81 protein-coding genes, 1 tRNA gene and 1 pseudogene are annotated in these 91,752 nt (G+C 63.8%); 56 read left to right on the top strand and 27 right to left on the bottom strand.

Annotated elements, in window-relative coordinates; genetic code table 11:
• Positions 1–277: 277 nt before the first annotated feature.
• Positions 278–1,474, bottom strand: a complete 1,197-nt coding sequence (locus BN2475_RS21860) for a M20 aminoacylase family protein (RefSeq protein WP_094781591.1) — start codon at positions 1,472–1,474, stop codon at positions 278–280.
• Between the two features lie 185 nt (positions 1,475–1,659).
• Here BN2475_RS21860 and BN2475_RS21855 point away from each other — a divergent pair, with 185 nt between their 5' ends.
• Positions 1,660–3,738 (top strand): molybdopterin-containing oxidoreductase family protein, encoded by a 2,079-nt coding sequence (locus BN2475_RS21855; protein ID WP_094781571.1) that lies wholly within the window; start codon positions 1,660–1,662, stop codon positions 3,736–3,738.
• A gap of 147 nt (positions 3,739–3,885) precedes the next feature.
• Complete coding sequence (locus tag BN2475_RS21850) at positions 3,886–5,559, top strand: long-chain fatty acid--CoA ligase (RefSeq protein WP_094781570.1); 1,674 nt, start codon at positions 3,886–3,888, stop codon at positions 5,557–5,559.
• Between the two features lie 235 nt (positions 5,560–5,794).
• Here the strand turns inward: BN2475_RS21850 and BN2475_RS21845 are convergent, their stop codons facing one another.
• A complete protein-coding gene (locus BN2475_RS21845) occupies positions 5,795–6,991 on the bottom strand; it encodes a porin (RefSeq protein WP_094781569.1) in 1,197 nt (398 codons plus the stop codon).
• A gap of 304 nt (positions 6,992–7,295) precedes the next feature.
• Between BN2475_RS21845 and coq7 the strand changes: the two genes are divergently transcribed.
• The 18 genes from coq7 (at position 7,296) to lpxC (ending at position 27,799) form a co-directional block, all read left to right on the top strand.
• The gene (gene coq7, locus BN2475_RS21840) at positions 7,296–7,934 is read left to right on the top strand and encodes a 2-polyprenyl-3-methyl-6-methoxy-1,4-benzoquinone monooxygenase (protein WP_094781568.1); all 639 of its coding nucleotides are present in this window, start codon (positions 7,296–7,298) and stop codon (positions 7,932–7,934) included.
• Between the two features lie 421 nt (positions 7,935–8,355).
• Positions 8,356–8,784: a division/cell wall cluster transcriptional repressor MraZ gene (gene mraZ, locus BN2475_RS21835; protein ID WP_094781567.1), complete on the top strand. Its 429-nt coding sequence runs from the start codon at positions 8,356–8,358 to the stop codon at positions 8,782–8,784.
• Positions 8,785–8,799: 15 nt separating this feature from the next.
• Positions 8,800–9,753, top strand: a complete 954-nt coding sequence (gene rsmH / locus BN2475_RS21830; protein ID WP_094781566.1) for a 16S rRNA (cytosine(1402)-N(4))-methyltransferase RsmH — start codon at positions 8,800–8,802, stop codon at positions 9,751–9,753.
• On the top strand, positions 9,750–10,100 hold the full coding sequence (gene ftsL / locus BN2475_RS21825) for a cell division protein FtsL (protein ID WP_094781565.1): 351 nt from the start codon (positions 9,750–9,752) through the stop codon (positions 10,098–10,100). The genes rsmH and ftsL overlap by 4 nt, the downstream gene beginning before the upstream one ends.
• Positions 10,097–11,962 carry a peptidoglycan D,D-transpeptidase FtsI family protein gene (locus BN2475_RS21820; RefSeq protein ID WP_094781564.1) on the top strand — a complete coding sequence of 622 codons (1,866 nt, stop codon included), beginning with the start codon at positions 10,097–10,099 and terminating at the stop codon, positions 11,960–11,962. The genes ftsL and BN2475_RS21820 overlap by 4 nt, the downstream gene beginning before the upstream one ends.
• Positions 11,959–13,518, top strand: a complete 1,560-nt coding sequence (locus tag BN2475_RS21815; RefSeq protein WP_094781563.1) for a UDP-N-acetylmuramoyl-L-alanyl-D-glutamate--2,6-diaminopimelate ligase — start codon at positions 11,959–11,961, stop codon at positions 13,516–13,518. The genes BN2475_RS21820 and BN2475_RS21815 overlap by 4 nt, the downstream gene beginning before the upstream one ends.
• Positions 13,515–14,927, top strand: a complete 1,413-nt coding sequence (locus BN2475_RS21810) for a UDP-N-acetylmuramoyl-tripeptide--D-alanyl-D-alanine ligase (RefSeq protein WP_094781562.1) — start codon at positions 13,515–13,517, stop codon at positions 14,925–14,927. Before BN2475_RS21815 ends, BN2475_RS21810 begins: the two co-directional genes overlap by 4 nt.
• A gap of 17 nt (positions 14,928–14,944) precedes the next feature.
• Complete coding sequence (mraY, locus tag BN2475_RS21805; RefSeq protein ID WP_094781561.1) at positions 14,945–16,114, top strand: phospho-N-acetylmuramoyl-pentapeptide-transferase; 1,170 nt, start codon at positions 14,945–14,947, stop codon at positions 16,112–16,114.
• Between the two features lie 30 nt (positions 16,115–16,144).
• Positions 16,145–17,698 (top strand): UDP-N-acetylmuramoyl-L-alanine--D-glutamate ligase, encoded by a 1,554-nt coding sequence (gene murD, locus BN2475_RS21800; protein ID WP_094781560.1) that lies wholly within the window; start codon positions 16,145–16,147, stop codon positions 17,696–17,698.
• The gene (ftsW, locus tag BN2475_RS21795; protein WP_094781559.1) at positions 17,695–18,951 is read left to right on the top strand and encodes a putative lipid II flippase FtsW; all 1,257 of its coding nucleotides are present in this window, start codon (positions 17,695–17,697) and stop codon (positions 18,949–18,951) included. Before murD ends, ftsW begins: the two co-directional genes overlap by 4 nt.
• On the top strand, positions 18,948–20,078 hold the full coding sequence (murG, locus tag BN2475_RS21790) for an undecaprenyldiphospho-muramoylpentapeptide beta-N-acetylglucosaminyltransferase (protein WP_094781558.1): 1,131 nt from the start codon (positions 18,948–18,950) through the stop codon (positions 20,076–20,078). Before ftsW ends, murG begins: the two co-directional genes overlap by 4 nt.
• Positions 20,075–21,478, top strand: coding sequence for a UDP-N-acetylmuramate--L-alanine ligase (gene murC / locus BN2475_RS21785; RefSeq protein WP_094781557.1), 1,404 nt, complete (start codon positions 20,075–20,077; stop codon positions 21,476–21,478). The genes murG and murC overlap by 4 nt, the downstream gene beginning before the upstream one ends.
• A gap of 1 nt (position 21,479) precedes the next feature.
• Complete coding sequence (locus BN2475_RS21780) at positions 21,480–22,433, top strand: D-alanine--D-alanine ligase (protein WP_094781556.1); 954 nt, start codon at positions 21,480–21,482, stop codon at positions 22,431–22,433.
• 24 nt (positions 22,434–22,457) lie between these two features.
• Positions 22,458–23,210 carry a cell division protein FtsQ/DivIB gene (locus BN2475_RS21775; RefSeq protein WP_094781555.1) on the top strand — a complete coding sequence of 251 codons (753 nt, stop codon included), beginning with the start codon at positions 22,458–22,460 and terminating at the stop codon, positions 23,208–23,210.
• A gap of 27 nt (positions 23,211–23,237) precedes the next feature.
• Positions 23,238–24,470, top strand: coding sequence for a cell division protein FtsA (gene ftsA / locus BN2475_RS21770; RefSeq protein WP_007180311.1), 1,233 nt, complete (start codon positions 23,238–23,240; stop codon positions 24,468–24,470).
• 144 nt (positions 24,471–24,614) lie between these two features.
• A complete protein-coding gene (ftsZ, locus tag BN2475_RS21765) occupies positions 24,615–25,817 on the top strand; it encodes a cell division protein FtsZ (protein WP_094781554.1) in 1,203 nt (400 codons plus the stop codon).
• A 250-nt stretch (positions 25,818–26,067) separates the two neighbouring features.
• The gene (locus BN2475_RS21760) at positions 26,068–26,571 is read left to right on the top strand and encodes a peroxiredoxin (protein ID WP_094781553.1); all 504 of its coding nucleotides are present in this window, start codon (positions 26,068–26,070) and stop codon (positions 26,569–26,571) included.
• Positions 26,572–26,881: 310 nt separating this feature from the next.
• Positions 26,882–27,799: a UDP-3-O-acyl-N-acetylglucosamine deacetylase gene (gene lpxC, locus BN2475_RS21755; RefSeq protein ID WP_094781552.1), complete on the top strand. Its 918-nt coding sequence runs from the start codon at positions 26,882–26,884 to the stop codon at positions 27,797–27,799.
• A 63-nt stretch (positions 27,800–27,862) separates the two neighbouring features.
• On the opposite strand, the gene BN2475_RS21750 is transcribed toward lpxC, so the two are convergent.
• A complete protein-coding gene (locus tag BN2475_RS21750) occupies positions 27,863–28,348 on the bottom strand; it encodes a DciA family protein (RefSeq protein ID WP_094781551.1) in 486 nt (161 codons plus the stop codon).
• 290 nt (positions 28,349–28,638) lie between these two features.
• Between BN2475_RS21750 and secA the strand changes: the two genes are divergently transcribed.
• The gene (gene secA, locus BN2475_RS21745; RefSeq protein ID WP_094781550.1) at positions 28,639–31,455 is read left to right on the top strand and encodes a preprotein translocase subunit SecA; all 2,817 of its coding nucleotides are present in this window, start codon (positions 28,639–28,641) and stop codon (positions 31,453–31,455) included.
• Here the strand turns inward: secA and BN2475_RS36565 are convergent.
• A pseudogene (locus tag BN2475_RS36565) lies at positions 31,430–31,549 on the bottom strand (hypothetical protein); the annotation flags it as partial. The gene secA and the pseudogene BN2475_RS36565 overlap by 26 nt on opposite strands.
• Positions 31,550–31,607: 58 nt before the next feature.
• On the opposite strand from BN2475_RS36565, the gene argJ reads away from it, so the two are divergent.
• The 3 genes from argJ to BN2475_RS21730 all read left to right on the top strand — a co-directional run bounded on the left by argJ (position 31,608) and on the right by BN2475_RS21730 (position 34,215).
• Positions 31,608–32,849, top strand: a complete 1,242-nt coding sequence (argJ, locus tag BN2475_RS21740) for a bifunctional glutamate N-acetyltransferase/amino-acid acetyltransferase ArgJ (RefSeq protein WP_094781549.1) — start codon at positions 31,608–31,610, stop codon at positions 32,847–32,849.
• A 77-nt stretch (positions 32,850–32,926) separates the two neighbouring features.
• Positions 32,927–33,796, top strand: a complete 870-nt coding sequence (locus BN2475_RS21735; RefSeq protein WP_094781548.1) for an ATP-binding protein — start codon at positions 32,927–32,929, stop codon at positions 33,794–33,796.
• Positions 33,793–34,215 (top strand): NUDIX domain-containing protein, encoded by a 423-nt coding sequence (locus tag BN2475_RS21730; protein ID WP_094781547.1) that lies wholly within the window; start codon positions 33,793–33,795, stop codon positions 34,213–34,215. The genes BN2475_RS21735 and BN2475_RS21730 overlap by 4 nt, the downstream gene beginning before the upstream one ends.
• An 83-nt stretch (positions 34,216–34,298) precedes the next feature.
• Here the strand turns inward: BN2475_RS21730 and yacG are convergent, their stop codons facing one another.
• The 9 genes from yacG to BN2475_RS21685 all read right to left on the bottom strand — a co-directional run bounded on the left by yacG (position 34,299) and on the right by BN2475_RS21685 (position 42,582).
• Complete coding sequence (yacG, locus tag BN2475_RS21725) at positions 34,299–34,496, bottom strand: DNA gyrase inhibitor YacG (protein WP_094781546.1); 198 nt, start codon at positions 34,494–34,496, stop codon at positions 34,299–34,301.
• Positions 34,497–34,611: 115 nt separating this feature from the next.
• The gene (zapD, locus tag BN2475_RS21720; RefSeq protein WP_008921182.1) at positions 34,612–35,367 is read right to left on the bottom strand and encodes a cell division protein ZapD; all 756 of its coding nucleotides are present in this window, start codon (positions 35,365–35,367) and stop codon (positions 34,612–34,614) included.
• 261 nt (positions 35,368–35,628) lie between these two features.
• Entirely contained in the window at positions 35,629–36,240 is a 612-nt protein-coding gene (gene coaE, locus BN2475_RS21715; protein WP_094781545.1) for a dephospho-CoA kinase, read from the bottom strand.
• A 3-nt stretch (positions 36,241–36,243) separates the two neighbouring features.
• Positions 36,244–37,185, bottom strand: a complete 942-nt coding sequence (locus BN2475_RS21710) for a prepilin peptidase (RefSeq protein ID WP_094781544.1) — start codon at positions 37,183–37,185, stop codon at positions 36,244–36,246.
• A 27-nt stretch (positions 37,186–37,212) separates the two neighbouring features.
• Entirely contained in the window at positions 37,213–38,442 is a 1,230-nt protein-coding gene (locus BN2475_RS21705) for a type II secretion system F family protein (RefSeq protein ID WP_094781543.1), read from the bottom strand.
• Positions 38,439–39,737 carry a GspE/PulE family protein gene (locus BN2475_RS21700; protein ID WP_094781542.1) on the bottom strand — a complete coding sequence of 433 codons (1,299 nt, stop codon included), beginning with the start codon at positions 39,735–39,737 and terminating at the stop codon, positions 38,439–38,441. Before BN2475_RS21700 ends, BN2475_RS21705 begins: the two co-directional genes overlap by 4 nt.
• Before the next feature lie 157 nt (positions 39,738–39,894).
• Positions 39,895–41,193: an HlyC/CorC family transporter gene (locus BN2475_RS21695; RefSeq protein WP_094781541.1), complete on the bottom strand. Its 1,299-nt coding sequence runs from the start codon at positions 41,191–41,193 to the stop codon at positions 39,895–39,897.
• A 271-nt stretch (positions 41,194–41,464) separates the two neighbouring features.
• Positions 41,465–41,541: transfer RNA gene (locus tag BN2475_RS21690), tRNA-Pro, on the bottom strand.
• A 48-nt stretch (positions 41,542–41,589) separates the two neighbouring features.
• Positions 41,590–42,582, bottom strand: coding sequence for a polyprenyl synthetase family protein (locus BN2475_RS21685; RefSeq protein ID WP_094781540.1), 993 nt, complete (start codon positions 42,580–42,582; stop codon positions 41,590–41,592).
• Positions 42,583–42,821: 239 nt separating this feature from the next.
• Here BN2475_RS21685 and rplU point away from each other — a divergent pair, with 239 nt between their 5' ends.
• From rplU to proB, 4 genes are all read left to right on the top strand, one after another.
• Positions 42,822–43,133, top strand: a complete 312-nt coding sequence (gene rplU / locus BN2475_RS21680; protein WP_007180329.1) for a 50S ribosomal protein L21 — start codon at positions 42,822–42,824, stop codon at positions 43,131–43,133.
• A gap of 25 nt (positions 43,134–43,158) precedes the next feature.
• Complete coding sequence (gene rpmA, locus BN2475_RS21675) at positions 43,159–43,422, top strand: 50S ribosomal protein L27 (RefSeq protein ID WP_094781539.1); 264 nt, start codon at positions 43,159–43,161, stop codon at positions 43,420–43,422.
• Positions 43,423–43,632: 210 nt separating this feature from the next.
• The gene (cgtA, locus tag BN2475_RS21670; protein WP_094781538.1) at positions 43,633–44,754 is read left to right on the top strand and encodes an Obg family GTPase CgtA; all 1,122 of its coding nucleotides are present in this window, start codon (positions 43,633–43,635) and stop codon (positions 44,752–44,754) included.
• A gap of 70 nt (positions 44,755–44,824) precedes the next feature.
• Positions 44,825–45,943, top strand: a complete 1,119-nt coding sequence (proB, locus tag BN2475_RS21665; protein ID WP_094781537.1) for a glutamate 5-kinase — start codon at positions 44,825–44,827, stop codon at positions 45,941–45,943.
• 116 nt (positions 45,944–46,059) lie between these two features.
• Here proB and BN2475_RS21660 read toward each other — a convergent pair whose 3' ends face one another.
• Together BN2475_RS21660 and BN2475_RS21655 are read right to left on the bottom strand one after the other, a co-directional pair.
• Positions 46,060–46,617, bottom strand: coding sequence for a CNP1-like family protein (locus BN2475_RS21660; protein ID WP_094781590.1), 558 nt, complete (start codon positions 46,615–46,617; stop codon positions 46,060–46,062).
• Between the two features lie 77 nt (positions 46,618–46,694).
• Positions 46,695–47,435: an RNA pyrophosphohydrolase gene (locus BN2475_RS21655; RefSeq protein WP_094781536.1), complete on the bottom strand. Its 741-nt coding sequence runs from the start codon at positions 47,433–47,435 to the stop codon at positions 46,695–46,697.
• 299 nt (positions 47,436–47,734) lie between these two features.
• On the opposite strand from BN2475_RS21655, the gene BN2475_RS21650 reads away from it, so the two are divergent.
• Together BN2475_RS21650 and BN2475_RS21645 are read left to right on the top strand one after the other, a co-directional pair.
• On the top strand, positions 47,735–49,471 hold the full coding sequence (locus tag BN2475_RS21650; protein WP_094781535.1) for a proline--tRNA ligase: 1,737 nt from the start codon (positions 47,735–47,737) through the stop codon (positions 49,469–49,471).
• Positions 49,472–49,483: 12 nt separating this feature from the next.
• Positions 49,484–50,083 carry a MarC family protein gene (locus tag BN2475_RS21645; RefSeq protein WP_094781534.1) on the top strand — a complete coding sequence of 200 codons (600 nt, stop codon included), beginning with the start codon at positions 49,484–49,486 and terminating at the stop codon, positions 50,081–50,083.
• Positions 50,084–50,280: 197 nt separating this feature from the next.
• On the opposite strand, the gene BN2475_RS21640 is transcribed toward BN2475_RS21645, so the two are convergent.
• Together BN2475_RS21640 and ffh are read right to left on the bottom strand one after the other, a co-directional pair.
• A complete protein-coding gene (locus tag BN2475_RS21640; RefSeq protein WP_094781533.1) occupies positions 50,281–50,832 on the bottom strand; it encodes a hypoxanthine-guanine phosphoribosyltransferase in 552 nt (183 codons plus the stop codon).
• Between the two features lie 164 nt (positions 50,833–50,996).
• Complete coding sequence (gene ffh / locus BN2475_RS21635) at positions 50,997–52,364, bottom strand: signal recognition particle protein (protein ID WP_094781532.1); 1,368 nt, start codon at positions 52,362–52,364, stop codon at positions 50,997–50,999.
• A gap of 80 nt (positions 52,365–52,444) precedes the next feature.
• On the opposite strand from ffh, the gene BN2475_RS21630 reads away from it, so the two are divergent.
• The 7 genes from BN2475_RS21630 to BN2475_RS21600 all read left to right on the top strand — a co-directional run bounded on the left by BN2475_RS21630 (position 52,445) and on the right by BN2475_RS21600 (position 60,772).
• Positions 52,445–53,371 carry a cytochrome C assembly family protein gene (locus BN2475_RS21630; protein ID WP_094781531.1) on the top strand — a complete coding sequence of 309 codons (927 nt, stop codon included), beginning with the start codon at positions 52,445–52,447 and terminating at the stop codon, positions 53,369–53,371.
• 10 nt (positions 53,372–53,381) lie between these two features.
• Positions 53,382–53,675: a PP0621 family protein gene (locus tag BN2475_RS21625; protein WP_094781530.1), complete on the top strand. Its 294-nt coding sequence runs from the start codon at positions 53,382–53,384 to the stop codon at positions 53,673–53,675.
• Complete coding sequence (ampD, locus tag BN2475_RS21620) at positions 53,672–54,268, top strand: 1,6-anhydro-N-acetylmuramyl-L-alanine amidase AmpD (RefSeq protein ID WP_094781529.1); 597 nt, start codon at positions 53,672–53,674, stop codon at positions 54,266–54,268. Before BN2475_RS21625 ends, ampD begins: the two co-directional genes overlap by 4 nt.
• Before the next feature lie 531 nt (positions 54,269–54,799).
• On the top strand, positions 54,800–57,796 hold the full coding sequence (locus BN2475_RS21615; protein WP_094781528.1) for a ribonucleoside-diphosphate reductase subunit alpha: 2,997 nt from the start codon (positions 54,800–54,802) through the stop codon (positions 57,794–57,796).
• A 669-nt stretch (positions 57,797–58,465) separates the two neighbouring features.
• A complete protein-coding gene (locus tag BN2475_RS21610; RefSeq protein ID WP_094781589.1) occupies positions 58,466–59,701 on the top strand; it encodes a ribonucleotide-diphosphate reductase subunit beta in 1,236 nt (411 codons plus the stop codon).
• An 86-nt stretch (positions 59,702–59,787) separates the two neighbouring features.
• Entirely contained in the window at positions 59,788–60,105 is a 318-nt protein-coding gene (locus BN2475_RS21605; protein ID WP_094781527.1) for a hypothetical protein, read from the top strand.
• A 31-nt stretch (positions 60,106–60,136) separates the two neighbouring features.
• The gene (locus tag BN2475_RS21600; protein WP_094781588.1) at positions 60,137–60,772 is read left to right on the top strand and encodes a histone H1-like repetitive region-containing protein; all 636 of its coding nucleotides are present in this window, start codon (positions 60,137–60,139) and stop codon (positions 60,770–60,772) included.
• Between the two features lie 268 nt (positions 60,773–61,040).
• On the opposite strand, the gene BN2475_RS21595 is transcribed toward BN2475_RS21600, so the two are convergent.
• From BN2475_RS21595 to BN2475_RS21550, 10 genes are all read right to left on the bottom strand, one after another.
• Positions 61,041–61,517 (bottom strand): outer membrane lipoprotein, encoded by a 477-nt coding sequence (locus BN2475_RS21595; RefSeq protein ID WP_094781526.1) that lies wholly within the window; start codon positions 61,515–61,517, stop codon positions 61,041–61,043.
• A 25-nt stretch (positions 61,518–61,542) separates the two neighbouring features.
• A complete protein-coding gene (locus tag BN2475_RS21590; protein WP_094781525.1) occupies positions 61,543–62,481 on the bottom strand; it encodes a carbohydrate kinase family protein in 939 nt (312 codons plus the stop codon).
• 96 nt (positions 62,482–62,577) lie between these two features.
• The gene (tpx, locus tag BN2475_RS21585; RefSeq protein ID WP_094781524.1) at positions 62,578–63,078 is read right to left on the bottom strand and encodes a thiol peroxidase; all 501 of its coding nucleotides are present in this window, start codon (positions 63,076–63,078) and stop codon (positions 62,578–62,580) included.
• A 76-nt stretch (positions 63,079–63,154) separates the two neighbouring features.
• Entirely contained in the window at positions 63,155–64,450 is a 1,296-nt protein-coding gene (locus BN2475_RS21580) for a zinc-ribbon and DUF3426 domain-containing protein (RefSeq protein WP_094781523.1), read from the bottom strand.
• 60 nt (positions 64,451–64,510) lie between these two features.
• Entirely contained in the window at positions 64,511–65,413 is a 903-nt protein-coding gene (gene prmA, locus BN2475_RS21575; protein WP_094781522.1) for a 50S ribosomal protein L11 methyltransferase, read from the bottom strand.
• A gap of 3 nt (positions 65,414–65,416) precedes the next feature.
• Positions 65,417–66,784 carry an acetyl-CoA carboxylase biotin carboxylase subunit gene (accC, locus tag BN2475_RS21570; RefSeq protein ID WP_094781521.1) on the bottom strand — a complete coding sequence of 456 codons (1,368 nt, stop codon included), beginning with the start codon at positions 66,782–66,784 and terminating at the stop codon, positions 65,417–65,419.
• 117 nt (positions 66,785–66,901) lie between these two features.
• Positions 66,902–67,366 (bottom strand): acetyl-CoA carboxylase biotin carboxyl carrier protein, encoded by a 465-nt coding sequence (gene accB / locus BN2475_RS21565; protein WP_094781520.1) that lies wholly within the window; start codon positions 67,364–67,366, stop codon positions 66,902–66,904.
• A 70-nt stretch (positions 67,367–67,436) separates the two neighbouring features.
• Positions 67,437–67,892, bottom strand: coding sequence for a type II 3-dehydroquinate dehydratase (aroQ, locus tag BN2475_RS21560; protein ID WP_094781519.1), 456 nt, complete (start codon positions 67,890–67,892; stop codon positions 67,437–67,439).
• A gap of 194 nt (positions 67,893–68,086) precedes the next feature.
• Positions 68,087–68,647 carry a TlpA family protein disulfide reductase gene (locus BN2475_RS21555; RefSeq protein ID WP_094781518.1) on the bottom strand — a complete coding sequence of 187 codons (561 nt, stop codon included), beginning with the start codon at positions 68,645–68,647 and terminating at the stop codon, positions 68,087–68,089.
• An 11-nt stretch (positions 68,648–68,658) separates the two neighbouring features.
• Positions 68,659–69,312: a UDP-N-acetylmuramate--alanine ligase gene (locus tag BN2475_RS21550; RefSeq protein WP_094781517.1), complete on the bottom strand. Its 654-nt coding sequence runs from the start codon at positions 69,310–69,312 to the stop codon at positions 68,659–68,661.
• Between the two features lie 270 nt (positions 69,313–69,582).
• Here BN2475_RS21550 and mpl point away from each other — a divergent pair, with 270 nt between their 5' ends.
• The 19 genes from mpl to BN2475_RS21455 all read left to right on the top strand — a co-directional run bounded on the left by mpl (position 69,583) and on the right by BN2475_RS21455 (position 91,597).
• On the top strand, positions 69,583–70,977 hold the full coding sequence (gene mpl / locus BN2475_RS21545) for a UDP-N-acetylmuramate:L-alanyl-gamma-D-glutamyl-meso-diaminopimelate ligase (protein ID WP_094781516.1): 1,395 nt from the start codon (positions 69,583–69,585) through the stop codon (positions 70,975–70,977).
• Complete coding sequence (locus BN2475_RS21540; protein WP_094781515.1) at positions 70,974–71,576, top strand: YqiA/YcfP family alpha/beta fold hydrolase; 603 nt, start codon at positions 70,974–70,976, stop codon at positions 71,574–71,576. The genes mpl and BN2475_RS21540 overlap by 4 nt, the downstream gene beginning before the upstream one ends.
• A gap of 178 nt (positions 71,577–71,754) precedes the next feature.
• Complete coding sequence (locus tag BN2475_RS21535; protein ID WP_094781514.1) at positions 71,755–73,875, top strand: ribonuclease catalytic domain-containing protein; 2,121 nt, start codon at positions 71,755–71,757, stop codon at positions 73,873–73,875.
• A complete protein-coding gene (gene aroE / locus BN2475_RS21530) occupies positions 73,872–74,759 on the top strand; it encodes a shikimate dehydrogenase (protein ID WP_094781513.1) in 888 nt (295 codons plus the stop codon). Before BN2475_RS21535 ends, aroE begins: the two co-directional genes overlap by 4 nt.
• A 49-nt stretch (positions 74,760–74,808) precedes the next feature.
• On the top strand, positions 74,809–75,531 hold the full coding sequence (gene mtgA / locus BN2475_RS21525) for a monofunctional biosynthetic peptidoglycan transglycosylase (RefSeq protein ID WP_094781512.1): 723 nt from the start codon (positions 74,809–74,811) through the stop codon (positions 75,529–75,531).
• A gap of 56 nt (positions 75,532–75,587) precedes the next feature.
• A complete protein-coding gene (locus BN2475_RS21520; protein WP_094781587.1) occupies positions 75,588–76,508 on the top strand; it encodes a LysR family transcriptional regulator in 921 nt (306 codons plus the stop codon).
• 105 nt (positions 76,509–76,613) lie between these two features.
• Complete coding sequence (gene tcuA, locus BN2475_RS21515) at positions 76,614–78,041, top strand: FAD-dependent tricarballylate dehydrogenase TcuA (protein ID WP_094781511.1); 1,428 nt, start codon at positions 76,614–76,616, stop codon at positions 78,039–78,041.
• Positions 78,028–79,251 carry a tricarballylate utilization 4Fe-4S protein TcuB gene (gene tcuB, locus BN2475_RS21510; RefSeq protein ID WP_094781510.1) on the top strand — a complete coding sequence of 408 codons (1,224 nt, stop codon included), beginning with the start codon at positions 78,028–78,030 and terminating at the stop codon, positions 79,249–79,251. The genes tcuA and tcuB overlap by 14 nt, the downstream gene beginning before the upstream one ends.
• Before the next feature lie 41 nt (positions 79,252–79,292).
• Positions 79,293–80,603: an MFS transporter gene (gene tcuC, locus BN2475_RS21505; protein WP_094781586.1), complete on the top strand. Its 1,311-nt coding sequence runs from the start codon at positions 79,293–79,295 to the stop codon at positions 80,601–80,603.
• A 433-nt stretch (positions 80,604–81,036) separates the two neighbouring features.
• A complete protein-coding gene (locus tag BN2475_RS21500) occupies positions 81,037–81,993 on the top strand; it encodes an IclR family transcriptional regulator (protein WP_094781509.1) in 957 nt (318 codons plus the stop codon).
• Positions 81,990–83,054 (top strand): 2-dehydro-3-deoxygalactonokinase, encoded by a 1,065-nt coding sequence (locus tag BN2475_RS21495; RefSeq protein WP_094781508.1) that lies wholly within the window; start codon positions 81,990–81,992, stop codon positions 83,052–83,054. Before BN2475_RS21500 ends, BN2475_RS21495 begins: the two co-directional genes overlap by 4 nt.
• Before the next feature lie 41 nt (positions 83,055–83,095).
• Positions 83,096–83,776: a 2-dehydro-3-deoxy-6-phosphogalactonate aldolase gene (locus BN2475_RS21490; protein ID WP_094781507.1), complete on the top strand. Its 681-nt coding sequence runs from the start codon at positions 83,096–83,098 to the stop codon at positions 83,774–83,776.
• Positions 83,773–84,549: an SDR family oxidoreductase gene (locus tag BN2475_RS21485; protein WP_094781506.1), complete on the top strand. Its 777-nt coding sequence runs from the start codon at positions 83,773–83,775 to the stop codon at positions 84,547–84,549. The genes BN2475_RS21490 and BN2475_RS21485 overlap by 4 nt, the downstream gene beginning before the upstream one ends.
• Before the next feature lie 133 nt (positions 84,550–84,682).
• Positions 84,683–85,681: an arabinose ABC transporter substrate-binding protein gene (locus tag BN2475_RS21480; protein ID WP_094781505.1), complete on the top strand. Its 999-nt coding sequence runs from the start codon at positions 84,683–84,685 to the stop codon at positions 85,679–85,681.
• A gap of 289 nt (positions 85,682–85,970) precedes the next feature.
• Positions 85,971–87,506: an L-arabinose ABC transporter ATP-binding protein AraG gene (araG, locus tag BN2475_RS21475; RefSeq protein ID WP_094781504.1), complete on the top strand. Its 1,536-nt coding sequence runs from the start codon at positions 85,971–85,973 to the stop codon at positions 87,504–87,506.
• A 54-nt stretch (positions 87,507–87,560) separates the two neighbouring features.
• Entirely contained in the window at positions 87,561–88,577 is a 1,017-nt protein-coding gene (araH, locus tag BN2475_RS21470; protein WP_094781503.1) for an L-arabinose ABC transporter permease AraH, read from the top strand.
• 63 nt (positions 88,578–88,640) lie between these two features.
• Positions 88,641–89,441 carry an SDR family NAD(P)-dependent oxidoreductase gene (locus tag BN2475_RS21465; protein WP_094781502.1) on the top strand — a complete coding sequence of 267 codons (801 nt, stop codon included), beginning with the start codon at positions 88,641–88,643 and terminating at the stop codon, positions 89,439–89,441.
• The gene (locus BN2475_RS21460) at positions 89,432–90,334 is read left to right on the top strand and encodes an SMP-30/gluconolactonase/LRE family protein (protein ID WP_094781585.1); all 903 of its coding nucleotides are present in this window, start codon (positions 89,432–89,434) and stop codon (positions 90,332–90,334) included. Before BN2475_RS21465 ends, BN2475_RS21460 begins: the two co-directional genes overlap by 10 nt.
• A gap of 204 nt (positions 90,335–90,538) precedes the next feature.
• Complete coding sequence (locus BN2475_RS21455) at positions 90,539–91,597, top strand: aldose 1-epimerase (RefSeq protein WP_094781584.1); 1,059 nt, start codon at positions 90,539–90,541, stop codon at positions 91,595–91,597.
• The last annotated feature ends 155 nt before the right edge of the window (positions 91,598–91,752 follow it).

Here is a 91,752-nt window from a genome sequence, read left to right as displayed (position 1 = left end):
CCCCACCGGACCGCCGGTGGGGTTTCTGCGTTTACGCGCGCCGGGCGCGCGGTGCGAAGCGGTACCGGCAGGACCCTGCAGCCGGCGCCTCACGGAACGACAGCGGGAAACGGAAACGCAGCCGGAAAAACACCGCGCACGCCGGCCACAATGCGCGAACCCTCACGAATCGCGCACCATCAGTCGGCTAACACAAAAGCATTGCCGCCCCACGACCAGCGCGTCGCAAACGACAACCTACCGCGCGCCGCCTCTTGTCCCAGCAACGAAACCACTCCTACTTCTCTTGTGCAAGAAAGCGTTGCGCAAGCCGGACCCAATACGTCGACCCGATAGGCAGCAATTCGTCGTTAAAGTCGTAGCTTGCGTTATGCAGCATACAAGGTCCCGCGCCGTGACCCGCGTCCCGATGGCCGCCATCGCCATTGCCCAAGAACGCATAACAACCCGGCTTCGCTAACAGCATGAAGGAGAAGTCCTCGGCGCCCATCGTCGGTTCGACTGCCTCGTTGACGTTTTCGGCTCCCACAATCTCCTTCATGACCGCCGCCGCAAATCGCGCCTCCTCGCCACTGTTGATCGTCGGGGGATAGTTGCGGTGGAATTGGATCGCGACGGAGCAGTCGTAGGCTTCGGCGGTACTTTCCGCGATTTTGCGCATCCGTGCTTCGATCAGATCGAGCGTTTCGTTGGTAAACGTTCGCACCGTCCCCGCAATCCACGCATCGTCCGGAACGACGTTGACCGCATCGCCCGCGTGAATCTGGGTGATCGACAAGACCGCGGTATCGAGCGGTTTCTTGTTTCGCGTGATGATGCTCTGCAGCCCGGTTGCAATCTGCACGGCCGTGAAGACCGGGTCGCGGCCGTTGTGAGGTAGTGCGGCGTGCGAGCCCACACCCTTGATTTCAATGCGAAATTCGTTGCTCGACGCCATGATCGGACCTTCGGTCACGCCGAAGTGGCCGGCCGGCATACCCGGCCAGTTATGGATGCCGAACACCGCATCTACCGGGAACTTGACGAACAGACCGTCGTCGATCATTGCCTGTGCACCGGCGCCGCCTTCCTCGGCCGGCTGAAAAATGAACACGACGGTGCCGTCGAATTGGCCGTGTTTGGCCAGGTGTCGCGCTGCGCCTAGCAGCATCGCCGTATGTCCGTCATGGCCGCACGCGTGCATTTTGCCGTCGTTCTTCGACCGATGCTCGAAGCTGTTCAGCTCCTGAATCGGCAGTGCGTCCATGTCGGCCCGCAGGCCAATTGCACGCGAACTGTTACCGCGCTTCAGTATGCCGACGACGCCTGTCTTGCCGAGTCCACGATGAGTTTCAATGCCCCAGGACTCGAGAGTCTTTGCCACGAGATCGGCGGTTATTGTTTCTTCATAACGCAACTCGGGGTGGGCGTGAATCGTTCGTCGAAGGGTCTGGATTTCGCCGTGAGCGGCCAGGATTTCGGGAATCAGTTTCATGATGTAGTGGTGAAGCTGTTGTGCTTTGACTTGCGTGGGATCGCTCAAGGCCAGTTCGGCCCGGGCACGGTGATAACTGATTCTACGCCGAAGGCATTATTGCCGGCACCACCCCGGCCAACCGTCGGTGGCCGTAATAAAATCTCGCATTGCCCTTGCTCACTGTTTCCCTGGACGGATTGCCGATGAATGCCCCGACCGAGTTCGTCCGCGCCGTGTGCCCACACGATTGCCCCGATACCTGCGCGATGCGCGTGACCATCGAGCATGGCCGCGCGATCAAGGTCGTCGGCGATCCCGACCATCCTCCGACACAGGGCGCGCTGTGTACCAAGGTCAGTCGCTATGCGGAGCGTGTGTACCATCCGCATCGCCTGACCACCCCGATGAAGCGCATCGGCCGCAAAGGCGAGGGCCGCTTCGAGCCGATCACCTGGGACGAAGCGCTCGAACTCGCGGCAACTCGTCTGTCGGAGATTGCCCGCCGCGCGCCGGAATCGATCCTGCCATACAGCTACGCGGGCACGATGGGTCTGGTCCAGGGCGACAGCATCGCACAAAGGTTCTTTCACAAGCTCGGCGCATCGCAGCTGGATCGCACGATCTGCGCGGCTGCCGGTGCGGCTGGCCTGAAGTACACGTACGGCGCGGGCATCGGCATGCATACCGAGTTTTTCGCCGAGAGTGAGCTGATCCTGATCTGGGGAGCAAATCCGATCGCGTCGAACCTGCATTTCTGGACCCGCGCCCAGGAAGCCAAACGACGCGGCGCGCGTCTGATCGCGATAGACCCGTATCGCTCGCTGACGGCGGAAAAATGCCACCAGCACATTGCACTGAAGCCCGGCACCGACGGCGCTCTGGCACTCGGCATGATGCACGTGCTGATCACAGAGAACTTGCTCGATCATGCGTACATCGAGGCTTATACGCTCGGCTTTGCCGAACTGAAGGCTCGTGCGCTCAGTTATCCGCCATCGCGTGTTAGCGAAATTTGCGGTATCGAACAGCAGGTGATCGTCGATCTTGCGCGACTTTACGGCAGTACCAGGAAGGCCGCGATCCGCATGAATTACGGTCTGCAAAGGGTGCGCGGCGGCGGCAACGCGGTTCGCGCGATCGCTTGCCTGCCGTCGCTGACTGGCGCGTGGCGCGAGCGGTCGGGCGGTGCGCTCTTGTCGTCGAGCGGGTGGGCTCCGGTCGATTCGCATGCGCTGCAGCGTCCAGATCTGATGCCGGGTTGGCCGGCCAAGGCGAGCCGCGTCGTCAATATGAACGCGATCGGCGATGCGTTGCTCCATCCGGGCGACGCCGCGTTCGGTCCCAGGATCGAAGCCATTGTCGTTTACAACTCGAATCCCGTTGCCGTTGCCCCGGATTCGGAGCGAGTCGCGGCGGGCTTTGCGCGCGAAGATCTTTTCACCATCGTCCTCGAACATTTCCAGACCGACACCGCGGACTATGCCGATCTGCTGCTGCCGGCCACGATGCAACTCGAGCATCTCGATGTGCACAAGTCATACGGACATACGCACGTGATGCTCAATCTGCCCGCGATTGCACCCGTCGGCGATGCGCGTCCGAACACGGAGATCTTCCGCGGCCTCGCGCGCCGGATGGGCCTCGACGAGCCGGCGCTGTTCGAAAGCGACGAGACTATCGCGCAAGCCGCGTTCCGGTGGCAAGACAATACGCTCGACGGCGCGGACTGGGAGGCGCTGAAGAAAATCGGCTGGGCAAGGCTGAACGTGCCCGACGCGCCGTTCGCCGAGGGTGGCTTTCGCACACCTTCCGGCAAATGCGAGTTCTATAGCGAGCGCCTTGCGCAGCAGGGTCTCGATCCGCTGCCGGACTACCTGCCGCCGTACGAGTCCGCCGATGGCGCGCCTGAGCTCGCCGCCCGCTACCCGCTCGCCATGATTTCGCCACCGGCCCGCAATTTCCTGAACAGCACCTTCGTGAACATCGAAAGTCTGCGTGCGACCGAAGGCGAGCCGCACCTCGACATCCATCCGACGGACGCGCACGCGCGACACATTATCGACGGCGAGTTGGTGCGTATTTTCAACGATCGCGGTTCGATGCAGGCGCGGGCTCGCGTCACCGACAAAGCGCGCGAAGGGCTTGTCGTCGGTTTGTCGATCTGGTGGAAGAAGCTCGCGCCGGACGGCCGCAATGCGAACCAGGTGACGAGCCAGGCGCTCACCGATCTGGGCGGATCGGCCACCTTCTATGATTGCCTCGTCGAAGTCGAGCGCGTCTGAAGCACACTAAAAATCCCCGCAGCGCTCGTCCCGTGGCCGGTTCGAGGCTGCAGTCTAACCAGGCCGCTTTTCGCAAATAGCAGCGAGGTGCGCGTGCTACGATGCGTTTTTAGCACGACCATTCGAAAATAAATCAGGAGACGCTGCATGGACAAAATCTGGCTGAAATCATATCCGCCCGGCGTTCCCGCAGAGATCGACCCAACCCGCTATGCGTCGATTACCGCACTGCTCGAAGAAGCATTTCGCGAGCACCGCGCGAAGCCGGCATTCGTCTGCATGGGCAAGGAGCTGAGCTACGGCGAACTCGACGCGCTGTCGCGCAAGCTGGCCGCGTGGTTACAGTCGAAGGGCCTTGTCCGCGGCGCGCGCATCGCAATCATGATGCCGAACGTGCTGCAATATCCGGTGGCGATTGCCGCCATCCTGCGTGCGGGTTATGTCGTCGTGAACGTGAACCCGCTTTACACCCCGCGCGAACTCGAGCATCAACTGAAGGACAGCGGCGCGGAAGCGATCATCCTGCTTGAAAACTTTGCGGTGACGTTGCAGGCGATCGTGCGCAACACCGCGGTCAAGCATGTGGTCGTGGCAGCGATGGGCGATCTGATGGGCGTGAAGGGCGCCCTGGTCAACTTCGTCGTGCGCAAGATGAAGAAGATGGTGCCCGCGTGGAATCTGCCGGGCCATGTCAAATTCAACACCGCGATCGCCGAAGGTGCGCGGCAGAGTCTCAAGCCCGTCCAGCAAGGGCCGAACGACGTCGCGTTTCTCCAGTACACCGGCGGGACGACCGGCGTGGCCAAGGGCGCGACGCTGCTGCACCGGAACCTGATCGCCAACGTATTGCAGTCTGAGGTCTGGCTCAATCCAGTGCGCGCGAACCGCACGGACATCGATCAGTTCATCACCGTCGTTGCGTTGCCGCTTTATCACGTGTTTGCGCTGACCGTGTGCGGACTGCTGACGATCCGCACCGGCGGGCTCGGCGTGCTGATTCCGAATCCGCGCGACATCCCCGGCATGATCAAGGCGCTGCAAGGCTATGCGATCAACACGATCCCCGCCGTCAACACGCTGTATAACGCACTGCTAAACAGTCCGGATTTCCACAAGCTCGACTTCTCGAAGCTGCTCACCGCAAACGGCGGCGGCATGGCGGTGCAGGAGGTCGTTGCGAAGCGCTGGTTCGAGCTGACGCATACGCCGATCGTCGAAGGATATGGGCTGTCGGAAACGTCACCGTCCGTGACGTGCAATCCGGTCACTGTCACCGAATACAGCGGGACGATCGGTGTGCCGCTGCCGTCGACCGAGGTGTCGATTCGCGACGACGACGGCAACGAAGTGCCGCTCGGTCGACCGGGCGAGATCTGCATTCGTGGGCCGCAGGTCATGGCGGGCTACTGGAACCGCCCGGAGGAGACCGCCAAGGTGATGACGGCGGACGGCTTCTTCAAATCGGGCGACGTCGGCGTGATGAACGAAGGCGGCTTCGTCAAGATCGTCGACCGCAAGAAGGACATGATTCTGGTGTCGGGCTTCAACGTCTATCCGAACGAAATAGAGGACGTGGTCGCCAAATTGCCGGGTGTGTTCGAAGTCGCGGCGGTCGGCGTGCCCGACCAGCATTCGGGCGAGGCGGTCAAGCTGTTCGTCGTGAAGAAAGACGAGGCACTGACCGACGCCGACATCTTTGCGTACTGCAAAACGCAATTGACCGGCTATAAGCGGCCTAAAACCGTCGAATTCCGCACGGAGCTGCCGAAGAGCAATGTCGGCAAGATTCTGCGTCGCGAGCTGCGCGACGGACGCGCGTAAGCGCATCACGCGCCGGAGTTCGCACCACCCAGCCAGCGAAAGCGAAGTAACCCGGGTAACGCGCAGCCAGGAATGAGCGAGGGCCGGCAGACGAAAGTCTGCTGGCCTTTTTTGCGACCACCGGCCCAGACTGCGCAAACTGCAGGCTCCAAACCAGCCGAATTGGCGCGCAGCGTGCACCATAAAAAAAGGCGCCCGAAGGCGCCTTTGAGACATACAGCGATTTTACGACTTATTAGAACTTGTGGCGGATACCGACACGAGCTGCGAACTGGTTGTTGGTCGACGAACCCGTCAGGCCGTTGATGCCAGCGTGTGCGTCGACCACCGAGCCCGTCGCGCTCAGCGTTTCGCCCAGAGCGTGCTGGTACACGCCGATTACGTACACGTCGGTGCGCTTGGACAGGAAGTAGTCCACGCCAACCGAGCCTTGGTGATACTGGGCACGCGACGTGTTGGCGATTTCCGCGCCGCGCGTGTAGTCATACGCTGCGCCGACCAGCAATGCCGGGGTCAACTGGTACTTGAAGTTGATTTCGCCGTTGTTGAGCGTAGCCGTTTGGCCCGTGAACGGCGATGCGAACGTCTTGCCCAGGTTGCCGAAGCGGATGTTCGAGTAGGTCAGGCCGATCGTTGCCGCGCCGAACGTGTAGGCACCGCCTGCGCCGACCACCTGATACGTGTTAGCCGATGCGAAGCCAGCATAGACCGGGCTGGTGATTGCAAAGTTTGCGGCGGTAGTAGCGGTCGCCGGCGTGTTCGTTGCAATCGTGCCGCCGTTGTTGAACAGGCCGCCCGATGCTGCCGGGGTGCGTGCGTTCAAGTAACCGACGCCGAGCACGAGGGGACCGTTGTTGTAGCCTGCGCCCAACGACCAGATCTGGTTGCCCGTGAAGTTGCCGGCCTGGCCGCCGAGGCTATACGTGCCGCCGAACGTCAGGCCGTTGTAGTTGGCGCTCGTGTACTTGATCGTGTTGTTGGTACGGAACGAGTTGTTGAAGTTGTCGAGGTCGCCCGGGTGAGCGCCGATGTAGCCGCCCCACTGGTCGCCCGATTCCAGCGGACCGACGTAGTCGACGACGGAGTCGTACTGACGACCCAGCGTGACCGTGCCGAACTGGCTCGACAGGCCGACGTAAGCTTGACGACCGAACATCAGGCCGCCTTGGCCGAGCTTGCCGTTGGTCACGTCAAAGCCGTTTTCCAACACGAACAGCGCCTTCAGACCGCCGCCCAGATCTTCCGTGCCGCGCAGGCCGAAACGCGAGCCTTGCAGAACGCCGCTGGACATGTCGTACTTGTGGAAGCCGCCGGCGTTGGTGTTCATGTTGATACCAACGTCAACGATACCGTACAGGGTCACACTGCTCTGAGCATGTGCGACGCCTGCAAATGCGCCCAGTGCTGCGAGAGCGAGAAGCGACTTTTTCATCGAATGATCTCCAAGGATTACGAATCTTTTGTACAAGGCGGATATTTATGTAGGGTTGGGAGCCTTGCGTGTCCAACTTCGCGAGAAGTTGCCACGTAATGTAACAAAAGGCATACATGGGACAAAGAAAAAGGAGCCGGGTCGGAACGCTCCTGTTTCGTTTACGCAACATGGTCTAATATCATCAATTGGCCGCCGAATTCATGCGGGTTGAAGGCTGGCGCGCACCGGCTTTGGACTCGCAAAGCGTTGTCGCGCGGACCTTCCGGCTCGGTGAGCCGGTTGTTGAATCAGGGAGTGCTGAATGTTTCTGGACGAGTTGATTTGCGAGTTTGATCGGGGTTTACGCTCAATGACCGGCGTGTCGCGGATGAGTCGTCCGTTGCCGGTTCCGCAGGAATCCGCGGCGACGGCGGAGGCACCCGAGCTCTCCGCGGCAGAGCGTGCGCACGCGGCGGGTCTGATGCGCGTGAACCACGTCGGCGAGGTGTGCGCACAGGCGCTCTACCAGGCTCAGAAACTCTCAACCCGCTCGCCTTCGTTACGTGCCGTCTTCGACCACGCGGCCACCGAGGAAGAAGATCACCTCGCGTGGACCGCCAAACGTCTCGAGGCGCTCGATTCGCGTCCGAGCCTGTTGAACCCGGTTTGGTACACCGGCGCATTGGCGATCGGTCTGCTGGCGGGGCGCATGGGTGACCGCGTCAGTCTCGGCTTCATGGCCGAAACCGAGCGCCAGGTGGAGCAGCATCTTGATAGCCATCTGGAACAGTTGCCTGCCGCTGACCGCGAGTCACGTGCGATCGTCGAGCAGATGCGGGCGGACGAAGTCAGGCATGGCAAGGCCGCCATCGATGCGGGTGGCATCGAGCTGCCGTTTCCCGCGCGTGCGCTGATGCGCGCGGTGTCGAAAGTAATGACTCGCACCGCGTATTACATATAAAGTCGAGACCACCGTTCAGGTCTTTCTCGACTGGGACGGCGCCTCGCGCGCCATCCGCTGCAAGCCCTTCGTAAAATCCCCGTAAGACCCGCTGAGACCTCCCGATTCCGCTTAACGATCTCTTTCATTCCGCGCTGTTCCCCTGCACTTTTCACGTATCACCTTCACAAGTTGCAGTAGTTCATTCATTTATAACGGTTTTCCGTTTTATGTCTGACGTGAAGGAGTCGCGCTAAGTCCTTGTTCTAACAAACAAAATTCCGCTCGAAAAGCGGTTATCTCCCTTGACCCCTGTTTAGCGTTCCTCTAAAGTGGGAGACAGTGTGAGAAAGTGTATTTTTGTGTGATCCAAGAGTCGGTTTGGGGTAGATTTTCACGAAGCGGGCAGCCGGCGCAAAGCGCCGCAAAAGGGGAGAGTGAAGTGTTCCAAGGGGCGTCGGCGCTGACGCTCGATGCGAAAGGGCGGATGTCGATCCCTTCTCGTTATCGGGATGCGCTGCAAACACAGGCAGAGGGCCGGGTGACGATCACCAAGCACCCGGACGGCTGCCTGTTGCTCTTTCCGCGCCCGGAATGGGAGGTTTTCCGCGAGAAGGTCGGCAATCTGCCGATGAACGCCGCCTGGTGGCGCCGCATTTTTCTCGGTAATGCAATGGATGTCGATATGGACGGCGCGGGCCGCGTGCTCGTGTCGCCGGAGTTGCGCATGGCTGGCGGGTTGGAAAAAGAAGTGACCTTGCTCGGCATGGGCCGTCACTTCGAGTTGTGGGATGCACAGACTTACGCCGCCAAGGAACAGGCGGCGATCGCCGAGGGCATGCCCGAGGCCTTAAAGAATTTCACGTTCTGATCGCGGGTTATAGATATGGCACCTGCGATGGGAAGCGAATTGCAGCATCGCACGGTGCTGCTGAACGAGGCGGTCGACGCGCTGGTGACGCGCGCTGACGGCGTGTATGTGGACGGCACCTTTGGCCGCGGCGGTCACAGCCGGCTGGTGCTGGAAAGGCTCAGCGAGTCGGGTCGTCTGATCGCGTTCGACAAGGACCCGCTGGCGATCGCCACCGCGCAGCAGATCACGGATCCGCGCTTTGGCATCGTGCATGAGAGTTTTGCTTCACTGCGCACCGCGCTTGCGGAGCGCGGCGTAGGACGGGTGTCGGGTGTGTTGCTGGATCTGGGTGTGTCGTCGCCGCAAGTCGACGATCCGGAGCGGGGCTTCAGCTTCCGCGCCGAAGGCCCGCTCGACATGCGGATGGACCCGACGCGCGGCGAGTCTGCCGCTGACTGGCTGGCGCGGGCCACGGTGCAGGAACTGACGGAGGTGATACGAGATTATGGGGAAGAACGGTTTGCTTTTCAGATTGCAAAGGCGCTTGTTGCTCGCCGGGCAGAGTCCGACCGTCTTGGGCCTCTCGTCAGCACGGGCGAGCTTGCCCAAATCGTGGCTAACGTCGTCAAAACCCGTGAGAAGGGCAAGGATCCGGCAACCCGCACCTTTCAGGCTATACGGATTCACATCAATCAAGAGCTTGCGGAGCTGCAAGTCGTTTTAGAAGCAGCGTTGTCGCTGTTGGAGCAAGGGGGGCGGCTGGTGGTCATCAGCTTTCATTCGCTCGAGGACCGGATCGTCAAGCGATTCATGCAGGCGCACGCCAGTACGCCTGCGGTCGATCGCCGTCTGCCGATTCGCGCCGTCGATCTGCCGAGCCCTCCGCTCAAGATCATCGGCCGTGTATTCGCGAGCGAGGCCGAAGTCGCCGCGAACCCGCGCGCCCGTTCTGCCGTCATGCGTGTGGCGGAGCGGATCGCGCCATGAATCGTCTCAACATCTTTCTGCTGATTATCGTGATGGGCTGCGCCTTGTCGGTTGTCAACGCGACCAATCAGCAGCGTCAGATCTTTATCCAGCTGCAGCGCGCGCAGTCGCAGGAGCGCCAGCTGCAGCAGGACTATTCGCAGCTTCAATATCAGCAGAGCGCGCTGTCGAAGACGTCGCGCATCGAGCAGACCGCCACCGACTCGCTGCGGATGCAATCCGTCACGACCGGACGCACGCAGTATCTGACGCTTGATCCGGGCGCCGCGAAGGCCGAGGATGCGCCGATCCCCACTTCGGGCCCGGCGTCGGCGCCGGCGGCTACCCGTCGCGGAGGCGTGCGATGAAAAAATCATCGGCTCGCAAGAGCGTCGCGTTTTCCGCCAATCCGATTCTGTCAGTGCGCCTGCCGATGTGGCGCTCGAAACTCGTGGTGTTCCTGCTGTTCATGGCGTTCGTCGCGCTCGCCGGGCGCGCGTTCTGGATTCAGGGGCCGGGCAACGCGTTCTATCAGAAGCAGGGCGAAATCCGCTATCAGCGCCGCCTCGAACTGCCGGCCACGCGCGGCAAGATTCTCGACCGCAACGGTCTCGTGCTCGCCACCAGTCTGCCGGTGCGCGCGATCTGGGCGATTCCCGAATCGGTGCCGGACGACCTCGGCGCCGACAAGCTGAATGCGCTCGGCAAACTGCTCGGCATGACCACCAAGGAGTTGCGCGCCAAGCTCTCCGAAGACAAGACCTTCGTCTACGTGAAGCGCCAGGTGCCGGTCGACGTCGCGGCAAAAGTCACCGCGCTGGATATCCCCGGCATCTACATGCGCGACGAGTACAAGCGTTTCTATCCGGAAGGCGAGATCACGGCTCACCTGATCGGCTTCACGAACGTCGAGGACGAAGGCCAGGAAGGCGTCGAGCTCGGCGACCAGAAGCTCTTGGCCGGCGTGTCGGGCAGCCGGCGCGTGATCAAGGACCGCATGGGCCACATCATCGAGGACGTGGACGAGCAGGTCGTGCCCCACAACGGCCGCGACGTCGATCTGTCGATCGACAGCAAGATCCAGTACATCGCGTACACGAACCTGAAAGCGGCCGTCGAAAAATTCAAGGCAAAGGCTGGCGCGGCGATGGTGATCGACGTGCGTACCGGCGAAGTGCTGGCGCTCGTCAACTACCCGACGTACAACCCGAACGACCGCTCGCACCTGACGGGCGACCAGTTGCGCAACCGCATCCTGACCGACACGTTCGAGCCGGGCTCGATCATGAAGCCGTTCACGGTGTCGCTCGCGCTCGATCTGCATCGCGTGACGCCGACTACACTGGTAGATACGGGGCCGGGCCGCTTTGTGCTCGACGGTGCGCCGATTACCGACGACAGTGCGTTCGGCGTGCTGACGGTCGGCGGCGTGATCCAGAAGTCGAGCAACATCGGCGCGACGAAGATCGCGATGCAACTCAAGCCCGAAGAGATGTGGAACATGTATACCAGCATCGGTCTCGGCCAGGCGCCGAAGGTCGGCTTTCCGGGCGCGGCGGCGGGCCGTCTGCGGCCGTGGAAGAGCTGGCGGCGCATCGAACAGGCCACCATGTCGTACGGCTATGGTCTGTCGGTGTCGCTATTCCAGTTGGGCCGCGCGTACACCGCGATCGCGCATGACGGCCAGATCATGCCGGTGTCGATTTTCCGCACGCCTGGCGAGCAGCCGGCCACGGGTCCGCAGATTTTCTCGCCGACCACCGCCCGCGAAGTGCGCGCAATGCTCGAAACCGTGACGGCGCCGGGCGGCACGTCGCCGGACGCAGCCGTGCCGGGCTACCGCGTCGGCGGCAAGAGCGGCACCGCGTACAAACACGGTGCCCACGGCTACGACCACTCCAAATATCGCGCGTCGTTCGTCGGCATGGCGCCGATGCCGAACCCACGCATCGTCGTGGCCGTGTCGGTCGACGAGCCGACGGCGGGCAGCCACTTCGGCGGTCAGGTGTCGGGTCCGGTGTTCTCGGGGATCGTCGGCGATACGCTGCGCTCGCTGAATGTGCCGCCGGATATGCCGGTCAAGCAGATGGTCGTATCGGACGAGTCGGCGCCTGCCGCGCAGGCCGCGCCGGCCACGCCGGCGGCGGTCAAGAAACTCGCCACCAGCGCGGGCGCGAAGAAAATGACGATTTCCGCCGACGCGAAAAGCCACCCCGGAGTCGTGCGATGAGCGTGCTGCGCAAGAATCATCCCGCGCACCGGCAGATCGCCGACGCCCTCGGCTGGCTGCACGCCCGCCTGCGGCCAGATGCGCATCTGCACGCCGACACGCGCTCGCTCGCAGCCGGTGACGCGTTCCTCGCCTACGCGGTGGAAGGTGCGGACAACCGTGCGTTCATCGACGGCGCGATTGAGCGTGGCGCGGCCGCGGTGCTGGTTCAGCCGGAAGGCTTCGGCGGCACGATCGATCCGTCCATCACACAGGCCGTACCGGCGTTGAACGAACTTGCCGGCTCGATCGCGAGCGGCTGGTATCACGATCCGAGCGACGCGATGCTGACGGTCGGCATCACCGGCACGAACGGCAAGACCTCGTGCAGCCAATGGATCTCGGCCGCGCTGACTGCGCTCGGCACGCGCTGCGCGATCATCGGCACGCTCGGCACCGGTTTGCCTGGCGAGCTCGTGAACACGGGATTCACGACGCCCGATGCGCCGCAACTGCAGCGCAGTCTCGCGCAATTGCGCGACGCGGGCGCGCAGGCGGTGGCGATGGAAGTGTCGTCGCACGCGCTGCATCAGGGACGCGTGAACGGCACGGCGTTCGATATCGCGGTGTTCACCAACCTCACGCAAGATCACCTCGACTATCACCGCACGTTCGCAGCCTATGAAACGGCCAAGGCGCGCCTGTTCGCGTGGCCGGAGCTGCGCGCGGCCGTGATCAATCGCGACGATGCCGCCGGCCGTCGCCTGCTAGCCAGCACGCGCGGCCGGGTGCGCACCATCGCGTACGGGCTCGACCCGGCGCCGCAAGCCGGGTCGCACGCGATGCCGCAAGCGGATGCGTTGCTGCTCGCGTCGAACGTGCGCGCGACGGCCACCGGCACCGCGTTTCATCTGAGCACGTCGGGCTGGGGCGACGCCGATGTCGAAGTGCAAACGCTCGGCGCGTTCAACGTCAGCAATCTGCTCGGCGTGCTTGGCGCATTGCTCGCCGCCGACGTGCCGTTCGACGCGGCGCTCGCCGAACTCGCGAAGCTCGAGTCGGTGAATGGCCGCATGCAACGTCTGGGCGGCCGCTTGCAGAACGACGAGCCGCTCGTCGTGATCGATTACGCGCACACGCCGGATGCGCTGCAAAAGACCCTCGAAGCGCTACGCCCGATGGCGGCTGCGCGCGGCGGCGAGCTGATCTGCATGTTCGGTTGCGGCGGCGACCGCGACGCCACCAAGCGTCCGCTGATGGGCGCGATCGCCGAGAGGCTCGCCGATGGCGTGGTCGTGACCAGTGACAACCCGCGCAGCGAAGATCCGCAGTCGATCATCGAGCAGATCGCCGCGGGCATGCAGGACGCGTCGAAGGCGCGCCGTGTCGAGGACCGCGCGAGCGCAATTCTGCAAGCGATCCGCGGCGCCGCGCGTGAAGATGTCATCGTGCTGGCCGGCAAGGGGCACGAAGCAACACAGGAAATCATGGGCAAGAAACGCGCTTTCTCCGATCAGGACCACGCTCGCCTCGCGCTCGCGGCACGCGCGACGCACGCACGCGGAGGTGGCGAATGAGCATGTTCACGCTACATGAAGCCGCCGCGCTGATCCCCGGCGCCAGCGTCGTCGGCGACGGCGGCGTCGGCTTCGCACGCGTGTCGACCGACAGCCGCAGCGCCGGCCCCGGCGATCTGTTCGTCGCGATCAAGGGCGAGCGTTTCGACGCGCACGACTTCCTGGCGGACGTCGCGGCGCGTCACGTCGCGGCCGCGCTCGTCACGCGCACGCCGGATGGCTGGCACGTGCCCGCGATTCGCGTGGCCGACACGCGCCTCGCGCTGGGCGCGCTCGCACGCGGCTGGCGTCGCAAGTTCAGCATGCCGCTCGTCGCCGTCACGGGCAGCAACGGCAAGACCACGGTCAAGGAAATGATCGCGTCGATTTTCGCCGCCGCAGTTGGCGACGAGGCGCGTCTCGCGACCGCGGGCAACTTCAACAACGACATCGGCCTGCCGCTCACGCTGTTCCGTCTGCACGCCGCGCATCGACTGGCGGTGGTCGAGCTCGGCATGAACCACCCGGGCGAAACCGAGCTGCTGGCGAAGCTCGCCGAGCCGACCGTTGCCGTCGTGAACAACGCGCAGCGCGAGCATCAGGAATTCATGGCGACTGTCGAAGCAGTCGCGCTCGAACACGCGAGCGTGATTCACGCGCTCTCTTCTGAAGGCGTCGCCGTGTTCCCCGCGGACGACGCTTACGCGAGCATCTGGCGCGTGGCCGCCACCGGCAACCGCATCATCGACTTCGCGCTGAACTGCGCCGAGCGCGTGACCGAGGCCGCAGTCAAAGGCACGTTCGACGGCAACCGCCTCGGCATCGACACGCCGCAAGGCCGGCTCGAAGTCACGCTGCAAGTGCTCGGCAATCACAACGCGCACAACGCGCTGGCCGCAACCGCAGCTGCCTTGGCAGCGGGCGTTTCGCTCGACGCGATCAAGCGCGGGCTCGAATCGTTCGGCGCAGTGAAGGGCCGCCTGCAAGTGAAGCAGGCGATGCTTGGCACGCTAGCCGGCGCAACCGTGATCGACGACACCTACAACGCGAATCCCGACTCGATGCGCGCCGCGATCGACGTGCTCGCGTCGCGGGCATCGCCACGCGTGCTGGTGATGGGCGACATGGGCGAAGTCGGCGACAACGGTCCGGCGTTTCACCGTGAAATCGGTGCGTACGCGAAAGAGCGCGGCATCGACGCGCTGTATGCGATGGGCGACGCATCGCGCGACGCCTGCAGCGCATACGGCGCCAAAGCGCAGCACGTCGCCGACGTCGGCACGTTGATCGCGCAATTGCAGCAGGCCGGTTTCGGCGCTGCTGCAACGCTTCTCGTGAAAGGCTCGCGCTTCATGCAAATGGAGCGCGTGGTGGACGCCGTTACGAGTCCACAACCCAACGCAGCGGGCAGCACGCCCGCTGCACATTGAAATAGAAGGACCGAAGCATGCTACTGGCGCTGGCGCAATGGCTGCAGAATGACGCAAGCTTCTTGCGCGTGTTCAGTTATCTGACTTTCCGTGCGGTGATGGCGACCATCACTGCGCTGCTGATCGGACTCATCTGTGGCCCGGCCGTGATTCGCAAGCTGACCGCGATGAAGGTCGGTCAGGCCGTCCGCAAGGACGGTCCGCAAACCCACCTCGTCAAATCCGGCACGCCCACCATGGGCGGCGTGCTGATTCTGCTCGGCATCGCAGTGGCCACGCTGCTGTGGGCCGACCTGACCAACCGCTTCATCTGGATCGTGATACTCGTCACGTTCGGCTTCGGCGTGATCGGCTGGGTCGACGATTACCGCAAGGTGGTCTACAAGGACCCGCGCGGAATGTCGTCGCGCGAAAAGTATTTCTGGCAATCGTTGATCGGGCTGTTCGCCGCGGTCTATCTGGCGTTCAGCGTGTCGGAAGCGAGCAACGTGCGTGTGTTCGACCTGTTCATGGCGTGGGTGCGCAGCGGCTTGTCGATGGGACTGCCGGCGAACGCCGACCTGATGCTGCCGTTCGTCAAGTCGATCAGCTATCCGCTCGGCGTGTGGGGCTTCATCGTGCTGACGTATCTGGTGATCGTCGGTGCGAGCAACGCGGTCAATCTCACCGACGGCCTCGACGGTCTCGTGATCATGCCGGTCGTGCTGGTCGGCGGATCGCTCGGCGTGTTCGCGTACGTGATGGGCAGCTCGGTCTACTCGAAGTACCTGCTGTTTCCGCATATTCCTGGCGCGGGCGAACTGTTGATCTTCTGTTCCGCGATGGGCGGCGCGGGCCTCGCGTTCCTCTGGTTCAACACGCACCCGGCGCAGATGTTCATGGGCGACGTCGGCGCGCTTGCGCTCGGCGGCGCGCTCGGCACGATCGCGGTGATCGTGCGTCAGGAAATCGTGCTGTTCATCATGGGCGGCATCTTTGTCGCCGAGACACTCTCCGTGATGCTGCAGGTCACGTGGTTCAAATACACCAAGCGCCGCTTCGGCGAAGGGCGGCGTCTCTTCAAGATGGCGCCGCTGCATCACCATTTCGAATTGACGGGCTGGAAGGAAACGCAGGTGGTCGTGCGCTTCTGGATCGTCACGCTGATGTTGTGTCTGTTCGGTTTGTCCACGCTCAAATTGCGTTAAGCAACAGTCGAAGTTAAGGGAAAGCAAGCGATGTTCGGCGAGAAGTTTCGGGATCGGCAAAAGCCGATGGTGCTCGTGCTGGGACTGGGTGAATCCGGTCTCGCAATGGCGCGCTGGTGCGCGCGGCACGGCTGTCGGCTGCGTGTGGCCGACACGCGCGAAGTGCCGCCGAACCTGTCCGCGCTGCAAGCGCACGGCATCGATGCCGAGTTCGTCGGCGGCCCGTTTGCGCCGGTGCTGCTCGAAGGCATCGAGCTGCTCGCGATCAGCCCGGGCCTGTCGCCGCTCGCCGCCGACCTGTTGCCGCTGATCACGGCGGCGCGCGAGCAGGGCATTCCCGTGTGGGGGGAACTCGAGTTCTTCTCGCAGGCGCTGGAGACGCTTGGCGAGGACGGCTATGCGCCGAAGGTGATCGCCATCACGGGCACCAACGGCAAGACCACGACAACGAGCCTCACCGGCCTGCTGTGCGAACGCGCCGGCAAGAAGGTCGCGGTGGCGGGCAATATCAGCCCGGCCCTGCTCGACAAGCTCACCGAAGCGATCGATCACACCGCGCTGCCCGACGTGTGGGTGCTCGAGCTGTCGAGCTTCCAGCTCGAAACAGCGCAGACGTTCGCGCCGGATGCCGCGGTGGTGCTGAACATCACACAGGATCATCTGGACTGGCACGGCGGCCTCGATGCCTACGCGGCCGCGAAGGGCCGCATCTTCGGTGCACAGACCGTGCGCGTGCTGAACCGCGACGACTCGCGCGTGATGACGCTCGCGACTTCCGGCGACGCGTCGGCGCACGCAGGTGGCGCGGACGTAGTCACCTTCGGCGTGACCGAACCGAAGAACGATGGCGACTATGGTCTGCTGCGCGATAACGGCATGCTCTGGCTGGTCGAAGCGTACGACCGTGACGCAAGCGACGAATCGAAGGGGACTTCCTTCGGAGCACCCACGCCGAAGCGCCGTCGCAAGCACGAAGCGGCGACGCCGCCGACCATCGCGTTGAAGCGCCTGATGCCCGCGGACGCGTTACGGATTCGCGGCCTGCACAACGCCGCGAACGCGCTGGCCGCCTATGCGCTCGCGCGTGCGATCGGTCTGCCGGGCGCACCGCTGCTGCACGGGCTGCGCGAATATCGCGGCGAGCCGCATCGCGTGGAGTTGATCGCGTCGATCGACGGCATCGACTACGTGGACGACAGCAAGGGCACCAATGTCGGCGCGACGGTTGCCGCGCTCGACGGTCTCGCGCAGCGCGCGGTGTTGATCGCCGGCGGCGATGGCAAGGGTCAGGATTTCGAACCGCTCGCTGCGCCGGTGATGCGCTGGTGCCGCGCGGTGATGCTGATCGGCCGCGACGCACCGCAGATTCGCACGGCGCTGGAACACACGGGCATCGCGCTGACCGATCACGCCACGCTCGAAGAAGCGACACGCGCCGCCGCCGCGCTAGCGCAGCCGGGCGACGCAGTACTGCTGTCGCCGGCGTGCGCGAGCTTCGACATGTTCAAGGGTTACGCGCACCGTGCCGCCGTGTTTCGCAGCACCGTGGAAGATATCGCGGCCGAACGGGGGACGATGATATGAGCTGGTCGGAGCGTTTCGGTTCGCGTCAGACCGGCGGCAATGCGGCCGGCGCGTCAGGTCGCGCGGGCGGCAGCGGACTCGCGAGCGCCGTCAACGGCGTGCGTCCGCTGCGCTCGCGGATGCTCGACTACGATCACTCGTTGCTGTGGGTCGTCGTCGCGCTGCTGGGGCTCGGCATCGTGATGGTGTATTCGGCGTCGATCGCCATGCCCGATTCGCCCAAGTACGCGTCGTACCGCGACTACGCGTTCCTCGTGCGCCAGACCATCTTCGTCGTGATGGGTGCGGTGGTCGGCGTCGTGTCGTTTCGCATTCCCATCTCGACGTGGGACAAGTACGCGCCGAAGCTCTTCCTGATCTCGCTCGTCGCGCTGGTGATCGTGCTGATCCCGCACGTCGGCAAGGGCGTGAACGGGGCGCGCCGCTGGATTCCGCTCGGCATCACGAACATGCAGCCGTCGGAAATCATGAAGCTCGCGGTGACGATCTACGCGGCGAACTACACGGTGCGCAAGCAGGAATACATGCACAGCTTCGCCAAAGGCTTTCTGCCGATGGCGGTGGCGGTCGGGCTCGTCGGCGCATTGCTGCTGCTCGAGCCGGACATGGGCGCGTTCATGGTGATCGCGGCGATCGCAATGGGCGTGCTGTTTCTCGGCGGCGTGAACGGCAAGCTGTTCGGCGGTTTGGTGGCCACCGCGGTAGGCACATTCACCCTGCTGGTGTGGGCGTCGCCATGGCGTCGCGAGCGGATCTTCGCGTACCTCGATCCGTGGGACGACCGCTACGCGCAGGGCAAGGCGTATCAGTTGACGCACTCGCTGATCGCGTTCGGGCGCGGCGAGTGGTTCGGCGTGGGCCTCGGCGGCAGCGTCGAGAAGCTCAACTATCTGCCGGAAGCGCATACCGACTTCATTCTCGCGGTGATCGGCGAGGAGCTCGGTTTCGTCGGCGTGCTGGCGGTGATCCTGATGTTCTACTGGATCGTGCGCCGGTCGTTCGAGATCGGCCGTCAGGCGCTCGCACTCGATCGCACGTTCGCGGGTCTCGTCGCGAAGGGCGTCGGTATCTGGTTCGGCGCGCAGACCTTCATCAACATGGGCGTGAACCTCGGGCTGCTGCCGACCAAAGGCCTGACCTTGCCGCTCGTCAGCTACGGGGGTTCGGGCATCTTGCTGAACTGTGTGGCGGTGGCGGTGTTGCTGCGCGTGGACTACGAGAATCGGGTACTGATGCGTGGAGGGAAGGTATGACCCTCACGCAGCAACGCACGCTGATGGTGATGGCCGGCGGCACCGGAGGACACGTGTTCCCTGGGCTCGCGGTCGCGCATCTGATGCAGGCGTGGGGTTGGAAGGTCGTGTGGCTTGGCAATCCCGCAGGCATGGAAGCGACGCTGGTGCCCAAGCACGGTATCGCGATGGAATACGTGCGCTTTGGCGGGCTGCGCGGCAAGGGCCTGAAAACCAAGCTGATGTTGCCGCTGAATTTGCTGCGCGCGTGCACGCAGAGCTTGAGCGTGCTGCGTCGCGTGAAGCCGGACGTCGTGCTCGGCATGGGTGGCTACATCACATTTCCGGCGGGTCTGATGACCGCGTTGAGCGGCCGGCCGCTGGTGTTGCATGAACAGAACTCGATCGCGGGTCTCGCCAACAAGGTGCTCGCGAAGCTCGCCAAACGCGTGCTGGTCGCCTTCCCGAATGCGCTGCCGCATGGCGAATGGACCGGCAACCCGATTCGTGAGGAACTTGCACGCGCGATTGCACCCAAAACACGCTACGCGCAACGCAGCGGTCCGTTGAACGTGCTGGTGGTGGGCGGCAGTCTCGGCGCGGCAGCTTTGAATGAAGTGGTGCCGCGCGCAGTGGCGCTGCTCGCGCCGAACGAACGTCCGCACGTCGTGCATCAGGCGGGCGCGAAGCATATCGAAGCGCTGCGCGAGAACTATGCGGCAGCGGGTCTGCAAGAGGGCGAGGGTGAGCAAACCGCGGTGGAACTCGTGCCGTTCATCGACGACATGACGAGCGCGTACGCGCAAGCGGATCTGGTGATTTGCCGCTCGGGCGCGATGACGGTGTCGGAGATTTCGGCGGTGGGCGTGGCGGCGTTGTTCGTGCCGTTCCCCTATGCGGTGGACGATCACCAAACCACTAATGCAGCGTTTCTCGCCGATAACGGCGCGGCGCTGGTCGTGCAGCAACGCGACCTGTCGGCGGAAAATCTCGCCGGCTGGTTGCGCAGCCAGACGCGCGAGACGCTCGCGGAAATGGCGGAGCGTTCGCGCTCGCTCGCGAAACCCGACGCAACGGAGCAGGTCGCACAGATCTGCGCAACCGTGGCGGGTTCGATTTCGGGCGCGAGCCCAGAAGGAAAGCAATGAAACACATCGTCAAACACATTCATTTTGTCGGCATCGGCGGTGTCGGCATGAGCGGCATCGCCGAGGTGCTCGTCAACCTCGGCTATCAGGTGAGCGGCTCGGACCTGTCGAGCAACGCGGTCACGGACCGCCTCGCCGCACTCGGCGCGCGTATCGCGATCGGTCACGCAGCGGAGAACATCGAAGGCGCCAACGCGGTGGTCGTGTCGACCGCGGTGCGCAGCGACAACCCGGAAGTGCTGGCCGCGCGTCATCGCCGCATTCCGATCGTGCCGCGCGCCGTGATGCTCGCGGAACTGATGCGCCTGAAGCAGGGCATTGCGATTGCCGGCACGCACGGCAAGACCACCACCACCTCGCTGGTGGCGAGCGTGCTGGCCGCTGGCGGACTCGACCCGACCTTCGTGATCGGCGGCCGTCTGATCAGCGCGGGCGCGAATGCGCGGCTCGGCACGGGCGACTTCATCGTCGCCGAAGCAGACGAGTCGGACGCGTCGTTCCTGAACCTGTTCCCGGTGATCGAAGTGATCACGAACATCGACGCCGATCACATGGATACCTACGGCCACGACTTCGCGCGGCTCAAGCAGGCGTTCATCGAATTCACGCACCGTCTGCCGTTCTACGGCATCGCGGTGCTGTGCGTCGACGATCCGAACGTGAAGGAGATCCTGCCGTTCGTATCGAAACCGATCATTCGCTACGGCTTCGCGGCGGACGCGCAGGTGCGCGCGGTCAATGTCGAAGCGCGCGGTGGCTGCATGCATTTCACCGCGATGCGTGAAGATGCGGCGCCGCTCGACATCGTGTTGAACCTGCCGGGCGAGCACAACGTGCAGAACGCGTTGGCCGCAATTGCAATTGCGACTGAACTTGAGGTGAAAGATGCCGATATCCAGCGAGCACTCGCGGATTTCAACGGCGTAGGCCGGCGCTTTCAGCGTTACGGCGAAGTGCCGGTCGTAACTGAAGGCGAGGTCACGGGCTCGTACACGCTGGTCGACGACTACGGTCATCACCCGGTCGAAATGGCGGCCACGGTGGCGGCGGCGCGCGGCGCATTCCCCGGCAGGCGTCTGGTGCTGGCGTTCCAGCCGCATCGCTTCACGCGCACGCGCGATTGTTTCGAAGATTTCGTGAAGGTGTTGTCGACCGTCGACGCGCTCGTGCTGACCGAAGTCTATTCGGCCGGCGAAGCGCCGATCGTCGCCGCCGATGGCCGCGCGTTGGCGCGTGCGCTGCGCGTGGCGGGCAAGGTCGAGCCGGTGTTCGTCGATACGGTGGATGAAATGCCGGACGCACTCTCGGCAGTGGTGCGCGACGGCGATGTGGTGATTACGATGGGCGCGGGTTCGATCGGCGGTGTGCCGGGTCGCCTCGTGCAGGAAACAAAGGTGTGAGATGAGCAGTATTAAATCCGAACAACTCGCCAAACGATTCGGCAAAGTGGCCGTGCTACTCGGTGGCAATTCCGCCGAGCGCGAGGTGTCGCTCAATTCCGGGCGTCTGGTCTTGCAAGGTCTGCGCGACGCCGGCATTGACGCATATCCGTTCGACCCGGCCGAGCGTCCGCTCGCCGCGTTGAAGGAAGAAGGATTCGTGCGCGCATTCAACGCGCTGCACGGCGGCTACGGCGAAAACGGCCAGATTCAGGGCGCGCTCGACTTCTACGGCATCCGCTACACGGGTAGCGGCGTGCTCGGTTCCGCGCTCGGTCTGGACAAGTTCCGCACCAAGCTCGTGTGGCAGCAACTCGGCATTCCGACGCCGCCGTTCGAAGCGGTGCTGCGTGGCGACGACTACGAAGCGCGTGCGAAAGAGATCGTCGCGAAGCTCGGCTTGCCGCTCTTCGTGAAGCCGGCAAGCGAGGGGTCGAGCGTCGCGGTGATCAAGGTGAAGAGCGCGGACGCGTTGCCGGCCGCACTGCTCGAAGCGATCAAGTTCGACGCGATCGTCGTGGTCGAGCAGAGCATCGAAGGTGGCGGCGAATACACCGCGTGCATCGCCGGCGATCTGGACCTGCCGGTGATCCGCATCGTGCCGGCCGGCGAGTTCTACGACTACCACGCGAAGTACATCGCCAACGACACGCAGTACCTGATCCCGTGCGGTCTGAGCGCCGACGAAGAAGTGCGTCTGAAAGCCCTGGCGCGTCGCGCGTTCGACGTGCTCGGCTGCACCGATTGGGGCCGCGCGGACTTCATGCTGGACGCAGAGGGCAAGCCGTACTTTCTGGAAGTGAACACGGCGCCTGGCATGACCGATCACTCGCTGCCGCCGAAAGCGGCACGCGCGGTGGGCATCAGCTATCAGGAACTGGTCGTCGCCGTGTTGGCGCTGACGCTGCAGGACTAACCGGGACGAGACAAAAGCAACACCATGTGGAACAACGTTCGCCAGCTCAATCTCGCCGCCAACGCATTGCATGCGTTGCTGGTGCTCGTGCTGCTGGCGGCGGGCGGTTACTGGCTGATCCAGCGCCCGAATTTCGCGTTGCGCGAGATCCAGATCGACGGCGATACCGAGCACATCAATTCGCCGACGGTGCGCGCCGGTGTAGTGGGGCGGTTGAAGGGCAACTTCTTTACGGTGGATCTCGACGTCGCGCGCCAGGCGTTCGAGCAGATGCCGTGGGTGCGTCATGCGAGCGTGCGGCGGGTCTGGCCGAATGCGCTGGCTGTCACGCTCGAAGAGTACAAACCACTGGGGACGTGGGGCAGCGATCAGCTGGTCAGCGTCGACGGCGAGCTGTTCACCGCGAATCAGGGCGAGCTCGAAGAGGATCTGCCCGCGTTCGATGGACCGGACGGCACGGCAAAAGAGGTGGTCGCGCGGTATCACGACTTTCAGAAGTGGTTTGCGTCGATCAACGCGACGCCCGAAGACGTGACGCTGTCGCCGCGTTACGCGTGGACGGTGAAGCTGTCGAACGGCACGCTGGTGGAACTTGGCCGCGAGCGCAATCAGGACACGCTGCTCGATCGCAGCAAGCGCCTGACTGCGGCCTGGAACGCGGTGACGCAACGTTGGGGAAAGGATATCGAGTATGCGGACTTGCGCTATCCGAACGGTTTCGCGATTCGTGCCGCTGGCATGCGCTTTATCAGCGAACCCGACAAGGGCAAGAAGTAAACGGACATCACACGCAATGAGCACGCTATGAGTAAAGACTATAAAGATCTGCTGGTCGCCCTCGACATCGGGACGTCGAAGGTCGTGGCTATCGTCGCCGAGTTGAAGGGCGAAGGTCACTACGAGGTGATCGGCCTCGGCCAGAGCGAATCGAAGGGGCTCAAGAAAGGCGTGGTGGTGAATATCGAAGCCACCGTGCAGTCCATTCAGCGCGCGCTCGAAGAAGCCGAGTTGATGGCCGATTGCAAGATCACGAACGTGTTCACCGGAATCGCCGGCAGCCATATCCGCAGCTTCAATTCGAGCGGCATGGTGGCGATCAAGGAGAAGGAAGTCACGCAGACCGACGTGGCGCGCGTGATCGAAACGGCGAAGGCGATCAACATCCCGACCGATCAGCAGGTGCTGCACATCCTCACGCAGGAATTCATCATCGACGGCCAGGAAGATGTGCGCGAGCCGATCGGGATGAGCGGCATCCGCCTCGAAGTGAAGGTGCATATCGTCACCGGCGCGGTGAGCGCGGCGCAGAACATCGTCAAGTGCGTGCGCCGCTGCGGACTCGAAGTGAACGATCTGATCCTGCAACCGCTCGCGTCATCGCTCGCGGTGCTGACGGAAGACGAAAAGGAACTCGGCGTGGTGCTGGTCGATATCGGCGGCGGCACGACTGATATTGCGATTTTCAGCGAAGGCGCGATTCGCCATACGGCAGTGATTCCGATCGCCGGCGACCAGATCACGAGCGACATCGCGATGGCGTTGCGCACACCGACACCGGACGCCGAGGACATCAAGGTGGATTACGGCATCGCCAAGCAGGCGCTGGCCGACCCGGACGAGATGATCGAAGTGCCGGGTCTCGGCGAGCGCGGGCCGCGCACGCTGTCGCGCCAGGCGCTGGCGGCGGTGGTCGAGCCGCGTGTCGAAGAACTGTTTTCGCTCGTGCAGCAGGTGGTGCGCGAGTCGGGTTACGAGGAACTGCTGAGCTCCGGCGTGGTGCTGACCGGCGGCGCGTCGATGATGCTCGGCATGGTGGAACTGGGTGAAGACATTTTCCTCAAGCCGGTGCGCATCGGTGTGCCGGAGTACGCGGGCGGTCTCGCCGACGTCGTGCGCAATCCGCGCTATTCGACGGCGATGGGCCTGCTCGTCGAAGGACGCTCGCAACGCATGCGCGGCCGCAAGGTCGCGGTGCAGTCGGGGTCGATGGGACAGGTCTTCACGCGCATGAAGGACTGGTTCCTCGGCAACTTCTGACGCATTGGCTTTGCAGTACGGGTCTCGAAGCGGGTTTGAAAAAATTCGCGCTGGTGCCGGCGGCCGGCGCGCGACAGGGGGTTGCCCGATCACCTGCCGAATAACGGCCGAGTGGCTGTAACTTTTTATCTTGACGGAGGCAACATGGAATTCCAGATGCTGGAAACCGAAACGAACGGCACCATCATCAAGGTGGTCGGAGTAGGTGGCGCTGGCGGCAATGCCGTTCAGCACATGATCAACAAAGGCGTGCAAGGCGTCGACTTCATCGTGATGAACACCGACGCGCAGGCGCTGTCACGTTCGCGCGCCACCGCGGTGATCCAGCTCGGCAATACGGGTCTGGGCGCGGGTGCCAAGCCGGAAATGGGCCGCGCCGCAGCCGAAGAAGCGCGTGAGCGCATCGCCGACGCACTGCGCGGCGCGCACATGGTCTTCATCACCGCCGGCATGGGCGGCGGCACCGGCACGGGCGCAGCACCCGTGGTCGCGCAGATCGCCAAGGAAATGGGCATCCTGACCGTTGGCGTGGTCAGCAAGCCGTTCGAATTCGAAGGCGGCAAGCGGATGCGCGTCGCTGAAGCTGGTTCGCAGCAACTGGAGGATCACGTCGACTCGCTGATCGTCGTTCTGAACGACAAGCTGTTCGAGGTGATGGGCGATGACGCCGAGATGGACAAGTGCTTCCAGTGCGCAGACGACGTTCTGAACAACGCTGTTGCCGGCATCGCGGAAATCATCAACGTCGACGGTCTGGTGAACGTCGACTTCGAAGACGTGAAGACGGTGATGGGCGAGCAGGGCAAGGCGATGATGGGCACGGCGACGGTCGCCGGCGTCGATCGCGCACGCCTCGCTGCGGAGCAGGCTGTCGCCAGCCCGCTGCTGGAAGGTGTGGATCTGTCGGGCGCGCGTGGCGTGCTGGTCAACATCACGTCGAGCCGTTCGCTGCGTCTGTCGGAAACGCGCGAAGTGATGAACACCATCAAGAGCTATGCAGCGGAAGACGCGACCGTGATTTTCGGCGCGGTGTATGACGACGCCATGGGCGACGCGCTGCGCGTGACGGTCGTGGCAACGGGCCTGGGCCGTGCGGCGAAGAAGCAGCAGTCGGCACCGATGACGCTGTTGCGCACCGGCACCGACAACCAGCCGATCGGAGCGATGCAGCACGCGGCTTACGCACCATCGGCGGCGCACGCGAGCACGGCCGACTACGGCGCGCTGGACACGCCTGCGGTGTGGCGCACCTCGCGCGACACCGCGGCCTCGCACGTTCAGGCGCTGCAGGAAAAGGGCGTCGATACGTACGACATTCCGGCATTCCTGCGCAAGCAGGCGGACTGAGCGCACGAGCAGGCTTTCGATGCCGCGCTGTGTAAAGCAGCGCTGGCAAACGAATGCACGAGCGTGGCGGGTGAACGGCAAACAGGTCGCGTATCGTCTGATTCGCGGCAGGGACAACTGCCCTCTTCGGATTTGCCAAGCGGATGGGGCGACTGTCGCCGGTCGGTGCAGCCTACGGTGAGGCTCAACCGGATTTCACTGCGACACGACGACGTGCGAGTGTGCTTCGCATCGATGCAAAGGACTGAGCATGATTCAGGCAGGTGACAAGCTGCCCGACGCGACGCTCTTCGAGTTTGTCGAAGACGAGCGGGCGGGATGCACGATCGGGCCTAACAGCTTTGACGTGCGCGAGCAGACGGCGGGCAAGCGCGTGGTGATCTTCGGATTGCCGGGTGCGTTCACGCCGACCTGTTCGGCCAAACATGTACCGGGTTATGTCGAGCACGCCGAGCAGTTGCGCGCTGCGGGCATCGACGAGATCTGGTGCGTGTCCGTCAACGACGCGTTCGTAATGGGCGCGTGGGGACGCGATCAGCACGCCTCGGGCAAGGTGCGCATGATGGCGGACGGCAGTGCGGCTTTCACGCGGGCGCTCGGTCTGGAGCAGGATTTGTCGGCGCGCGGCATGGGAATCCGTTCCCAGCGCTACGCGATGGTGGTCGACGACGGCGTGGTCAAGACGTTGAACGTCGAGGCTGCCGGCAAATTCGAAGTCAGCGATGCAGGGAGTATTCTCGCCACGTTGAGCTAGTTGCGTTGGCGTCGCACTTTCGCCGCCGGGTCTGCGCGTTTTGCACGCGTGGCGCCAGGGCAACGGTGAACCAGACGCTTTTGTGACAGGCCGTTACGCGGGCCGATGACCGGAAACGCCTCCGTTCCGGAACATCGGCCCGTCACGCTTTCCTGACGGTGCCTGACGGTACCTGATGGTGCCGATTGGGTAATGCAGCGAAACAGATTGATACGTTCCGGGAAACGACGCTCCCCAGGGTAATGGAGTATAATCCGCGCTATGGAATAAAAAGTCCCGATTGGGATTTTTAATCGAATAGAAGATCACCATGTTGAAGCAGCGCACTATCAAATCGATCGTCAAGACAGTTGGCATCGGCCTGCACTCCGGCCGCAAAGTCAACCTGACGCTCCGTCCGGCGGCGCCGGACACTGGCATCGTGTTTTCGCGCGTGGATTTGCCCACGCCGGTGGACATTCCTGCGTCCGCGATGGCGATCGGCGATACGCGTCTGGCTTCTGTGTTGCAGAAAGACGGCGCGCGAGTGTCGACCGTCGAGCACCTGATGTCCGCCTGCGCCGGTCTTGGCATCGACAATCTTTATGTCGATGTCACCGCTGAAGAAATCCCGATCATGGATGGCAGCGCGGGTTCGTTCGTGTTTCTGATTCAATCGGCGGGCATCGAAGAGCAGAACGCGGCGAAGAAATTCATCAAGGTCACCAAGCCGGTCAAAATTCGCGACGGCGACAAGTTCGCGCGTCTCGATCCCTACTTCGGCTTCAGGCTCAAATTTACGATCGACTTCCGTCACCCGGCCGTGGACAAGACCGGTCAGGCGCTGGAAGTAGATTTTGCGAACACGTCGTACGTGCGGGAAATCGCGCGTGCCCGCACGTTCGGTTTTGCGCATGAGGTGGAAATGATGCGCGAACTGGGTCTGGCGCGCGGTGGCAGCATGGATAACGCGATCGTGCTCGATGAATACCGCATTCTGAACAACGACGGCCTGCGTTACGACGACGAGTTCGTGAAGCACAAGATGCTCGACGCGATCGGCGACCTGTATGTGGTCGGCCATCCGTTGCTGGCCTCGTACACGGCGTACAAGTCGGGTCACGGGCTGAACAACGCGCTGCTGCGCGAGCTGCTGGCGCACGAAGATTCGTACGAAATCGTCACCTTCGACGACACGCAAAAGGCCCCGCGCGGCTTTGCGTACGAAACGCAGACGGCTTTCGCCTGACGTCTCAGGCGGCGTTGCTGTAGCGAACGCATAAAAAACGGCCCACAGGGCCGTTTTTTTCGTTCAGCGATTGCGCCGATGCCGGGCCGCCATTTTCGCCAGCGCTTCCTGTAGCGGTGACGGCGCGAGCGACTGGCTCAGCGCGTGTAGCGCTTCGGCGCCAGCCGGCGTCATGCGTGCCTGCTTGACCGGCGGTGGCGCCTTGGCCGGCTGCGGCCGCACGCGGATTCTCAGCGCATTGACCGGCCAGCCGCGTTGCTGCAGATCCGACAGTAGCCGCGGCTCGAGATGCCGTAGCCGCGCCGCGAGCGCGTTGTGCGCGGCGAACAGGGCCAGTACCCCGTCCTTGATGAAGCCCGGTTCCACGCTGGTCGCCAGATATTCGGGCAGCAGCGCGCGCAGGTCCTTCTCCAGCGCCGCAATCTGCTCGACGCCCGCGCGCAGGGCCGCGAACGCGTCGGTGCGATCGAGCACCTCGGCAACGGGCTGAGGGCGCCGCGCGGTGAACTGCCTGGGCGGCGGCCTTGAAAAGGATGGAAAACGGCTCATGTTTGACGGTAACGGCGTGCTCGCACACTATGCGCGTTCACGCTGCGATTGTACCGTGCGGGATGCACGCGGGTCCGTCTCCGTGCGTACGTTCAGAGGTCGCCGCGGCGGGCTTCCGATGCTGTGCCGCCGTCGCGCCGCTGACACGGGCGCAGCCGGGGGCGCGTGCTAAAATGCCCGATTCGAATTCACTCTTGGACTAAGCCGCCGAGGCCCTTCCGACCCCGGAGCGCACGTGCACGAACCGCACGCCGCGACCCAGCCGAAGCCGCGACGCAGACACCGATCCGATGACCACCGGTTTTCTACAGAAGATTTTTGGCAGCCGCAACCAGCGGTTAGTCAAGCAATATCAAAAGACCGTCGCGGCGATCAATGCGCTCGAGCCGCAGATCGAGCAATTGACGGACGACCAACTGCGCGCCAAAACGGGTGAATTCCGCCAGCGCGTCGCGAGTGGCGAATCGCTCGACAAGATCCTGCCGGAAGCCTTCGCGGTGTGCCGCGAGGCCAGCAAGCGGGTGTTGAAGATGCGCCACTTCGACGTGCAGCTGATCGGCGGCATGGCCCTGCACTACGGCAAGATCAGCGAAATGCGCACTGGCGAAGGCAAGACGCTCGTCGCCACGCTGCCGGTGTACCTGAATGCGCTGTCGGGCCGCGGCGTCCACGTGGTCACGGTGAACGACTACCTCGCGCAGCGCGACGCCGAATGGATGGCGCGCGTGTATAACTTCCTCGGTCTGTCGGTCGGTATCAATCTGTCGCAGATGGAGCACATGGCGAAGCAGCAAGCCTACGCCGCGGACATCACGTACGGCACCAACAACGAATTCGGCTTCGACTACCTGCGCGACAACATGGTCTACGAGACCGAGGCGCGTGTGCAGCGCGGGCTGAATTTCGCGGTGGTCGACGAGGTCGACTCGATCCTGATCGACGAAGCGCGCACGCCGCTGATCATTTCCGGTCAGGCCGAAGACCACACTGAACTCTACGTGCGCATGAATGCGCTGCCGCCGCTGCTCGAACGCCAGATCGGCGAAGAGAAGGCGGACGGCACCGGTGTCGAAAAGCCGGGCGATTACACGCTGGACGAAAAAGGCCGCCAGGTGTTCCTGACCGAGTCGGGCCACGAAAAGGCCGAGCGCCTGCTCGCCGAATGGGGTTTGATCGGCGAGGGCGAAAGCCTGTATGCGCCGCAGAACATCACGCTGATGCACCATGTGTACGCGGCCTTGCGCGCGCACACGCTGTTCTTCAAGGACCAGCACTACGTTGTGCAGAACGGCGAAGTGGTGATCGTCGACGAATTCACCGGCCGTCTGATGGCGGGCCGCCGCTGGTCCGATGGCCTGCACCAGGCGGTCGAAGCCAAGGAGCACGTGAAGATTCAGAGCGAGAATCAGACGCTCGCGTCGATCACGTTCCAGAACTACTTCCGCATGTACGCGAAGCTGGCCGGCATGACCGGCACCGCGGACACCGAAGCCTTCGAATTCAACGAAATCTACGGTCTCGAAACGGTCGTGATTCCGACCAACCGTCCGCCCAAGCGGACCGACAAGCAGGATCAGATCTACAAGACCGCGCGGGAGCGCTACGACGCGGTGATCCGCGACATTCGCGATTGCCATGAACGCGGTCAGCCGGTGCTGGTCGGCACGACGTCGATCGAAAACTCCGAGCTGCTGTCGCACCTGCTGAAGCAGGCCGGCCTGCCGCACGAAGTGCTGAACGCGAAGCAGCATGCGCGTGAAGCCGAGATCGTCGCCGAAGCGGGCCGTCCGAAGCGCATCACGATCGCCACCAACATGGCCGGTCGCGGTACCGACATCGTGCTCGGCGGCAACGCGGAAAAGCAGGCGTCGTTCGTCGAGCGCGACGAGATGCTGGCCGACGACGAGAAGCAGCGGCGCATCCAGAAGCTGTATGACGAATGGCAGACCCTGCACGATCAGGTGAAGGCCGCGGGCGGTCTGCACATCGTCGGCACCGAACGCCACGAATCGCGCCGGATCGACAACCAGCTGCGCGGCCGTGCCGGCCGACAGGGCGACCCGGGTTCGTCGCGCTTCTATCTGTCACTGGAAGATCCGCTGCTGCGCATTTTCGCCGGCGATCGCGTGCGCGCGATCATGGACCGTCTGAAGATGCCGGAAGGCGAGGCGATCGAAGCGGGTATCGTGTCGCGCTCGATCGAGTCGGCGCAGCGCAAGGTCGAAGCACGCAACTTCGACATTCGCAAGCAGCTGCTCGAATACGACGACGTGTCCAACGATCAGCGCAAGGTGATCTACCAGCAGCGCAACGAGCTGCTCGAGGCGAACGACATCACCGAAACCATCGGCGCGATGCGTCATGGCGTGATCGCCGATATCGTTCGCCAGTTCGTGCCGGCGGGCAGCATCGAAGAGCAGTGGGACGTGCCCGAGCTGGAGGAAGTGCTGCGCAACGAATGGCAGCTCGACCTCGCGATCCAGGAAATGATCAACGAGTCGAACTCGATCAACGCGGACGAGATTCTCGAAGCGGTCGAAGCCGCCGGGGACGAGGCGTACGAGGCGAAGGTCGAGCTGGTCGGCCGCGAGTCGTTCAGCGCGTTCGAGCGCTCGATCATGCTGCAGACGCTGGATCGCAGCTGGCGCGAACATCTGGCCGCGCTTGACCATCTGCGTCAGGGCATCCATCTGCGTGGCTATGCGCAGAAGAATCCGAAGCAGGAGTACAAGCGCGAGGCGTTCGAACTGTTCGCCGCGATGCTCGACGCCGTCAAGCTCGAAGTCACCCGCGTGGTGATGAACGTGCAGATCCAGTCGCCGGAACAGCTGGAAGAGGCTGCCGAGCAGTTGGAAGAACAGGGCAGTCATCTCGAGAACGTCGAGTTCCGCCACGCCGAGTTTGCGGAAGCCGCAGCCGCGGCTCCGGTTGCTGCGGAGGCCGCAACTGCTGCGATGATCGGTGATGCGATGAGCCATGGCCACGGCCCGTCGTCGCAGGCGGCGTCGCATGTGGGCGCGGACCACGTGCCGAAGGTCGGCCGTAACGACCCGTGCCCATGCGGCAGCGGCAAGAAGTACAAGCAGTGCCACGGCAAGATCGCGTAATGTCGAACGCGGCGCGCTCCTGAGCGCGCCGCGTCGTTTTACGCAGTGCTTTGGCTGTTGATTTCGCGGTGGTTTGGCAACACGCCCGGGCCATCAGTTTCCGTTTCTCCCGATGCCGGCGCCTGCCGGCATTTCTTCGACAGGTCGCGACCATGGCTGTCAATTTCCCCTCGATCGATCCCGCTCAACTCCATCCCGTCGCCGGCGTCACGCTGGGCTGGGCGGAGGCGAATATCCGCAAGCCCAATCGCAAGGACGTGCTCGTCATTAGCGTCGACGAAGGCGCCACGATGGGCGGCGTGTTCACGCAGAACCGTTTTTGCGCAGCGCCCGTTACGATGTGCCGCGAGAATCTGGCGCGTGTGCGCGCAGGCGGCAAGCCGATCCGCGCGCTCGTGATCAACACCGGCAACGCCAACGCGGGCACGGGTGAGCCGGGCCTCGCGCATGCGCGCGAAACCTGTGCCGAACTCGCGCGTCTCGCGGACATCGCGCCGGAGCAGGTGCTGCCGTTCTCGACGGGCGTGATTCTTGAGCCGCTGCCCGTCGACCGGCTGAAGGCCGGTTTGCCGGCCGCGCTGGGCAATCGCAACGAAGCGAACTGGTACGACGCCGCGCAGGCGATCATGACCACGGACACGCTGCCCAAGGCCGCTTCGCGTCAGGTCACGATCGACGGCCACACGGTCACGCTGACCGGCATCAGCAAGGGCGCCGGCATGATCAAGCCGAACATGGCGACCATGCTGGGCTTTCTCGCGTTCGACGCGACGCTCGCGCAGCCGGTGCTCGACGAACTGGTCACGCACGTCGCGGACCGCTCGTTCAACTGCATCACGATCGATGGCGATACGTCGACCAACGATTCGTTCATCCTGATCGCGTCGGGCAAATCGAGCCTGCCGGCGATCACGTCCACCGATTCGCCCGCTTATGCAGCGCTGCGCGATGCGGTGACCGAAGTCGCCCAAACCCTCGCCCAACTGATCGTGCGCGACGGCGAGGGCGCGACCAAATTCATGACCGTGCATGTGGAAGGCGGCTCGAGCGTCGGCGAATGCCGCCAGATCGCGTACGCGATCGGCCATTCGCCGCTCGTCAAGACGGCCTTCTACGCATCGGACCCGAACCTCGGCCGCATTCTGGCGGCCATCGGCTATGCCGGCGTGGACGATCTCGACGTCGGCAAGATCGATCTGTATCTGGACGACGTGCTGGTCGCGACGGCCGGCGGCCGCAATCCGGCCTACCGTGAAGAAGACGGCCAGCGCGTGATGAAAAAGAGCGAGATCGGCATTCGCGTCGTGCTTGGTCGCGGCAATGCACAAGCCACGATCTGGACTTGCGATCTGTCGCACGACTACGTGAGCATCAACGCCGACTACCGTTCGTAACCGGGTTCGCAAGCCGGTTTGCAACCCGGTTTGCAACCCGGTTCATTACGCGGCTTCTGGCCGCTTACCTCACCGCCATGGACAAACTCGAACAGTTTCTGACCCGGGCCGAAGCCGTGCTCGGCCGCCTGGAAGCAATGCTTCCGCCCGCCGCGCCGCACATCGACTGGTCGGCCGCGATCGCTTTTCGCTGGCGCAAGCGCCAGGGGCGCGGCTACCTGCAGCCGGTGCCCGCTATCTCGCCGATCACCCTCGACGACCTGCAAAACATCGATCGTCAGAAAGGGCTGATCGAGCAGAACACGCGTCAATTCGTGCACAAGCGGCCGGCCAACAACGTGCTGCTGACGGGCGCGCGCGGCACGGGCAAGTCGTCGCTGATCAAGGCGTGCCTGAATGCGTACGCGAAAGACGGCCTGCGTCTGATCGAAGTGGACAAGGACGATCTGCACGACCTGGGCGATATCGTCGATCTGATCGCAAAGCGGCCGGAGCGCTTCGTGGTGTTCTGCGACGACCTGTCGTTCGAAGACGGCGAGTCGGGCTACAAGGCGCTGAAGGTCGCGCTCGACGGTTCGATCGCCGCGCAGTCGGACAACGTGCTGATTTACGCGACGTCGAACCGCCGTCACCTGTTGCCCGAGTACATGAGCGACAACGAGACGTACAAGCATACGCCCGATGGGGAGATTCATCCGGGCGAACTGGTCGAAGAAAAGATTTCGCTGTCCGAACGTTTCGGGCTGTGGGTCAGCTTTTATCCCTTCAAGCAGGACGACTACCTGGCGATCATCAGCCACTGGCTGCGGCATTTCGGCTGCGACGACGCCGAAGTCGAAGCGGCGCGCGGCGATGCGCTGGTGTGGGCACTCGAACGCGGGTCGCGCTCGGGGCGCGTCGCGTGGCAGTTCGCGCGCGACTGGTCCGGCAGGAAGAATTCGGCATGAGCGACGCGCCGAACAACGCCGCCGGCCGTCCGGTGACGGAAGTTGCGGTCGGCGTGCTGATTCAGCCTGACGGGCGCTATCTGCTCGCGCAACGCCCGGCGGGCAAGCCGTATGAGGGCTACTGGGAGTTTCCGGGCGGCAAGCTGGAAGCGGGCGAGTCGGTCGAGGCCGCGCTGGCGCGTGAACTGCACGAGGAGTTGGGTATCGACGTCGAGGCGAGCCATCTCTGGCATACGCTCGAGCACGATTACCCGCACGCCTATGTGCGACTCTTCTTCTGCAAGGTGACGCAGTGGTCCGGCGAGCCGCACGGCCGTGAAGGCCAAGCCTTTGTCTGGCAAACGCTGCCGGCCGATGTGACGCCGCTATTGCCGGCGACGATCCCGGTGCTGCAATGGCTCGCGGCGGAAGAGAACTGATAAACGAAGATGCGTGGTCGCGCGCTGCGTGACCTTAGCGGCGCCGGGCTTGCGTGGCGCCGGGCTCTGATGGCCGCTTACGTTCAATGCGGGTTGTAATCACCGCCAGGCGTTTCATCCGACGACGCTTCCTGGTCGGTGCCGCCGATCTTGTACTTCTCAGCGGCCCAGGCGCCGAGATCGATCTGCTTGCAACGCTCGGAGCAGAACGGACGGAAGCGGCTTTCAGGAGACCAGCGGACATCCTTGCCGCAGGTGGGGCATTTGACGACGGTAGGCATACGGTCGGACAGTCAATCGCGAACGGAACAAGTAACGAATATAGGGCTATTTCGCGCCGCGTCAAAGGCGCGGATCTGTTGATCCGGGTTTAGCCGACGCACATTGCAAGCCTTGCTACAGGCTGCAAAGCGTGAGCTGGAACGGCACGTCGACGTCCACTGCACGCGGCCGCAGATCGCCGTCCTGCACCGTGAAGCGTACCCAGAGCATGTACTTGTTGGCGCTCGCCTCGGGAATCACCCGCAATTCCGGTGCCACCCGAACCTGCATCAACTGGTACGAACGACCCGACAGCATTTGCTGATAGCTGCCTTGCATCGCCATGACCTTGGACGCCTGACCGGATTCGCGCGCAAGTCGCAAAACGATGGTGGCTGCGTCGCGCAGCGGCAGCAGCGGCGTCACCCACTTGGCGATATCCTGGCGGCGCTGATCGGGATGAAGCTGCTGCCATGCATAGTAGGACGGCAAGTCGAACTTGCAGGTGCCGCCGGGGATGATCGCGCGGCTGCGGATGCTGGCGAGCCACTCGTTGTCCGCGAGATGCTGGCCGGTCTTGCCCTGCATCTGCGTAAGTCCTGCCAGCGTCTGTTCGATTTCGCCGAGCACCGCTTCGAGCGCGTTCTGCTCGATGCCCGGATTGCCGCGAAACGGCGCCAGCGTTTGCCGCTGACGCTCGAGCTCCTTCATCAGATCTGACTTCAGATCCGCGCGACCTGCAACTTCTGAGATTTCGAACAACGTGGTCAGTGCGACGTGATGTTCCCTGGCGTCTTCCTGAGTCAGAAAGAACGTGAAGCGCTCGAACAGATCTTCGAGGCGCAACAGCGTCCGGATTCGCTCGTTGAAGGGATACTCGTAAAGGATCAAGCGGGCTCGCCTCGGGCGTGGTCGGTGACTGGAATGCAGAACATTCTAATGCCGTGAGACTACCCTAGCAATCACGCACTTTTTTCGCACGCTTTCGCAACTTTTTTCACGTGTTTTGGGCGGTTTCTGCTTGCTCCGGCTCGCACGCTTTCGCAAGGTTCAATGAATGGTGAAGACTGGTAGGCTCGCTTCGTGTGCCGTTTGCCAGTGAGCCGTTCGCTTTGCGCACGCGCACGCGCACGTGCTCGTTCACGCGCTCGCTCATGCGCCCGCCAGCCGTGCCAGCGACAGGTATGCGCGATGCTGCGCGTCGACTTGCGCTTCGAGCGCGTCGAGTGGCGCGTTGTCGTTGTCGATCACGTCGTCGGCCGCGGCAAGGCGTGCTTCGCGCGTGGCCTGACGGGCGATGATGGCCAGCACCTGGGCGCGGCTGAAGCCGTTGCGGCTCATGACGCGCGAGATCTGCGTCTCGACGCTGCAATCGACGGCGAGCACGCGGTTCACGCGGTTTTTCCATGTGCCGGACTCGACCAGCAGCGGCACCACGACGATCACGTATGGACCTTGCGCTTCACGCTGCTCGCGTTCGGTCTCGGCACGAATCAACGGATGCGTGATCGCTTCGAGGCGCCGGCGGGCGCTGTCGTCGCTGAACACGAGCTCACGCATGCGGGCGCGGTTGAGTGAGCCGTCGGCGGCAACGAACGCGGCGCCGAATTCGGCGGCAATCGAGGCCATCGCCAAACCGTGCGGCGCAGTGATGCGGTGCGCGATCAGGTCCGTATCGACGAGCGGCACGCCGTGCGCGGCGAACAGATTGGCGACGGTCGATTTGCCGCTGCCGATGCCGCCGGTCAGTCCCACAACGAACATGCTTCAGCCTCCCAGAGCCAGATAGAGCGGTGTGCCAAGGAACAGCGTGAGCGCGCCGCCTGCGGCGAGGAACGGCCCGAACGGCAGTGGCTCTTCGAAGCGCATTCGGCCGCGCCACGTCGCCGCCAGGCCGACCACCGCGCCCGCCACCGCCGCGACCAGCACGATCTGCGGCAGTGCCGCCCAGCCGAGCCAGGCGCCGAGCGCCGCGAGCAGCTTGAAATCGCCATAGCCCATGCCTTCGATACCGCGCACCAGCCGGAACAGCCAATGGACGACCCACAGCGCCAGATACCCGAAGATAGCGCCGAGCACCGCATCGTGCAGGCTCGCGAACATGCCGTTGAAGTTGACGATGAGGCCGGCCCACAGCAGTGGCAGCGTCATCGAGTCGGGCAGCAGATGAGTGTCGAAATCGATCGCGCTCATTGCCAGCAACGCCGCGCACAGTCCGAAGGCGGCGAGCGCGATCAGGTTTGGACCGAACAGCGAGAGTGCGGCCGTCGCGAACGCGGCGCTAGCGATCTCGAGCAGCGGATAGCGCAGGCTCACGTGCGCCTTGCAGGCGGAGCACCGTCCGCGCAGCAGCACGTAGCTGAGCACCGGCAGGTTTTCCCAGGCGCTTAGAACGTGGCCGCAATGCGGGCATGCGCTGCGCGGCACCCACAGGTTGTAGCGTGCGGGCAGGCCGTCTGCTTCGAGCGATTGGTCGGTGGCTTCGCTGAGTTCCGCGCGCCATGCCCGCTCCAGCATGATCGGCAACCGATGCACGACCACATTCAGGAAGCTGCCGATCACGAGGCCGAATACGATCGCAAACGTGATCCGCACGCCAACTGGCAAGTTGCCGAACGCGAGGCCGATACTGGTTGCGAAGTGGCCGGGCAGTAGGCCCGGGAGCAGACTGGAAGAAGTTTCTGGCACGAGCGGAACAGGAGCCTGCATGAATAAGGAATAGATTCGGCTGCGATCCTACACCACGTTGCCGAGTTGAATAATGGGAAGATACATCGCGATCACAAGGCCACCGACCAGCGTACCCAGCACGACGATCACGAGCGGCTCGCACAGGCTCGACAGCGTGCCGATTCTTTCGTCTACCTGACGATCCGCGAGCGATGCCACGTCGATCAGCATCGTATCGAGTGCTCCGGACTCCTCGGCAACGGCAACTGGTTGCACGACTTCAGGTGGAAAACAACGTACCGCACGCATCGCGTTGGCGAGCCGTTCGCCACGCCGCAAGCGCGCGGCGATCTCCACTGTGGCGCGGTCGAAGAAGGCGTTGCCGGTGGCGTGAGTCAGTGAATCGAAGGCGTCGGCAAGCGGTGTGCCGGCGGACAACAACGTGCCGAGTGCGCGGCTCCAGCGTGCCGCGCACAGCGTGCCGAGCAGTGGCCCTGCGACTGGCATTTTTAGCGACAGGCGCGCGAATCGGATGCGTGCCGTTTCGGAACGTCTCAGCAGAAACGTCACCGCGGAGCTGAACGCGAAGATCATCGCGAACACTGGAATGCTCCAGCGCGCGGCGCCGGCCGACAGCGCCAGCACGAACTGCGTAGGCGCGGGCAGCCTGGCGCCGAAGCCGTCGAAGATCTGTTTGAAGGTCGGCACGACCCACACCAGCAAGGCGGCGGTAATCGCCATCGCCAGCAACAGGATCGCGACCGGATAGGTCAGTGCCGCGCGCACCTTCGCGCGCTGCGCGGCGGCGCGCTCGCGGTCGTCGGCGATCCGTGCGAGGACCGCGGCCAGCGCGCCGGCCGCCTCGCCGACCTCGACGAGCTGGCAGTACAGCGCATTGAATTGCGCCGGATGCCGCTGCAATGCGGCTGAGAAGCGCAGACCACCGGTGATATCGCGGGCCAATGCGCCGACGATGCGCGGCATGCCGTGACGGCGGGAAGGCTGCGCTTGCGCCAGCAGATCCAGCGCGGGCGCGAGCGGCAAACCGGCACGCAGCAGACTGGCGAGCTGGCGTGTGAACAGCGTGACATCGGCGGCGCGGGCTTTGGCGCGAGGCGCCGGCCCCTGTGCCGCAAGTTCGACGATGAACACATGCTCGCGTTTGAGCATGACTCGCGCCGCGCTCGCGTCCGGCGCGATGAGCGTGCCGTTTTTGCGAACGCCGTCGGCGTCGACGCCGCGCCATCTGAAGCGCGTATCGGCCGCTGCGGGCGGATGGATGGTAGGCGGGCTCATGCGACTTCGGTGGCGGCCAGTGCTTCGGCGAGACTGGTGGTGCCGTCGCGCACGCGCGCCAATGCGGCATCTCGCAATGTGGCCACCTGTTCGGTTTGCGCGAGGCGGGCCAGTTCATGCGTGCCCGCGTTCGCCACAATCAGCTCGCGCATCGCATCGGAAACGGGCATCACCTGATGGACCCCGACGCGTCCCCGGTAGCCGATGCCGTGGCAAGCCGTGCATCCCGTCGCGGCGTAGGGCTGCCAGCCATCGAGTTGATGCTCGTCGAAGCCCGCCGCTCGAAGCGCCGCCGCCGATTGCGGCGCGGGCGCGCGGCACATGACGCACAGACGCCGCACCAGTCGCTGTGCCGTCACCATGCGCAGTGCGGCTGCGAGGTTGTACGGCTCGATGCCGATATCGATCAAGCGCGCGACGGCGGTGGGCGCGTCGTTCGTGTGCAAGGTCGACAGGACGAGGTGGCCGGTCTGCGCCGCTTTCACGGCGACATCGGCGGTCTCGTTGTCGCGGATCTCGCCGACCATGATGACGTCGGGGTCCTGACGCAGAAACGCGCGCAACGCCACCGCGAAAGTCAGCCCGGCCTTTTCGCGTACGCTGACCTGATTGATACCGGCCAGCTGGATTTCCGCGGGATCCTCGACCGAACAGAGATTGCGTGCTTCGTCGTTGAGCAGGTTCAGGAAGCAGTACAGCGACAAGGTCTTGCCGCTGCCGGTAGGGCCGGTGACGAGCATCAGACCGTGCGGCGCGCGAATCGCCGCGTCGACGGTCTCGCGTTGCCGCGGATCGAGGCCGAGCGAGTCGAGCGAAAGATCGGTAGGCAGCGCGTCGAGCCGACGTAGCACGAGCTTCTCGCCGAACAGCGTGGGCAGCGAGTTGACGCGATAGTCTTCAACCCGGCCAGGCGATGTGGCGATGCGCAGTCGGCCGTCTTGCGGCACTCGCCGCTCGGCGATATCCATGCGCGCCAGCACTTTCACGCGCGTGATGAATGCGTCGCGCAGGTGGGCGGGCGGCTGCGGAATTTCGTGCAGCACGCCGTCGATTCGCAGTCGCACGCGCCAGCCATGCTCGGCCGGTTCGATGTGAAGATCCGATGCGTTGCGGCGGGTTGCTTCCTGCAACGTGTCGGTCAATAGACGTACCGCGGGGGCGTCGTCGGGATGCGCGAGGCTGGCGGCGTTGCCATCGGCGGCGAATGCGTTTGGCTTCGCGCGTGATGTGGTTTCGCTGTCGAATGCGAGGGGGCGCGGCGAGCCCGTCGCGGCCTGAAAAGAAGCTTGCTGCATGAGAAACCGGTGATGAACCGCCTGTAGTACATGACGGCTTCATCTTCCGGCAACACGAGCGGCGCCGCCATTCAGCCATTCGGCTAATGGCGCGCGCTGAGCTGCTGTGCGATGCTGGCGGCGCTATCGGTGATATCGGTGATCGATGGCCTGGCGCTCAGCTCAATAGCGCCTTGCCGCCCTTCGTGCGCGCAGGCGGTTTGAACAGCTTGACGGTACGGATCGCCTGATCGTCGCTGCGCATGACTTCGAGTTTGATTCCGCGGATCTGCACGCACACGTCGCCGTCGGGAATGTCTTCGAGCGTTTCGAGGATCAGACCGTTGAGCGTTTTCGGCCCGTCGGTGGGCAGCGTGAGTTGCAGCCAGCGATTCAGCTCACGCAATGGCATGCTGCCCGCGACGATGCATTCGCTGTTCTCGTTCCAGCCGCCGCGCGAATTGGCGCCTCGCGGAATCGACGTGGTGAACTCACCGATCAGTTCTTCAATGATGTCTTCCGGTGTGATCAGACCTTGCAGCTCGCCGTATTCGTTGACGACCAGCGCCGTACGATGGCGGCTTTCCTGGAAGTATTGCAGTTGCTGAAATACCGGCGTACCGGTCGGCACGAAGTATGGCTCGGCCAGCAGTTCGCGCAGTGTCTCGCGCTCCAGTTCCTGGTTGTGCAGAGCCGCGAGTGTCTTGCGAACATGCAGCACGCCCAGCACCCGGTCGATGTCGCCTTGATAGACGATCAGCTTGTTGTGATAGCAGGTTTCGAGCTGGTGCAGGATCTGCTCGAACGGCGCATCGAAGTCGAGCGCCTCGATGCGGCGGCGCGGGATCATGACGTCGTCGACGGAGATGTTTTCGAGGTCGAAAAGGTTCAGCAGAATGCTACGGTGCTTGGTCGGCATGAAGCTGCCCGACTCGAGCACGATGGTGCGCAGTTCCTCGGTTGAGAGGCGCTGATCGCGCGCGCCTTTCGTATTGATATGCAGGACGCGCAAGATGCCCGTCGCAAACAGATTGACGAACCAGACGAGCGGTCGGGCAGCGCGCATCATCGGTGCGATCAGCAGGCTGGCCGGCAGCGCGATTTTCTCCGGGAACGTGGCACCCACGATTTTCGGCGTGATCTCCGCAAACACGATGATCAGGAACGCGACGATGCCGGTCGCGATCGATAGCACCAGGTTGTTACGCCCGAACGTGTGCAGCGCAATCGACGTGGTGAGCACCGGGATGATCGTATTGAACAGATTGTTGCCGATCAGCACGACGCTCAGCAGTTGATCGGTGCGCGCGAGCAGGCCTTGGGTGGTCTTTGCGCCGAGCGCGTTCTGATTGGCGAGGTGTTTCAGGCGATGGCGGTTGAGCGCCATCATCGCCGTTTCGGAAATTGAAAAGAAGCCGGAGCAGATAAGCAGCAGAAAGACGGCACCAATCTGCGCCCATAAGGGAAGTTGTTCCACGCGTCGCGAAGTATAGGGGAGAGGATGAGGAGAATATAGCAGAGGGGGCGGGGCGACCCGGCAAGGGGGGATGGCCGGAGTAGACGATGCACAAGCGGGACGCCACAAACGGGCAGCAAGTGGAACACAAGCGACACACGAGCGGCGCACAGACGGCTCGCCAAGGCGAAGCCGTGCACGAAGCGAAAAGAAAATCGCGGCCCAAAACAAAAAAACCGCCGAGCAAGCTGCGGCGGTTTTTTTTTAGAACCTTGAACTAACAAGGAAAATCTGGTCGGGGTGAGAGGATTCGAACCTCCGGCCTCTACGTCCCGAACGTAGCGCTCTACCAGGCTAAGCTACACCCCGATTTGTACTGCAGACTCGATTCGGACTAATCCGGCGTTTCAGTCTTGTTCAAGACTGTCTTGCCGTCGAGTAAGAACATAATTCTAGCAGGCTATCTTTGAAAATGGAATCCGGAAATGAAGAAATTGCTGCGGCGGCCGCTTGGGCTTCCTGTTTCGCGCATTCGAGCGTGTGATCCAGCGCGCCGGAACGCGTGATCGCGTCGAAAATCGTGTCGAAACGATCCGTGCCGCCTTGCTCGATCGCTTCGCGTGCAAGCGCCGACTGCTCGGGCGTGCCGCGCTCGATCAGATAGATCAGCGGAAGCGTGGGTTTGCCTTCGCGAAGATCGTCGCCGGCGTTCTTGCCCATCGATTCGGCCGTGCCCGTGTAGTCGAGCCAGTCGTCCATGATCTGGAACGCGGTGCCGATGCGGCGGCCAAATTCTGCCGCGGCCGCTTCGGTTTTCGCGTCCGCGCCGGCCAGCACCGCGCCGAGCTGCGCGGCCGCCTCGAACAGCTTGGCGGTCTTGTAGCGGATCACCTGCATGTAGCGGGCTTCGTCGACGTCCGCGTCATGCATGTTCAGCAACTGCAGCACTTCGCCTTCGGAGATGATGTTCGTCGCCTCCGACAGAATCTCCATGACGCGCATCTTGCCCACGCCGACCATCATCTGGAACGAGCGCGAGTACAGAAAGTCGCCGACCAGCACGCTCGCAGCGTTGCCGAACAGCGCATTGGCCGTCTGGCGGCCGCGCCGCAGATCGGATTCGTCGACCACGTCGTCGTGCAGCAGCGTGGCGGTGTGAATAAATTCGACGACCGCGGCCAGCTCATGCCGGTGTTCCGTGGTTACGCCCAGCGCGCCCGCCACCAGCAACAACAGCGCGGGCCGCAGCCGCTTGCCGCCGGCACTGATGATGTACTCGGAGATCTGGTTGATCAGCATCACGTCGGACGCGAGGCGGTGCCGGATGACGCGATTGACCTGCTGCATGTCTTCGGCGATCGGAGCAAGCAGGCTGGCGGCGTTGGAGGAGGGGGTGGCAGTCGACGACATGATGGCTGAATTGGGTAATGCCGCGAATTATAAGGCGAATCGCGGCAGTTCCGGGTCGCAGGCTGCGGTGCGGCGCGTTCCGGGCTGCGGCACACGGCTGAGCCGTGGCTGTGCGGCCGGGCGCCGGGTGCTGCGCGCGGCGCCTCTCAACGAGTTTTGACCGAGCAGCTAACTCTATGTATAATCACGGGTTTCCGCGCGCTGTGCGTGGGAAAAATGAACACAGAGTGAGGTTCTCAATGTACGCGGTCATAAAAACCGGTGGCAAGCAGTATAAAGTTGCCGTCGGCGAAAAACTTAAAGTAGAACAGATACCGGCAGACATTGACGCTGAAATCACGCTCGACCAGGTTCTCGCAGTGGGCGAAGGCGAATCGATTAAGTTCGGTACGCCGCTGGTCAGTGGGGCTTCCGTCAAGGCTACCGTCGTGTCGCAAGGTCGTCACGCAAAAGTGACCATCTTCAAGATGCGTCGCCGGAAGCACTACCAGAAGCATGGCGGCCACCGCCAGAACTATACCGAACTGCGCATCGACGCGATCAACGCGTAAGCGCAGCGGTTAAGGAGCAAATCAAATGGCACACAAAAAGGCAGGCGGATCATCCCGCAACGGCCGCGACTCTGAATCGAAGCGTCTCGGCGTGAAGGTTTACGGCGGTCAGGCTATCAACGCTGGCGGCATCATCGTGCGTCAACGCGGCACGCGTATGCACCCTGGTGACAACGTCGGTATGGGCAAGGATCACACCTTGTTCGCGCTGAAGGACGGCCACGTCCAGTTCTCGACGAAAGGCGCAGCGAAGAAGCACACGGTTTCCGTCGTCCCGGCAGCAGTCTGAGTTTAGTCAGGCACGGGCTTCAGGACCGGAAAAAGGCCCCGCGAAGTTAGCGGGGCTTTTTTTATTGCCGCGTTTGCGCCGGTTGGCGATCAGTCGTTCACGCGGCCTCGCTATCCCGTTTGGTCGATTGATCAACGCGCGGCGCACGCGGCAAAATAACAGCATCGGATAGCATCAAATCTGGCAGTACACCACGGGACGGAGTTACGCATGAAGTTCATTGACGAAGCGAGGATTGAAGTCATCGCCGGCGACGGAGGGGATGGCAGCGCGTCGATGCGCCGCGAGAAATTCGTTCCGTTCGGCGGTCCGGATGGCGGCGACGGCGGCCGGGGCGGCAGCGTGCTCGCGGTTGCGGACCGCAATATCAACACGCTGATCGACTACCGTTACGCGAAAAAACACCTTGCGCGCAACGGCGAAAACGGCCGCGGCTCAGACTGCTACGGCAAGGGCGGCGACGACATCACGCTGCGCATGCCGGTTGGCACCACCATCACCGACATGGAAACCGGCGAGCTGATCGCCGATCTGACCGAACACAACCAGACGGTGCAGATCGCGCAGGGCGGCGCGGGCGGTCTCGGTAACCTGCATTTCAAATCCAGCACGAACCGCGCGCCGCGTCAGAAGACCGACGGCAAGCCGGGCGAGCGCCGCATGGTGCGCCTCGAGCTGAAAGTGCTGGCCGACGTCGGCCTGCTCGGCATGCCGAACGCCGGCAAGTCGACCTTTATCTCATCAGTGTCGAACGCGAAGCCGAAGATCGCCGATTACCCGTTCACCACGCTCGCGCCGAATCTCGGCGTGGTGCGCGTCGGGCCGAGTCGCAGCTTCGTGATTGCCGACATTCCCGGGTTGATCGAAGGCGCGGCGGAAGGCGCCGGCCTCGGTCACCAGTTCCTGCGCCATCTGCAGCGCACCGGCCTGTTGCTGCACATCATCGACCTCGCGCCGTTCGACGAGGCGGTCGATCCGGTCGCGGAAGCCAAGGCGATCGTCAACGAACTGCGCAAGTACGACCAACTGCTGTACGAGAAGCCGCGCTGGCTCGTGTTGAACAAGCTCGACATGGTGGCCGAAGACGAGCGTGAAGCGCGCGTGTCGGCCTTCCTCGAAGGTTTTGGCTGGGACGGGCCGGTGTTCGAAATCTCGGCTCTGACGGGTCAGGGTTGCGAAAACCTGTGCTACGCGGTGTTCGATTACATCGCCGCGCATTCGGATGCGCACCGTGCGGCGGAAGCCGAAGATCTCGCCGCCGACGTGCGTTTTCGCGAGCGGCCGGCAGCATCGGCCGCCGCTGACGAATCGAGCGCCGACCCGCAGGAATAAAAGGCTCGCGCGCCGGCGCCCGGGCGGGCTGCCGGCATGCATCACGCGTCATCTTGGGAGACCGCGCACAATGCGTTCCGTCATCGCAGATTCACGGCGATTGGTAGTGAAAGTCGGCTCGAGCCTCGTCACGAATGACGGGCGCGGCCTCGATCATGCGGCGATCGGCCGCTGGGCCGCGCAGATTGCTGCCCTGCGCGGGCAAGGCAAGGAAGTGGTGCTGGTCAGCTCGGGCGCCATCGCCGAGGGCATGCAACGGCTCGGCTGGACCAAACGGCCGCGCGAGATCGACGAGTTGCAGGCGGCTGCGGCCGTCGGTCAAATGGGGCTTGCGCAGGTGTACGAAAGCCGCTTTGCCGAGCATTCCATCCAGACCGCGCAGATTCTGCTGACGCACGGCGACCTGGCCGACCGCGAACGCTACCTGAACGCGCGCTCCACGTTGCTCACGCTGTTGCGCCTGGGCGTGGTGCCGATCATCAACGAAAACGACACGGTCGTCACCGATGAAATCAAATTCGGCGACAACGACACGCTGGGCGCGCTGGTCGCCAACCTGATCGAAGGCGACGCGCTCGTCATCCTGACCGATCAGCAAGGCCTGTTCACCGCCGACCCGCGCAAGGACCCGAACGCCACACTGGTTCAGCAGGCCGACGCCGGTGCGCCGGAACTCGAGGCGATGGCCGGCGGTGCGGGCTCGAGCCTCGGTCGCGGCGGCATGCTGACCAAGATTCTCGCCGCCAAGCGCGCGGCTCACAGCGGCGCGAATACGGTGATCGCGAGCGGTCGCGAAGCGGGAGTGCTGGCGCGCCTCGCGTCAGGCGAGCTGATCGGCACGCAGTTGATCGCGCGCACCGCACGGATGGCGGCGCGCAAGCAGTGGATGGCCGATCATCTGCAGGTGCGTGGCCACGTAGTGATCGATGACGGCGCGGTTGAAAAGCTGACTGAAGGCGGCAAGAGCTTGCTGCCTATCGGCATTGTCGGCGTGCAGGGCGCGTTTGCGCGCGGCGAGGTGATTGCCTGCCTGAGCGTGGCAGGGCGGGAAGTGGCGCGCGGCCTGACGAACTACAGCAGTGCTGAAACCAAGCTGATTCAGCGGCGTCCGAGCGGCGAAATCGAATCGGTGCTCGGCTACATGCTGGAGCCCGAGTTGATCCATCGCGACAACCTGGTGCTGGTCTGATTCGCCGACCGGCACGCACGCACGGCCTGTAAAAAAAGCCGTTCCAGCAGCGGCTGGAACGGCTTTTTCATGTCCGCGACGTGTTCAGCATGCCCAGCATGCTCGCGAAAACCGCGTCAGTGAATCAACGAAGTCGCGGTGCGCTTGTAGCGGATGTTCTCGATCATCTGTTTCGCGTTGGTTGCGGGCAACTTGTTCGCGCACAGATAATCCTGATAAAGCGCCGCATGATAGGCATTCAGCGCGCCGTTCTCGATGCGCGTGAAATCGTTCGCGACCGTTCTGTCCCAGCCGTCGTGATCCGCATTCAACCCCGCATACAGACGCCACTCATAGGTGTCGCAGCGAATCCCTTCGTAGTTGATGTTGCGCGCGCCGCTCGGACTCGTCACGACCACGGTATAGCGAACTACGCCGTCGGTGCCGACGGTGAGAGAGTTCCGATCGATCGCGAATTGCAGCGGCGTGTTGCCCGAGACTTCGAAAGGCAGCAGCGTCGAATCTTGCGGCAGCGGCGGCAGCGTGTCCACCGTGTTTTCGACCCAGTTGCTCTTGCGATCCAGCAGGTAGGTAAACGCGCTGTCGTCTTTATTGGTGGGTTTGCCGGCGCTCGAACAACCAGCCAGCAGGGCGCCGGTGGCGACGCACGCCACGACGATTGCAAATGCTTTCAATATGATTTCCTCGAAACACTGGCGCGGCTCCTCGAGCCGCGCCAGTAGAGGCGGCATGGACAGCCCGCACAGAGTTGTTAATTGCGCACGCCCGGGCGCAGCATTGAGCCGGCGGTTTCGCTAGCCGATTCGTGTTCGGTTTCCGGCTCGGCGCGCCTTTCGACCGCTGACCCCGAACCCGGACCGCAATCGGATGCGATCGCGACGCGAACCGATGTTTCGATGCTGACGGCGGTCATGGAAGTCGCCGTCATTACCGTGGAATCCGGCGGACTTTCCATCGACGACGCTATCCGGGGATAACGCGACCCATGGTGCCAGCCAGGTTTTTCCGCACGCGGCGCAGTCCGGCGCATGAAACGGGATAGCTCCGTTAGCGCCAACTGATACACATCCCGCTTGAACTCGATCACACAGTCGAGCGGCACCCAGTACTCGTTCCAGCGCCACGCATCGAACTCAGGGTGGTCGGTGGCGCGCAAGCAGATGTCGCAGTCGCGTCCCACCATCCGGAGCAAAAACCAGATTTGTTTCTGGCCGCGGTAATGACCGCGTACCTCGCGCTTGATGAACTTGTCAGGCACCTCGTAACGCAACCAGTCGCGCGTGCGACCGATCACCTTGACGTGCTCAGGAAGCAGCCCGGTTTCTTCGTGTAACTCCCGATACATCGCTTGCACGGGGGTCTCGCCGTACTTGATGCCCCCTTGCGGAAACTGCCAGGAATGTTCACGGAGCCGTTTGCCCCAAAACACCTCGTTGTGCGCGTTCAAGAGGATGATGCCGACGTTCGGGCGAAAGCCTTCACGATCCAGCATACAACCACCTTCGAATCCTTTAAAATTGCTTTGATTATAAACAGATAACGGACCCGACGCACCGAATCGCGCCAGAATGGAACGAATCGCCGCGAAAGCCCGTGTTTGCGGTAGCCTGTCAGCTTTTTCGTGCCCTATCCCATGTGCAAAGGCTTTGCGCGGCGGCTTCGGTGCCGCGATCGGGCAGCGCAGCCGCTGGCCGGGCGACGGTGCCGGCCAAGCGCCGGATCTGTGTCGATTTCCCTATCGTTTCACCTTTCGGGCGGTCCCTCCGGAGCCGCCGCTTTTGGAAAATCTGAATGAAAGCTTCCCGTTTCTTTATCGGCACCCTGAAAGAAGCTCCCGCCGACGCGGAGATCGTCAGCCACAAGCTCATGGTGCGCGCTGGCATGATTCGCCGCGTCGCCGGCGGCATTTATAACTACCTGCCGATCGGCCTGCGTTCGATCCGCAAGGTGGAAGCCATCGTGCGCGAGGAAATGAATCGGGCGGACGGGATCGAGCTGTTGATGCCAGCCGTGCAGCCGGCCGAGTTGTGGCAGGAATCGGGCCGCTGGGAGAAATACGGCCCGGAACTGCTGCGCTTCAAGGACCGCAAGCAATCCGATTTCGTGATCGGACCGACGCACGAAGAAGTGGTCACCGATATCGCGCGTAACCAGATCAAGAGTTATCGCCAGTTGCCGGTCAACTTCTATCAGATTCAGACGAAGTTCCGCGACGAGATCCGTCCGCGTTTCGGCGTGATGCGCGGTCGTGAGTTCATCATGAAAGACGCGTACTCGTTCGACAAGGACGCGGAAGGTCTACGCGAGTCGTATCGCAAGATGTATGACGCGTACGTACGGATCTTCACACGCCTCGGTCTGGACTTCCGCGCGGTGGCGGCGGACAACGGCTCGATCGGCGGCAGCGGCTCGCACGAATTTCATGTGATCGCCGACACCGGTGAAGACGCGATCGCGTATTGCCCGACCTCCGATTTCGCGGCGAACGTCGAAGCCGCTGAAGCGCTGCCGCTATACGCGCAACGCGCCGCGCCGGCCGAGCCGATGACGAAGACCGCCACGCCCGGCAAGGCGAAGTGCGAGGCCGTCGCCGAGCTGCTGAACATTCCGCTCGAACGCACGATCAAGTCGATCGTCCTCGCCACGGAAAACGACGGCGCCGAGCCGACCATCTGGTTGCTGATGCTGCGCGGCGATCACGATCTGAACGAGATCAAGGCGGGCAACCTGCCCGGTCTGGCCGACTTCCGCATGGCGACCGAAGCCGAGATCATCGAGACCTTCGGTACGCCGCCGGGTTATCTCGGTCCGATCAACACGAAGAAGCCGGTCAAGGTCGTCGCGGATCGCACGGTCGCGAACATGAGCGACTTCGTAGTCGGCTCGAACGAAGTCGACTATCACACCACCGGTGTGAACTGGGGCCGCGATCTGCCGGAACCGCTCGTCGCCGACATTCGCAACGTGAAGAAGGGCGATCCGTCGCCGGATGGCAAGGGCGTGATCGACATCTGCCGCGGCATCGAAGTGGGCCACGTGTTCCAGCTCGGCACCAAGTATTCGCAAGCGCTGAACGCGAACTGCCTCGACGAGACCGGCAAGCCGCAGCCGATGGAAATGGGCTGCTACGGTATCGGCATCACGCGTATTCTCGGCGCCGCGATCGAACAGAATTTCGACGACAGGGGCATCATCTGGCCGGAGTCGATCGCGCCGTTCGAAGTCGTGCTGTGCCCGATGGGCTATGACCGCAGCGAAGCGGTGCGCGAGCAGGCCGACAAGCTGTACGCGGAACTGGTCGAGGCGGGCGTCGATGTGATCCTCGACGATCGCGGCGAGCGTCCCGGCGTGATGTTCGCCGACTGGGAGCTGATCGGCGTGCCGCATCGTCTGGTGATCGGCGAGCGCGGGCTCAAGGAAGGCAAGCTCGAATACCAGGGCCGCCGCGACGCCGAAGCGACGCTGCTGCCGGTGGACGAAGCCGCCCAGGCGGTGATCGGCAAAGTGCGCGCGGCGTTAGCGCACTAAGCGGAGCGGGCGGTGGAGAACACCTTCCTGTCCGCGACCGTCCTGCTGATTCTGATCACCGACCCGCTCGGCAATATTCCGATCTTCGTCAGCTGCCTGCGCAACGTGTCGCCCGAGCGTCGCACGATCGTCATTCTCCGCGAGGTGGCGATCGCGTTTGCGATCCTGTTGACGTTCATGGTGTTGGGGCAGGGCTTTCTGCGCATGATGAGCCTGAGCGATCAGTCGTTGCGTATCGGCGGCGGAATCGTGCTGTTTCTGATCGCGTTGAGAATGGTATTCCCGCACCCGGACGGTCCGTTCGGCGGCGACGCGCGTGGCGGCGAGCCGCTGATCGTGCCGCTCGCCATTCCGGCGCTGGCGGGTCCATCGGCGCTGGCGACGGTGATGCTGCTGACGTCGCAGGCGCCAGGCAAGACGTTCGAATGGATCGGCGCGCTGACGGTCACGATGATCGTCTGCGCGATCGTGCTGATGCTGGCCGAACGCATTCAGGCGTGGCTCGGCGAACGCACGATGGCAGCCTTCGAGCGATTGATGGGCCTGGTGATGGTGGCGATCGCGGTGGAGATGGTGCTCGGCGGTATCCGGTCTTTTGTGCATCATCTGTGATGGCGACGCTGGGCGGCGGCGAGCGATGTTCTGCCGAACCATGCCTCTCATAAGCGCAGCCAGCCAACAACACGCAGCCAATAGCACGCAGCAACAACACGCAGCCAATAAAAATGGCGGCCCACGTGGGCCGCCATTTTTTCACCAATTTCCCTACCGACACATGCCGCCGTGAGAGCCGCCGCTTCGAAGGCGGCTCAAGGCCCTTCGGTCAGCGCGCGGATAGTCGGCAGGTTACGCCAGTAACCCCGCGCATCCATCCCGCAGCCGAACACATAGCGGTCCGGTACTTCGAAGCCGCAGTAATCCGGGCGAAGCGGCTTGGCCTTCGCAATGATCTTTTCGCACAGGACCGCGCTCAGGAAGCGTTTGGCGCCCATCGCGAGAATGCGGTCGCGAATCGCGGCCATCGTCTCGCCTTCGTCGAGGATGTCGTCGAGCACCAGCACGACGCGATCCTTCACCGACTCGGCCGGCGCCACGCGCCATTGCATCTCGTTGCCACCCTTGGTGGTGTTGCGATAGCGGGTCAGGTGGATGTAGTCGAACTCGAGCGGGAAATCGAGGTGTGGCAGCAGCATGCCGGTGAACACCGCGGCGCCGCCCATCACCGACAGCACAAGCGGGAAGTCCTCGCTCATCTCGTCGCGGATGGCAGCCGCCATGCCGCTGATCGACGCGTTGACGTCGTCGGCCGAAACGATTTCTTCGGAGTGGCTAAAAATATGGAGAGCTTCTTCGCGGTTCATGACGTCTGACGGGCGGTAACTGTATACATAGTGTGGTGGGAACGTCCCGAAGGAAGTCCCCTTGGGAAACGGCGGCGCGCGGTACAGAATAAACCCGCACGAACCCTATGTCAGCCGCGCGTTGCTCGGTTCCTGCGCCAACCCACGCGCCATCCCGTTCAAGCTTAGCGCATGCCGGGCAACATGCCCTTCATGCCACGCATCATCTTTTGCAGATTGCCACCCTTGAGCTTTTTCATCATCGTGCGCATCTGGTCGTACTGGTTCAGCATGCGGTTGACTTCCTGCACCTGCACGCCCGCGCCCGCAGCGATGCGGCGCTTGCGGGTCGCCTTGATCAGCTCCGGCTTGGCGCGCTCCTGCGGCGTCATCGAATTGATAATGCCTTCCATGCGGCGCATCTGTTTTTCGGCCTGGCCCATGTCGGCGCCGGCGGCGGCCTGCTGGAACTGCGCGGGCAGCTTGTCCATCAGCGACGACAGCCCGCCCATGCCCTTCATTTGCGTGAGCTGCGCGCGGAAATCGTTGAGGTCGAAGTCGCCGCCTTTCTTGACCTTGTCGGCGAGCTTCTGCGCGGCTTGCACGTCGACGCCGCGCTGCGCTTCTTCGACGAGCGCGAGAATGTCGCCCATGCCGAGAATCCGGTTCGCCATGCGATCCGGGTAGAACACTTCGAGGCCGTCGAGTTTTTCCGCGACGCCGACGAACTTGATCGGTTTGCCCGTCACGTGACGCACGGACAACGCCGCGCCACCGCGCGAGTCACCGTCGAGCTTGGTGAGGACCACACCGGTGAGTGGCAGTGCGTCGCTGAAGGCCTTGGCGGTGTTCACCGCGTCCTGGCCGAGCATCGCGTCGACGACGAACAGCGTTTCCGCCGGTTTCAGCGTGCTATGCAGCGCGGTGATTTCCTGCATCATCGCTTCGTCGATACCGAGGCGGCCGGCCGTGTCGACGAGCAGCACGTCATGGTAGTGGCGCTTGGCCCAATCGACGGCGGCGCGTGCGATGTCGACCGGCTTCTGATCCGGTTCCGACGGGAAGAAGTCCGCGCCGACCTGCTCGGTCACCGTCTTCAATTGCGCGATCGCAGCGGGGCGGTAGACGTCGCACGAAACGGTCAGGACCTTCTTCCTGTATTTCTCGCGCAGCAGCTTGGCGAGCTTGCCGACCGTGGTGGTCTTGCCCGCGCCTTGCAGACCCGCCATCAGGACGACGGCCGGCGGCGTGACGGCGAGATTCAGCTCGGAGGCCTTGCCTTCGTAGTCGCCGCCGATCACCGCGGTCAGCTCGCGCTGCACCACGCCGACCAGCGCCTGACCCGGCGACAGGCTGCTGAGGACTTCCTCGCCGAGCGCCTTTTCTTTCACCTTGGCGACGAACTCGCGCACGACGGGCAGCGCCACGTCGGCCTCGAGCAGCGCGAGGCGCACCTCGCGCAGCATTTCCTGGGTGTTCGCCTCGGTGAGCCGGGCTTCGCCGCGCAGCGTCTTGACGACGCGCGCCATCCGTTGAGTCAGATTGTCGAGCATGGGGAGCGATGAACAGTGCGGCCCGGGCGGCGCGCGAAGTGGGGACGTCGCGGAGCAGGGGCCTAGTGTAAACTTCGAACATGGATATTGTACTGTATGCCCTCACTGCGCTCCTCTACGGCGGTCTCGCCGTGGCCGGCTGGCGTTCGCACCGGCACGCCGCGCTGCACCCCATGCTCGAGAGTGTGCCGCCGGTGCCCGCCGCAGCGGGCATGTCGGGCGCTTCGGCCGCTTCGGGGATGAGCGCCTCGGGTCGCGCGTTGCTGTTCGTCGCGCTGCTCGCGCACGGCGTGTTACTGCATACCACCATCTTCCCGCAGAACGCGATGGTGTTCGGATTCGCGTTCGCGCTGTCGGCCATGTTCTGGCTCGGCGCCGGCATCTACTGGATCGAGAGTTTTTTCTTTCCGCTCGACGGCCTGCGCCTGCTGGTCTTGCCGCTCGCGTGCGTCGCGTGCCTGCTGCCGCTCGCGTTTGGCGGCGTGCGCGTGCTGCCCTATTCGGCCGCGCCGCTGTTCAAGCTGCACTTCCTGATCGCCAACATCGCCTATGGTCTCTTTGCGATCGCGGCGCTGCACGCCATTCTGATGCTGCTCGTCGAGCGGCGCCTGCACGCGATGCGCGGCGGCCTCGCGCAGCGGCACGCGGCCGCGGCGGGCAACGGCTGGCTGTCGAGCTGGCTCGATACGCTGCCGCCGCTGCTGACCCTCGAGAAGCTGCTGTTCCGTTTGATCGGCGCGGGTTTTGTGCTGCTGACGCTGACGCTCGCGTCGGGCATCCTGTTCAGCGAGCAACTGGTCGACCGCGCGTTGCGGCTCGATCACAAGACCGTCTTCGCAATTCTTTCGTGGGTGATGTTCGGCGCGCTGCTGACGGCGCGCAAGGTGTCCGGCTGGCGCGGCCGCGCGGCTTTGCGCTGGGTGCTGGCGTCGTTCGTCGCGCTATTGCTGGCGTACGTCGGCAGCCGTTTCGTTTTTGAGGTGCTGTTGCACCGTGCCGTAGTGTGAGCGTGTCCCCATGCGACAAATATTTTTGCTGATCCTGTTGTTCATCGTCGGCCAATGGCTGGTGAAGGCGCTGCGCCGTCACGACGCGCAAACCGCGCAACGCACCGGCAAGGACGCCAATGGCACCAGTGGCGGTGCGCGTCCTGCCGACACCCCGCACCTCGCCGAGCCGATGATCCGTTGTGTCGAGTGCGGCGTGCATGCGCCGAAGAGCGACTCCGTGGTGGTGGCGGGGCAACTGTTCTGCTGCGCCGCGCATGCGCAGCGTCACGGCGCGCGTCCCGCGGGCCGCGACGCTCGATGAGCGTCGAGTTCGCCGTCGATGCCGACGGTTGGGTCGCCGCTGCACGCAAGCTGCCATCGCCGAATTTTGAAGCGCGGCCCGCCGGGGCCGTGCCGACGCTGATCGTGATCCATAACATCAGCTTGCCGCCCAATCAGTTCGGCGGCACGGCGATCGCCGAACTGTTCCAGAACACACTCGACTGCGATGCTCACCCGTACTACGACTCGCACCTGCGCGGCGTGCGGGTATCGGCGCACTTCGTGATTCATCGCGACGGCGCGCTCGAACAGTTTGTGTCGTGCAACGAGCGCGCGTGGCACGCGGGGCCGTCGAATTTTTTCGGCCGCGAGCGCTGCAATGATTTTTCGATCGGCATCGAGCTGGAGGGCAGCGACGTCGTTGCCTTCGAAGCGGCGCAATACCGCACGCTCGGTGCGCTGGTGAGCGCGCTGAAGGCACGCTATCCGGTCGAAGCGCTGGCCGGTCATGCCGATATCGCCCCCGGCCGCAAGACCGATCCAGGGCCTCATTTCGAATGGCAGCGTCTGCAAAACGACACGTCGCTCGCCGATCGGTATTTCCCCTATCTCAAGTTTTCCAAAACGCCGTAACGACCCTTCGCGCGACTTCGCGTGATGCGAGGAGAACGAGGCGCAGCCTCGTTCTCCGGGAGATCGCTTCGCAGCGCGCGATGTGAAAAGTCAACCCCGAGACGGCAAATAAATCGATTTGACCTGCCTCGAATCTCCACTATACTTGGTGCCTGAAATTCAGTTCCGCACTACATCTTGTGTTACTGATGTGCATTACTAGGTGCATTACCAGGTGTGTTGTCAAGCGGCGCCCCGCTCTTCGAGCATGGCGCCGCAAGCATTCCAGGCAGCGAAAAATATTCCTGCGGCGCGGCCGGTAGAGACCTCCGGCAGCATCCAGCAGCATTCGGGAAAAGGGCATAGCAAGTGATCGCGACACACAAGAAGAAGACCGTCATCAATTCGAACCAGGCTTCATCGCAGTCGCATCCCGCCAACCGGCTCAGCCGGTCCTTTTCCCGCACCCCATCGCTCGCGCACGCGACGGCGCAGCGTTCGTTTTAATCCGCGGTACTCGCCGCAACATTTCCAAGACCAGGAGCTTTGCACATGCAAACCACCGACAACGTGACGACCCGGTATGAGGGCTCACCGACTGGCCAGGCCTTCGGCCAGACAGAGGGCGCACAGTCGCTCGCGTCGCAAACCACTTACGCCGACTACAAGGTGATCCGTCGCAATGGCAGCGTGGTGTCGTTTGAACCGTCGAAAATCGCCATCGCCGTGACGAAGGCATTTCTGGCCGTCAACGGTGGTCAAGGCGCGGCGTCGGCGCGTGTGCGCGAACTGGTCGAGCAACTTACGCAGAACGTGGTGCGCGCACTGTTGCGCAGCCGTCCGAACGGCGGCACGTTCCATATCGAAGACATCCAGGATCAGGTCGAACTCGCGCTGATGCGCGGCGGCGAACACAACGTCGCGCGTGCGTACGTGCTGTATCGCGAGAAGCGCACGCAGGCGCGCGGCCATGATGAACAGGCAGCAGCCAGCACGCCGGGTCTGAACGTCACCGACAACGGCGTCACCCGTCCGCTCGATCTGGCTGCACTGCGCGGCATCATCGAATCCGCGTGCGCGAACCTGGGCGACGCCGTGAGCGCCGAGCCGATCGTCGCGGAAACGGTGAAGAACCTGTACGACGGCGTGCCGATGAGCCAGGTCTACGACTCGGCGATCCTCGCTGCGCGCACGATGATCGAAAAGGACCCGGCGTACAGCCAGGTCACCTCGCGCATCCTGCTGCACACAATCCGCCGCGAGATCCTCGAAGAAGAAGTCACGCAAGCCGAAATGGGCGAGCGCTATGCCGAGTACTTCCCGCAGTTCATCAAGCGCGGCGTGCAAGCCGAGCTGCTCGACGACAAGCTGCTGCAGTTCGACCTGAAGCGTCTGGGCGCCGCGCTCGACAGCAACCGCGATTTGCAATTCGGCTACCTCGGTCTGCAAACGCTGTACGACCGCTACTTCCTGCATCACGACAACGTGCGTATCGAAATGCCGCAGGCATTCTTTATGCGTGTTGCAATGGGCCTGGCGTTGAACGAGATCGATCGTGAAGCGCGCGCAATCGAGTTTTACAACGTGCTGTCGAGCTTCGACTTCATGTCGTCCACGCCGACGTTGTTCAACTCGGGCACCCGCCGCTCGCAACTGTCGTCGTGCTATCTGACCACGGTCGACGACGACCTCGACGGCATCTACGAAGCGCTGAAGGAAAACGCCCTGCTGTCGAAGTTCGCCGGCGGCCTGGGCAACGACTGGACGCGTGTGCGCGCGCTCGGCTCGCACATCAAGGGTACCAACGGCAAGTCGCAAGGCGTCGTGCCGTTCCTGAAGGTCGTCAACGACACGGCAGTCGCCGTGAACCAGGGCGGCAAACGCAAGGGCGCGGTGTGCGCGTACCTGGAAACGTGGCACCTGGACATCGAGGAATTCCTCGAGCTGCGCAAGAACACCGGCGACGACCGTCGTCGCACGCACGACATGAACACGGCGAACTGGATTCCCGACCTGTTCATGAAGCGGGTGATGGAAGGCGGCGACTGGACGCTGTTCTCGCCGTCCACCTGCCCGGACCTGCACGACAAGTTCGGCGCCGAGTTCGAAGCGGCTTACACGGCTTACGAAGACAAGGTTGCGCGCGGCGAGCTCAAGCTATTCAAGAGAATTCCGGCGGCCCAACTGTGGCGCAAGATGCTGGGCATGCTGTTCGAAACCGGCCACCCGTGGATCACGTTCAAGGATCCGTGCAATGTGCGCTCGCCGCAACAGCACGTCGGTGTCGTCCACTCGTCGAACCTGTGCACGGAAATCACGCTGAACACCAGCGACGCCGAAATCGCCGTCTGCAACCTGGGCTCGGTGAACCTCGTCGCGCACCTGAAGGAACAGGCGGACGGCACGCTGGTGCTCGACCACGACAAGCTCAAGCGCACCGTCAGCGTGGCGATGCGCATGCTCGACAACGTGATCGACATCAACTACTACGCGGTCGCCAAGGCCCGTAACTCGAACCTGAAGCACCGTCCGGTCGGCCTCGGCATCATGGGCTTCCAGGACTGCCTGCATCTGCTGCGCACGCCGTACGCGTCGCAGGAGGCCGTCGCGTTCGCCGACACGTCGATGGAAGCCGTGTGCTACTACGCTTACTACGCGTCGACCGAACTGGCGCAGGAGCGCGGCCGCTACTCGAGCTACCGCGGCTCGCTGTGGGATCGCGGCATTCTCCCGCAAGACTCGGTGAAGCTGCTGGCCGAAGCGCGCGGCGGTTATGTCGAGGTCGATTCGAGCGAGTCGATGGACTGGACCGAACTGCGTTCGCGCATCGCCACCTACGGTATGCGTAACTCGAACTGCGTCGCCATCGCACCGACGGCGACCATCTCGAACATCATCGGCGTGTCGGCTTGCATCGAGCCGACGTTCCAGAACCTGTATGTGAAGTCGAACCTGTCGGGCGAGTTCACGGTGGTCAACGACTACCTGGTGCGCGACCTGAAGGCGCGCGGCCTGTGGGACGAAGTGATGGTCGCCGACCTGAAGTACTTCGACGGCACGCTCTCGCGCATCGACCGTATCCCGGCCGACCTGCGCGCGATCTACGCCACCGCGTTCGAACTCGATCCGGTGTGGCTGGTCGAGGCGGCCGCGCGTCGTCAGAAGTGGATCGATCAGGCGCAGTCGCTGAACATCTACATGGGCGGCGCATCGGGTAAGAAGCTCGACGAGATCTACAAGCTCGCATGGGTGCGCGGTCTGAAGACGACCTACTACCTGCGCACGATGGCGGCGACGCACGTCGAGAAATCGACAGTGGCGCACGGCGCGCTGAACGCGGTGAGCTCGGGTGGCGGCGAAGGTTCGGGCGGTGCTGCAGGCGGCGCGGCGGGTGGCTTCGGCGCGAGCGGCGGTGCGGCTTCAGGCGGCTTCCAGGCGGCTGCAGCAGCGCCTGCAGTGGCAGTCGAGACAGCGCCGGAAGCGGATGGTCCGGTGTGCATGATGCGTCCGGGCGATCCGGGTTTCGAAGAGTGCGAGGCTTGCCAGTAAGCACGCAGCAAAGAGCGGGATCGCTGCTTGCTAACGGGTGGTAGGTAATCACCCGCATGCAGCGATCCGCGCACTGATAGAGATGAAGCAGAAGTGAACCGATGAGCGGTGAGCGAGACCGAAGCGGATGAAGAGATCGCAGTCTCACCGCTCATCGACAGCAGTGCTGCAATGCAAGCAACTGAAGTCATGACGCGACAGGCCAGCGGTAGATCGGCACTCAGCAGTCGGCAACACCAGGCGAAGCGCGCGATACGGCGCGCACAGCAAACGCTTTGATCGATGCACCGATCGACATGGCCAGCCGCATGCATCGCTCGACATGAGTTTGAACTTCACCTCGCTCACGCTGGCGACACGGCGAACGCGGTCCAACGCGATGCGCTAAGCGAGGCAGCAGTCGGCAATTGCAAGAGACTGCAAAACACGCTGCGCAATACAGATAGATGGAGCAGCGCAATGTCGCTTCGACATGTTGCTCTTCGAGCTCGCGAAGCACCTCGACGACACACGTTCAACACGCTTCACTCGAAGCGTCATACACAGTCGGTTGAACAAAGTGTTGTATGAACGTAGCAACGCGAATCGAAAACAGGATTTTTCATCGGCGAACTCTTTTATCGCTCGTGAAAAGATGGTACAAACCGTTCTAAATTGATGGTGACATTTATGCTCAACTGGGATGACGAGATCACTGCCGTAACTCCGTCGAGCGCTACGCAACAGAACGTGTTGCGCAACGCTGCGGGATCGGCTGTCGGTTCGCAAATCGGAACGCGTTCCGCTCCTCATGCTCCCTCGGCTCAAGAAGTCTTCGCGAACGACATCGCTGTCGCTCCCGTCGCTCATGTTGCCCACGCTGCTGGTGGAACGGCTGCCGTTTCAGAAGCGCGGGTCAACGTTGCCGACAAGCGCATCATCAACGGCCAGACCGACGTCAATCAGTTGGTGCCGTTCAAGTACAAGTGGGCCTGGGAAAAGTATCTGGCTGGTTGCGCCAACCACTGGATGCCGCAGGAAGTGAACATGTCGCGCGACATCGCCTTGTGGAAAGACCCGAACGGGCTGACCGAAGACGAGCGCCGCATTGTCAAGCGCAACCTGGGTTTCTTCGTGACGGCCGACTCGCTGGCCGCCAACAATATCGTGCTGGGCACCTATCGCCACATCACGGCGCCCGAATGCCGCCAGTTCCTGCTGCGCCAGGCGTTCGAAGAGGCGATCCACACGCACGCTTACCAGTACATCGTCGAATCGCTGGGCCTCGACGAGGGCGAAATCTTCAACGCGTATCACGAGGTCCCCTCGATCCGCGCGAAAGACGAATTCCTGATTCCGTACATCCACGTGCTGACCGACCCGGCCTTCAAGACCGGTACGCTCGAGGCAGACCAGACCCTGCTGCGCTCGCTGATCGTGTTCGCCTGTGTGATGGAAGGTCTGTTCTTCTACGTCGGCTTTACGCAAATCCTGGCGCTCGGCCGCCAGAACAAGATGACCGGCGCGGCGGAACAGTACCAGTACATCCTGCGCGACGAGTCGATGCACTGCAACTTCGGCATCGACCTGATCAACCAGATCAAACTCGAAAACCCGCAACTCTGGACCGCTGAGTTCCGCGCCGAAATTCGCGCGATCTTCCAGCAGGCGGTCGAACTCGAATATCGCTACGCGGAAGATACGATGCCGCGCGGGGTGCTCGGCCTCAACGCGTCGATGTTCAAGAGCTATCTGCGCTTCATCTGCAACCGCCGTTGCCAGCAGATCGGTCTCGATCCGCTGTACCCGAACGAGGAAAACCCGTTCCCGTGGATGAGCGAGATGATCGACCTGAAGAAGGAACGCAATTTCTTCGAGACGCGAGTGATCGAATATCAAACTGGCGGTGCGCTGACCTGGGAGTGATCCGGGTTCGTGTCGCAGATGCAATCATCGATGGGGATGCCGCTGGCTTCGGTCGCGGCAATTTTGGTTAGGAGCAGAACGGCCTGATGCAAAGCGTGCCCGGTGCCTTAGCGGCCCACAAACATGACAGGCACTTTGCGGACCCTTCAGTGGGATGGGCAGACTTCCCCCCGGAAAAAGCCGCTGGCGTGATTGCCGGCGGCTCGATCAAGCAATTGCCGGCGTTGAGATTCAACGTCGACCAGATTTGGCGCGCGGTGCCTTGGGGCACGGCGCGCCTTACCGCATTCATTAGCGTAAGCGCGCAGCACCCGCGTACGCCGATGAATAGCCCGCTTCGTAGCGCGCGCCCTGAGAAGCGTCCGCGGGAAGCGGGTTTTGACGAAGGGTGTAGTTTGAACTGACTCTCATCTGAAAAACCTGAAGGAGAAAATGATGGCAACTGCAAAGAAAGCCGCCGCCAAGAAGCCCGCAGCGAAGAAGACCGCGGCAAAGAAGGCTGCTCCGGCTAAGAAGGCCGCTCCGGCGAAGAAAGTCGCAGTGAAGAAGGTCGCAGCGAAGAAGGCCGCTCCGGCGAAGAAGGCTGCGGCGAAGAAAGCTGCTCCGGCGAAGAAGGCTGCAGCGAAGAAAGTCGCAGCCAAGAAAGTCGCCGTGAAGAAGGTTGCAGCGAAGAAAGCTGCACCGGCCAAGAAGGCAGCACCGGCGAAAAAGGCCGCTGTGAAGAAGGTTGCAGCGAAGAAGGCAGCACCGGCGAAGAAGGCAGCAGCGAAGAAGGCTGCTCCTGCGAAGAAGGCCGCTGCCAAAAAGGCTGCACCGGCGAAAAAGGCCGCGGCTAAAAAGGCTGCGCCCGCGAAAAAGGCTGCTGCTAAAAAGGCTGCACCTGCCAAGAAGGCTGCTGCGAAGAAGGCCGCTGCTCCTGCGAAGAAGGCTGCTCCTGCGAAGAAGGCTGTCGCCAAGAAGGCTGCGCCTGCACCCGCTGCGGCTGCTGTTTCGAGCGCACCGGCGGCGACGGTGAAGACCGCGCTGAACCCGGCAGCGGCATGGCCGTTCCCGACGGGCAGCCGTCCGTAAGCGGTAGAAGTACTTCGACACGTCGCATGGCGTGTTCGACGATCGGGCGGTGCTCAAGCAGTGTCGAGTGCTACCCGGTCAGTGTCCCGTTGCTGGTTTCCGGCGACGGGATTTTTTTTGCCCAACTTCCTTTTGTGCGGTCGATCGGCGATCGTTTGGGAAGGCTTCGGCTCGCGAGGTGCAGATAAAAAAACACGCATGCACAGGGGAGGGCATGCGTGTGAGGTCGTCGCGGCGGCGCGTAAGCTAGCCGCGCGAGAGGGGAAACCTAGTGCGTGACGCGCGTGACGCCGCCGCTGGAGAGAAGCCGCACGCGGTCGCCGGCGCGGAAGATTTCGCCGGTGGAGGTTTGCGTGATCGCGCGCAGGTCGCCGTTATCGAGTCGCACGGTGATCTCGATGCCGTCGCGCATCGCGACGCGGTTCTCGACTGCATTACCGGCAACCGCGCCGCCTATGCCGCCGACGATGCCCGTGGCGATCGAGCCGCGCCCGCCGCCGATCGCGCTGCCCGCGAGGGCGCCGAGGGCGGCGCCGCCGACCGCGCCGAGGCCGCTCGGCTGGCCTTCGTTCGAACTGATCCTCACGCCGCGCACGCTTTCGACCGTGGCCATGCGGACCGTTTGTTCGCGCTGCGCCTGCGACGCTGTGAAAACGTCAGGAGAACTGCTGTTCATCGCACAACCCGACATGGCCAGCGAACCGGCGATCAAAGTGGCCACTATCAGGCGACTCGTTGTTCTCATTGCCTAGCTCCCATAGCTCCGTGTATCAAGGCAGCGCGTATCCGAATGCCTGCCTGAACCGCTCGTTGATATCCGCCCGGCTGGGCGCGTAGTTTTGCGGGCCCTGATGCTCGATCTTCAATGCGCCCATCAGACTCGCCAGGCGGCCGGTGGTGGCCCAGCCGAGCCCGTTCTCGATACCGTACAGCAAGCCGCCGCGGAACGCATCGCCGCAGCCTGTCGGATCGAGCACCTGTCTCGCGCTGACCGCCGGAATCTCTTCGATGCCCCCGGCGTGATGGATCTGTGCACCCTGTGCGCCGAGCGTGATGATCAGTGCTTCGACCTTGCTCGCGATCTCTTCGATCGACCAACCGGTCTTGTCACTCACCAGCCGGGCTTCGTAGTCGTTGACAGCTACATACGTGGCAAGTTCAATCATGCGGCGCAGCGTGTCCCCGTCGAACAGCGGCAAACCTTGGCCCGGATCGAAGATGAAGGGCACGCCGGCGGCCGCCAGGTGTTCGGAATGCTGGATCATGCCGTCATAGCCATCCGGCGCGACGATGCCGAGCGTGATGCCCTTGGCCTCATCGGCGCGGTTCAGATGCGACTGCATCATCGCGCCTGGATGGAACGCGGTGATCTGATTGTTTTCCAGGTCGGTGGTGATCATCGCTTGCGCCGTGTACGCGTCGGGCACGACCAGCACGCTTTCCGTCGACAGGCCGAGCTGCGCGAAGCGGTCCATGTAGAGCTGCGCGTCGACCGAGCCGAGCGTGCCCATGATGCGCGCGTCGCCGCCCAGCAGGTGCAGTGCGTAAGCGATGTTGCCCGCGCAGCCGCCGAACTCGCGGCGCATCGTCGGCACGAGGAAGCTGACGTTCAGGATGTGGACCTGCTCCGGCAGGATGTGGTCCCGGAAGCGCCCTTCGAAAGTCATGATGTTGTCGTAGGCGAGCGAGCCGCAAATGAGCGTAGCCAAGGCGAGCGTTCCTGTAAAAAAGCGGTTGAGAGATGGCGCGCGACCATGCGACAGCGCAGCGCATGAGGCGCGGCGCTGGGCTCGTGCGCGAAGGTTTTACTTCAACGCGGCGAGTGCTGCGTCGTAGTTCGGCTCGTTCTTGATTTCGCCGACCAGCTCGGCGTGCACGACCTTGTCGTTCTCATCGATCACCACCACCGCGCGTGCCGTCAGGCCGGTCAGCGGGCCGCTCGCGATGTCGACACCGTACGCTTGCGCGAACTCATGGCCACGGAACGTGGAGGCCGTGACGACGTTCTCGATGCCTTCGGTCGTGCAGAAGCGCGACGCGGCGAACGGCAGGTCGCCCGACACGACGATCACGGCCGTGTTGCTGAGCTTCGCGGCAGCTTCGTTGAACTTGCGGGTCGACGTCGCGCAGGTCGGCGTGTCGAGGCTCGGCACGATATTCAGCACCTTGCGCTTGCCGGCGAAATCGGCGAGCGACACCGGCTTCAGATCCTTGCCGACCAGCGAGAAAGCGGCAGCACTCTGGCCCACCGACGGGAACGTTCCGGCGACTTCGATCGCGTTGCCACCCAGTGTGACTTGACTCATGTTGTTGTGCTCCGAAAATTCGTCAGTAATGACAGTGGACGCGTCCGTTCATGCCGGACGCGCGAGGGCGCGTTCGTTACGGATAGAAAATCTGAACGCGGAAATTGGAGGCGACCGCATTGCCCGTGTCGAGATGCACGATCATCGTTTGGGTCGTGTGCGCCGGTAGACCCGCCGAAATCAGCGTGCCGGGCGGCACGTAATCTTGCGGCCACAGCACGCGCCGCACGGCGACGTTGTTGTGGTCGTCGAGCAGCGTGAGTTCGATGGCCGGGTAGGCCAGCGCAACGTTGAAGCGGTTGTGCAGCGGCATCCTCAGCTCGAGCTTGTGCGGGCCGTCGATCTGCCGCAGATCGGACGGCTCGACCTGCAATCCGTCGATATCGTGCGGCGGCGTGATCTGGCAGCCGAGCTGCGCGCAAGCCTTCGCGTACACAATCTGCGAGCGCGGGAAGTACACCTGAACGGTTTCGCGTTGCCACCACGCGAGTTGCGCGAGCAGCACGATGACCAGCAGCACGGCGACGGCAGACCCGGCTATCAGCCAGCCAATGCGCCGTACTTCGGCGGGGCGAGGTTCGCGCACCACCGGGAAGGCATCGGCGCCATCGTTCACGGGGTTGACGGAGAAGGGCTCACCGCTGGACGCGATCGGTGGCGGGCCGCCGGCGCCTGGACCACCGGTCCCCGCGCCACCCGCGCCCGCGGCGGCGACGCCAGCCGCTGCACCAGCACCCGCCGCGGCGCCCAGGCCTGCGGGACCGAACCGCGGTTCGTTATCGGGGATGCCGTGCAGGCCTGCTGGCTCATTGAGCACGGGCTCGTTCATCACGGGTTCGGACGCGCGCTCGGTCTTGTGCCAGACACGCGGCGCTTCCACGGGCGGCTCTTCGAGCGGCTTGTCGGGCGGACGCGCGGCGAAGCCGCGCGGCGCGTCGGCCAGCGCCGGTTCTGCCTCGTGAGGCAGCGGTGCGGCGGGACCGCCAGCCGGCAATTCCCGCTCGGCGGCCTGGCGTGGGGTGACCGCCACGCCGGCGTCGGTGGACACAGGTGTGAGCGGCACGTTGCCGGCGTTGTGGCGCAGACGGGTATCGATGGCGGCGTCGGGCGTGGGCGCTCGCGGGTCCCATGCTTCAGCGCTGAAGTCGGGGCCTTTCTGACGTACACCCGAGAGCGCCTCGATCGCCGCCGCAGCGGCGACCGGTTTGGCGGTGGAGAAATCGCCGCCTTCGGTGATGTCGAACAGGCTGCTCGATGCGTCGAATACTTCGTGACAGTGCCCGCACCGCACGAGGCCACGGCGCTGCGCGAGCTGCGCCGGTTGCAGACGGAAGACGGTTTCGCAGAAGGGGCAACGCGTCGCCAGGAGCATATTGAGCGGTAAAGCCGGAAGGCCGTTGGTTGGACCGTTGGTGGGTCGATAAGCCTTATTCTAATGGCTTTCGCGACGCGTCCCTGTCAGGCACACCCAGCCTTCGTGTTCGCGCCATACACCGATATCGATCCAGCGCGCGTACACCTGCGCGACTTCGTCCGCCTGCCGCGCCAGGATGCCGGACAGCGCGATCCGGCCCCCCGGCTTGACCTTCGACGCGAGCATCGACGCCATCAGCTTGAGCGGATTGGACAGGATGTTGGCCACCACGATGTCGAACTCGCCGGTCGGACACTCGTCAGGCAGACCGTAGGTGACCTGGGAGCGGTTGCGCTCGCTGTTGTGACGCGCCGACTCGACCGCTTGCGGATCGATGTCGATGCCATACACCGGATTCGCGCCGCACTTCTGCGCGAGGATCGCGAGAATGCCGGAGCCGCAACCGTAATCGAGCACGGACTGCCCGGCCTGCACCGATTGCTCCAGCCATTCCATGCACAGCCGCGTGGTGGGATGGCTGCCGGTGCCGAACGCGAGGCCCGGGTCCAGTTCCAGCACCAACGCTTCGGGGTCCGGCGCATCGTGCCACGACGGCACGACCCAGATGCGTTCGCCGATCTTGATCGGATCGAATTGCGACTGCGTGAGCCGTACCCAGTCCTGCTCTTCGACTTCACGCACGCTGAACGACGGCGCGGCAGCCAGCCCGACCTCGTTCGCGGCGGCGGTCAGCAGCACCGCCGGCTCGTGTTCCGGAGCGAGCAGCGCGATCACGCGCGAACGCTGCCACGCCGTGCGATCCGGCGTCAGACCGGGCTCGCCGAACAGCGGCTGCTCATCGGGCGTGTCGGCGTCCGCGTCTTCGACCGATACGGACAACGCGCCTAACTCGAGCAACGCGTCGGAGAACTCCTCCGCGTGCTCGCGTGCCAGCTCGGCGATCAATTCCCGATAACTCATGACTTACACTTCTTCCGGCGCGACCTGCTGCCGCGCGGCCAACCGGTTTTCGAGGTAGTGAATACTCGTGCCGCCTTCGACGAACTTCGCGTCCAGCATCAGTTCGCGGTGCAACGGGATGTTGGTCTGAATGCCTTCCACCACCATCTCCGACAACGCGATGCGCATCCGCATGATCGCCTGTTCGCGCGTGACGCCGTAAGCGATCAGCTTGCCTATCATCGAATCATAGTTCGGCGGCACGAAATAGCCGTTGTAGGCGTGCGAATCGACGCGGATGCCAGGGCCGCCCGGCATATGCCACGACGTCAGGCGTCCCGGCGACGGGATGAACTTGAACGGATCTTCGGCATTGATCCGGCACTCGATCGCATGACCGCGGAACGTGATGTCGCGCTGACGGTATGCGAGCTTTTCGCCGGCCGCGATGCGGATCTGTTCCTGCACGATATCGATGCCCGTGATCAGCTCGGTCACCGGGTGCTCGACCTGCACGCGCGTGTTCATTTCGATGAAGTAGAACTCGCCGTTTTCGTACAGGAACTCGAACGTGCCCGCGCCCAGATAGCCCATCTTCTTGCAGGCGTCCGCGCAACGATCGCCGATGCGGTCGATCAGGCGGCGCGCGATGCCCGGCGCCGGCGCTTCTTCGATCACCTTCTGGTGGCGGCGCTGCATCGAGCAATCGCGTTCGCCGAGCCAGACGGCGTTCTTGAACGAATCGGACAGCACCTGGATTTCGATGTGCCGCGGGTTCTCCAGGAATTTCTCCATGTAGACCTGCGGGTTGCCGAACGCACGGCCGGCTTCTTCGCGGGTCATGTTGACCGCGTTGACCAGCGCCGCTTCCGTGTGCACCACGCGCATGCCGCGGCCGCCGCCGCCGCCGGCGGCCTTGATGATGACCGGATAGCCGATCTGGCGGGCAATCTTCACGATCTCTTTCGGATCGTCCGGCAACGCGCCTTCCGAACCCGGCACGCAAGGCACGCCGGTCTTGATCATGGTCTGCTTGGCCGTGACCTTGTCGCCCATCATCCGGATCGTCTCCGGGCGCGGGCCGATGAAGGTGAAGCCGGACTGCTCGACGCGTTCGGCAAAGTCGGCATTCTCCGACAGGAAGCCGTAGCCGGGGTGGATCGCTTCGGCGTCGGTCACTTCAGCCGCGCTGATCAGCGCGGGCATGTTCAGATAGCTCAGGTTCGACGGCGCCGGGCCGATGCAGACCGCCTCGTCGGCGAGCTTCACGTACTTGGCTTCCTTGTCGGCTTCCGAATAGACGACGACCGTCTTGACGCCGAGTTCGCGGCAGGCGCGCTGGACACGAAGCGCGATCTCGCCACGATTGGCAATGAGGATTTTTTCAAACATAGCGGATTTTCGACTCATCAATGGGCGCCGGGTCGATCACGACACCGGCTGCCTCAGAGGATCGGTCGCGCGCCTCTTTGAATAGCGGCGCGCGGGCGGCAAACATTGCGTGCCGCGTTAGCCGACCACGAACAGCGGTTGGCCGTATTCGACCGCCTGGCCGTTTTCGACGAGGATTTCCTTGACCACGCCGCTCTTGTCCGACTCGATTTCGTTGAGCAGCTTCATCGCTTCGATGATGCAGATCGTCTGGCCTTCCTTGACCGTGTCGCCCACCTGGACGAACGGGTCGGCGCCCGGCGATGGCGCGCGGTAGAACGTGCCGACCATCGGCGAGGTCACCACGTGGCCTTGCGGCGCGGCGACGGCGGGCGCAGCCGGGGCGGCAACGGCTGGCATTTCCGCGCCCATGGCCGGAGCCGGCTGCGCGTATTGCGGCGCGTACGAGGCGGACGGTTGCACGTAAACCGGCGGCACATTCTTGACGATGCGGACCTTGCCCTCACCCTCGGTCACTTCGAGTTCGGAGATACCGGACTCCGAGACGAGGTCGATCAGAGTTTTCAGTTTACGTAGATCCATCAGGAAGCCCCTTTCAATGCGTAGTGTGCCGGCACGTGCGAGATCCGGCTCAAATTAGTCGTGTTTGGATTCAGCCGCGCGACGTGCCGGCGGCGAGCCGGTCGAGCGCGAATTCGAGTGCGTACAGATATCCCTTCCAGCCGAGGCCGCAAATCACCCCCTCAGCCTGGTCGGAGAAATACGAATGATGCCGGAACGGTTCGCGACGATGCACGTTCGACAGATGAATCTCGACGAACGGAATGCCGACCCCCGCCAGCGCATCCCGAATGGCCACGCTGGTGTGCGTGTACGCGGCGGGATTGATCAGTATGAAATCGGTTTTTTCAGTCCGCGCGGATTGGATGCGATCGACCAGAGCGCCTTCGTGATTGCTCTGAAACGACGCGAGTTCGACGCCAGCGTCCGCGGCGCGGTCGGCTAGCGCCTGATCGATCTGCGGCAGGGTCACGCGACCGTAGACCTCGGGTTCCCGGGTGCCGAGAAGATTGAGGTTGGGTCCGTGCAGTACCAGCAGTCGCGTCATGGTCGCTTCTTTTTCCGTGGAATTGCGCGCACTTTAGCGCTGATTAGAGAAACTTGTCTAGTTTTCCGCGCGGACGAAACGGCCGGCATGTCGATTCGCCGGCGCACTGGGCGCCCATCTTCCCTCAAAATCGTGCGAATTGCGTGCATTTTTGCCCGTTTCGCACGGAATTGAGCGTCAAAAGAATGTGAAAGTCAAAGCGCGTCGAGCGTCTGCCTGAGCGCGGCAGGGTCGATCTGACCTAATTTTGTCGAGCGGATATTGCCTTTTGCGTCGATTACAACGGTGAAAGGCAGTCCGCCCGCGTTGTTGCCGAACGCACGCGCGAGGTCGGCGCCGCCGAAGCCGGTGACATAGACCGGGTAGGCGACCTTCACCTTTTGCAGAAAGGCCTGCACGTTCTTATCTGAATCGACGCCAAGTCCGACGAACTGGATTCCTTTCTTCTGATACTCGCGTTGCAGTTGCGAGAGGGCCGGCATTTCCTCGACACATGGTCCGCACCACGACGCCCAGAAATTGACGACGATAGGGTGGCCTTTGAGCAGGCTGAGCGACTGCGCCTTGCCGTTCACGTCGGTGACCGGCGCGGCCCACAGCTGGTCGACCGCGCTCTGGTGCACGCTCTGGTGCAAATCGGCCTGCGCCGCGTGGGCGACTTCGGATTCGCCAGTGAGCCAATGATTGGCCAGCACACCGCCGCCCGCGGCAACGATGGCGACTAGCGCGCCTGCCAGAATCCGTCTCGTGTTCATCGTCTGTCTGATTAACTAGTGGAAGAGGTGACTTCGCTGCTGTCGAGCAGCCCCTGGACCGCCTGCAGATTCGCCCGCGCGGTGCGGCCGCGAGCGTCGGCCCGTACCGCGCCGCGCAGGTCGTCCGTCTCGTACAGCGCAACGTGGATGCCGGCCGGTTCCGCGTCGCGCCCTTCGTTCGCGGGGCGCCACAGGAAGCTCAGCGTCTCGACATAGCCACGGCCGGCGAAATGCCGAGTTTCCGATACGTCGTACTGGATGTTGGCGTTCAGAAAGTACAGGGCGACTTCCTTCGGGTTGTCGCAGAACACCTGCAGATGCACGTCCGAGTGCTCGCCGGCGGTGCCGCTGAGCACCGCGCCGGTCAGATACGGGTTGAACGGTGCGAGCCGCTCCATCCAGTCCACCGCGATGCGGCGCAGCCGCCGCAACAGCGCCGGCTGGCTGTCGCCCTGAAACAGCGACTGGTATTCGCGGATTTCCTCCTCGATCTGGTCGTTATCCGGCAGCCATTCGCCGCCAACACGACTCTCGCCGACCACCTGCCGGGCCGCTTTGCGCTTGGCCGTGGCGTAGTCCAGACCGTCTTCGGCGATCAGGCGCGCAGCCGCGACGGCGATTTCCTCGCGCACGCGCTGCGGATCGAAATGTGATTTGCGAACCATCTTCGAATGATACTAGAGATTGATCCCGCGCCTTTCCAGGCGGGGCGCCGCCGTAAGTCGGGCGAGCATGGCGTGGGTTGGCGTCGATGGGTGAGCAGATGGGTAAGCAGGTAGGTGAGCAGATAGGTGAGCAGATAGGTGAGCAGATAGGTGAGCAGATAGGTGAGCGGGACCTGTCGGTTACAATAGCGTCCTTTGCAGACGGTCGTTCCGGCCGCTTTGCTGCACTCCCATCCCACGCAAAAAATGCCCGCGCGGCACGACAGGCTTATGCACATCCACATCCTCGGTATCTGCGGCACGTTCATGGGCGGTCTCGCGGTGCTCGCACGCGGCGCGGGCCACACCGTGACCGGCTGCGACGCCGGCGTCTATCCGCCGATGAGCACGCAACTCGAGGCGCAAGGCATTCGTCTGATCGAGGGTTACGACGCGGACCAGTTGAACGGGCTAGACGCGGATCTGTTTGTGATCGGCAACGTGGTTTCGCGCGGCAACCCCCTGATGGAGGCGATTCTCGACCGCGGCCTGCCGTATGTGTCCGGCCCGCAGTGGCTCGGCGAGCACGTGCTGAACGGCAAGTGGGTGCTGGCTGTGGCGGGCACGCACGGCAAGACCACCACCAGTTCGATGCTGACCTGGCTGCTCGAGGACGCCGGCCTGAATCCGGGTTTCCTGATCGGCGGCGTGCCGTTGAATTTCGGCGTCTCCGCGCGGCTCACGGACTCGAGCTTCTTCGTGATCGAAGCGGACGAGTACGACACCGCATTCTTCGACAAACGCTCGAAATTCGTCCATTACCGCCCTAAAACGGCGGTGCTGAACAACCTCGAATACGATCACGCTGACATTTTCCCGGATCTCGCCGCGATCGAAACACAGTTCCATCATCTGATCCGCACCGTGCCGGGTATCGGCCGGGTGGTGACGAACGGCCGCGAAGACGCGCTCGAGCGCGTGCTGACGCGTGGCTGCTGGAGCGGAGTGGAGCGTTTCGGTGTGCAGGGTGGCTGGCAAACCCTGCCGGCCGAAGACGGCGTGCCGGTCGACGAGCATTTTGCCGTGTATCACAACAGCGAGCGCGTCGGCGTGGTCGAGTGGCAGGTGCAGGGCGAACACAACCGCATGAACGCGCTGGCCGCGATTGCCGCCGCGCGTCACGTCGGCGTGCCGCCGGCGCAGGCCGCGAAGTCGCTCGCCAGCTTCCGCAACGTGAAGCGCCGCATGGAAGTGCGCGGCAGCGTCGACGGCGTGACCGTGTACGACGACTTCGCCCATCACCCGACCGCGATCGACACCACGGTGGCCGGGCTGCGCGCGCGCGTCGGCCGCGACAACACGCGGATTCTCGCGGTGCTGGAGCCGCGTTCGAACACCATGAAGCTGGGCGTGATGAAAGCGCAACTGCCGGCCAGTCTCGCCGACGCCGATCTGGTGTTCGGCTATGGCGCGCCGAGCGGGCGCGACGCGCTCGGCTGGGATCTCGGCGCGGCGCTCGTGCCGCTCGGTGGCAAAGCACAAGCTTTCGACAATCTCGACGCGCTGGTCAAAGCGGTGGTCCATGCAGCGCGCCCCGGCGACCAGATTCTGGTGATGAGCAACGGCGGCTTCGGCGGCGTGCACCAGAAACTGCTCGACGCCCTTTCCGCGCGAGGCACATCGTGATTCTCTATCTGCACGGTTTCCGCTCTTCGCCCAATTCGTTCAAGGCGCGCCTGCTGGCGGCGCGGCTGGTCGAGCTCGGCCGCGGCGATGAATGGTGCTGCCCGATGCTGCCTGTTTCGCCGTTCGAGACGGTGGCGCTCGCCGAATCAATGGTGGCCGCCGCCGGCACGAATCGGGTGACGGTGATCGGCAGTTCGCTGGGTGGCTATTTCGCCACCTGGCTGGCGGAGAAGCACGGCTGGCCGGCCGTGCTGCTGAATCCGGCGGTCGTGCCGCAGCGCGACCTCAGCGCGTATCTCGGCGAGCAGCCGTTGTGGCACGGCGGTGGCAGCATCGTCGTCGAGCCGCATCATCTGGACGAGCTGCGTGCGCTCGGCGTCGCGTCGATCACGCGGCCCGAACGCTATTATTTGCTGGCGGCCACCGGCGACGAAGTGCTCGACTACCGCGAAATGCTCGCGCACTATCCGGGCGCACGCACTACGCTGATCGAAGGAAGCGACCACGCGATCAGCGAGTTCGCGCAATACGTCGACGACGTGCTGGCCTTTTGCGACGCCGAAGACATCGAGCCGCCGGCGCCGCGCGAGGCTGCTTGAGGCGGGCTGCGGCGAGCCGACGGCAAGGCCGCCGCCAGTCATCAGATTCAACCCGCGGGCGCGCGTATCGCGTCGCGGATCCACTATCACGAACATGTTGCCGCGTCGCGCGCACACTGACCGATCGCCGAACCAGATCGGGCGCGGCGGCGGATGCAAGTCAGAACGAGAGTATTGAGTGAACGTTTTCTTCGAGGAATCGGGCAGTTTCAAGGCCGGCAGCGTGCTGTCGCGTCAGGGCGACGCATTTCAGGTCGAGTTGCCGGGCGGCCGGCGCGCCAAGGTGCGCGCCAAAGACGTGCTGATCGAATTCGACAAGCCGGGCGCGGCCGAGTTGATGCAGCAGGCCGACGCCGCCGCGCAGGACATCGACCTGGACTTCCTGTGGGAATGCGCGCCTGACGACGAATTCCCGTTCGCCACGCTGGGCGCCGAGTACTTCGGCGAGAGCTTCGGCGCGATCGAGCGCGCCGCGCTGGTTCTGCGCATGCACGGCGCGCCGGTCTACTTCCGCCGCAAGGGGCGCGGCATGTATCAGCGCGCGCCGCAGGAACAGCTGAAGATGGCGTTGGCCGGCCTCGAACGCAAGCGCCAGCAGGCGCTGGTACAGCAGGGCTACGAGGAGGAACTGAAGGCCGGCCGTCTGCCCGAAGCCTTCACCGGCAAGACCGCGCTCGCGTTGCTCACCAAGCCCGACAAGAACACGATCGAATACAAGGCCCTCGAGAGCGCCGCCGCGGCGCGCGGCATTTCGCAGGCGCGCCTGATGCTCGAATGCGGCGCCATTCCGTCGGCGCGTGCGCTGCACGAGGCGAAGTTTCTTTCCGAGTTTTTCCCGCACGGCACCGGCTTTGCGCCCGTGAGCGTCGGCGGCTTGCCGGAAGATCTGCCGGAAGCCGAAGTCGAGGCGTTCTCGATCGACGACATCACCACCACCGAAATCGACGATGCGTTTTCCGTCGAGCACCTCGCTGACGGCCGCGTGCGGATTGGCGTGCACATCGCCGCGCCGGCGCTGGGCATCCAGCGGGGCGACGAGGTCGACGCGATCGCGCGCACGCGCTTGTCCACCGTGTACATGCCGGGCGACAAGATCACCATGCTGCCCGACGGCGTGGTCGACGCGTTTACGTTGGCCGAAGGCGGCTTGCGGCCGGCACTCTCGCTGTATGTGATCGTCAATCGCGAGAGCCAGGAGATCGTCGCGAGCGAAACGCGCGCCGAGCGCGTGTTCGTGAAGAACAACCTGCGCCACAACACGCTCGACGAAGTGGTCACCGAGGAAGCGCTTGCCGCCGGCACCGGCGACTATCCGCACAAGGACGACATCGCCGTGCTGTGGCCGTTCGCGCAGGCGCTGTTCGAAAAGCGCCAGACTGCGCGCGCCGGCTACGGTCTGCGTCGCGAAGTGCAGCGCAATACCGACTTCAACTTCTACGTGGACGGCGAGCACATCACGATCACGCCGCGCCGGCGCGGTTCGCCGCTCGACACGATCGTCGCCGAGCTGGCGATTCTCGCGAACTCGTCGTGGGGCGCGTTCCTGCACGACCACGGCGTGCCCGGCATCTATCGCACGCAGCGTGCGTTCGGCGCGCCGAGCGGGCCGAAGCGCACCCGCATGCAGACCAACGCCGCGCCGCACGAAGGTCTCGGCGTCACGCAATACGCGTGGAGCACGTCGCCGCTGCGCCGTTACGTCGACCTGGTGAATCAGTGGCAATTGATCGCCTGCGTGCAGCATGGCGTGACCGCGAAGCTGGCCGCACCGTTCAAGCCCAAGGACGCGGATCTGTTCGCCGTCGTGCAAGGCTTCGACGACACCTATTCCGCGTACGCCGATCATCAGCGCCGCATGGAGTACTTCTGGTGTCTGCGCTGGCTGAAGCAGGAAAACCGCAAGCAGGTGGTGGCGTCGGTGGTGAAGGACGACCTGGTGCGCCTCGAGGAGATTCCGCTGCTGCTGCATGTGCCCGGCCTCGGCGTGCACGCACGCGGCACGCGCTTGCAGATGGAAGTGATGTCGATCGACGAACTGACCATCGAAGCGTCCGTGCGTCTGCTGCACGTGCTCGACGCGCCGGCCGTGACGAGCGGCGGCGAAGCGGAAGAAGCCGACGACAGTGACGAAGAGATCATCGACGCGTCCGACGACAGCGCCGAATCCGAGGCAGAAGCGGCAGCCGAAGCCGACCTGAATGCCGGCGATGCAACCGCAACCGCGGCGCACGCCGGCGGAACCGATCACGGCGCGAGCGACAGCGCCGCCGACCAGCCTATCGCGGAGCCGGGACGATGAGCACCCTCATCAGTACGTCGACCAGCACCCAGCAGACTCGCGACCGCTATGCGGTCATCGGCAATCCGGTCGGCCACAGCAAGTCGCCGTTCATTCATGGCCGCTTTGCCGCGCAGACTGGCGAGCCGGTCGAGTACGGCCACCTGCTCGCGCCGGTCGATGCGTTCGTGCCGCACGTGCGCGCCTTCATCGAAGCGGGCGGACGCGGCCTGAACGTGACCGTGCCGTTCAAGCTCGACGCGCATGCGTTCGCCGACACGTTGTCGCCCCGCGCGGCGGCGGCCGGTGCGGTGAACACGTTGCGCATCGACGCGAATGGCGTGTATGGCGACAACACGGACGGCTTCGGTCTGGTGCGCGACATCGAAGTGAATCTCGGCGTGCCGCTGAAGGGCGCGCGTATCCTGCTGCTCGGCGCGGGCGGCGCGGCGCGCGGTGTGGTGCTGCCGATGCTGGACCGCGCGCCGCATACGCTGACGATCGTCAATCGCACGGCGGCGAAAGCCGAAGCGCTGGTCGATCAATTCGCGCCAGCCGCGAGCAACGCCGCGTGCCGTCTGACGGGCGGGAGCATACGCGCGATCGAAGCGGGCCAGTACGACGTGATCGTCAACGCGACGGCGGGCAGCCTGGACGCGTCGTTGCCCGAGTGCGACGATCGCGCGTTCGGCAGCGGCACGCTCGCGTACGACATGATGTACGGCGCGCATCCGACGGTGTTCATGGAGCACGCGAGCAAGCTCGGTGCGCGCGGTGCCGACGGTCTCGGCATGCTGGTCGAACAGGCCGCCGAATCGTTTTACGTGTGGCGCGGCGTGCGGCCCGACGGCGCGCCGGTGCTGGCCGAACTGCGTGCGCTGCTGACGGCGCCGTCGCACGCGTAGACCGACGACTCATCCAGCGGTGCTCACCGACTCGAGGATTCGAAGCACGATGACAGCAACGCGGCGCGCGAGCCGGCCAGGTCCGGTGCGGTGGATGATGTATCTGGGTGCCGTGCTGGTGATCGCGTGGTTCGCGACGCAGGCGTTTTACTTCACGCAGATCGCGATCTGGAACTACGTCAATCCGCGCTCGACCGCGTTCATGCGCTCGGATGCGTGGCGTCTGGCGCAGGATCGGCCGGATCTGTCGCTGCAGCGTACGTGGGTGCCGTACGACCAGATTTCGCGCAATCTGAAACGCGCGATCATCGCGTCCGAAGACGCGAATTTCGTCAACAACAAAGGCTACGAGACCGACGCCATCCTGCAGGCGTGGGAGCGCAACAAGGCGAGAGGCAGAGTCGTTCGAGGCGGTTCGACGATTACCCAGCAGCTCGCGCGGAACCTGTTTCTGTCCCGTGAGAAGAGTTACATCCGCAAGGGCCAGGAGCTGATCATTACGTGGATGCTCGAGACCCTGATGGACAAGCAGCGGATCTTCGAGATCTATCTGAACTCGATCGAGTGGGGCAACGGTGTGTATGGCGCCGAAGCGGCTGCCCAGTACTACTACAAGACGTCGGCGAGCAAGCTGAGCGCCGCGCAGGCGGCACGCCTAGCCGTGATGCTGCCGCGCCCCAGGTATTTCGACGAACACCGGGGGTCCGCGTATCTGGCGCAACGGGCTCGGGTGATCGCCCGGCGCATGGGCGCGGCTGAATTGCCGGATTGAACATTGATTCGCATGGGCGGCGCGCTCGCCCGTGCATGGCCTCGCGGGAAACTTCGATGGAACTGCGGCAGCTGCGGTACTTCATCAGCGTAATCGAACACGGCAGCATGGGTAAGGCGGCACTCGAACTGGGTGTCGTCACGTCCGCACTGAGCCAGCAGATAGGCCGGCTCGAAAGCGAGCTATCGACCCGGCTGTTGCAGCGCACGTCCAGTGGCGTCGTGCCGACCGACGCCGGACTCGCGTTCTGGCGCCAGGCGCAACTGGCGCTGCGCCATATCGACGACGCGGCGCTCGCAGCGCGCGAGGCGCGACTCGCGGGACACGTCAGCGTCGGACTGGCGCCCAGCACCACGGGCGTGCTCGGCCTGCCGTTCATGCGCGCGATGCGCGAACGCTACCCGGAGATTCGCTTGCGGATGGTCGAAAGCCTGTCCGGACATCTGGCGTCGATGCTCGGCGCGCGGACGATCGACCTGGCGATCCTGTTTCAGGAAGCGCCCACGCAGCGCTGGAGCGTGATGCCGCTGCTCGACGAGCGGCTGTTCGTGATCGGTCCGCGCGATCTGGAAGGAATGCCGGCGGGACGCGAGGTGCGTCTGTCGAAGCTCGGCAAGCTGCCGCTGATCTTGCCCAGCGGCTCGCACGGCTTGCGGGCGCAATTGAACACGGCTTTCAAACGAGCCAGGTACGAGCCGCATCTCGCCGCCGAGGCCGATGGCCTCGCGATGCTGATGGACGCCGTGCGCGGCGGCCTTGGCGCGACCATCCAGCCGGGTGCGGCGCTCGCTCGTTCCGAGAACGCTGCGCTCGCCAGCAGTCGCATCGCCGATGCCGATGCCGTGCGGGCGAACCTGCTGGTCAGCGTGTCCGATGACGAACTATCCCCGGCCGCGCTGGCGGCGCGCGTCGTGCTCGCCGACGTCGCCCGCACGCTGGTGCGCGAGGGCCGCTGGCCCGGCGCCAAACTCAGATAGTCGGATAGGTCGCACCTTCACGAAAACTGAAGACCTCTAGCCGGTTTGCTGATGGCGGCATGCGCCGTCGCTGACTACAGTTTGCCTCGACAGGAGGCAAGCTAGATGGTCGACGTTCTCATAATCGGAGGAGGCAATGCCGCGCTGTGCGCCGCGCTGATGGCGCGCGAGGCTGGCGCGTCGGTATTGCTGATCGAATCGGCCCCGCGCGAATGGCGCGGCGGCAACTCACAACACACACGTAATCTGCGCTGCATGCACGATGCACCGCAAGACGTGCTCGTCGACGCGTATCCAGAGGAAGAATACTGGCGCGATCTGCTGAAAGTGACGGGCGGCATCACGGACGAGCACCTCGCGCGTCTCGTGATCCGTGCGTCGTCGAACTGCCGGCCGTGGATGCGCAGGCACGGTGTGCGGTTCCAGCCACCGCTGTCCGGCGCGTTGCATGTAGCCCGCACCAACGCGTTTTTCATGGGCGGCGGCAAGGCGCTCGTCAATGCGTACTATCGCAGCGCCGAAGCGCTCGGCGTGCAGATTCTGTACGACACCCCCATCGAAGAAATCGAGCTCGACGACGGCCGCTTCGTCGCGGCGAAAAGCGCCACGCGGCGTTTCGAGGCGCGCGCCTGCGTGCTGGCGGCGGGCGGGTTCGAATCCAACCGCGAATGGTTGCGCGAGGCCTGGGGGCAGAATGAACGCGGCGAATGGCCGGCGGATAACTTTCTGATCCGCGGCACGCGCTTTAACAAAGGGGTGTTGCTGAAGTACATGATCGACGCGGGTGCGGATGCGATCGGCGACCCGTCGCAATCGCATTGCGTGGCGATCGACGCACGTGCGCCGCTCTACGACGGCGGCATCTGCACCCGGATCGACTGCGTGTCGCTGGGGGTGGTCGTCAACCGCGACGCCGAACGGTTCTACGACGAAGGCGAAGACTTCTGGCCGAAGCGTTACGCGATCTGGGGACGCCTCGTCGCGCAGCAACCCGGCCAGACCGGCTACTCGATCATCGACGCCAAGGCGATCGGCCGCTTCATGCCGCCGGTGTTTCCCGGCGAAAAAGCCGACACGCTCGAGGGGCTGGCCCGCGGGCTTGGTCTGCCGGAAGCGGCCTTCGTGCAAACGATCACCGCGTACAACGCCGCGTGCCGGGTCGGCACGTTCGACCATACGACGCTCGACGACTGTCATACCGAGCAGCTCGTGCCCGCCAAGACCCATTGGGCCCGGCCGATCGACACGCCGCCGTTCTATGGCTACGCGCTCAAACCCGGGATCACGTTCACTTACCTCGGCCTCAAGGTCAACGACCGGGCTCAGGTGCATTTCGGCGGCAAGCCGAGCGACAACCTCTTTGTGGCCGGCGAGATGATGGCCGGCAACGTACTCGGTAAAGGTTATACGGCGGGCGTCGGCATGTCGATCGGCACCGCGTTCGGGCGCATCGCCGGCACGCAGGCCGCGCAGGCGGCACGGGTGGCACAGAGCGCATGCGAATCATCAGGAGTGTTAAGTGCAGAAAATTGAAGCGCTTGCGCGTGAAGCGCAGCAATTGGCCGACTCGCCTGGCCATGCCGGCCATCCTTCTGCGCGTGATCCACAGACGAGGGTGATCCGGGTTTTGCCGCTCACCGGCAACGAGACGGAAGTCGCGCGCCAGATGCAGATCTGCAACGCGTGTCGCTACTGCGAAGGGTTCTGTGCGGTGTTCCCGGCGATGACGCGCCGGCTCGAATTCGGCAAGGCCGACGTCAACTATCTGGCCAACCTCTGTCATAACTGCGGGGCGTGCTATCACGCGTGCCAGTACGCCCCGCCTCACGAATTCGCGGTCAACGTGCCGCAGGCGATGGCGAAAGTCCGGCTCGACACCTACACCGAGTACGCGTGGCCGCCTGCGTTGGGCGCACTGTATAAACGCAACGGGTTGACCGTGTCGCTTGCGCTGGCGGCCGGGCTGGCGCTGTTCCTGATCCTCGGCACCGCCCTGACGGGGTCGCTGATCGACCCTCGCGTCGGCGCGCAGGCATCCAGCTTCTACGCGATCTTTCCGCACAACCTGCTCGCGGCGATTTTCGGCGCGGTGTTCGGCTTCGCGGTGCTGGCGCTGGGCATCGGCGTGACGCGGTTCTGGCGTGATGTGTCGGCGGGCACGGCATCGGCGCCCGCGATTGTCGAGGCGACGAAAAACGTACTGGGGCTCACGTATCTCGATGGGGGACACGGCGACGGCTGCAACGAATCGGACGACCGCTTCACGCTCGCGCGCCGGCGTTTCCATCACTTCACGTTCTACGGCTTCATGCTGTGCTTCGCCGCGACCGCGGTCGCGACGCTCTATCACTACGTGCTGGGTGAGGAGGCGCCTTATCCGCTTCTCAGTCTGCCGGTCGTGCTGGGCTCGCTGGGTGGCGTCGGTCTGCTGATCGGACCCGCCGGCCTGCTGTGGCTCAACCTGCGACGCAACCCTGAAAGCGGCGACAGCGCGCAGCGTCCGATGGATCGCGGATTCATCGCGTTGCTGCTGCTGACCAGCGCCACCGGCCTCGCGCTTTTGCTATGCCGCGACACGGCGGCTATGCCCGCATTGCTCGCCACACACCTGGGCGTGGTGATCGCGCTATTCGCGACGCTACCCTATGGCAAGTTCGCCCACGGTATATACCGCAGCGCGGCGCTGCTCAAATCGGCGATCGAAAAACGGCGAGGTGGTGGTCTGCAAACGGGCTCCGACTGAGCACGCCAGCGTCGACAGCAACAACAACGGAGACTTTGATGATGAACCCCTCGAGCACCACCGCGACGGACACGGCCGCGCGCCGGGTGTCGACATTCGGCGCGGTATTGCGCGTGACCAGCGGCAACTTTCTGGAGCAGTTCGACTTCTTTCTGTTCGGCTTTTACGCGCCATATATTTCGAAGGTATTTTTCCCGACCAACAGTGAATTCGCCTCGCTGATGCTCACGTTCGCGGTGTTTGGCGCCGGGTTCCTGATGCGGCCGCTCGGCGCCATTTTCCTCGGCGCGTACATCGACCAGGTGGGGCGTCGCAAAGGCCTGATCGTGACGCTCTCGATCATGGCCAGCGGCACCATACTGATCGGCTGTGTGCCGGGTTACGCATCGATCGGTTTGCTGGCGCCGGCTCTCGTGCTGCTGGGGCGGCTGTTGCAGGGCTTTTCCGCCGGCGCCGAACTCGGCGGCGTGTCCGTCTATCTCGCCGAAATCGCCACGCCGGGCCGCAAGGGTTTCTATACGAGCTGGCAATCGGCCAGTCAGCAGGTCGCGATCGTCATCGCGGCGGCGCTCGGCTACGCGCTCAATCACTGGATGACACCCGAGACGATCGGCGCATGGGGCTGGCGCATTCCGTTCTTTATCGGTTGCGCGATCGTGCCGTTGCTGTTCGCACTGCGTCGTTCGCTGGAGGAAACCGCGGCGTTCAAGGCGCAACGACATCGCCCGCAGCCGCGCGAAGTGTTCAGCACGCTGTTGCAGAACTGGAAGGTCGTGTTCGCCGGCATGCTGCTCGTCGCGATGACCACCACGACGTTCTATCTGATTACCGTCTACACGCCGACCTTCGGCAAGACCGTGCTGAAGCTCACGACCGCGGACAGTCTGATCGTCACGCTCTGCGTCGGCATTGGCAATTTCTTCTGGCTGCCGGTTGGCGGCGCGCTGTCGGATCGCATCGGACGCCGGCCGATCCTGATCGCCATTACCGTGCTGGCGATCTTGACCGCGTATCCGGCGCTCGGGTGGCTGGCGACGTCGCCGAGCTTCGGCCGGATGTTGATCGTGCTGCTGTGGCTGTCGTTCTTCTTCGGCATGTACAACGGCGCGATGGTCGCGGCACTCACCGAAGTGATGCCGGAGAACGTTCGCGTGGCCGGCTTCTCGCTCGCGTTCAGCCTTGCGACGGCGATATTCGGCGGCTTCACGCCGGCGGTGTCGACCTATCTGATCCAGACGACGGGCGACAAGGCCGCGCCTGGCTACTGGCTGAGTTTTGCCGCCGTGTGTGGGCTGGTGGCGACGTTGGTTCTGTATCGTCGCAGGGATGTGGCGGAGCGGTTAGCGATGTAGTTGGAGACATAGCTGCCCAAACGCTGATGCAAGTCGGCAACTGAATCAAGCCCGCCTCGTGCGGGCTTTTTTGCACGGCGTCCGCGCCACAGCGCAGCGAAATCGAGCGCGGGCGTGACGACGTGCCCATTTCATCCGCGACCGCAAGATGTCCCAACAAGCGAGAAAATCCCACTATATGAATCAAACATTCACATATTGGAGATTTCTCAAAAATCGCCCTACAATCCAATCCAACGCGCAACGTGAGCCAGAAAGCCCTTGGGCAGTCTGACCGCGCAAACGAACAGCGACAGCAAAAAAACCGGAGACACAGCCAGATCATGCCGACTAGCCAAAGGCAGCATCCCCGCGCCCGCAGCATCGTGAGCGCTCAAGGCCTTTCCTCCGGCCCCGCGCGGTGAGCGCAAAAACCACCCGAAAGCCAATCGCCATGAACAAAGCGATGCCCAATCACGCCGCAAGCGAGTCCAAAGCCGATCACGCGAGCGGCGCCGCGCCGCACGAGGCGTCCGTCGCCAATGCGCCGCGTGCCGGCGCTCAACCGGCCGTCGCGGACGCCATCGCGTTACCTGGCACGCTACTGGACGTCACGCCGCAACAAGCCGGCACGCAAACGCTGTTGCGCGGTCTGGCGATTCTCGAAGCCGCGGCGGCCGGCGTGCGCGATCTGCGCACCTTCGGCGCCGCGCTCGGCACGACGCGCAGCACCACGCATCGGCTGGTCAGCAGCCTCGTGCAGGCGCGTTATCTGCGTCAGGTGCAAGGCGGCTATCTGCTGGGCCCGAAGCTGATCGAACTCGGTACCATCGCGCTCGAACAGATGCCGCTCACCGCGGTCGCGCGTCCGCATCTGGAATCGCTGGCCGAGCAGACGCTCGACACGATTCACCTCGGCGTGCGCGATGGCGACGACGTGCTGTACATCGACAAGATTCCCGGCACCCGTGGCCTCGAAATGCGTTCGCGTGTCGGTCACCGGATGCCGCTGGCGTCGACGGGAATCGGCAAGGCGATGATGCTCGACCTCACGCCGGACGTCTGGCAGTCGCTGTTCGACGCGTCGCGGCGCGCGCTCGCCGGCGTCACGTTCAAGCCGGATAACCGTCCCGACGCGCAGACCTTCATGCAGCGCATGACTAATTACGCGGCCGGCGGCTACACGTTCGACCTTGAGGAGAACGAAGTATCGATCCGTTGCGTCGCGGCACCGGTGCGCGATGCGTCGGGCGCGGTGGTGGCGGCGCTGTCGGTTGCGAGCACGATTCCGTACATGCCGCTCGAACGCATGGACGAACTGATTCCGGTCCTGCAGCGTGAAGCGCGTGCGATCTCCGAAGAACTCGGTTGGCGCGCTCCGCAACCGACAGCCCGCAGGATCAAACGATGAAACACGCGGGCTCTTCCATACCGGCCGGCAGTCGCGTGGCCGCAGGCGTCGCTGACGCGGGTTTCGCGCATGCCGCGCTGATCGCGCTCGACTGGGGCACGACGTCGCTACGCGCGTATCTGTACGACGCCGATGGCCATGTGCTGGCCACGCGCGCCTCCACGGCCGGCATCATGAATCTGCCGCGCAGCGCGGAGCAGGGCGGCTTCGACGCCGCCTTCGACGACGCGTGCGGCGCGTGGCTCGAACAGGCGAGCGGCGTGCCGGTGATCGCGGCGGGCATGGTCGGCAGCGCGCAAGGGTGGCTCGAGGCGCCGTATGTCGACGCGCCGGCGAACGCCGATGCGCTGGTGGCTGGCATCGTCCGCGTGCAGGCCGCGAGCGGTGCGACGCTGCATATCGTGCCGGGTGTGCTGCAACGGGGCGAATTGCCCAACGTGATGCGCGGCGAAGAAACGCAGATCGTCGGCGCGCTCAGCGAGGACGCGAGCGCCGCGAAGACTGCCGCAAGCGGCCAGCGCGCCTTGATCGGCCTGCCTGGCACACACGCGAAGTGGGCGGTCGTGCAGGCGGGCCGCATCGAGCGTTTTCACACTTTCATGACCGGCGAAGTGTTCGCCGCATTGCGCAAGCATACGATTCTCGGCCGCACGATGGTCACGCCAGATCGTCCGGACACCGAAGCGTTTTTGCACGGCGTGAACATCGCCCGGGAAAAGGGCCAGGCGGGCATGCTCGCGACCATATTCAGCGCGCGCACGCTCGGTCTCACCGGACAACTCGCGGGCGACAGGCAGCCCGACTATTTGTCGGGATTGCTGATCGGGCATGAACTGTCCGGTCTCGAAGCCGTGCTGACCCAACAGCAGGAATCGCTCGCCACGCAGAGCCTGCGCCTGATCGGCAATGAAGCGCTGTGCGAGCGTTATCGCCTCGCGCTTGCGCGATTCGGCTGCACCCGCGTCGAACTGGTGAAGCATGCCACCGAGCGCGGTCTGTGGCGCGTCGCCTGCCAGGCGGGACTCGTCAAGCCGGCCGCCCAGCCGGCGCGCGCCGGCTAACCGGCTGCCCAGCAGCGCTGCTCACGATACAAGGAACCGACATGCAACCTCACATCAATCTGCCCGCTCCATACATGCCGCACGCGGGCCTGATCGCGGCGTTCGAAGTCTGCCCGCTGATCGCGATCATGCGTGGCGTGACGCCCGCGGACGCCGCCGACCACGGTCAGGCGCTGTACGAGGCCGGCTTTCGCATCGTCGAAGTGCCGTTGAATTCGCCGCAGCCATTCGACAGCATCGCCGCGATCCGCAAGGTGTTGCCGGCCGATGCGATCGTCGGCGCGGGCACGGTGCTGCATCCGCTTTTCGTCAACGACGTGAAGTCGGCCGGCGGCGAACTGATCGTGATGCCGCATAGCGATCCCGAGGTGGTCATCGCCGCGAAGGCGCAAGGTCTGGCCTGCGCGCCTGGCGTCGCCACGCCCACCGAAGCGTTCATCGCGCTGAAGAACGGCGCGGACGTGCTGAAGATGTTCCCCGCCGAGCAGCTCGGCTGCCAGGTCGTGAAGGCGTGGCGCGCGGTGATCGCGGCCCAGGTGCCGCTGGTGCCGGTCGGCGGCATCACGCCGGACAACATGGGACCGTTCCTCAGCGCCGGCGCGAATGGCTTTGGCCTCGGCTCGGCGTTGTACAAGCCGGGTCAAAGCGCTGCGGTGACCGCTTCGCATGCGAAGGCGTTCATCAACGGCTTGCGTATCGCCCGCGCGGGTGCGAAGAAATGAACCGGCTCGCGGGCAAAGCCGCGTTGATCACCGGCGCCGGGCGCGGCATCGGCGCGGCGATTGCGCTTGCGTTCGCCCGCGAGGGCGCGGCGGTCGTGCTGGCGGAACTCGACATCGAAACCGCGCGGCAGACGGCAGCGCGCATCGAGGCGCAAACCGGCGCCCGTGTGCTCGCGGTGCACACGGACGTCGCGCAAGCGGCGTCGGTGCAGCATGCGGTGAGCGAGGCGGAGCGGGCGTTCGGCGCGCTCGATGTGCTGGTGAACAACGCCGGCATCAACGTATTCAGCGATCCGCTGACGATGACCGACGACGACTGGCGGCGTTGCTTCGCGGTCGACCTCGACGGTGTGTGGAACGGCTGCCGCGCGGTGTTGCCGGGCATGGTCGAACGCGGCGCGGGCAGCATCGTGAATATCGCGTCGACGCACGCGTTCAAGATCATTCCGGGCTGCTTCCCGTACCCGGTGGCCAAGCATGGCGTGATCGGCCTGACGCGTGCGCTCGGTATCGAATACGCGCCGCGCAATGTGCGGGTCAACGCGATCGCGCCGGGCTACATCGAAACGCAATTGACGCATGACTGGTGGAATGCGCAAGCCGACCCGGCCGCCGCGCGGCAGGCGACGCTCGACTTGCAACCGATGGGACGCATCGGCCGCCCGGAAGAAGTGGCGATGACCGCGGTGTTTCTCGCATCGGACGAAGCGCCGTTCATCAACGCCACCTGCATCACCGTGGATGGCGGCCGCTCGGTGTTGTATCACGACTGATCTTGCAGCACAGAGGTTGCGCAAGGGCGCGCAACAGGTACACCGGACGACGCGCTGGCCGCGTGTGTCATCACCGGTACAAGAAGACGCGGCCGATACCTTCTCGTTATCAATTAGTCAGGAGACACGCATCATGAAACGTAGAATCTTCCTCACGCTGGTAGCAGCCGCGACGGGTGTGCTCTTCAACGCACCGGTCGCGCAAGCCGCCGATCCGGTCAAGATCGGCTTCCTCGTGAAGCAGCCTGAAGAACCCTGGTTCCAGGACGAATGGAAGTTCGCCGAAATCGCCGCCAAGGAAAAGGGTTTCACTCTGGTGAAGATCGGTGCGCCGTCGGGCGAGAAGGTGATGAGCGCAATCGACAACCTGTCGGCGCAGAAGGCGCAAGGCTTCGTGATCTGCACGCCTGACGTCAAGCTCGGACCGGGCATCGTCGCGAAGGCGAAGGCCGACAACCTGAAGATGATGACGGTGGACGATCGTCTGGTCGACGGTGCGGGCAAGCCGATTGCGTCGGTGCCGCATATGGGCATCTCGGCGTACAACATCGGCAAGCAGGTCGGCGACGGCCTCGCTGCGGAAATCAAGAAGCGCGGCTGGGACATGAAGGACGTGGGCGCGATCGATGTGACCTACGAACAGCTGCCGACCGCGCATGACCGCACCACCGGTGCGACCGATGCGCTGCTGGCCGCCGGCTTCCCGAAGGCGAACATCATCGCCGCGCCGCAAGCGAAGACCGACACGGAAAACGCGTTCAATGCCGCCAACATCGCGTTGACGAAGAACCCGCAGTTCAAGCACTGGATCGCTTACGCGCTGAACGACGAAGGCGTGCTGGGCGCGGTACGCGCAGCGGAAGGCCGCGGCTTCAAGGCGGACAACATGATCGGGATCGGCATCGGCGGTGCGGACTCGGCCTTGAACGAATTCAAGAAGCCGGCCCCGACGGGCTTCTACGGCACCGTCATCATCAGCCCGAAGCGTCACGGCGAAGAAACCTCGGCGCTGATGTACGCCTGGATCACGCAAGGCAAGGAACCGCCGATGCTCACGCTGACGACCGGCATGCTGGCCACGCGTGAGAACGTTGGTGAAGTGCGCGAGAAGATGGGCCTTGCGTCGAAGTAAGCGATTGCAGCGCAGTGTCATGAAGCCGGCGCGTCATTGTCCGCACGATTCAGCGGTGATGCGCCGGTGGCAGCAATACAGGATCAGCAGTAGAGACAAGGCCATGCTTTGGGCCTGCCCGTGATGTACGACGTATGAGGCACGCTCAGGCGCGGTTCACATGAAGCAGCAACTAATTTGCATGGGACCGGAGTAAGCGCTAAAGCGCCAACTCCGGTCGACCGCAATAAGATTGCATGGGACCAGAGTAGGCGCTAAAGCGCCAACTCTGGTCGACAAAGGAGGCGAAGTGTCAGCGACGCTACGTTTTGACAATATCGGCAAAGTCTTTCCAGGCGTGCGTGCGCTCGACGGTGTGTCCTTCGACGTCAACGTCGGCCAGGTTCACGGCCTGATGGGCGAAAACGGCGCAGGGAAATCGACCCTGCTGAAGATTCTCGGCGGTGAATATCAGCCCGACTCGGGCCGCGTGATGATCGACGGCAACGAGGTGCACTTCTCGAGCGCGGCGGCGTCGATCTCGGCCGGGATCGCGGTGATTCACCAGGAACTGCAATACGTCCCTGATCTGACGGTCGCGGAAAACCTGCTGCTCGGCCAGCTGCCGAACTCGCTCGGCTGGGTCAACAAGCGCGAGGCCAAGCGCTTCGTGCGCGAACGTCTCGAAGCGATGGGCGTGGCGCTCGATCCGAACGCGAAGCTGCGCAAGCTGTCGATCGCGCAACGACAGATGGTCGAAATCTGCAAGGCGCTTCTGCGCAACGCACGCGTGATCGCACTCGACGAGCCGACCAGCTCGCTGTCGCATCGCGAGACCGAGGTGCTGTTCAAGCTGGTGCGCGATCTGCGCGCCGACAACCGCGCGATGATCTACATCTCGCACCGGATGGACGAGATCTACGAGTTGTGCGACGCCTGCACGATCTTCCGCGATGGCCGCAAGGTCGCCTCGCATCCGACGCTCGAAGGCGTGTCGCGTGACACCATCGTCAGCGAGATGGTCGGTCGTGAAATTTCGGATATCTACAATTATTCGGCACGCCCGCTCGGCGAGGTCCGTTTCGCGGCGAAAGCAATCGAGGGTCACGCGCTCGCGCAACCGGCCAGCTTCGAGGTGCGGCGCGGCGAGATCGTCGGCTTCTTCGGTCTGGTGGGCGCGGGCCGCAGCGAACTGATGCATCTGGTGTACGGCGCCGAGCACAGGAAGGGCGGCGAATTGCTGCTCGACGGCAAGCCGATCAAGGTGCGCAGCGCGGGCGAAGCAATCAGGCACGGCATCGTGCTGTGCCCGGAAGATCGCAAGGAAGAAGGCATCGTCGCGATGGCGACCGTGTCCGAGAACATCAACATCAGCTGCCGCCGTCACTATCTGCGTGCGGGGATGTTCCTCGACCGCAAGAAGGAAGCGGAAACCGCGGACCGTTTCATCAAGCTGCTGAAGATCAAGACGCCGAGCCGCCGCCAGAAGATCCGTTTTCTGTCGGGCGGCAATCAGCAGAAGGCGATTCTGTCGCGCTGGCTCGCCGAGCCGGATCTGAAGGTGGTGATCCTCGACGAGCCGACTCGCGGTATCGACGTTGGCGCGAAGCATGAAATCTACAACGTGATTTATCAGCTTGCCGAACGCGGCTGCGCGATCGTGATGATTTCGTCGGAATTGCCGGAAGTGCTCGGCGTGTCGGACCGGATCGTCGTGATGCGCCAGGGCCGGATTTCCGGTGAGCTCTCGCGCAAGGATGCAACGGAACAGGCGGTGTTGAGCTTCGCGTTGCCGCAAAGCTCGACCGCGCTGCCTGCCAACGCGACCGCCCGGCACGCGGCCTGAACATAATTCGGACGCAGGTCCGGTAACCCGTGGGGAACGGGAGGAGTATTGAATATGCAAGCCAGAGAAAACCTCGCGCAACAGGCCGCCAAAAGCGCCGCCGATGCGCTGATTCCGCAGGCCAACGACAAGGCGAAATGGTGGCAGCAGATCACCGAGTACAGCCTGATCGTGATCTTCATCGTGATGTTCGTCACGATGTCGCTGACCGTCGACCACTTCTTCTCGATCGAGAACATGCTCGGTCTCGCCCTGTCCATTTCGCAGATCGGCATGGTCGCGTGCACCATGATGTTCTGTCTCGCCTCGCGCGACTTCGACCTGTCGGTGGGCTCGACCGTCGCGTTCGCCGGCGTGCTGTGCGCGATGGTGTTGAACGCGACCGGCAATACCTTCATCGCGATCGTCGCGGCGGTCGCAGCGGGCGGGGTGATCGGTTTCGTCAACGGCGCGGTGATCGCCTATCTGCGCATCAACGCGCTGATCACGACCCTCGCGACGATGGAAATCGTTCGCGGTCTTGGCTTCATCGTCTCGCACGGACAGGCGGTCGGCGTGTCGTCGGATACGTTCATCGCACTCGGCGGCCTGAGCTTCTTCGGCGTGTCGCTGCCGATCTGGGTCACGCTGCTGTGCTTCATCGTGTTCGGCGTGATGCTCAACCAGACCGTGTACGGGCGCAATACGCTCGCGATCGGCGGCAACCCGGAAGCGTCGCGTCTGGCTGGTATCAACGTCGAACGCACGCGCGTCTACATCTTCCTGATCCAGGGCGCCGTGACCGCGCTGGCCGGGGTGATTCTGGCGTCGCGGATCACGTCGGGGCAGCCGAACGCCGCGGAAGGTTTCGAGCTGAACGTGATCTCGGCGTGCGTGCTGGGCGGCGTCTCGCTGCTCGGCGGCCGCGCGACGATCTCCGGCGTCGTGATCGGCGTGCTGATCATGGGCACGGTCGAGAACGTGATGAACCTGCTCAACATCGACGCGTTCTATCAGTACCTCGTGCGTGGCGCGATCCTGCTCGCCGCCGTGCTGCTCGACCAGTTGAAGAATCGCGGCTCGCGTGACTAAACCCGGGACTCATCCCGGGATTCACTGCGGCCCTTACCATCCAGCTCTGAAAGGAATCGAACGATGTCGTCTCCGGCCAATGCAAACGTCCGTCTCGCGGACACCGCGTTCGCGCGCTATCCAAGTCTCGTCGACCGTACTGTGTTGATCACGGGCGGCGCGACCGGCATCGGCGCGTCGTTCGTCGAGCATTTCGCGGCGCAAGGCGCACGCGTCGCGTTCTTCGATATCGACGCGAGCGCCGGTGAAGCGCTCGCCGACCAGCTCGGCGATTCGAAGCACAAGCCGCTGTTCCTGCCGTGCGATCTGACCGACATCGACGCGCTGCAAAAAGCGATCGCCGACGTGAGGACCGCGCTGGGCCCGATTCAGGTGCTGGTCAACAACGCGGCCAACGACAAGCGTCATACGATCGATGAAGTGACGCGCGAATTTTTCGACACGGGCATCGCAGTGAATATCCGTCACCAGTTCTTCGCCGCGCAGGCGGTGATGGAAGACATGAAGGCCGCTAACAGCGGCTCGATCATCAACCTCGGCTCGATCAGCTGGATGCTGAAGAACGGCGGCTATCCTGTGTACGTGATGTCGAAGTCGGCGGTGCAGGGTTTGACGCGCGGTCTCGCCCGCGACCTCGGGCACTTCAACATTCGCGTCAATACGCTGGTGCCGGGCTGGGTGATGACGGAAAAGCAGAAGCGCCTATGGCTCGACGACACCGGCCGCCGTCAGATCAAGGAAGGGCAGTGCATCGACGCCGAGCTGATGCCGGACGATCTCGCCCGCATGGCGCTCTTTCTCGCCGCCGACGACAGCAGGATGATCACCGCGCAGGACATCGTCGTGGACGGAGGCTGGGCGTGAGCGTGCGGGCGCAGCGCGCGTCGCTGCTGCTCGACACGAAGTGCGCGCTGGGAGAGAGCGCGACGTGGTGTGCGCAAACCGGCCGCTTCTACTGGACCGATATCGAAGGCGCGCGCCTGTGGCGCTACGATCCGGCCGACGGCCGCAGCACGTTCTGGCGCATGCCCGAGCGTCTCGCGACCTTCGCGCTGTGTGCGGATCCACATTACCTGTTGCTTGGCCTTGCCTCGCACCTCGCGTTCTTCGATCTGGCGACCGGTGAGACGCGGCGCATCGTCGATGTCGAACCCGGCCTGAGCACGCGCGTGAACGACGGCCGCTGCGACCGTCAAGGACGCTTCGTGTTCGGGATGAAGGATGAGAGCAAGCCGGCCCAACCGGTGGGCGGGTTTTACCGGTTGAATCATGATCTGTCGTTCGAGCGCTTGCCGTTGCCGGCGGCGGCGATTTCGAACAGCATCGCATTTAGTCCCGACGGCGCGACGATGTACTACTGCGATTCGCTGACCCGCGAAATCCGCGCGTGCGATTATCACGCGAACGGCAGCATCGCCAACGACCGCGTGTTCACCCGGCTGACCGATGCAAGTGGCCTGCCGGACGGCTCGACCGTCGATAGCGACGGCGGCTTGTGGAACGCGCACTGGGGCGCCGCTCGGGTGGTGCGCTACGGTCCCGACGGCGTGGAAACGGAGCGCGTCGACGTGCCGACCGCGCAGCCGAGTTGCGTCGCATTGGGCGGCTCGCAACTCGGCACGCTGTACATCACGAGCGCGCGCACCGAACTCGACGCCGCCGCGCTCGCACGCGATACGCTGGCCGGTGGCGTGTTCGTCGCGACGCCCGCGCGGCGCGGCGTGCCCGAGCCGGTGTTCCGCGGCGCGCCCGCATAGCGCAGAATGACGCAGCCCGGCCGCAAGGCCGCGGCCAGCGCGCGCAGTGAGCTTGAAAGTGAATCGGCAGTTGAAGTCGCAATGCCAGTGGCAGCAAATCGGCAGCATGTAGTTCGGACCCTGAGGCGATCAGTTCAAGAGAATCGCCCAACAGCATCCGTCAGCAATGACGGCAACGTCCCACGCCTCTCGATGGAGCCAGATATGACTGTTGCGAACCTCGTTTCCGCTTCTCCCCAAACCTCGCAGACCCGCCGCTCGCGACTCGCGGCGGCGGCCAATCCGGTGCTGGCCGGGCCGAGCACGTCGGCGGTGGCGCTCGGCGAGAGCAGCGGTGGCGATCTTGCGTGCATTACGCTCGCCAACGCGCATTTGCGCCTCGACGTCGCGCCGACGCTCGGCGGCGGCATCACCCGTTTCGACTGGCGCGACGACGGCGCGCTCACGCCGATCTTCCGGCGCTGCGGTCACGTCGGCGCCGATACGCAGCCGAACCAGCTGGCCTGCTATCCGCTGCTGCCGTATTCGAACCGGATCGGCGGCGGCCAGTTCACGCTCGCGGGGCGGCGTGTCGACGTGCCGCGCAATCGCGCCGACGAACCGCTGCCGATTCACGGCGACGGCTGGCTGTCGGCGTGGCAGGTGGTCGGCGCGGATCGCGAAAACGTGCGTCTGACACTCGATCGCCGTGACGGCAAGCCGTACGCATTCCGCGCGACCCAAACCTATGCGCTCGATGGCCCGACGCTCGTCATCTCGCTGGAGATCGAGAACGCTGGCCGCGAGGCGCTGCCGTTCGGCCTCGGCGTGCATCCGTTCTTCGTGCGCGACGCGGATACGGAGCTCTCGGCGGCGGCCGGCGGCCTGTGGCTGTCCGGCGACGACTGGCTGCCGGTGCGCCACGTGCCGGCGCCGCCCGCGTGGCAATTCGGCGTCGCGTATCCGTTGCCGGACACCATCGTCAATCATGCCTTTACTGGCTGGAGCGGGCAGGCGGCGGTAGTGTGGCCCAAGCGCCGGCTGTCGCTGAACATCGCTGCCGATACCGACTATTACGTGCTGTACACGCCACCGGGGGAAGACTTCTTCTGCTTCGAGCCCGTCGATCATCCGATCAACGCGATGAATCTCGCCGGCGGCGCGTGCGCAAACGGCATGACCTTGCTGGGACGTGGCGAGCGTCTGACGCGCACGTTTCGCTTCACCGTCGAACGTACCGGTCTGCGCTCGATGCCAGGGGCGCACGGGTCGCGGCGACAGTAGCGGGGAGCGGGGCGGCGTGGAAGGACTGGCGCGGCGGTGTTTGCGTCAGTCATCCCGTTACTCATCGCGTCACCCGTCGCACGCTGACGGCACCGGGTGTACCGCGTGCCGGCCGCGACACAGGCACGGGCACGACGCAGGCACGACACAGGCAC

It is taken from the genome of Paraburkholderia ribeironis, from assembly GCF_900019265.1.
In the GTDB taxonomy this organism is placed as follows: domain Bacteria; phylum Pseudomonadota; class Gammaproteobacteria; order Burkholderiales; family Burkholderiaceae; genus Paraburkholderia; species Paraburkholderia ribeironis.
The sequence above is the reverse complement of the archived record's forward strand: the minus strand, read 5'-3'. Positions and strand labels throughout refer to the sequence as shown.

Coding starts and splice junctions, on each gene's coding strand:
- ftsZ (WP_094781554.1), top strand. CDS start 24,615: ATGGAATTCCAGATGCTGGAAACCGAAACGAACGGCACCATCATCAAG.
- accC (WP_094781521.1), bottom strand. CDS start 66,784: ATGTTTGAAAAAATCCTCATTGCCAATCGTGGCGAGATCGCGCTTCGT.
- BN2475_RS21495 (WP_094781508.1), top strand. CDS start 81,990: ATGAAACACGCGGGCTCTTCCATACCGGCCGGCAGTCGCGTGGCCGCA.
- prmA (WP_094781522.1), bottom strand. CDS start 65,413: ATGAGTTATCGGGAATTGATCGCCGAGCTGGCACGCGAGCACGCGGAG.
- BN2475_RS21650 (WP_094781535.1), top strand. CDS start 47,735: ATGAAAGCTTCCCGTTTCTTTATCGGCACCCTGAAAGAAGCTCCCGCC.
- BN2475_RS21555 (WP_094781518.1), bottom strand. CDS start 68,647: ATGAACACGAGACGGATTCTGGCAGGCGCGCTAGTCGCCATCGTTGCC.
- BN2475_RS21775 (WP_094781555.1), top strand. CDS start 22,458: ATGTGGAACAACGTTCGCCAGCTCAATCTCGCCGCCAACGCATTGCAT.
- BN2475_RS21850 (WP_094781570.1), top strand. CDS start 3,886: ATGGACAAAATCTGGCTGAAATCATATCCGCCCGGCGTTCCCGCAGAG.
- BN2475_RS21815 (WP_094781563.1), top strand. CDS start 11,959: ATGAGCGTGCTGCGCAAGAATCATCCCGCGCACCGGCAGATCGCCGAC.
- murC (WP_094781557.1), top strand. CDS start 20,075: ATGAAACACATCGTCAAACACATTCATTTTGTCGGCATCGGCGGTGTC.
- BN2475_RS21780 (WP_094781556.1), top strand. CDS start 21,480: ATGAGCAGTATTAAATCCGAACAACTCGCCAAACGATTCGGCAAAGTG.
- ampD (WP_094781529.1), top strand. CDS start 53,672: ATGAGCGTCGAGTTCGCCGTCGATGCCGACGGTTGGGTCGCCGCTGCA.
- aroE (WP_094781513.1), top strand. CDS start 73,872: ATGAGCACCCTCATCAGTACGTCGACCAGCACCCAGCAGACTCGCGAC.
- BN2475_RS21485 (WP_094781506.1), top strand. CDS start 83,773: ATGAACCGGCTCGCGGGCAAAGCCGCGTTGATCACCGGCGCCGGGCGC.
- BN2475_RS21600 (WP_094781588.1), top strand. CDS start 60,137: ATGGCAACTGCAAAGAAAGCCGCCGCCAAGAAGCCCGCAGCGAAGAAG.
- rplU (WP_007180329.1), top strand. CDS start 42,822: ATGTACGCGGTCATAAAAACCGGTGGCAAGCAGTATAAAGTTGCCGTC.
- BN2475_RS21685 (WP_094781540.1), bottom strand. CDS start 42,582: ATGTCGTCGACTGCCACCCCCTCCTCCAACGCCGCCAGCCTGCTTGCT.
- BN2475_RS21855 (WP_094781571.1), top strand. CDS start 1,660: ATGAATGCCCCGACCGAGTTCGTCCGCGCCGTGTGCCCACACGATTGC.
- araH (WP_094781503.1), top strand. CDS start 87,561: ATGCAAGCCAGAGAAAACCTCGCGCAACAGGCCGCCAAAAGCGCCGCC.
- tcuA (WP_094781511.1), top strand. CDS start 76,614: ATGGTCGACGTTCTCATAATCGGAGGAGGCAATGCCGCGCTGTGCGCC.
- BN2475_RS21615 (WP_094781528.1), top strand. CDS start 54,800: ATGCAAACCACCGACAACGTGACGACCCGGTATGAGGGCTCACCGACT.
- tpx (WP_094781524.1), bottom strand. CDS start 63,078: ATGAGTCAAGTCACACTGGGTGGCAACGCGATCGAAGTCGCCGGAACG.
- mtgA (WP_094781512.1), top strand. CDS start 74,809: ATGACAGCAACGCGGCGCGCGAGCCGGCCAGGTCCGGTGCGGTGGATG.
- BN2475_RS21500 (WP_094781509.1), top strand. CDS start 81,037: ATGAACAAAGCGATGCCCAATCACGCCGCAAGCGAGTCCAAAGCCGAT.
- BN2475_RS21625 (WP_094781530.1), top strand. CDS start 53,382: ATGCGACAAATATTTTTGCTGATCCTGTTGTTCATCGTCGGCCAATGG.
- BN2475_RS21480 (WP_094781505.1), top strand. CDS start 84,683: ATGAAACGTAGAATCTTCCTCACGCTGGTAGCAGCCGCGACGGGTGTG.
- coaE (WP_094781545.1), bottom strand. CDS start 36,240: ATGTTCGTTGTGGGACTGACCGGCGGCATCGGCAGCGGCAAATCGACC.
- proB (WP_094781537.1), top strand. CDS start 44,825: ATGCGTTCCGTCATCGCAGATTCACGGCGATTGGTAGTGAAAGTCGGC.
- BN2475_RS21655 (WP_094781536.1), bottom strand. CDS start 47,435: ATGCTGGATCGTGAAGGCTTTCGCCCGAACGTCGGCATCATCCTCTTG.
- BN2475_RS21605 (WP_094781527.1), top strand. CDS start 59,788: ATGCAAAGCGTGCCCGGTGCCTTAGCGGCCCACAAACATGACAGGCAC.
- BN2475_RS21490 (WP_094781507.1), top strand. CDS start 83,096: ATGCAACCTCACATCAATCTGCCCGCTCCATACATGCCGCACGCGGGC.
- ftsL (WP_094781565.1), top strand. CDS start 9,750: ATGAATCGTCTCAACATCTTTCTGCTGATTATCGTGATGGGCTGCGCC.
- rpmA (WP_094781539.1), top strand. CDS start 43,159: ATGGCACACAAAAAGGCAGGCGGATCATCCCGCAACGGCCGCGACTCT.
- tcuC (WP_094781586.1), top strand. CDS start 79,293: ATGAACCCCTCGAGCACCACCGCGACGGACACGGCCGCGCGCCGGGTG.
- BN2475_RS21760 (WP_094781553.1), top strand. CDS start 26,068: ATGATTCAGGCAGGTGACAAGCTGCCCGACGCGACGCTCTTCGAGTTT.
- secA (WP_094781550.1), top strand. CDS start 28,639: ATGACCACCGGTTTTCTACAGAAGATTTTTGGCAGCCGCAACCAGCGG.
- BN2475_RS21580 (WP_094781523.1), bottom strand. CDS start 64,450: ATGCTCCTGGCGACGCGTTGCCCCTTCTGCGAAACCGTCTTCCGTCTG.
- ftsA (WP_007180311.1), top strand. CDS start 23,238: ATGAGTAAAGACTATAAAGATCTGCTGGTCGCCCTCGACATCGGGACG.
- BN2475_RS21730 (WP_094781547.1), top strand. CDS start 33,793: ATGAGCGACGCGCCGAACAACGCCGCCGGCCGTCCGGTGACGGAAGTT.
- mraY (WP_094781561.1), top strand. CDS start 14,945: ATGCTACTGGCGCTGGCGCAATGGCTGCAGAATGACGCAAGCTTCTTG.
- BN2475_RS21705 (WP_094781543.1), bottom strand. CDS start 38,442: ATGAGCCCGCCTACCATCCATCCGCCCGCAGCGGCCGATACGCGCTTC.
- ftsW (WP_094781559.1), top strand. CDS start 17,695: ATGAGCTGGTCGGAGCGTTTCGGTTCGCGTCAGACCGGCGGCAATGCG.
- rsmH (WP_094781566.1), top strand. CDS start 8,800: ATGGCACCTGCGATGGGAAGCGAATTGCAGCATCGCACGGTGCTGCTG.
- BN2475_RS21465 (WP_094781502.1), top strand. CDS start 88,641: ATGTCGTCTCCGGCCAATGCAAACGTCCGTCTCGCGGACACCGCGTTC.
- argJ (WP_094781549.1), top strand. CDS start 31,608: ATGGCTGTCAATTTCCCCTCGATCGATCCCGCTCAACTCCATCCCGTC.
- BN2475_RS21550 (WP_094781517.1), bottom strand. CDS start 69,312: ATGGTTCGCAAATCACATTTCGATCCGCAGCGCGTGCGCGAGGAAATC.
- lpxC (WP_094781552.1), top strand. CDS start 26,882: ATGTTGAAGCAGCGCACTATCAAATCGATCGTCAAGACAGTTGGCATC.
- yacG (WP_094781546.1), bottom strand. CDS start 34,496: ATGCCTACCGTCGTCAAATGCCCCACCTGCGGCAAGGATGTCCGCTGG.
- BN2475_RS21630 (WP_094781531.1), top strand. CDS start 52,445: ATGGATATTGTACTGTATGCCCTCACTGCGCTCCTCTACGGCGGTCTC.
- BN2475_RS21700 (WP_094781542.1), bottom strand. CDS start 39,737: ATGCAGCAAGCTTCTTTTCAGGCCGCGACGGGCTCGCCGCGCCCCCTC.
- murD (WP_094781560.1), top strand. CDS start 16,145: ATGTTCGGCGAGAAGTTTCGGGATCGGCAAAAGCCGATGGTGCTCGTG.
- BN2475_RS21710 (WP_094781544.1), bottom strand. CDS start 37,185: ATGCAGGCTCCTGTTCCGCTCGTGCCAGAAACTTCTTCCAGTCTGCTC.
- BN2475_RS21455 (WP_094781584.1), top strand. CDS start 90,539: ATGACTGTTGCGAACCTCGTTTCCGCTTCTCCCCAAACCTCGCAGACC.
- BN2475_RS21860 (WP_094781591.1), bottom strand. CDS start 1,474: ATGAAACTGATTCCCGAAATCCTGGCCGCTCACGGCGAAATCCAGACC.
- BN2475_RS21820 (WP_094781564.1), top strand. CDS start 10,097: ATGAAAAAATCATCGGCTCGCAAGAGCGTCGCGTTTTCCGCCAATCCG.
- BN2475_RS21595 (WP_094781526.1), bottom strand. CDS start 61,517: ATGAGAACAACGAGTCGCCTGATAGTGGCCACTTTGATCGCCGGTTCG.
- BN2475_RS21845 (WP_094781569.1), bottom strand. CDS start 6,991: ATGAAAAAGTCGCTTCTCGCTCTCGCAGCACTGGGCGCATTTGCAGGC.
- cgtA (WP_094781538.1), top strand. CDS start 43,633: ATGAAGTTCATTGACGAAGCGAGGATTGAAGTCATCGCCGGCGACGGA.
- BN2475_RS21750 (WP_094781551.1), bottom strand. CDS start 28,348: ATGAGCCGTTTTCCATCCTTTTCAAGGCCGCCGCCCAGGCAGTTCACC.
- BN2475_RS21810 (WP_094781562.1), top strand. CDS start 13,515: ATGAGCATGTTCACGCTACATGAAGCCGCCGCGCTGATCCCCGGCGCC.
- mpl (WP_094781516.1), top strand. CDS start 69,583: ATGCACATCCACATCCTCGGTATCTGCGGCACGTTCATGGGCGGTCTC.
- BN2475_RS21520 (WP_094781587.1), top strand. CDS start 75,588: ATGGAACTGCGGCAGCTGCGGTACTTCATCAGCGTAATCGAACACGGC.
- BN2475_RS21735 (WP_094781548.1), top strand. CDS start 32,927: ATGGACAAACTCGAACAGTTTCTGACCCGGGCCGAAGCCGTGCTCGGC.
- aroQ (WP_094781519.1), bottom strand. CDS start 67,892: ATGACGCGACTGCTGGTACTGCACGGACCCAACCTCAATCTTCTCGGC.
- BN2475_RS21640 (WP_094781533.1), bottom strand. CDS start 50,832: ATGAACCGCGAAGAAGCTCTCCATATTTTTAGCCACTCCGAAGAAATC.
- coq7 (WP_094781568.1), top strand. CDS start 7,296: ATGTTTCTGGACGAGTTGATTTGCGAGTTTGATCGGGGTTTACGCTCA.
- ffh (WP_094781532.1), bottom strand. CDS start 52,364: ATGCTCGACAATCTGACTCAACGGATGGCGCGCGTCGTCAAGACGCTG.
- BN2475_RS21610 (WP_094781589.1), top strand. CDS start 58,466: ATGCTCAACTGGGATGACGAGATCACTGCCGTAACTCCGTCGAGCGCT.
- murG (WP_094781558.1), top strand. CDS start 18,948: ATGACCCTCACGCAGCAACGCACGCTGATGGTGATGGCCGGCGGCACC.
- accB (WP_094781520.1), bottom strand. CDS start 67,366: ATGGATCTACGTAAACTGAAAACTCTGATCGACCTCGTCTCGGAGTCC.